Source organism: Pseudomonas sp. DD1, from assembly GCF_044510355.1.
Lineage (GTDB): Bacteria > Pseudomonadota > Gammaproteobacteria > Pseudomonadales > Pseudomonadaceae > Aquipseudomonas > Aquipseudomonas shahriarae.
Genome location: NZ_MSAJ01000037.1, coordinates 115,343 through 230,685 on the forward strand (window position 1 = coordinate 115,343; position 115,343 = coordinate 230,685).

Genomic DNA, 115,343 nt, shown 5'->3' on the forward strand with positions numbered 1-115,343 from the left:
GCTCGCCGGCCCCCTGGTGGATCAGGCCGCGCACCGCGTCATCGACGCAGAACAATTCATGGATGCCGGTGCGCCCGCTGTAACCGACCTGGTTGCACTGGCCACACCCCACCGGGCGCCAGGTGCCGGGGGCCGCCGGGTCAGGCTGTTTGCAGTGCGGGCACAGGCGGCGCACCAGGCGCTGGGCCAATACACCGAGCAGCGACGAGGCCAGCAGGAACGGCTCGACCCCCATGTCGATCAGGCGATTGACCGCCGACACCGCGTCATTGGTGTGCAACGTAGCCAGCACCAGGTGCCCGGTGAGGGAAGCCTGCACGGCGATCTGCGCGGTCTCCAGGTCGCGGATTTCGCCGATCATGATGATGTCCGGGTCCTGGCGCAGGATCGCACGCAGGGCCAGGGCGAAGGTCATGTCGATCTTGGCGTTGACCTGGATCTGGCTGATCCCCGGCAGGTCGTATTCCACCGGGTCTTCCACGGTGAGGATATTGCTCGTGCTGGCGTCCAGGCGCGCCAGGGCGGCGTAGAGGCTGGTGGTCTTGCCGCTGCCAGTGGGCCCAGTGACCAGCACGATGCCGTGGGGCTGGCGAATCAGGCCATCGAGACGCGCCAGCAGCTGCGGGTCCATGCCCAGGGTTTCCAGTTGCAGGCGCCCGGCCTGTTTGTCGAGCAGGCGCATCACCACCCGTTCGCCATGGCCGGTGGGCACCGTCGACACCCGTATATCAATCGGCCGCCCGGCAACCCGCAGGGCGATGCGTCCATCCTGGGGCAGGCGTTTTTCGGCGATGTCGAGCTGGGCCATGATCTTGATCCGCGACACCAGCGCGCCATGCAGGGCTTTGCGCGGCGACACCACATCGCGCAGGGTGCCGTCGACGCGGTAGCGCACCACGGAGTGGGTTTCGAAGGGTTCGATATGGATGTCACTGGCCTCGTCGCGGGCGGCCTGGGTCAGCAAGGCGTTGATCATGCGAATCACCGGGGCGCCGTCCTGGGTGTCGAGCAGGTCGGTGATTTCCGGGATGTCCTGCATCAGGCGGTCGAGGTCGACTTCGTTTTCGGCGGCGCCGACCACGGCGGCGGCGCTGCCGGTATCGGCGTAGGCACTGGCCAGCAGGCCGTCGAGTTCGTCGTCGCGCACCTGCTCGATGGCGGCCTCGCCGAATTGCCGGTGGACCTCGCTGATCGACCAGCCGGGGGTCGAGGGGCAGATGGTCAGGCGTGGGCCTTCGGGGGTGGGCTGCAAGAGGATGCGCTGGGATTTGGCCCAGGCGTAGGGGAGCAGGCTCATAGGGGGCCGCCCTTGCGGCGGCTCAACGCACAGTAAGCCAGGGCTGCGCCCATGCTCGGCAGTCCGATTCTCAAGGCGACCGCATCCCCCTGCGGGAGCTGTCGAGCCCCACAGGGGGAATGGGTGCGACTCACGGGCGTGTACTCCCCGGCATCGCCTTCTCCACCGCCGGCAACTGCGGCGCCTGCACATCCGGCAATGCCCAGCTGTGCTGCGGCTGCAAGCCTCCCTGGGCGCGGCGCATAAAGTCGTAGCGATTGCGCGTAATGCTGCGCCCCGCGCCGCTGTCGCGAATGATGTAGGGGCGCAGGAACACCATCAGGTTGGTCTTGTTCACACTGCGCGACTCGTTGCGAAACAGCGCGCCCAACCCCGGGATGTCTGATAGCCACGGCACTGCGTCGTTGCTCTGGGTATAGCCATCCTGCAACAGCCCGCCCAGCACCATGATCTGCCCGTCATCCAGCAAGATGCTGGTATCAATCGCGCGCTTGTTGGTCACCGTGCGCGCATCCCCCGACGCCCGGGTATCGACGCTGCTGACTTCCTGGTAGATATCCAGCTTCACCGTACCGCCCTCGGAAATCTGTGGCCGTACGTTCAACTTGAGCCCCACTTCCTCACGCTGCACGGTCTGGAACGGGTTATTGCTGGTGCCGCCCCCGCCGGTCACGTAGCTGCCGGTGATGAAGGGAATGGTCTGGCCGACGAAGATACTCGCCGCCTCATTGTCCAGGGTCAGCAGGTTCGGCGTGGATAACACATTGGTCCCGCCCTTGCTCTTCAACGCCCGCGCCAGGACTTTGAGGTCCAGCACCCGGCCGATCCCTGGAATATCCACGGTGCCGTCCACCAGGCCGATGTTCAGGCCCTTGGGCAGCACGTCGATGCTGGTCTTGCTGGTGGGGGTGCCGTTGATCCCGCTGCCGCCCAGGTTGACCCCGCCAAAACCACCCTTGCCCCCCAGGTTGCCGGCCTGCCACTGCACGCCGAATTCGCTGGCATCGTCTTCGTTGACTTCGACGATCAGGCTTTCGATCACCACCTGGGCGCGGCGCTGGTCGAGCATGTCGATGACTTCGCGCAGGTTGCGGTACAGCGGATCCGGGGCGGATATCAGCAGGGTATTGGTGGTCGCATCGGCCTGGATCGTCACACCGCCGGCACTGAAGGCGGTGCTCTGCTCACTGCCGGCAGTGCTTGCGCCGGAGCTGTCCTTGGCATAACCGCTGGATGGCGCCGCGCTGGCGGTCGGCGTGCCGCTGCTGTTCTGGGTGCTGCCCAGGCTGGTGCTACCCGCGCCGCCCATCGCACTCAACTTGGAGCGGGCCTCGTCACTGACGCCACTTTCGCTCTCACCGGTCAGCATGCCGCGCAGGGATTGGGCCAGCTTGCCGGCCTGGGCGTTGCGCAGGTACACCACATGCATGTTGCTGGGGTTGCTCTGGGCATTGTCAAGCTTGTAGATCAGGTTGCGCGCCAGCTCCGTGCGCTCCGGGCTGCCGGCACGGATGATGATCGAGTTGGAACGCGGGTCGCCGATCACGGCGATTTTCTGGGTCTGGTCGTTGCCCTGGGTTTCCAGCAACTCGGCGACCATTGCCGCGATATCCACGGCGATGCCGTTTTGCACCGGCACCACGTCGGTGTCGATGGCGCTTGGGGTGTCGATGCCGTCGATGATTTGCCCTACCCGTGCGAGGTTTTCCGCGTAGTCGGTGATGACGATGCTGTTGTTGCCGGGGTAGGCGTTGATCGGGTTGTTCGGCGAAACGATGGGGCGCAACACCGGAATCAGGTTCACCGCGTTTTCGTATTGCAGGCGGAAGGTGCGGGTCTGCATGCCGTTGCCACTGGGGCTGGCGGCGTTGTAGATCGGCCCGCCCAGCAGTTTGGCGTCGGCTTCCGGGACCACCTGGGCCACGCCCCCCACGTCGACCACGCTGAAGCCCTGCATGCGCAGCGCCGCCAGCAGCATGTCGTAGGCCTGGTGCGCCGGGACCTGGCCTTCGCTGACCAGGGTCAGGTTGCCCTTGACCCGGGGGTCTACCAGGAACTGCTGGCCGGTGGCGCGGGACAAGGCGCGTACCACCGCCTGGATCTCGGCGTCGACGAAGTTCAATTGCACCGGCTGGTCACCCAGCGGGTTGCGCACCTTGGCCGGCGCGGCGACCGGGCCACGGGCGCGGTTGCTCAGCGGGTGCTGGACCCGCGGCTGGGGGCTGATTTCGCGCTGGCGATCGGGCAACGGCACGCCATTGCGCCGGGTGTCGGCCAGGGGCTGGCCGAGTTCGCTGTCCACCAGCAAGGGCGCAGGTGTGGGCGCCGGGGTGTGGCTGCAGGCACTGAGCGCCAGCAACAGCAGCGGCGCCACCTGGCGAAACGGCGCTGAACGGGGAAGTGACCACTTCATGAAGCTTCCTTAGCGCCAGGCGCCTGATCCATGCGAACGGTCCCGGACACGCTGCCGGCCGGGTTTTCTGGGGTATCGCCCACACGCTGCAAGCGCGCGTGGGACACCTCCAGGGAAAATGCGCGCGGGCTGGTCAGCAGCCAACCAACCAGCGCATCCGCCGGCGCGTCGGTAAAAGTCAGGCGCCAACCGGCGGGCGCCACGCCCTGCAACTGATAGCGGTCTTTAAGTCCGGCAGCGTCGAGCGCCTGGCGCAGCGCGCCTTCCAGGTCTTGCCCGGCGCGCGCACCGGCACTGGCGCCCTGCAGCAGCACCTGCAAGGTGGCGGCCTGGGTGCGCAGCTTGGGGGTTTCGGCCTGCCAGAAATCAATCTGCTGCAAGGGCGGCTCAATCAGCAGCAACCACACCAAAAAGCCCGCCAGTACCGCCCCGCTGCCGCCCAGCAGGCGCTTTTCGCGCAGGGCCAGGCCGCTCCAGAATCCCTGGAGCTGGCCGCGCAGGTGCGGATAGCTGAACTTACTCATCGGCGCCTCCCGTGTTGTCGAGCGGCCCGAGGGTCCAGCCGTGCTCATCGCGGGTGGCAGCGAAACCCGCCTCGGTCAACGCCGCCTGCCACTCCCCTGGGGCGGCCGGGCTGCGACTGTCGGGCAACAGCTCCAGGTGCAACCGGCCTTGATCAAATGCCAACGCCTGGACGCTGCCGACCATAAACGGCAGGTGGTTGCCCGCCAGTTGCAACAGGCTGCTGAAACGCTGGCCGGGATCGGCGGTGGCACCTTGCCCGGCGGCCAGTTGCTGCCGGGCCTGTTGCAGCGGATTGAGGATCACTGGCAAGTGCGGGAAGGCCTGCTTGACCTGGGCAATCATCCGCGCTTTGAGCTGTTGCCCTTCGTCCACCTGGCGCGCGGCATACAGGTTCAGGCCCAGGGTCCAGACCGCCACCGCCAGGGCACTGAGCCCCAGCGCCCGGCCCCAGCCACCGCTGCTGGCGCGCTTGAGGTGGCCATGCAAGCCCCAGGCGGGGACCACACCCTGCCAGCGCGGGGGCGTGTGTTCATCGACCTGATGCAACTGCGCGCCAGCCTGCACCAGTTCCGCCAGGGCCTGTGGCCCCAGGGGGTGCAAGGCGCTCTGGTGCAGGCTCTGGCGCAGCAGCAGATGCCCGTCGACGCATGCCACGCTCAAATGCCCCGCCGGCGGCACAGGCAAGGCATAGGGCGCCGGGTACAGGCCGCGCAAACTGATAGGCACCTGGGCCAGGACCCGCTGCAGGTGTTCCAGGCCAGCCGTCGGCAGCCAGCCCACTTGCACCTGGCCGTTGCTCTGCCGTGGGCTGTGGACCACCTGCATTTGCGCGACCGGGCCGAGGATCAGCGCCTGGGCCGCGCAGGCCACGGCTGCCGCCACTTTAGCGGGCGGCAGTTGCGGCAACTCCAGGCTGCTCAGCAAACTGTCCCGGGGATGCAGGAAACACTCGGCTGCCAGGCTCTTGCGCGGTTGCGCCAACTGCCCAAGGCTGGCCTGACCTTGCCGGCTGACCTGCCCGGCGCGGTCCAACCAGGCGTAGTGCACCAGGCTCTCGGCGCTCAGTTGGGCCAGCGGCGGCAAGGCAATGCGCAAGCGCGTCATGCGCCCACCCGCCACCAGATCACTTGGGGTTGCCGGTCTTCAGGGCGATACAACAATGCTTCGACTGCCACCCGCCGCTGCTCGCGCCGCGCGCGGCCGTGCCAGCGGAACCACTCACTGGTGATTCCCACCTGCACCGAGTCCACCAACAACTGCGGCATGCGCAGGCGGTTGACGAAATCCCCGCGGTTGATAAACCAGCGCCCGCTGTCCCGCTCGGCCACCAGCCCCTGGGCCTGGGACAGGCTGAGCCCTGGCACCACCGCACTGAGCACTTCGGCGCTGGCCGTATTGCCATTGACCCAGGTGTTGTCGGGCAACACGCTGACATAGGCCGCCAGGCGTTGCTGCACACCCGGCTCAAGGGCAAGGTCGTCAAGGCTGCGCAACATCGGCGCCCTGGCCGGCAGCAAGGTCTGCGCGGCCTCGGGCGAGGTGCTGCGCAGGCTGCTCACGTCACTGCCACCCGCGCGCTGCGCATAGGAGGCAAGCACCCGTTGGCTGATGCGCTGGCTGACGCTGGGGTCGATGCCGAGCAACTGGCACAGACGTTGGAAACTCTGCAACTGCGCCACATCCGGCTGCTGCTGGCTGACCAGATTGCGCAGGTTGAACTTGCCCTGCTCGTCATCCAGGCGCCCTTCGACCACCCCGGCAAAGGGGCGCGCCCAGGGCTGGTCGAGACGGGTCAGCACCTCTTTGCGCCGCGCGTCCCACAACTGTTGCCGGCTGGCCTGCAGCGCGCCCTGCAACAACCAAGTGCCCTGGACCCGCAGTTGTTCGGCCTCAAGGCTGCGGGTGAACACGCTCTGGCGGGTGAGCATGGCCCCGGCAAGCACCGCCACCACGGCGGCGATCAGCAACGCGCTGATAATCGCCATGCCGCGCTGCTTCGCCGCTCTGGGCAAATGGCTGTTCATGGCGCGCCTTACAACTGCCAGGAGCCGATATCGGCATTCACGCCCTCACCGTCCGGTTGGCCGTCGGCGCCCAGGGAGAACACATCGACTTCACCGTTGGCGCCAGGGTTGAGGTACTGGTACGGGCGGCCCCAGGGGTCGTTGGGCAAGCGTTCGAGGTAGGCGCGCCAATTGCTGTTCTTCCCATCGGCCGGGCGCTCGACCAGGACCTTGAGACCCTGGGTCAGGTTCGGATAGCTGCCGTGGTCCAGGCGATAGAGTTTCAGCGCCTGCATCAGGCCACCGATGTCTTGCCGGGCAGCCGTGGCCCGCGCCTGGTCGGGGCGGTCGAGCACCTTGGGCACCACCATGGCGGCGAGGACCCCGAGAATGACCACCACCACCATGATCTCGATCAGGGTAAAGCCACGCTGGCCACGAGCGCCTCGCGGGGTGGATGTGAAGTGCGCGATATCCATCTCGACATTCCTTGGCTTGAGTGCTTTTCGTCGCGCAGTGTTGCAAGACAACATGTCAGGCGTATTGAAAATCCTCGGGAGCTTTGGTCGCCAATCGGTCAAGTGCAGGGGCTAGTCTGCGGGCCTGTTTCCCGGCATTGAGCAAGCCATGCGCGCCCGCAATAGGAACCAAGGTTTCACCCTGATCGAGGTGCTGGTGGCCCTGGCGATTATCGCCGTGGCCATGGCGGCGGCTGTGCGGGTGGCGGGGTTGATGACCCTGAGCAATGGCCTGTTGCGCGACAAGTCCATCGCCATGCTGGCGGCCCAGAGTCGCCTGGCGCAACTGCGTCTGGAGGGCCGCGCCAGCCCCGGGCGCAAGACGTTCGAGTGCGACCAGGGCCGTTTGAAACTGCGCTGTGAACAGGTGGTGGCAGGCGCTGGCGACCTGTGGAAAGTCAGCGTGCAAGTGCTGGACGCCACACGCGAGGCGCCGCCCCTGGCGCGCCTTGAGACCCTGGTGGGCCGCGCGCCGGCATTAAAGCAGGTTACGGCCGAGTGAGCCGGGGCAAGGCCGGGGCATCGGGCAACTTTTCGAGGTTGACCCGGACCTTTTCAGCGCCGCGCTCGATCACCACCCCGTCGCCCTCGATGGCCGCCAGGCGCACGCCGGGACTGAGGCGTTCACCCGCTAGAAAGCTGCGCGGCGGCCCGTCGTTGAGGCTGAGAATCGCCACCGCGCCCTGGGCGCCGGCCAGCACCCCGGAGACCTTGATCTGCAGGGCCGCCGGCATGTCGGCAAACCATTGCTGCGCCGGGTTATCACTGCGCGCCGCCAATGCCTGGGGGGCAAGCGCCGGGGTATGGGACTCGGCAGACGTCAGCAGCAACGGTGTCCATGTAGCGACCCCGGCCAGCGTCGCCAGCACGGCCAGGGCCTGGATGCCGTGGGCGGCAGATACGCGATGGATGAATGCCATGGGCGGGACCTCCTGTTTGTCCGTGCAGACAGCCTACAGGGCAATTCTCACGGTTTTATTTCAGTGGCAGATCCCGTTGAGGGCACACCCATGACGAATCGCTGGCAACAGGGATTCACCTTGATCGAGTTGATGGTGGTGCTGGTGATCATCGGCATTGCCAGCGCCGCCATCAGCCTGAGCATCAAGCCCGACCCCTTGCACCGCTTGCGCAAGGACGCCGAGCGCCTGAGCCAGGTGCTGCAGATCGCCCAGGCCGAAGCCCGTGCCGATGGCCGCACGATAACTTGGCGCGCGGATGCCAAGGGCTACCGTTTGAGCCGCCGCCGCGACGATGGCCGGGGGCTGGAGGACTTCAAGGATGACCCACAACTGCGCCCACGGGCCTGGGATACCACGCCGATGCTGGTGCGGATCGAACCCCGGCAGACCCTGGTGCTGAATGCCGAATGGATCAATCCGCCGCTGCAGGTGTGGCTCTCGGACGGGCAACACGGCCTCAGCCTGCAACGTGATGCGGCCGGCACCCTGCGCGTGGTGAGCCAGCCATGAACCACGAGCAGCAAGGCTTTACCCTGATCGAAGTGATGGTGGCGATCATGCTGATGGCGGTGGTCAGCCTGATTGCCTGGCGCGGCCTGGACAGCGTGACCCGCGCCGACGCCCACTTGCAGGCCAGCACCGAACAGACCCAGGGCCTGCTGCGCGCCCTGAACCAGCTGCAACTGGACGTCAGCCTGCGCGCCGGGGTGGAACTGGCTGCGCCACCCACCGAGGACCAGCCTCCCGCCGCCGACGCCTTGCCGGCGGTGACCGTGCGCAGTTCCGACAGCCAGGGCTTTCGTCTGGAGCTGATCCGCAGCGCGCCAACCCCCGGCGACGGCCTGCAACGGGTGCGGTGGTGGCTCAAGGGCGACACCTTGTACCGCGCTGCCGCACCGGCGCGGGATCGCTATCCGCTGCCGGCGCCCAAGGAGGCGGTGGCGGTGTTGAGCCAGGTCAGCGACCTGCAAGTGCGGGTGTGGGACAACGAGAAAGGCTGGCGGCAGTTGAGCGGCAATCGCCAGGACAATCCATTGGGGATGGAAATCACCCTGGTGCGCCAGACGCCCCAGGGGGTGGAGCGCTATCGCCAGGTGCTGGGGCCGTTGGACTGAACCTGTGGCGAGCGGGCTCCCTTCTCCAGGGCTAGCTGAGCAACACCACCCCACCCGGCAGTTCTGTGCATTTGGCCCCATAGGCATCGCGGATCAGCAACGCCACGCCTGGCAGTTGTTCGAGACTGAAGCGCGCCTGCACCCGGCGCTTGCCCAGTTCGCGGTTGAGCAATACCAACATCCCTGGGCGGTAGCGGTTGATCTCGTCGATCACCGTATCCAGTGTGGCGTTATTAAATACCAGCACCTGTTCCCGCCAGGCGATCACGGCTTCGGTGTCCACCGTCACCACGGGGCCCAGCCCGGCCGCGTCGTAGGTCAACTGGCGCCCGCTGTCCAGGCGCACGCTGCGCCCCTGCACTTCAACCGCCAGCCAGCCTTCAATGCAGGTCACGCACACACTGTGGTCGGTGTTGCGCACATTGAAGCGCGCCTGGCTCGCGCTCAGCCAGCCCGCCCCTGCCTGTACGGTCAGCGGCTGTGCCACCTGCACCTCGACCTCGCCTTCAAGCAATTCGATGCCCTGCTCGCGCCGGCTGATGCGGGTCTGGGTGTTGAGCTCCAGGCTGATGCCCTCGCGCAAGTCCACCCGCCGCTGCTCGCCCACTGCGGTGTGGTAGTCGGCGCTCAAGCCGGCAAAACCACCGGGCACGCTGATGTGCACCATCACCAGGGCCGCCGAGGCCGCAAGCGCCCCGCCGAGGAACGCCCGCCGGCCAAAGTGCCGGGGGGCCTGGGCCTCGGTCAGCGCCGGGGTCAATTGTTGCCACAGTCGCTTGGCCTGTTCGAAGGCCTGGGCATGCTCGGGGCTCTGGGCGCACCACTGGCGCAGGGCCTTGGCATCGGCCACGGTTGCCTGGCCCGAGGTCAGGAGGACCAGCCAGTCGCGCGCTTCACCGTGCAATCGGCTGTCGGGCGTGCCCCGGGCAGTGGGAAAGCTAAAAATATTCAAGCGCGCAGGTACTCACGGATTATCAGGGACTCAACACTAAGACGGTTTTCCGGCGCCGGGACCGAACCGCTGGATGACTTTTCTTTCCAGACGCTGGGCGCAATGCCCCAGGGCGGCCTTGATTTCCTTCTCGACCATGCGTGTGGAAATGCCGAAACGCTGGGAGATTTCCAGGTGTGGCGCTTCCTCCAGGCGCGCGGCGATAAGGATCTTGCGGCGCCGGGCAGGCAGTTCGTAGAGGGCTTTGAGCAGGGACTGGATTTCTTTCTGGCCACCCACCACCCGCGAGGGGTCCAGGGCTTCATCGCTGATATTGAGCAACTCCTCGACTTCGCTGCCGGTCAGCAGGCGGGCATCGGCCTGGCGCCGGTCGGCCGCAATGTTCAGGGCCATGCGGTACAGATAGGCATTGGGTTGTTGCAGGTTCGCCGGCATGTCCATGCGGTCGACCCGCAGGTAGGTTTCATGCAGGACGTCATTGGCCAGATCCTCCGACCCCAGGCGCTTGCGCAAACGCACCTTGAAGTCCTCGTAGGAGGCCAGGAACAACCTGACCATTGGCGTGTGCCCGGTATCCTTCATGCCCCGGAAGCTCCTTGCCGTGCTGTGCATTCCATGCGTTTTCCTGTGGTGTCGGGCATTAAAAGCAGGGTCAACGGCAACCGCATCGAGCTGGGTGCCGGGCGCTCTATCCAGGTGCTGCCGAGGCTGCGCACCAGCGCTTCATCACGCAGTACATCGCCAGTGGAGCTGACCAGGCGGCTGTGTTCAATCAATCCGTCACGGTTGACCCAGACCTGCACCAGCGCCCGAAAACTGCCGGGGCGAGTCAAGGGTGAACGGCACAGGCTGGCTTCGACGGCCTGCTGCACGGCGCTGGCATAACTGCGATTGAGCCGTGCGGCGTTACGTGGCGACACCCCGCGACTGGCCAGCGGCTGGCGGACTTCAGGCACCTGCAGGGTGAATGCATCACTGCGTGCGTAACGTGCCATCAGGCCACTCCCTGTCAGTAACAGGCCCAGGGCCTGCTGGGCGCTGTAGTGCCCGTGCACACCCATCGAACGTCGTCCATCGCTCAACTCGCGGTCCACCAGCACAGCCATCCCGGTGGCCCGGCTGAAAGCTTCCAGGGCGGGCGCCAGGTCTTGCGCAGGCAGATCCAGGCGCAACAACGGCGGCTCCCCCGCCTGCACCCTGGGCAGTGGCAGCCACATCCAGGCCAACAGCAAGACCAGGCAGCAGTGCGTGCGCCTCCAAGCCCACCGTTCGCCCCCTGCTCTGCCTTGTTGCACGGCTGCCGTGTCCTGGGAAAAGCGTCATCCTGAGGCCAATTTATGAACCTGATGTTACGGTGATGGCAAAAAAAACATCACGGTTTCGCCAGCGCCACCGGGCTAGACTGGCAGGCACTAACGGCCCACTCCCCAGGGCCTGCCAGGAGGCTCTGATGAAGCGGTTGTTGATGCTGTTGTTATGCGCGGGCCTGGCGTCGACCGTGCACGCCGAGGAAACGCCGGGCGGTTGTGTCGAGGCCAGGGTGGATGGGTACAAAGCGCCTGACTATGGATGCCTGAGCCAGCAGATGGGCGCTAAGGCAGCGCAGAAAAACCGCGAGGCGCGGGAAAAACCGGTGCACCAGCGGCCGCCGAACCAGATTGGCTTGTCGACGCCGGCGGCGACCAGTGTGCGGATGGGCAATACGTTCGGTACGGGGGTAAAGCCGCAGCGGCCGTGATCTGGGGGCCTGCTAGAAGCGCCACTCCTCGGCCCTAACCAGTTGGCAGAACGGCCCATCCAGCGTGGCATTGTGATGAACGACGATATGCTCGGCTTTCATCACGGGAGTGTCCGAACAGGTATGGCCATCGGCGATAAGTACCGCATCGAAGCCAAGGTCACGGGCAGCGCGGCAGGTGCTGTCGACGCAGTATTGCGTTTTCATCCCGGTGACCACTACACCGCTAGCGCCGCATGCGCGCAACTGGTCAGCCAGGTCGGTCGACTCAAAGGCGTTGGGCCGGCGCTTGTCGAACACCTTTTCGCCACCGAGCAACTTCAGTTGCGGTACCACCTTCGTCAGCGGGCTGCCGGGTTCGATGGGCGAGCCCACGGGCCCGATATGGCGCGCCAGAAAAATCGGCGCACCGGCGTGGCGGGCCTTATCCATCAGGCTATTGAGTGTTTCCAACAACGCTTCGCAGCGCCATGGTTTTTCCGGGCCGTGAACTAGCCCGACTTGCATATCGAGAATCAACAGGGCGTACATGGGTGCATCTCCTTGCGTTTGAGCCAGCGACACAAGGACAAGAAAAAAGGCCCTGTCCATCGCTGGCGGGCCTTTGAAGTTCGTCTGCTATTGGCTCACGAAACCTCGCACGCTCCGCTTGCAGCGGTCGTGGTGGTGGTCGTCGAGGTGAGGCAATAGGCAGTCATGCATCGACACTAGCAATACCGCAACGCCCTGACAAGCCAGGATCCTGGAGCGCCCCCCCGAGCTGCAAACGTGTTCAGTGCTTAAACCGAAAATGCGGCAATAAAGCGCAATGGATAGGAATATGTCGGGACTTTTGCCAGAATGCGCAACTTAGAAACATTCGCATTCGCAGGAAGATCCCATGCACGCCCCCCACCCGCTCCCCGCTGCGCGCCGCATCCTTGCCGTCGAGGATGACCCGTTGCTCGCCGCCCACCTGCACAGCCACCTGGGCCAGCGTGGCTTCGAGGTCACGTTGCGCCAGGATGGTGGAGGGATTGTCGAGCTGGCGCGTACCCAGGATTTCGACCTGATCCTGATGGACATCATGCTGCCCGGCAGCAGCGGCCTGGAGGTGCTCGCGCAACTGCGGCGGCATCAACGGGTACCGGTGATCCTGATGTCGGCCCTCGGTGCCGAGCAGGACCGCATCACCGGTTTCAGCCAGGGCGCCGACGATTACCTGCCCAAGCCGTTCAGCATGTTGGAGATGGATGTGCGCATCGACGCGATCCTGCGCCGGGTGGCCTATGAACATGAGGTGCCTGGCACGGCGCGCAATGAAGATCCGCAACTGACGTTCGACGAACAGCGCACGGATGTGCACCTGGATGAACAGTGGGCCGACCTGACTACCACCGAATACCGCGTCCTGGAAACCCTGGTGGCCCATGCCGACGAGGTGCTGACCAAGGCATTCCTGTATCAGCAGGTCATGCACCGCGCCTATTCGCGACATGATCGCAGCCTGGACATGCATGTCAGCCGTATCCGCCGCAAGTTACAGGCCATCGGCTACACCGCCGGGCGCGTGGAAACGGTCAGGAGCACAGGCTATATGCTGACCCGGCTGGAGCCATGAGGCTGCCCAACCGCCACTCGCTGTTGTGGAAATTGATCGGCTTGCTGGCGGTGTTGTGCCTGCTGGTGGTCAGCCTGCAAGTGGATGTGAGCCGGCGCATCTACGAAGCCACCGCGCGCTTGCCCGCCCCCACCCGTTACATCCTCAGCGAGTACTCACGCCAGGCCGAAATTGCCTGGCGCGAACGCGGTGCAGTGGGGGTCGATGAGTTCCTCAAGAATCTGCGTGCCCAGGAGCAGGTATGGGCGGTGATAGTGGACGACCACCAGTCGCTGTCCTCCCAGGCTTTGACCACGATCGAGCGGCGCAAGCTGGATTTTGTACGCCAGATCGACTGGCCAGTGGGCCGCCCCGGCGGGCGGCCGACTTTCTATATTCCGTTCAGCGACGGTGCAGCACGCCTGGTCATGGAGTTGCCACTGCACCTGGACCCCCGCCAGGGCCGTGGCCTGTGGGACATTTTGCTGCGCCAGGTACTGCCGACGTGCCTGGCGCTATTGTTTGGTGTGCTGTTGTACCGGGTGCTGATTTCGCCGCTGGTGATCTTGCGGCGCCAGGCCAATGCCCTGAGCGCCGGCGACCTGGCGGCGCGGGTCGGGCCCCAGGTGACGCACCGCCGTGACGAACTCGGTGAATTGGCCCGGGCCTTCGACCACATGGCCGAGCGCCTGGAAAATACCGTGGTCCTGCAACGGCGCCTGCTGCGGGACTTGTCCCACGAACTGCGCACGCCCTTGAGCCGGCTGCGGGTGGCCGGGGAGCGCGAGCCCGATCCAAATGCCCTGCGCCAGCGCCTGGAGCGCGAAGTGCAAGGCATGGAACGCTTGATCGGCAGCACTCTGGAGCTGGTCTGGCTGGATACCGAACGCCCGGCGATGCCCGTGGAAGCGGTCGAGATGGAACCGTTGTGGGACTTGCTGCGCGAAGACGCCTGCTTTGAAAGCGGCTGGCCGCGGGAGCGCCTGCCCTGCGAACTGCCCGCCGACTGTTGGGTGCTGGGCAACCTCAATGGCCTGGCCCAGGCCCTGGAAAATATCCTGCGCAATGCCATCCGCCATTCCCCCGAACACGGTGTGGTGCGCTTGACCGGAGCATTGGAGGGCGATTTCTGGCACTTGTGCATCCAGGACCAGGGCCCAGGGATCGAGCCGGACAAGCTGGAGCAGATCTTCCTGCCCTTCACCCGCCTCAACGCCGCCCGCCCCGGCGGTGATGGCTATGGCCTGGGGTTGTCGATTGCGCGCAGCATCGTGCAGTTGCAAGGCGGCCAGTTGTGGGCACAGAACACCACGCCCGGGCTGTGCCTGCACCTGCGGCTCAAAGTGTATAAGTTGTAAATTGCGTTTACTCCCATATGAGAATCACTAGCATTCGAGCCATACGTTTCTTGTGACCCACTCGGTCTATGTGGGAGCTGGCTTGCCTGCGATGCAGACGCCTCGGTCTAGCAGGTCATTCCGAGGAGATGCCATCGCAGGCAAGCCAGCTCCCACACAAGCCTGCCCCCCAGGGCGATGGTGTTGCCTGGTCTGATGCTGATGAGCCCTCCATGAAAAGCAAATCCCCTGCCTGGCCGACCCTCTCGCGGGTAGTCGCCGCGCTGATCGGCGGCTACCTGTTTACCTATGCGTTTACCGCCGCCCTGGCGCGCCTGTTGCCCATGGACAAGGTGGATGCCCTGGTGGTCGCCAGCCTGCCCTCCTTCTTGATCTACACCCTGGCGATCCTCTGGGCCTTTGCCTGTCGCAACGCCTGGCGTGCGTGGGCCGGGATGGCCCTGGCGCTGCCCCTGGCTGCCGTCGGTTTCTGGCCACACTGGCGCGAGGTGCTGGGATGAAACACAAGACCCTGACACAGGCCATGGCCTGGCTGCATACCTGGAGCGGGCTGGTGTTCGGCTGGCTGCTGTTTGCAATCTTCCTGACCGGCACCCTGGCGGTGTTCGACAAGGAAATCGACGGCTGGATGCGCCCGGAAATCCCCACCTCGACCCTGTCGCAAAGCGCCGCCGCGCAGCAGGCCCTCGACTACCTGACGCGCCAGCACCCCGAGGCGAAGACCTGGAATATCGGCCTGCCCGGCGAACGCTCCGACACCCTGACGGTATCGGCCGGCGAACAACGACGTGGCGGCGGCACCGCGCTCGACCCGCACACCGGCGAGCCCCTGGCCGTGCGCGAAACTGCCGGGGGCGGGTTTTTCTTCCGCTTCCACTTCACCCTCAACCTGCCGCGCGACCTGGGGATCTGGACGGTCGGCCTGGCCGCCATGGCGATGCTGGTCGCGTTGGTCAGCGGGATCGTGATCCACAAGAAATTCTTCAAGGAGTTCTTCACCTTCCGCCCCGCCAAGGGCCAGCGCTCATGGCTGGATGCGCACAACGCGACAGCGGTGCTGGTGCTGCCCTTTCACCTGATGATCACCTATACCGGGCTGGTGATCTTCTATTTGATCTACATGCCGGCGGCGGTGGACGCGCTGTTTGACGGCGACCGCGACAACCTCTTCCGCGCCCTGCGTGGTGCACCCGCCGAACAACAAGTGCGCGGCGAACGCCCCAAACACAGCGAAGCGGCCGAACTGACGGCACTGGAACCGCTGCTGGCCGAGGCCGAGCGGGCCATGGGGCCGGTGTCCAGCTTGTCGATCCACAACCCCGGCCGCAGCGACGCACGCATCGAGGTACGGCCGGTACTGGGCAACCGCATCGAGCTGACCAAGGGCCAGAGCATGCTGTTTGACGGGGTCAGCGGTGCCGTCCTGCGCCAGCCTGCGGTCAGCCGGCACAGCCTGTTGACCCAGAAGGTCATGGCCGGCCTGCACTTTGCGCAGTTCGGCGGCTACTCCATGCGCTGGTTGTACTTTGTCTGCGGCCTGGCCAGTTGCGCAATGCTGGCAACCGGCGTGGTGCTGTTTACCGTCAAACGCCGCCGGCGCCACGATGGCGAAGGCGCTGTGGGCGCCCTGCTCTACCACATCGCCGAACGCCTGAATGTGGCGGTGGTGGCCGGGCTGACGGTGGCGTGCGTGGCCTTGTTGTGGGCCAACCGCTTGCTCCCGGTGGAACTGGCCCAACGCGGTGGCTGGGAAGTGCGGGTGTTTTTCCTGGTGTGGCTGTTGAGCCTGGGCCACGCGATTGTCCGCCCCTGGCGCAGTGCCTGGCGCGAGCAACTGGGCCTGGCGGCAGTGCTGTGTATCGGCCTACCGGCCCTGAATCTGCTGGGGGAAAACCTGGGGGATTACGTCTACCTGGAATTGACCAGCGTCGCCCTCGGCCTGCTGCTGGCCTGGCCGTGCTGGAAGCTGTACCAGGCGCCCAAGGAACGCAGCACCCGGCGCGTGGCCAAGCACGCTGTAGCGGAGGTCAATTGAGATGGCGTTGATAGGCGCGTTGTTGCTGGCCTGCGCAGGGATGGCGGGGTTGTGCCTGGGCTTGGAGCGCCATTACAAACAACTTATGCAGCGCCTGCCCTCGCCGGTGCTACGACGTGGCCTGCGAGTGCTGGGCTGGGGGATGCTGGCGGCGAGTTTTGCCGTCAGCGTATTGGGGTGGGGCTGGGCCATGGGGCCGGTGGCGTGGTGCGGCTTGATTTCGCTGGCTGGGCTTGGCGTGGTGTTTCTGTTGCCCTACACCACCCGCTGATGGGCCAAAAAACCTTGTAGGGGCTGGTTTGCCGGCGATTGCGCTGGGTTATCCGATACATACGGCGACTGATACACCGCCATCGCGGCATAGGTATCTACACAGCTCTTTTCTGGGGTTGTGTACATATCCGTTGCTGCGGTTACGGCCACTTAGGGTTCCGCCCTTACGGCGGCTCACTTTGGAAGAGCGCCAAAGTAAGCAAAACGCTCTTGCCCCACCACTCGGTGCCTCGCCTAGGCTCGGCATGCCCGCAGTCAGGCATTGCTCCGTGGGCCCGCCGCGATCGGCCATCCATGGCCGTGTCGCGGCTACCCCGGCATCCATGCCGGGGTGCCCACTGCGCAATACCTGCCTGCGGCCATCGTGGTTTAACGGGGCGCCTGAGATCAAGATCAAAAGCCAGATCAAAAGCAGAGCAACAGCAACAGCAACAGCAACAGCAAAGCTGAGGTGCGAAGCTGCATTCCCCTGTGGGAGCTGGCTTGCCTGCTCCCACAGGTATATGCGCACGCCTCGACGATCAGGTCGGCTGTCAGGCCGCCTCGCTTTGCTTTTGATCTGAGGCGCCCCGTTAAACCACGCTGGCCGTCATCCGATTTTGATTTGGGGGGTAAACCGGCAGGACGCCGGTTTAGCCGCGCTGGGCCATGGATGGCCCATCGCGGCGGCCCCCCAAATCAATGTCGGATGGCGGGCACACCGAGCCTAGGCGAGGTGCCGAGTGGTGGGGCAAGAGCCCTTTTGGTTACTTTTGGGGCTCTTTTCCAAAAGTGACCCGCCGTAAGGGCGGAACCAATAGCCGCCATAACCGCAACAACGGATATGTACACAACCCCAACAACCCAAAAAGAGCGCTGCGTAAAGACTCATGACCATCACAAACAACCCAGCGCCCACCGCCAGATTAAGGTCAGGCCGCCTGGATCTCGCGCTTGAGGCTGTCCATGTCGATCACAAAACGGTACTTCACATCGCCCTTGAGCATGCGCTCGTAGGATTCGTTGATGCCCTGGATATCAATCATCTCGATCTCCGAGACGATCCCGTGCCGGGCGCAGAAGTCCAGCATGTCCTGGGTCTCCTGGATGCCACCAATCAATGACCCCGCCAGGCTGCGGCGTTTGAAGATCAGGTTGAACACCGAAGGCGACGGGTGCGGACTGTCTGGCGCGCCCACCAGGGTCATGGTGCCGTCGCGCTTGAGCAGGTTGAGGAACACGTCCAGGTCATGGGGCGCGGCCACGGTGTTGAGGATGAAATCCAGGCTATTGGCGACCTTGGCCATTTCGTCCGGGTTCTTCGACACCACCACCTCGTCAGCCCCCAGGCGCAGGCCGTCTTCGCGTTTGTTCGGCGAGGTGGTGAACAACACCACATGGGCGCCCATGGCATGGGCGATTTTCACCGCCATATGGCCCAGGCCGCCGAGGCCGACCACGCCGACCTTCTGTCCAGGGCCGACCTTCCAATGGTGCAGCGGCGAGTAGGTGGTGATCCCGGCACACAGCAGCGGCGCCACGGCCGCCAATTGCGCCTCATCGTGGGAAATGCGCAGGACGAACTTCTCCTTGACCACGATATTGTCGGAATAGCCGCCAAAGGTGTTTTCACCGCCAAACACCGGGCCGTTGTAAGTGCCGGTAAAGCCGTTCTCGCAGTACTGCTCCTCGCCCTCGGCGCAGGATGCGCAGTGCTGGCAGCTGTCGACCATGCAGCCGACGCCGGCCAGGTCACCGACCTTGAAGCGGCTGACATTGGCCCCCACCGCCGTCACCCGGCCGACGATTTCATGGCCCGGCACCGATGGGTAGAGGGTGTTGTTCCACTCATTGCGCGCCGTGTGCAGGTCGGAGTGGCACACTCCGCAGTAGAGGATGTCGATTTGAACATCGTCGGCCCCGGGGGCGCGGCGCTCGAAGGTAAAGGGTTTGAGGGCGTCCTTGGCGTCACGGGCGGCGTAGCTGTAAGTCTTGGCCATTGCGGTCACCTCTTTGCGTCGACATTGAAGGTCAGTTGACCAGCATAGCCGCCCAACCGTTCAACCCACGTAAATCGGCGGTAATTCAAACAAACACATACCCTCTGTGGGAGCGGGCTTGCCCGCGATAGCGGTGGGTCAGTACCGAACACATCCACTGATACACCGCTATCGCGGGCAAGCCCGCTCCCACACGAGTCCGCACGGACTGCGTCAGTGAACAACCGCCCGGGTCACCAAAAAGCTCAGCAACTGCGGCTCGTCATCCAGCTCGATGGCCTGCACCGGGCGCGGCAGGTTGTCCAATACGCTGCGCCAGAACGCCTGGGACGCTTCGTCCTGGTCATAGAACCGCACCAGCCAGTCCGTCTCGCCGCTGGTCAACACCTGGGTGGCCAGGGCGCGGCCTATGCCCTTGCGCCGATAGCGTTTCAAGATAAACAGGTCAGCCAGTTCCAGGGCATTGATCCCCGGCAGCTCGCTGCGCTCGATCAACAGGAAACCGGCGATGTAACCGTCCACCAGCAGCAGATTGGCGCTCCATTGCGGCTCTTGCCAGTAGCGCGCCAGGTGTTCCTCGTGGATATAGAAACGGCCGTCCTGCTCGACGTCTTCCTGCTCCCAATCGGAGGATTCATAGGCATAAAACTGGTAGAGGTTGCAGATCAGTTCGGCCTGTTCAGGGCCGGTCTGGATCAGTTCGACAGTGGTGTCACTCATGGCGGGGCTCACGCAGGCGGGGCGCCACAGTAGCGAAGGCCGGCGCCCCAGGCAAGCCGCTAGGCTTGCTGTTTGACCTGGGGCAGCGCGCTCAACCATTGCTCGAGCTCACGATGAACCTGGGGCGCCAGCAGTTGCCGATCCGCCATCCATTGGTCGTTGAACACCGTGTCGAGGTATTTTTCGCCGCCATCGCACACCAGTGCCACGATCACGCTGTGGGCCGGGGCATGCCAGGCCTCGCGCAGGGCCTGGTAGATCACCCCGCCGGCCGAGCCGCCGAGCAGCAGACCGTAATGCCGCGCCAGGTAGCGCGCGGTTTCGAAGGCCTGGGCGTCGCTGACAGTCAGGCCTTTGTCGATCAACGCGTAGTCGACCACGGCGCCGATTTCTGCGCCCTCCGGGGTGCCGGTGCCGGACTGATGATACGGCGCACCGGGGCCGCCAAAGATCACCGAGCCGCAGGGTTCGACGCCGATCACCTGCAGGCCATGGGCATGGCGTTTCAAGGCACGCGCAGTGCCGCATAACGAGCCGCCGGTGCCCACGGCGCCCACCAGGTAGTGGATTTCATCGCCCAGCACTGCGCGCAATTCCGCTGCCAGCTGCGTGTAGCCATTGGCATTGGCCGGGTTGTGGTGCTGGCGGGTCCAGTAGGCGCCCTGCTCCGTGGCAATACGCTCGGCGGTAGCATCGCGGTCGGCGGTGGACAGCCCGCCACCGGGGTCGCCGACCCGCACCAACTGCGCACCAAAAGCCTGCATCGCCCGCAGTTTGTCGGGGCTGGCGTGTTCGTCGACCACGGCAGTGAAGCGGTAGCCGCGCTCGGCGGCCAGCAGCGCCAGGCCCAATCCGGTGTTGCCCGAGGTCGACTCGACAATCCGCCCACCCGGCTTGAGCTGCCCCGAGGCCTGCGCCTCGTCGAGCATCTGCCGGGCCATGCGGATCTTGGCGGTGCCGGTGGGGTTGAATTGTTCCAGCTTGAGCAGCACGCAGCTGCCGTTTTCAGTGACGCACAATTTGAGCAGCGGTGTATCGCCGATCAGTTCGGACAGGCAAGTCTTGATCATGACAACCTCTGGGCAGTATGAAAAACCGGCGCGGCGCTTACCCGGCCAGGGTCGCGACGGCGCGTTGCAGGCTGGCGAGAAACGCCTGGTTTTGCTGGGCCAGGCCCAGGGACACGCGGATAAAACTGGTGTATCCCGGCTCGCGCCAGGCCTTGACGATGATCCCGTCCTTGAGCAATTCGTCGACCACCTCCAAGGCGTTGCAAGCGGTGTCGATAAACAGGAAATTGGCCTGGGACGGCGCCACGCGAAAACCCGCGGCCTGCAACCCCTGGGTCAGGCGTTGGCGTTCGATGGCGACGAATTCGCGGCTGCGAATCACGTGTTGCGGGTCCAGCCAGGCGGCCTTGGCGGCCTCCTGGGCCGGTTGATTGACGTTGTACGGCGTGCGCACCCGGTGCAGCGCATCAATCAGGCTGCGGTGCGAAGCGATGCCATAGCCGATCCGCAGCCCCGCCAGCCCATACGCCTTGGAGAACGTGCGCAGAATGATCCACGGCCGCGACTGCGCGTCGAGGATCGCCAGGGCGTCAGCCGCGTCCTCGACGAATTCGAAATACGCCTCGTCGATCACCAACAAGGTGTCGGGGTGAGCGGCGGCGACCAGCGCCGTCAGTTCAGCGCTGGACAGCGCCGTGCCCACCGGATTGCAGGGGGTGCTCAGCATCAACAGCTTCGCCGGTTGCTCGAGGGCCGTGGCCCAGGCCTGCAGGTTAACGCTGAAATCCGGGTTGAGCGGCACCTTGTCCACCGTCGCGCCCATCATCAATGGCAGGCTTTCATGCAGGCTGAAACAGGGCTGCTGGGTCACCACCCGGTCCTCGGGATCGAGCAGCGCCAGGCACAACAGTTCGAGGATATTTTCCGAGCCGTTGCCGAGGATGACCCGCGCCGGGTCCACATCCAACTGGCCGCCGATCAGGTGCCGCAGGGCCCGGCCACTGGGGTCGGGGTAGCGTTCCAGCCCTGCCCCGCCATGATGCGCCAGCATCGCTGCAGCAGCCGGCGACATGCCCAGCGGGTTTTCGCAGTTGGACAGCTTGATCACCGTCGGCGTACCGAGCTGATGTGGATCGGCGCCCGGGTCGTACAGGGGCAAACGTCGCACGCTGGGGCGCACCAACGCCTCGACGCGGTGTGCAGGGTCGTCTTGATGCATGGAACACCTCCTTGTTATGACAGTGCGACGGCGCCCGCGCGGTCCAGCGCCTTGAGTTGCCGTTCAAACGAGACAATCAGCAGCAACGCGGTAGCCGCCAGGCCTATCGCCAATCCGGCCCACACGCCGAAGATCCCGTAAGGACTGACGATGCCCAGCAGCCAGGCAGCGGGCAGCCCCACCAGCCAGTAGCCGAACAGGGAAATGCGCAGCGGTCCCGCCGTATCGCCGATGCCGCGCAGGATGCCGTTGCCGATGTTCTGGCTGGCGTCGAACACCTGCAGGACGATGGCAATCAACAAACCGGTGGTGGCCAGGCGCACCGCATCCAGGTTGTTGGCGTGCTCAGTGCTGATAAACAGGCCGATGACCTGTTCGGGTAGCAACGCGTAAGGAATGGCAAACAGCAGCATGACCAGCACCCCAAGGCCCAGGCCCAGGCGCCCCAGTTGCCGCGCTCGCTGATACTGCCCGGTGCCGCAGGCCTCACTGATGTGGATCGAGGCGGCATGGGAGATGCCCGCAGAGAACATGAACACGATGTAGATGATCTGGTTAAGCACGGTCTGCGCCGCCAGCGCCTCCATGCCCAGGGTGCCGATCAGCAGGGTCAGTACGCTGAAGAACCCGGCCTCGCTGGCATAGGTCCCGGCAATCGGCAGCCCGAGCTTCCACACGGCCTTGATCGCCGCCGGCGAAAAGCGCAAGTGCGCCAGTTTGAAGTAACCGGCCAGGCGCCGATGGGTCAGTACCACCGCGAAGAACATCAGGAACGACAGCAGGAACACCACGGCGCTGGTGATTGCCACCCCCGCCAGCCCGTAGGCCGGGACGCCGAACTTGCCGAACACCAGCACGTAGTTGAGCGCCGCCGTGAGGAAGATCGACACCAGGGTGATCGCCAGCAACGGCCCGGGGAATTTCAGGCCCACGGTAAAGTGGCGCAGCGCCTGGAACCACAGGCAAGGCAGCAGACCGGGAGCAATGATCAGCAGGAAGTCCATGGCATTGGCCACCACGCTGGTATCCTGGCCCAGCCAGGTCAGCGGCTGGCGCAACCCCAGCAACACGCCCATAAACACCAGGCCGCTGACGGTCGCCCAGAACAGCCCCGCCACCAGCAACGCCCGCACCTGGGCGTCATCGCCCCGGGCATTGGCCTGGGCCACCAGGTTGCTGACGCCGGTGACCAGCCCGGTGCCGGTGGTGCGCAACTGGTTGAACAGCGCGATGGCCAGGCCACCGGCTGCCAGCTCCTTGGCACCCAGCATGCCGAGCACCACGATGTCGATGGTGGTCAGGGCCACATAGGCCAAGTTGGTCAGGATCAGGGGCAGCGCCAGTAACAGCAGGGCCCGGCTGTCGGCGCGCCAGGCGCCGGGTTGTGCGGCAGTCAGGCCGACCATAGTTGGACCCTCTGCCCACGGTTCTGCGTCAGGGCTCGGTCGGCCATCAAGCGCCCGAGGGCGACATCGGTCACCACCATGCCGCTGTTGTAGGCGAACACCACATCGTCGGGATGGCGGCGTGCGGGTGCCAGGCCCAGAAGGATGTCCGGCAGCTCGGCGTCCACCGCGGGCAGGCTGCCGTCGGCGGCCGCCAGGTCGGCGCTGGTGACTTGCATCTGCGCGGTGTCGGTAGCAATGCGGTAGTCGGCGCCATGCAATACGTCGGCGTCAATCCCATAGCCCACCAGCACCGCCACGGCGCCGGGCTTGAGCCAGGCCCGCTGCACTTGCTGGCGCGCCGAAAGCCCGGCGACGCCAAGGATGATATCGGCCTCGCCAGCCGCCGCCGGCAGGTCATCGACCACCACCACATCGCGCAGCGGGTAATGTTTGTGCAGGGTGTCTTGCACCGCGCGCAGGCCTTCGGCGTAGTGCCCGTAGACATACAAACGCTCCAGGTCCGGCATGGCCGCGAGCAACATGGGCAACGCCACCTGCCCCTGCACGCCGGTACCGACGACCAGGGCACTGCGGGCATTCGGGCAGGCGGCCCTGGCCATCAACGCCGAGGTGGCCGAGGTGCGCAACGGGCCGAGCTTGACCACGTCCATCAAGGCAATCGGGCGGCCGGTGCGGTCATCACACAGAAAGATAAACGAGTGGAATTGATAGGCATCGCGGGTGCGCTGCGGGTCATGCTCGTACACCACCTTGAAGCCCACGGTGTGGCTGGCGCCATCCCGGCCAACCATCGAGTAGCTGATGGAATGGCGGTCCATCGGTTCGACAATGGTCTTGAGCGGGTTCTGCGAGTCGCCGTTGCGCAAGGCCTTGTACGCCTGCTCGACTACCTGCAGCACTTCACGGTAACTCACCCCCAGGTCTTCGAGCGCCGCCTGGGGCAGCACCCATAGGTCGGCGGGGGCAGCGGGTTTATTCAAACTGTTCACTCGAGGCTCCTTGTTGAGTGGCTTTACGATTAAGCCAGGCTGTCCAGCTTCCAGCGCAGGTGTGGGTTACGCAGCTCCAGCACCACTTTGTGTGGCAAGGGCGCTTCGTGAAAAGGCGACTCGTTGGAGTCCATCTGATAGCCGGCGGTATTGAGGTAGATAAGCAAGTCACCCGCCTGGATCGGGTAGTCGAAGGCGACTTTGCGCCAGGTCAGCATGTCCGACTCCAGGCAGGTGGCCCCGCCAATACACGCGACAAACGGCGACCGCGGCCGTGGCGAGGCCGGCAACAGCAGCGGGTCGGGTAGAAATTCGCTGTTGAACCACTGTTCGGAGAGGTTGAAGCTGCTGCCCTGCACAGTGACCTGGGCATAACCATCACTGGCCGTGCGGTCCTTGACGCCCTGCACGCGGAACACGCTGATACCGGCCTGGTCGAGCAAGGCGCGGCCGGGTTCGATAATCAGCCGCACGCCGTGCTCGATGACCTTTTGCGCCAGGCTCAGGCCGGGGCTGACGGGCGTGGCGAGGATATCGTCAAGGGCCTCGGCCCCCGCGCGCAGCGCGCCATAGGGATAGAAGCCGGCGAAGCCCTTGTCGTTGTGATAGCGCTCGGCGCAGTCCTCGGCCAGAAAGGCCTGCCACTGCGCCGGGTCGACATAGCGCACGGCAAAGCCACCCCCCAGGTTGACCGTGCGGCAGTTGTCCAGCTCGCTGGCCCGGCACAGGTCGACCAAGTGGCTGGCGACTTGTGCACGCTGGGCGGTGTCGTAGCCGCCCAGATGAAACGAGAAACCTTGCAAGTCCAGGTTCGCCGCGTGCTGGCGGCAGAACACCAGGGCCTGGTCGCACTCCCGTGGGTTGAGGCCGAAACGACTATGGGCCTGGCTGCTGGGGCAATAGCGCAACAACAGACGCGCACGTTGGCGCAGGGATAGCGCCAATTGCTGGATACGCAGCAGTTCCTCCAGCGAGTCCACCGCCAGCAGGCATTGATGACTCAGGCCCAGCCCGAGCAGTTGGTCGCTCTTACGTGGCCCGGACACGCCGATATCAGTGCCAGCCACCCCACCCGCCAAGGCCTTTTGCAACTCACCGACGCTGGCCACATCCACGCCAATCGCACACTGCGCGCAGGCCTGGATAAAACAGTTGGCCTTGTTGGCCTTTTTCGCAAACAACACGCTGCCGCGCACCTGGGCCTGGGTAAAGCTGTGCTGGAAGGCTTCGACATTGGCGTGAAAAACCTGTGGGCACACCAGATGCAGCGGCGAGCCGAGGCCATCGACCAACTCGGTCAACGTGCCCGCGTGCCGCTCAAGCAGGCGCTCGACCCACAGGTGGCGCAGGCCGGGCAATGAACTGGAATACGTCATGGTTCTAGAACTCGAACTTGGCCGACAGGAACACTTCGCGCTCGCGCCCCACATCCAGCCCGCCCAGGTAATAGGCGCTGGCGTAGTAGTACTTGTTGGTCAGGTTCTTGCCGTGCAGGCGGTAGGTCACCGGGGTATCCGCAAGTTTCGAGCGGTAGCTGATACCGGCGTCGAGCAAGGTGTAGCTGGGGATGTAGCCGCTGTTCTGCGCATCCACCGGGCGGCTGCCGACATAGCTGAGGGTGCTGTCCAACGACAGGCCAGGCACAGCGGCCACGGTGTACAGGGCGCCGACCGCGCCTTTCCACTTGGGCACGTTCTCAGTGCGCTTGCCGTCCACGGTGACGTCATCCACATCTTCCATGCGCGTGGTCAGGTAGGCGGCGTTGGCGGTGAGGGTCAGGGCGTCGGTGACGCGATCGGACAGGGTCAGCTCGGCGCCACGGTGGTGGTATTCGCCATTGCTCACATAGGTATTGCTGGTGTTCAGGTAACTGGCCTTGCGCCGGATATCGAATACCGCCAGGCCCAGGTTCAGGCGATCGTTAAGGTCCAGCTTCAGGCCCACCTCATATTGCTGGGACTCGATGGCGTCGGTGGGCTGGTTGGCGTTGGTCGCGTGTTGGGGGGCGTAGTCGCCTTTTTCAAAGCCTTTGGAGTAGCTGACGTAGGTCATCACGCTGTCCCAGGGCCGGTAGATCAGCGCAGCGCTGGGCACGAACACGTCGTGGCTCTGCGAAGGCGCGGTGGCTGAGAGTTTATCCGCGCGGTACCAGATGTAACGCCCGCCTACCATCACCTGGAACTGTTCGGTAAGGGAAATCAGGTCGCTGGCGAAAACCGAGGTCTCCTTGATGGAGGACACAAAGTCAGTGGGCTGTTCCGAGCCGAAGTGCCACTTGGGCGGGTTGACCGGGTGACGGATATTACCCACCGAGACATCGCCAATGCCGATGCCTGGAGTGCCACTGTCGACCAAATCCCAGAACGGGCTGACGTCCTTGAACTGCTTGTAGCCGGTGCCGAAGAACACGTCGTGATAAATGTTGCCGGTGGCAAACTTGCCGGCCAGGTACGACTGCAGCGACCAGGTGCTGAACACTTCACCACGGGACACGTAAAAGTCGGCCGAGCCGATATCGCCGTTAGGCTTGATCCCGAACAGGTCGTTATAGCCGCCGTGGCGCTCGACCCGCGAGTAGTTGCCCTGGGTCACGGAGGTCCAGTTGTCATCCAGCTCGTACTCGAACTTGGCGTCGAGGTTGGCGCCTTCGGTCTGGTGACGGAACCAGGAGCCGGTCAATAGATCGCGGCGATTGACCTTGGGTGGCAGCACGTAGCTGGACGGGTCCAGAGGGTTGGCGCGGCCGCTCTGGTCGGCACGCAGCAATGGGTCGGCGACCGTGGACTTGCGCGACCAGTCGGCGTTCAACTGCAACAGGGCGCGGTCGCTCAGACGGAAGTCGGTGGCCAGGCCGATAAACTTGCGTTCCATGTCGCGGGCGTGATCGAAGTCGCCGTTTTTCTCGTAGCCGGCATTCAGGCGATAGCCAAAGGCGCCGTCGTTGAATGAATCGCTGGTATCAATCGCCACGTAGCGGCCGAGCAACGACGAGCCTTGCACGCTGACATTGAGCAGCGGCTCCAGGGTCGGGCGCTTGAGGACGTAGTTGATGGTGCCGCCCGGCGAGTTGAAACCGTAGAGGAAACCCGATGGGCCCTTGAGCACGTCGATACGCTCGACGTTTTCCAGGGGTACGTCGTGGTGCGGGGCCAGGGTCAGGCCATCGCGGCGGATGGTGTTGAAGTTGTCCATGGCAAAGCCGCGCAGGCGGAAGTTGTCAAAGCCGCTGCCGCCCGACGAACTGAGCACCGAGGGGTCGAGGCTCAGCACATCCACGGCGGTGCGCGCGGAGCTGTCGGCGATGGTCTTGTTGGAATAACTCTGGATGGCCAGGGGGATTTCCATGGCGTCCTTGGCGCCGAAGCCACCGGCATTTACTTCCAGGGCCTTGTTCAGCGGCGCGCTGACTCGTATGGCTTCAAGCTCGGTGACCGATTCTTCGCGATCTTGCGCTGCAGCGGCAGGTAGACCGGTGAGCGACGACACCAAGCCCACCGCCAAAAATGTGGGAAACCGCGGAGCTATGCCGTGCAACTGGTTCATCTGCAATCCCTTGAGCCGAAAATAAGCGGGGCGATCTCAAGCGCGGCAACGCCTGAGAATCGTTATCAAGAGATACAATATAACGTTTCTTTTAAACTCACAATCGCACGATCATTCAATACTTGCTGCCGCGCTGCATTTAAGGTCTGGCCTTTCCAGGATCAACAGAGATAACGGACATGCCCTCCTATACCGCCATCAACTTTGCGCACAAATACAGCCTGTTCAGCGAGCAATGGACACCCAAGGTCGTCGCGCAGATGAACGACTACCAATTCAAGGTGGTGAAGATCGAAGGGGATTTTGTCTGGCACAGCCACGCGGACACCGACGAGACCTTTATCGTCCTCGAGGGCGCGCTGCGCATTGATTTTCGCGATGGCGCGGTACAGCTCGGGGCTGGCGAGATGTTCGTGGTGCCCAAGGGCATCGAGCACAAACCGTATGCCGAGGGAGAGGTGAAGCTGCTGCTGGTCGAACCCTGCGGCGTGTTGAACACTGGCGATCAGGGCGGCGAACGGACCCAGCGCAATGATGTGTGGATCTAGATCACCACGTTGCGGATAAAGCGCACCGCCACTGGCCCGTCATTGCGATAGGCATGGGGCTGATGACTGGGGAACATAAAGAACTCGCCGGCGGAGATAGTGGTTTCGACGTCACCCACCACCAGGGTCAGGCTGCCCTCGAACACGAACAACTGTTCGCTCCAGCCTTCCAGGTCGGGATCCGGGCAATAGCGATCGCCCGGCTCCAGGCGCCACTCCCACAGTTCCACCTCCCGCCGGGCGGTGGCCTTGGCCAGTAACACGGCCTTGCTGCCATCTATTTCACCGGCCCAGGCCAGTTCGTTGATGCGGCTGTGGTCACGGGCGTCAGGGGCCTGGATCAGGTCGCTGAAGGCCACGTCCAGGGCTTCGGCCACGCGGTCAAGGGTGGACAGGCTGACGTTCTTTTCACCGGCCTCGATGGCCACCAGCATGCGCCGGCTGACCCCGGACTTTTCCGCCAGGGCTGTCTGGCTCAGTTCGGCCGCATGGCGCAGGCGTCGAACGTTCTGGCTGACGTGCTGCAGGACCGAGGCCCGTTGCGGATTTTCTTTGTGCACTATATTGCTCACTCGGTGGGGTTGCGCAGTATACTGCCCAGCTGCGGCGCATTGTGCGTTCCGCGCCCTTCCTGTGCAAGACCAGAGCCGCCATGACCACCTCGACCGCCTCCCCGCTGTTTTCCCGCTTCAGCAAAGCCGAATGCGTGCTGGTGCTGATCACCATGATCTGGGGCGGTACGTTTATCCTGGTGCAACACGCCATGACCGTCAGCGGGCCGATGTTCTTCGTCGGCTTGCGTTTTGCCGCAGCGGCGCTGGTGGTCGGCCTGTTTTCCTGGCGCAACCTGCGCAGCCTGACCCTGTTCGAGCTCAAGGCGGGCGCCTTTATCGGCACGGCGATCATGTTTGGCTACGGCCTGCAAACCATTGGTCTGCAGTCCATCCTCAGCAGCCAGTCGGCGTTTATCACCGCGCTCTACGTGCCGTTTGTGCCGCTGCTGCAGTGGCTGGTGCTGGGGCGGCGCCCGGGGTTAATGCCAAGCATCGGCATTATGCTGGCCTTCGCCGGCCTGATGCTGCTGACCGGCCCGGCCGGCGCATCACTGAATTTCAGCCCCGGGGAAATCGCCACGTTGATCGGCGCGATTGCGATTGCCGCCGAAATCATCCTGATCAGCGCTTATGCGGGCCAGGTGGATGTACGCCGGGTGACCGTGGTGCAACTGGCCACCGCCTCGCTGCTGTCGTTCCTGCTGGTAGTGCCCACCGGCGAGGCATTGCCGGGCTTTTCCTGGGTGTTGCTGTTCAGCGCCATCGGCCTGGGCCTGACCAGTGCGGTGATCCAATTGGCGATGAACTGGGCGCAGAAAAGCGTCTCGCCGACCCGTGCCACCCTGATTTATGCCGGCGAGCCGGTGTGGGCCGGGGTGATCGGGCGGATTGCCGGTGAGCGCTTCCCGCCGATGGCCATGGTGGGGGCGGTGTTGATTGTGGCGGCGGTGATTGTCAGTGAGATCAAGACGCGAGAGCGCAAGCCCGTCTCCCTGTAGGAGCCCGCACCTACACCGCGACAGATAGGCATTTTCGGTCCATCTTGTAGGATCCTGCCACAGGTTGCCGTTTGGTAATCCGGTTTCCGGCACGTATGATGCATCCCAAACCACCGCAGATTAGAAGCCTATGTCCCTGATAGTTCTACTGCTTCTGCCTTTTATCGGCAGCTGTCTGGCGGCCTTGCTGCCGCACAACGCACGTAATACTGAATCCCTGCTGGCCGGCCTTGTGGCCCTGGTCGGTACTGTACAAGTCGCCCTGCTCTATCCCCAGATCGCCGACGGTGGCGTGATCCGCGAAGAATTCTCCTGGGTGCCCGGCCTGGGTCTGGACTTCGTGTTGCGCATGGATGGCTTTGCCTGGTTGTTCTCGATGCTGGTGTTGGGCATCGGTAGCCTGGTGTCTTTGTACGCCCGTTATTACATGTCGCCGGACGACCCGGTGCCGCGTTTCTTCGCGTTTTTTCTGGCGTTCATGGGCGCGATGCTCGGGTTGGTGATCTCCGGCAACCTGATCCAGATTGTGTTTTTCTGGGAGCTGACCAGCCTGTTCTCGTTCCTGCTGATCGGCTATTGGCACCACCGTTCCGATGCGCGCCGGGGTGCCTATATGGCGCTGATGGTCACCGGTGCGGGTGGTTTGTGCCTGCTGGCGGGGGTCATGCTGCTCGGCCATGTCGTCGGCAGTTACGATCTGGACCAGGTGCTCGCCGCCGGTGACCAGATCCGTGCCCACTCCCTCTACCCCGTCCTGTTGACGCTGATCCTGATCGGCGCCCTGAGCAAAAGCGCGCAATTCCCCTTCCACTTCTGGCTCCCCCACGCCATGGCTGCACCGACCCCCGTGTCGGCCTACCTGCATTCGGCCACGATGGTGAAGGCCGGCGTGTTCCTGCTGGCCCGCCTGTGGCCCTCGCTGTCGGGTAGCGAAGAGTGGTTCTGGATGGTCGGCGGTGCCGGCGCCCTGACCCTGTTGCTCGGCGCGTATTGCGCGATGTTCCAGAACGACCTCAAGGGCCTGCTGGCCTACTCGACCATCAGCCACCTGGGCCTGATCACCCTGCTACTGGGCCTCAACAGCCCGTTGGCCGCCGTCGCGGCCGTGTTCCATATCCTTAACCACGCCACGTTCAAGGCCTCGCTGTTCATGGCCGCCGGCATCATCGACCACGAAAGCGGCACCCGTGATATCCGCAAGCTCAGCGGCCTGGTGCGCCTGATCCCGTTTACCGCGACCCTGGCCATGGTGGCCAGCGCCTCCATGGCCGGGGTGCCGTTGCTCAACGGTTTCCTGTCCAAAGAGATGTTCTTCGCCGAAACCGTGTTTATCTCCTCGACCCAGTGGGTAGAAATCGCCCTGCCGGTGATTGCGACCATCGCCGGCACCTTCAGCGTGGCCTATGCCCTGCGCTTCACCGTGGATGTATTCTTCGGCCCGGCTGCCACCGACCTGCCGCACACGCCCCACGAACCGCCACGCTGGATGCGTGCGCCGGTCGAGCTGCTGGTGTTTACCTGCCTGCTGGTGGGGATCTTCCCGGCCCAGGTGGTGGGCTCGATCCTCGCCGCCGCCGCCCTGCCGGTGGTCGGCGGCGTGTTGCCCGAGTACAGCCTGGCGATCTGGCACGGCTGGAACGCGCCGATGATCATGAGCCTGGTGGCCATGACCGGCGGTGTGGTCCTGTACCTGCTGCTGCGCAAGCAACTCAAGCGCGGGCGTTTCAAGTACCCGCCGATCATCAGCTACTTCAACGGCAAGCGCATGTTCGAGCGCTGCCTGGTGGTTATGATGCGTGGCGTGCGCAAGATCGAGAAACACATCAGCACCAAGCGCCTGCAGACCCAGTTGTTCCTGCTGGTGCTGGTGGCGGTGATCGCCGGGATGATCCCCATGCTGGGCAGCAGCCTGAGCTGGGGCGACCGGCCGAAAATCCCGGGTTCCATCGTGTTCGTCACCCTGTGGCTGTTGGCGATCACCTGCGCCCTGGGCGCCGCGTGGCAAGCCAAGTACCACCGGCTGGCAGCCCTGACCATGGTCAGCGTGTGCGGCCTGATGACCTGCGTGACTTTTGTCTGGTTCTCCGCACCGGACCTGGCATTGACGCAACTGGTGGTCGAGGTGGTGACGACGGTCCTGATCCTGCTGGGCCTGCGCTGGCTGCCACGGCGGATCGAAGAAGTCTCGCCACTCCCGAGTTCGTTGCGCAAGGCGCGCATCCGACGCTTGCGCGACTTGCTGCTGTCGACCGTGGTCGGTGGCGGCATGGCGCTGTTGTCCTACGCGATGCTGACGCGCCAGACCCCCAACGATATTTCTTCGTTCTACCTCAGCCGCGCCCTGCCTGAAGGCGGCGGCAGCAATGTGGTAAATGTGATGCTCGTGGACTTCCGGGGCTTCGATACCCTGGGCGAGATCACTGTGCTGGGCGCCGTAGCCCTGACCGTCTATGCACTGCTACGCCGCTTCCGTCCGCCCAAGGAAAGCGAGCAACTGCCCGCGCAACAGCGGCTGTTGGCGCCGGATGTGGACACCGACCTGGTCAACCCACGCCAGGCCAGCGACACCGCCCTGGGCTTTATGATGGTGCCCGCGGTGCTGGTGCGCCTGCTGCTGCCGATTGCCCTGGTGGTGTCGTTCTACCTGTTTATGCGCGGCCACAACCAGCCGGGCGGCGGCTTTGTCGCCGGGCTGGTGATGTCGGTGGCGTTTATCCTGCAATACATGGTCGCCGGTACCCAGTGGGTCGAGGCGCAGATGAACCTGCGACCGATGCGCTGGATGGGCTTTGGCTTGCTGTCGGCGACACTGACCGGACTGGGGGCGCTGTTCTTCGGCTACCCGTTCCTCACCACCCACACCCTGCACTTGAGCTTGCCGGTGTTGGGCGACATCCATATCGCCAGCGCGCTGTTTTTCGATGTCGGCGTGTACGCCATGGTGGTCGGCTCGACCCTGCTGATGCTCACCGCCCTCGGCCACCAATCGGTACGGGCCCATAAACCCGGCAACCAGGCGAAAGCCGCCGCCACGCCACCACAAGGAGCTGCTGCCTGATGGAAGAAGTCATCGCAATTGCCATTGGGGTCCTGGCGGCCTCCGGCGTCTGGCTGGTGCTGCGACCACGAACGTTCCAGGTGGTGATGGGCCTGTGCCTGTTGTCCTATGGGGTCAACCTGTTCATCTTCAGCATGGGCAGCCTGTTTATCGGCAAGGAGCCGATCATCAAGGACGGCGTGCCCCAGGATCTGCTCAATTACACCGATCCCCTGCCCCAGGCCCTGGTGCTGACGGCGATTGTGATCAGCTTCGCAATGACCGCGCTGTTCCTGGTGGTGCTGCTGGCGTCCCGGGGCCTGACCGGCACTGACCATGTGGACGGCCGGGAGCCCAAGGAATGAGCTGGATGAACCAACTGATCATCGCGCCGATCCTGCTGCCGTTGCTGACCGCTGCGTTGATGATGATGCTGGGCGAGAAACACCGACCGCTCAAGGCCAAGATCAACCTGCTGTCGAGCATGACCGGCCTGGGCATCGCGATGTTGATGCTGTACTGGACGCAAAAAGGCGGCCCTGCCTCCATTGGCGTGTACCTGCCGGGCAACTGGCAGGTGCCGTTCGGCATCGTGCTGGTGGTGGACCAACTGTCGGCCCTGATGCTGGTACTCACCGGGATCATCGGCGTCAGCGCCCTGCTGTTTGCCATGGCCCGCTGGGACCGCGCCGGCACCAGCTTCCATGCATTGTTCCAGATCCAGTTGATGGGCCTCTATGGGGCCTTCCTCACCGCCGACCTGTTCAACCTGTTCGTGTTCTTCGAGGTGCTGCTGGCCGCGTCCTACGGCCTGATGCTGCACGGCTCGGGCCGGGCGCGGGTGTCGTCGGGGCTGCATTACATCTCGATCAACCTGCTGGCTTCGTCGCTGTTCCTGATTGGCGCGGCGCTGATCTACGGGGTCACCGGCACCCTGAATTTCGCTGACCTGGCGCTGAAGATCCCGCTGGTGCCAGAAGCCGATCGCGGCCTGCTGCATGCCGGCGCGGCGATCCTCGCCACAGCGTTCCTGGCCAAGGCCGGGATGTGGCCGCTGAATTTCTGGCTGGCGCCGGCCTACTCCTCGGCCAGTGCGCCGGTGGCGGCGATGTTTGCGATCATGACCAAGGTTGGCGTGTACACCGTGTTGCGCCTGTGGACCCTGCTGTTTTCCGGGCAGGCCGGCGCCTCGGCGCTGTTTGGCGGTGACTGGCTGGTGTACGGCGGCATGGCCACCATCCTCTGCGCCGCCCTGGCGATGCTTGCCGCCCAACGCCTGGAGCGCATGGCCAGCCTGAGTATTCTGGTCTCGGCCGGCATCCTCCTGTCGGCGGTGGGTTTTGCCCAGCCCAACCTGACCGCCGGCGCGCTGTTTTACCTGGTCAGCTCGACCCTGGCCCTGAGCGCGCTGTTCCTGCTGGCTGAACTGATCGAGCGCTCGCGCTCGGCCAATGAGCTGCCTCTGGACGATGAAATCGAAGTGTTGCCACGGCCGGTGGAATCCCTGCATCCACCCAAGGGCACCAACCTCGACGATGAGCAAAAGGCCGTAGTCGGCCAGGTCATCCCGTGGACCATGGCCTTCCTCGGCCTGAGCTTTATTGCCTGTGCCCTGCTGATCATCGGCATGCCGCCGCTGTCAGGGTTTATCGGCAAGCTCAGCCTGCTCAGTGCGCTGGTCAACCCGCTGGGCCTGGGCCATGCCGTGACGGAGCCGATCCGCCCGGCAGCCTGGGGCCTGTTTGCGCTGCTGATCTTCTCGGGCCTGGCCTCGCTGATCGCCTTTGCGCGGCTGGGCATCCAGCGCTTCTGGACCCCGGAAGAACGGCCTTCGCCGCTGCTGCGCCGCTTTGAGTGCATACCGATCTTCGTCTTGCTCGGCCTGGCAATTGGCCTGACCTTCAAGGCGGAAATGCTCATGCGCTTTACCCAGGACACCGCCAACAGCCTGAACAACCCCGAGCACTACGTGATGGCCGTCATGGCCACCCGCCCGGTGCCGGGCCCGCAAGCCCAGGCCGCCGCCGTGGAGGTGCAGCCATGAAACGCCTGTTCCCTGCCCCGTGGCTGTCATTGGCACTGTGGGTGCTGTGGCTGTTGCTGAACCTGTCGATCAGCCCCGGCAACCTGTTGCTGGGGGCGATCCTCGGCATCCTCGCTCCGCTGATGATGGCGCCGCTGCGCCCGCTGCCGGTACGGATCCGTCGCCCAGGGGTGATCATTCGCCTGTTCTTCCTGGTCGGCCGCGATGTCATCATCTCCAACCTGCACGTGGCCTGGGGCGTCTTGACCTGCGGCTCGCGGCCGCCGCGCTCGCGCTTTGTAAAAATCCCCCTGGACCTGCGCGACGCCAACGGCCTGGCCGTGCTGTCGATGATCACCAGCGTGACCCCCGGCACCGTGTGGTCGGAGCTGGCCCTGGACCGCAGCATCCTGTTGCTGCACGTGTTCGACCTGGATGACGACGCGCAGTTTATCGAGCACTTCAAGCAGGCCTACGAACGGCCCCTGATGGAGATCTTTGAATGAGTGCCCTGCTCGCCAATGCGATCCTGCTCAGCCTGTTCCTGTTTTCCCTGGCCATGGTCCTGACCCTGGTGCGCCTGTTCAAGGGTCCTTCGGCCCAGGACCGGGTCCTGGCCCTGGATTACCTGTATATCCTGGCCATGCTGATGATGTTGGTGCTGGGCATACGCTACGCCAGTGACACCTACTTCGAAGCGGCACTGTTGATTGCACTGTTCGGCTTTGTCGGCTCGTTTGCCTTGGCCAAATTCCTGCTGCGTGGGGAGGTGATCGAATGATCAATGTCAGTGAACTGCCACTGTGGGTGGAAATCCTCGTGGCGATCCTGCTGGTGCTCAGCAGCCTGTTTGCGCTGATTGGCGCCATCGGGCTGTTGCGCATGAAGGACTTTTTCCAGCGCATGCACCCGCCGGCACTGGCCTCGACCCTAGGCGCCTGGTGCGTGGCGCTGGCGTCGATTATCTACTTCTCGACCCTCAAGTCCGGGCCGGTGCTGCATGGCTGGCTGATCCCGATCCTGCTGTCGATCACGGTGCCGGTGACCACCTTGTTGCTGGCGCGCACGTCGCTGTTCCGCAAGCGCATGGCGGGGGAAAATGTACCGGCCGAGGTCAGCAGTCGCAGGACTGACAGCGGTAGCTGATCCCTCTGAATATACGCGCTAAACAATGTGGGAGCGGGCTTGCTCGCGAAAGTGGTGGGCCAGTCAAATATTTACCAACTGATCCACCGCTTTCGCGAGCAAGCCCGCTCCCACATTTGGCCCTGCATACCGTCAATCAGGCCCAGGCCACGACCAACAGCCCAGTCCCCAGCATCAGGCACAGCGGCGAATAGAAAAACGTATCCAGCCGCGCAAACCGCGACCCGCCGACTTTCTTGAAGAACCCCACCAGCTCCGAATCACCAATCGCCCGCGCAAACATGATCAAGGCAATCGCGCTGATGCCCCACTGCAGGGCCTGATGCCCCACTGGCTGGAAAAACAGCCCCGCCCGCAGGCTTACCAACAAGGCAATCAGCACCAACCCCACCGCCACCAGGAAGGTGCCCAGCGCTGACGGTTTGAACGCCGGTCGCGGCCCGCTGGCGAACTCGCCGGGCAGTTGCGGGATCGCCGCCGTGCTGCCTAGCTTGCCGCCTGCGGCCCAGTACACATGGACCATGCTGATAAACGCAAAGACCCCGACGACCCACCTCGCAATAACAAAGCTCATGGCTGGACACCCCTGGAAAAGTGCGAGAAAGGATAGTCCTTTTCAGATTTTTTGCAGGGTTTTAGTCGTCTGATGTTAAAGTGCCGGCCCATGAAACTCGCCCGTGCCGACCGCTCGTTGATTGCCTGGATGCTCTATGGCTGCGTCCTGTTCAACGTGTTCGCCTGCAGTATTGGTCATGGGCAAATGGTCGGCATGCAGCTCAACGGCATTGGCGGCCAGTTCTGTACGGTAGACCCGCGCACCCAGGCGCCAGCCCCCGTCAATACGGGCGATGAGTCGCTGCCCACGCTGTCCAAGGCCTTCGGTTGCCCGCTGTGTTCCACCGGCGGCATGGGCCCGGCGCTCAACTCCAGCCTTAACGTCGCGGTCCTTCCCCAGCCCCATGCGCCACCTCCGGCGGTGGTGCTCACCGCTGACATTCCCACCCGTTTTACCTGGCCTGCGGCTAATCCGCGCGCCCCGCCCGCCTACGCCTGATACCTGCGCTTTTTGATCCGCACACCGCGCAGCTTCCCCCGGGAAGCGCGGACGGCTGTGCGCTGCTTCCAAGCCCTGCTTTTCAGGATTTACCGATGAAACATTTACCTCTACTGGCGGGCCTGTTCGGCTGCCTGCCTTTCAGCGCCTGGGCCCTTGAGCTGGCCCCCACCACCATTGACGGCGCCGCCACCAACGAGCCTGGCCTGGCCCTGGACCAATCCAGCGGCATGGCCTCGCGCCTGGGCCTGAGCGTGCGGGAAACCCCGGCTTCGATCAGCATCGCCGACCGCCACGATATCGAACGCCGTGGCGCCAAAACCTTCCAGGATGCGGCCAACACCCTGCCTGGGGTCAACGCCAGTGCGCCGCCGGGGTTTGGCGGGTTTATCTCCTACCGGGGCTTTACCAGCAGCCAGATCACCCAGATGTTCAACGGCATCAACGTCGCCAGTGGCCTGGCGCGACCGGTGGATGCCTGGATTTATGACCGGGTGGAACTGGTTGGCGGCCCCTCCTCGCTGATCAACGGTGCCGGCTCCGTGGGCGGTTCGCTGAACTACGTGACCAAGCTGGCCAACCGCGAAGAACAGGCCGTCGAAGGCCAGATCAACTACGGCAGCTACGACACCACCGGCATCGCCCTGGGCCTCAACCACGCCCTGACCGAGCCCGGCGCCGAGGTCCAGCACTATGCGCGCCTGGATGTCAGCCGCAACACCAACCACACCCATATCGACCGCCAGCAACGGGAGTCCTGGAGCGTGGCGTTTTCCCTGCTCAGCGACCTGACGCCCAACCTGTCCCACACCCTGGCCCTGGAATACCAGGACGAACACGAAGACAGCCCGTACTGGGGCACCCCGGTGCTCAACCCCAAGGCCGGCGAGCTGAAGATCGACAAGCACAACCGTTTCAACAACTACAACGTCGCCGATGGCCGCTACGAACAACGCACGATCTGGGCCCGCTCGATCATCGACTATCGGATCAACGACAGCACCACCCTGCGCAACACCCTCTACCACCTGGACAGCCAGCGCGACTACCGCAACCTGGAGACCTACCAGTACAGCCCAGACAACAGCGTGGTGAACCGCTCGACGGCCTATCAGGTACGGCATCAGGGCGAACAGAACGGCAACCAGTTCGAGCTGCGCCATGACAGCAGTGTGTTCGGCCTGGCCACTACCTGGTCCGGCGGTTTCGAATACAAGGTCAACAGCACCACCAACAGCCCGTTGAACGTATCCCCCAAGAACGCGGTGGACCCCAACCACTACGATCCGGGGCATTTCTACGACCTGCCCGGCACCCGGCCCGGCTTTATCAAGGACAAGACCACCGAAGTGACGACCAAGGCGCTGTTTGTCGAAAACCGCCTGGGCCTGACCGACACGCTGTCGCTGCTGACCGGCCTGCGTTATGACGCCATCGATCTGGACGTGACCAGCCACCGCGACAACCTGGGTAACGTCAAGCGACGTTGGGAGCCGGTCACCGGGCGGGTGGGCCTGACCTACCAGTTCATCCCGTCGGCCAATGTCTACGTGCAATACAGCACCGCCGCCGAACAGCCCACCAGCACCACCCAGGTGTTTGATGTCTCCACCGGCAAGCAATGGGAAGTGGGCAGCAAGTTCGATTATCTGGACGGGCGTGGTTCAGCCACCGTGGCCGCCTACCACATCGAGCGCAAAGACTTTGCCGTGACCGATCCACAAGACCCCACCCGCAGCATTGCGGTGGGTGCGCAGTCGTCCAAGGGCATCGAGCTGGCCAGCTCATTGCGCATCACCCCCAAGCTGTTGGCGGAAGGCAACTTCGCCTGGGTCGACGCGCAATACGATGACTTCAACGAGAAAACCGCCAGCGGCGCAGTGGTGTCGCGCAAGGGCAATACACCGACCAACGTACCGAAACGGGTGGGCAACCTGTGGCTGACCTATGACATCGCCCCCGCCTGGCAAGGTGGCGTAGACGCGCGGTACGTGGCGCAGGTGTATGCCGACAATGCCAATACCCTGACGGTGCCCGCGTATACCCTGTTTGGCACGTTCCTGACCTATAAGGTCGATCAACACACCTCGGTGACGGGCCGGGTGCGCAACCTGACCAATGAGGTGTATGCGCAGTTTGCCCATGTGTCGCCGGCGTATTACCTGGGGTCGCCGCGCACCTTTGAATTGGCCGTGCAGACCCAGTTCTAAGGCTGGAATGCAATTAAAACTGTGGGAGCGGGCTTGCCCGCGATGGCTGAGTGTCAGTCAATACATTGGGCTGCCGAACCACCGCTATCGCGGGCAAGCCCGCTCCCACACAAGCCCGCGCCCACAGCTTGATCCTCACATGAAAGGTTATTTGAGGCTGGCCTCGACCTTTGCGGCCACTTCCTCCGTCAACCAGGCCTTCCACACCTGCGGGTGATCCTTGAGAAACGCCTGCGCCACTTCACGGGGCGGGGTGTGTTTCTCGCTCATCGTCGCCAGGGCCTGATTGAGCGGGCCAATCGGAAAGTCGACTTTTTCAAAGAACTGCGCAATCTGCGGATACTGCTGCTGGAACGGCGTGGACACGCCAATGCTCAGCTTGGACGCCAACGAACGCGTGGGCTTGGGGTTGGGATTGTCGGCATCGGTCAGGGTCTTCCAGGCCTCGGCGTCGAACGCCGGCTCCTCCAGCTGGACCAACTTGTAACGCCCCATCAAGGGGGTTGGCGACCAGTAGTAGAACAGGATCGGCTTGCCACGGCGGATCGACGAGGCAATCTCGGCATCCAGCGCCGCGCCTGAACCGCTGCGAAAGTTGACGTAGCTGTCGTCCAGGCCGTAAGCCTTGAGTTTTTGCTTATTGACCACTTCCGAGGTCCAGCCGATAGGGCTGTTGAGGAACCGCCCCTTGCCCGGGGCTTCCGGGTCCGCGAACACGTCCTTGTAGCGCACCAGGTCCTTTACGCTACGCAGCTCAGGTGCCAACGGCGCAATGCCCTTGTCCGGGTCGCCTTTGACCACGTATTCCGGCACCCACCAACCTTCGGTCGCACCCTTGACGGTATCCCCCAGGCCAACCACCTTGCCCTCGGCTTGCGCCTTGATCCACACCGGGCTGCGGCCCGCCCACTCCTCGCCAATCACCTGGATATCATTTTTCGCCAGGGCGGTTTCCAGGGTGATGGTGGTACCAGGCAAGGTGTCGGTGGGTAAATCGTAGCCTTTCTCGACGATAAACCGCAGAACTTCGGTGATCAGGCTGCCACTTTCCCAATTCAGGTCGGCAAAGTGAATGGGCGCCTGGGCAGCCGCTACCGGTGCGGCCGCCATCGACAGGCCCAGGGTGGTAACGGACGCTGCCAACAGCGCTCGAATTGCTTTCATGCCTTTGAACCTCGTGTATGCATAGCCAGGGTGAATGGCTTTGCTGTCACGCCGCGAAAGCCTCTGAACAATTAAGTCCACTGAACTGTAGTAGAGGTTCAAACGGTTGCCGATATTCAGGGCTGCTGATGCAAACGCTGTAGTTCCCGGCGCACCATGCTGGCGTACTCGGCAGGCCGCAGGGCATACAGTTGGCTGGCCACCCAGTTCAACCAGGCACCTTGCAGATCATCTTTGCGGGCAAACAGTTCAGCAGCCTTGGCTTGGGCATCCGCCAGGTGTTGCTGGTGAAACTGTGCCCGGCCTTCGCTCATTATTCGCTGGCCTTGAACGTCACCAGCTCACCCTTGCGCCACTTGGCGGCTTTGCCGGTCACGGCCTTGAGGGTCTTGCTCAGGCCTTCCTGCAATTGTTCATTGGCGGCGAACACCAGCATTACGCTGTGACCTTCCTTGAACACAATGCCCTCGCCCTGCGCGGTGGAGACAAATGCATAGTCTCCCAGGCCATAGACCGTCAACTTGATGTCGCGAAACTTCAGTTCGAACTTGCCACCTTCACGACTGGGCAGGACTGCCGCACGAAAATGATCGCCGACCTTGAGTTCCAGTCGAGGCTTGTCATCTACCACCAGCGCTGTTTCGGTATCTATTTCGGCAATGTAAATGCCTTCAGGGGTTTGTTCCGTGATGTAAACAAACCGCGACTGAAATTGTTTAACCAACTTCGCGCGCAAATCACCCAGCACGAACAATGCGTGCATATCCAGATTACTGACTGCCAAGGAAACGCCCCCACATCTAAAAAAGCGCTACCCGCCCGAGGCAGGCAGCACAAAAAAGGCCGATACGGCTCGACACATTGAAAAAACATACTGAAGTTGATTCCCGCCAGACTCGTGCAGCCGGGCATGACAGCCCTTGTACAAGGTCGTCAGGCTTTGCAGGAAATCACAGGTTTATCGGCCAGAGAATACTGGACGCCCCACTTCAGAGAATACCCCACTTGAAAGGGTGGTTTTCCGACAGCCAAAAACCAAGGAAAAACGTTGGATGGAACCGAACGTGAGCTGCCGACAACAATATTAGAACAGCAACACAGCTCAAAACCACCCGAAATGCTGCAAGCAGGTCAATAGATCGAAAGGAGCTGGTCATGCAACGAGTTCAACGCCAACCGACACAGACTTCCGGTGCCTTATCACGCAAGGATAGCGCGCTATTCTACAGCGTGTATGCCAATGGCGTGTGCGCAGATTTCGCCTTGTACCGCGTCGTCCCCGCGGGAAGGAATTTTTTCCATATCCTGGAAGTGCCCAGCGGCCGGATCAAAGGCTTTCGCAGTGATCACAACAAGGCCTGCGCCCTGGCCAAGGAACTGGAAGCCCTCCTCTGCCCCCCTGCCCGTTGAGGAGCGGCTGCAGCCAAATCGAACTATGCGCGCTGGCACACCTCCCATACGAGTAGAAGCTCACTCTTTTGGAGAATGAAATGGACGCGCCAACGCACACCCTACACGACCTGTTCGAACAATTGGGCCTGGAAGCCTCGCCTGCAGCCATTGACAAATTTATCGGTGAACACCCCCTGCCAGAGGATGTGAAGCTGATCGACGCGCCTTTCTGGACCCCACAACAGGCGCAGTTCCTCAAGGAAGAGCTACGCGAAGATGCGGACTGGGCGATTGCCGTGGATGAGCTGAACCAGCGCCTGCATCAGAGCGCCTGACCGGCCCTCAGTGCAGGCGGTCTGATTGCTCGAGGTCCATCAGGGCCTGCCAGGCGGCGCGGCACTCCTGGGCTTCGTCGCGACTGGCGAAGGCCGTGCCGCGCTGTTCCCCGTTGAGCAACACCACCCAACAGGCGCGCAGGCCCAGCGCACGCAGGGTCTGTGGCACCCCACTGCCAATCATCACCGCCACATCGACTTTGTTTTGCATGGAAGTTCTCCGCCATATTAGTTAGCCAGCTAACGATATGCCGCATCTTAAGCGGTTCCTTTCACCGGAAAAAGCGACCGGCGTAAAAGCTTCCTTGCATAACACGCAACAATCCTGGCCAGGGTCTAGCGCGCCCCAGCCTGCCCTTCAGGCTTATAGCCCAGGCGCAAACCGCCCCAATGCCGGCCGTTGACCATGATCGGCACGGACAGATCGTGCATCAACTCCCCGGTGTCGCGGGTATAGGTTTGCAACAACACAGCCTGCTGGTGGCTGCCACAGCGGATCCCCGTGCGGTCTTCAAACTTGCGCTTGGTGCGATTGTTCACGGCATCAACCTGGGCATCCCCGGTCAGTGCCTGGGAAAACGCCTTGTTGTGCGTCGGCACATAGCCCTGTGGTGTGCAGGCAATTGCGAACACCAGCCCTTCATGACGGGGCAGCAAGGCTTCCTGGATAGCGGGCAAGACCTGATCGGTGTAGCCGTCGAAGCGGCTGTGATATTTGGTCGGGTGGCTGTTGGCTATCGGCGTGTAGCTGCGATTGAACAGGTCATCAAGGCTGATGCGGTTCTGTTGGATATCCGCCTCGAACTGCGCGGCGATCTGGCTGGCGCCTTCGCGGGCGAGGTCGTAGATACGTTGGTGATAATCATCCAGACCGACTTCGGCCAGGCGCTCGCTGATGGTTTCGGCCTGCCCTTCCATTTGCACGGCGGCCTGGGCCAATTGCTGGGTCTGTTGGTCGCTGACGGTCAAGTCGCTGCGCATCTGCTCCACGGCATGGAACAGGCTGTCGAGTTGCGCACGGTTGGTCTCGGTGCCCTGGGCAATCTCGCTGACCTGGCCCTCCACACCCGCCGCCAACGTGGCAATGCTCTCCAGTTGCTCGCCGGCATGCTCCACTTGCTCGACGCCGGCCTGCAAATCCACGGACAGTTGGCGGATTTGCTCCACCACCTGGGCGGTACGCTGCTGGATGTCCGCGACCATCACCCCCACTTCATCGGTGGCGGTCGCCGTACGGCCCGCCAGGCCGCGCACTTCGTCGGCCACCACGGCAAACCCGCGCCCATGCTCACCGGCGCGGGCGGCTTCAATGGCGGCATTCAAGGCCAACAGATTGGTCTGGCTGGCAATCGACTGAATCACCAGGGTCACGCGCTGGATTTCTTCACTGCGCTGACTCAGGGCCTCGATCAATTGCCGGCTGTCGCTGGCACGCTGGCTGAGCTGATGCATGCGGCTGATGGATTCCCCCAGCACCGCACGCCCTTCGGTGCTGCGCTGATGGGCCTGGCCGGCCGCCCCCAGGGCCTCGCGGCTGAGCTGGGAAGTGACTTGCTCGGTGCCAATCATCACTTCGGCACTGCTGACGATTTGCTGGGCCGCGCTCAATTGCGATTGCAACCTGGCGGCCAGTTGCTTGACCGAATAGGCCACGCCAGCGGCCGACAGCGCATTATGGCTGGTGGTGTAGGACAGATCGCGAGTCAACGCGCCAATGGCATCCTCGCCAACATCAGGCGCAGGGCTGCGGGCCGGCCTTTTCAGGCACGGCAGCCAGATCAGCAACAGGGCCACGGGCAGGCAGAGGTAGATCGACAGGTTGGCGAACGCCAGGCCCGACAGTATCAGCACCAGGGCGATGCTTTGCAGCAGCGGAGTCACCCAGCCAGGCAGCCGGCCGTTCACCGTGTGTGGCACCACGGCGGCGCCCGTCAGAGATCCATCCCCGGCCATGTTTGTCACCCCACTGCTTGTCATTATTGTGTCTGCATTAAACGCCACTATCTGGCCATTATCTATGGGCCTTTGGTGTTAGGGCTTGCAGCAGATCAATAGACGGGGGGATGACACGCGGGGATCTGTAGGGGCCGGCTCGCCGGCGCCTACAACATCAAACAGATCAGGCCTGGCGCTGATGCTTGTCGATTTGCTCGTGGCGCTCTTGCGCTTCGATGCAGTACTTGGTGGTCGGGCTGATCAGCAGGCGCTTGAGGCCGATAGGCTCGCCGCTGTCGTCACACCAGCCAAAGGAATCTTCCTTGATACGGCCCAGGGCCTGTTCAAGTTGCGGCAGCATGCGCTGGTCGCGGTCGATGGCGTTGACCAACCAGGTGCGCTCTTCTTCAACCGAGGCGGCGTCAGCCGGGTCGGCCGGGGTGTCCAGGCTTTCAATGGCGATGCGGTTTTGCTCAATGCGCTCGTGGTGCTCGACTTTCATGTCTTGCAACAACTTCTCGAAAAAAGCGTGCTGCTCGGCATTCATGTAGTCATCCGCCGGCATGGCCAGCAACTTTTCCTTTGTCATTGATTTCTCTATAAAAAATACGTGCATTAAGGCGAATAAGGGAGCGTTCCGGCCAACCTCTGGAGGTCGGGGAAAGACGCCGTCCATTCCAAGCGCCACCCGGCACTCAATTTACGAGGGGCGGCAGTCTACGGCCGACTTGAGGGCGCAGCAACTGAAATGACAGGCAATTTGTCCGACATTCCCCTAAAAGGCACCAGGACGGGCTTGGCAGGCGGTTATCGGAGTGCGTTTATAGCAAGAAATTCAGTGTCGTGGAGCTATATAGAAGACAAACGGTTATGTGGAAGCGGGCTTGCCCGCGATAGCGGTGGGTCAGTTGATAGATATTTGACTGACCCATCGCTATCGCGGGCAAGCCCGCTCCCACACAAACAAGCCCCACTTTTTGATTCAAATCTCGCTCAGCGCTTGAGTTTGCGCTTGTTGCGATACTGGTCGATCACCACCGCCACCACGATGATCAGGCCCTTGATGATGTCCTGGATATAGGCATCCACCCCGACGAAGGTAAACCCACTGGCCATCACCCCGAGGATCAGCGCGCCAATCACCGTGCCGGTGATACGCCCCACCCCGCCCGCCAGGCTGGTGCCGCCGATGACCGCAGCCGCGATCGCGTCCAGCTCATAAGACATGCCCATCCCTGCCTGCCCGGTAGCCGCCCGTGCCGAGGCAACCACACCGGCCAGCCCGGCCAGCAGCCCGGCGATGCTGTAGACGATGATCAGGTGGCGCTTGACGTTGATCCCCGAGGTGCGCGCCGCCTGCATGTTGCCGCCGATGGCGTAGGTGTACTTGCCGTACTTGGTGTAGCGCAGGGCAATGTGGAAGATCACCGCTACCACCAGAAAGATGATCACCGGCATCGCGCCATGGCCGATGGCCGTGTAGGAATCCGAGAGCATGCTCACCGGCTGGCCTTCGGTGTAATAACGTGCCAGGCCACGGGCCGAGACCATCATGCCGAGGGTCGCAATAAACGGCGGGATGCCGGTAATGGCGATGATGCTGCCATTGATTGCCCCCGCCAGCAGGCCCACGCCCAGGCCGGCGACCACCGGGATCCACACCGGCAAGTCCGTCAGCGATGGAAACACCGCCCGGGAAAAGTCCGAGGTCTGCGCCAGACTCGCGGCGATCATCGCCGACAACGCCAGCACCGAGCCCGAGGAAAGGTCGATCCCCGTGGTGATGATCACCTGGGTCACGCCAATCGCCAGCAAACCGATGATCGACACTTGCAGGATCATCAGCACCAGGCGCTGGGAGTTCATCAAAAAGCTCTGGTCCCGCACGATCCAGCCAAACAGTTCGAACACCAGGCCGATACCGATCAGCACCAGGAAAATGCTCAGTTCGGTAGGGAACCGCCGCCGGCTCTTGACCGGTGCCGCGGCGGGCTTCTTTTCCTCGGGTTTGCTTTCCAGTATTGCGTTCATTGCCCGTCACCTTTTTATTCGTTAGTGGACTGCCGTCATACCGGAAGCCAACTGCATGACTTTTTCCTGGGTGGCCTCGGCCCGATCCAGGGTGCCCATCAAATCGCCTTCGTGCATGACCATCACCCGGTCGCTCATACCCAGCACCTCCGGCAGCTCCGAAGAAATCATGATCACCGCCATGCCTTCACTGGCCAGGAAGGCAATCAAGCGGTAGATCTCGGCCTTGGCGCCGACGTCGATACCACGGGTCGGTTCGTCAAGGATCAACAGCCGTGGATTGGTCATCAGCCAACGTGCCAGCAGGGCCTTTTGCTGATTGCCACCGGACAGGGTGTCGATGCACTGCTCAAGGGAGGGGGTTTTCACCCGCAGTTTCTTGCACATGTCTTCGCACAAGGTGCGCAGGGCTTTTTGCTGGATAAAGCCATTGCCCGAGTAATGGGGCAGCACGGCCATTTCCATGTTTTCCAGGACCGACAGGCACGGGAACAGGCCACTGAGCTTGCGGTCCTCGGTCAATAGTGCAAACCCCTGCTTGATGGCCATATGCGGGTCGCTGATGCGCAACGCCTGGCCGTCGAGGCGGATCTCGCCGCCGTCGCTGGGGGTAATGCCGAAGAGCGTTTCCGCCACGTTGGTGCGGCCCGAGCCCATCAGCCCGGCAATACCGAGGATTTCGCCGGCATGCAGATCAAAGGACACGCCCTGGAACACTCCGTCCAGGCGCAGGTCGCGCACCGACAGCAACAACTCGCCGATGGGCGTCTCGCGCACCGGGAACAACTGGCTCAATTCGCGCCCGACCATCATCGAGATCAGGCTGTCGCTGTCCATGCTGTCGGCCCGTTGCAGACCGATGTAGGCGCCATCGCGAAACACTGCCACTTCATCGGCGATGGCGAACACTTCATTCATTTTGTGGGTGATATAGATGATGCCTTTGCCCTGGGCCTTGAGGTCGGCAATGATCGAAAACAGGTGGGCCACTTCCTTGTCGGTAATCGCCGACGTCGGCTCATCCATGATCAGGATGTCCGAGTCGTAGGACACCGCCTTGGCAATCTCCACCATCTGCCGCTCGGCAATGCTCAGGTTGCCGACCTGCTCCTCTGGGTCCAGGTTGATCCGCAGGCGCGCCAGCAACTCGGCAGTGCGGCGATGCATGGCGCGGTGATTGACCAGGCGTAGGCCGTTGAGCTGTTCGCGGCCGATCCAGATGTTCTCGGCGATGCTCATATGGGGCATCAGGTTGAGCTCCTGGTGGATCATCGCGATGCCCGCCTGCAAGGCGGCCAGAGGCGTGTCAAACACCACCGGCTTGCCCCGCAGGCGGATTTCCCCGGCGTCGGGCTGGTAGATGCCGGCGATGATTTTCATCAGCGTCGACTTGCCGGCGCCGTTCTCTCCCATCAGTGCCAGGACTGAGCCTGGGCGCACCCGCAGTTGCACATCGTCCAGGGCCACGACGCCGGGAAAGCCTTTGCTGATATGGGCGATTTCCAACAGGTAGGGTTGTTCTACACCTGCGGGCTGCACAGCAGTCGCTTGAACAAGCATATCGGGGCTCCATCGGCAGGGCGGCTGTGACCACCCTGCCCGCTTATTGTTGTGATTGAACGCTACTTGAATGACGCGACGTTGTCCGGGGTGATCAGCTGGAAAGGCACCACGACGTTTTGCTCGACCGCCTCGCCCCTGGCCATTTTCACGGCCGCCTCCACCGAACCGATCGCCTGCCCCTTGGCATCCTGGAACACCGAGAGCGCCATCTCGCCCTTGGTGATCGCATTCAACCCGTCAGGCGTGCCATCGACGCCGCCAATCAACACGCTGCCGGGTTTCACCCCTGCGGTTTTCAAGGCCATGGCGGCGCCAATTGCCATTTCGTCGTTGTTGGCCACGACCGCATTGAACTCGCGGCCCTGGGTCAGCCAATCGTTCACCAGGGTCATGCCCTTGTCCCGCAGCCAGATCCCGGTCTGTTCCTGTTCAATCTTGATGTCCGGGTATTTGTCGAGGATCTCCTTGACGCCCTTGGTGCGATTGGTCGTCGAGTTGTTGGCCAGGTCGCCCAGCAGAATCACGATTTTGCCTTTGCCGCCCAGCTTCTCGGCCACGTACTGCATTTGCAGCCTGCCGGCCTCGACGTCATTGGACGTCACCGTCACCACCCCTTTGGGCAGGTCGGCCTGATCCGGACGACGGTTGACATAGACCAGCGGGATACCCGCCGCCACCGCCGCTTTAGTGATGCGCGCGGTGGAGGCCGTATCCACCGGGTTGACCACCATGGCATCGACTTTCTGGCTGATAAAGTTCTCGACCTGGCTCAGTTGCTTGACCACGTCGGCACGGGCGTCCTCGAACTGCAGTTGCACAGCATCGCCCTTGGGGTAGGACTTGGCTTGCTTGTCCATATCCTCACGCAGGTAGGTGAGGAAGGTGTCGTCGAACTGCGACATGCTGACGCCAATCTTGATATCGGCGGCTGAAGCCACGCCACTGCCGAGCATCATCGACAAGGCCAGCGAGGCGAAACGGATCTGGGTCTTCATGAACGGTCTGTCTCCACTTTCTTGTTGGTTTTCTGGACGTAGCGTTTATCAGAGCGAGGGGGCTGCGGCAGGCAGCCGGACCACCGGCGCTCCCGGAATGCAGCACACCAGGGCACCCTTGCTTTCCACGCAAAGGACGTTGAGAAAAGAGAAATAGAAGGGCCGTGCGCGGGGCAGGAAGGCAGAACGTAACACTCGCAGTACAGCGCTGAAGATTTTCATCTGACGGTACCTGGTTGTTTTATCTTGTTTTTGTTGAGTCCCCCGGTCCCCTTATAAAGGAAGGACGAGATGGACTTTCGGCAACCTGGAAATGACTTTATTGGAAAATAATTTCCATATCAACTCATTTTAGAATTTTATTCTATTTCCATTCTCCGCCTTCCATCGTCACCATCTCCACCACTTGCCGGCGCTCGGCGCTGAGCCGGGCGGCATCCAGCACGCGCGTGGTTTCCCAGGCATCCATGGCCTGCACCGGCAGCGCGCCCTGGCCCTGGATTGCACTTTGCAACTGGCGATAGAACTGGTTCCAGGCGCCCTTTTCCGAGGGGATACGCTCGCGTTCCGCACCTTGCTCGAACCAGCCCCAGCGTCGATGTTCTTCGGCGCCCCAGTGCTCGCCTTCGGTCTTCGGACTTTTGCCGGCCAGCAGCGCTTGCTCCTGGCCGTCCAGGCCGTCTACGGTGTAGCAGCCCGCCGTGCCATTGACCCGAAAACGCGGGCCCTGGCAGTTTTGCAGGGCGCTGCCCCACAGGTGGGAAATCACCCCGTTGGCGTGGGTCAGGCTGACAAAAAAGCCATGATCGAGGGTGGGGTGCTCGGCGCTGTACTGCAATTGCGCATACACCCGCTCCACCGGACCAAACAGCTGCAGGGCCTGGTCCACCAGGTGGCTGCCCAGGTCACGCAGGAACCCGCCACCGCTGGCGTTGCCCAGGGCCTGTGGGCTGTAGCGCTCCACCCGGGACTCAAAGCGGGTGATGCTGCCCAGGGCGCCGGCGTCGATCAGCTTGCGCAGGGTCAGGTAGTCCGAGTCCCAGCGCCGGTTCTGGTAGACGCTGAGTGCTACCCCCTCGCGTTCGGCGGCACTAATCAGCGCCAGGGCCTGCTCGGCATTGCTGGCGAAGGGTTTGTCGCTGACCACCGCCACACCGTACTCAATGGCCTCCAGCACCAGGGCCGGGCGCCCTTTGAGGGTGGTGGAAATCACCAGCACCTCCACCCCGGCTTCGACGATCTGCGCAATGCTGTCGAAGGCAGGCACCCCGGGATGCTCCGTCGCCAGTTGCTGGCGGCGCTCGGGGGAGCGGGTCACCACGCCGACAAACGTCGCCCCGGGCAATGTGGCGATCAGCGGGGCATGAAAAAAACGGCCGCCATGGCCGTATCCAACCAGTCCGATTCGCATGAACCAACTCCTTCTTGGAATGGAAACCCAGTCAAAAAATGTGGGAGCTGGCGTGCCTGCGATAGCGGTGTTTCAGGCCCTACATCTGTTGCTGATCCACCGCTATCGCAGGCAAGCCAGCGCCTACACTGACCGCGCTAGCCGTAGAATGCCGGGCGCTGCGGCAGGCTGACCGCAACGATCTGCCCACTGCCCTGGGCCTCGATACACGCGTCCGCCGCCACCGCTGCGGCAAAGCCATCCCACGCCGAAGGCCCACCTACCTGGCCGGCCCGCACGCCATCAATAAAGGCCTGCAACTCGACGTCATAGGCCGCGATAAAGCGGTCTTTCCAATCCATCAGAATCGCATTCGACAGCTTGGCGCCGCTGCGCAATTGCACCTGGGACGGCTCTGGCAATTTGGCAATGCCGGTCTCCCCCACCACCTCGCACTGGATGTCGTAGCCGTACTGGCAGTTCACAAACACTTCCACATCAATCCGCGTGCCCCTGGCGGTTTCCAGCAGCACGATCTGCGGGTCGCGCAAATGGCTCAGGGCCTTGCTGGTTTTACGCGGGAACACCACCTGCACCGACACATAGTCATCGGCCAGCAGCCAGCGCAACACGTCCAGCTCGTGGATCAAGGTGTCGGTGATGGCCATGCTGGTGTTGTAGTTCTCACCCACGCTCGGGTTGCGGTGGGCGCAATGCAGCATCAACGGTTCGCCGATCTGGCCGCTGTCGAGCACCGCCTTGAGGGCCTGGTAGCCCTGGTCATACGGGCGCATAAAACCGACCTGGACCAGGCGTTTGCCGTGGGCCACTTCCGCCTCGACGATCTTGCGACAGCCCTCGGCGGTGACGGCCAGGGGTTTTTCACAGAACACCGGTTTGCCGGCTGCGATAGCCGCCAGCACAAATTCCTCATGGCTCGGCCCCCAGGAGGTGACCAGCACCGCCTCGACCTGCGCCGAATGGATCAGCGCATGACCGTCGGCGTACACCTCGGCGTTCAGTTGCAGGTCAGCCACCACCTGGGCCGCCTGCTCAAGGTTGATATCGGTGACCGCCACCACCTGGCTGTTGAGCAAGGTCTGGCTGCAGCGGCGGATATGGTCCCGGCCGATAGCGCCCGTACCGATCACACCCAGCTTCAAAGACATGGCAACACTCCTCTTATTGTCAGTACTGCCGGGCCTTGGCCAGGCGTTCATTAAGTTGTTTGGCGCAGGCGTTGGTGCGTTCGCTGGTGGAGACCTGCGCCACACCGACCCGCCACCACGACAGGTAGCCGTGAATCATGGTTTTGGGCAGCACCTTGATATCAATCAGCGTCGACACGCTTTGCGCGCGTGCATCGGCCAGCGCGGCGTGCAGTTGTTCCACGGTCGTGACCTTGTAGGTCTTGCAGCCATAGGCCGCCGCGCTCATGGCGAAATCCACCGGCACCAGGCCGCCATCGAGCTTGCCGCTGTCGGGGTTGCGGAAGCGGAACTCGGTGCCGAAGCTGTCCATGCCATTGCCCATCTGCAGGTTGTTGATGCAACCGAAGGCCATGTTGTCCAGCAGCACCACATTGATCTTGCGACGCTCCTGGATCGAGGTCGCCAGCTCCGAATGCAGCATCATGTACGAGCCATCGCCGACCAGGGCATAGACCTCCCGCGCCGGCTCGGCCAGCTTCACACCCAGGGCCGCATTGATCTCGTAGCCCATGCACGAATAACCGTACTCGACGTGGTAAGTGTTGACGCCCTTGCTGCGCCAGCTGCGCTGCAAATCCCCCGGCAGGCTGCCGGCGGCAGCGACAATCACCGCATCGTCGGCCAGGGTTGCGTTGAGCACGCCGAGCACCTGGCTCTGGGTCAGGCAGGAGCCGGTCAGCTCGATAAATTCGCGCAGCACCGCCGGGTCCATATGGTCGTTGACCTCTGGGGTGAAGTCGGCGTCGGTGTAGCGCGCCTGATGGACCCGGTCCACCTCGGCATCCCCCTGCGCACGGGCCTGGCGTGGCTGCTCGCCCCATTGCGTAGCGTAATCGCCCAGCGCGTCGGCCAATGCTTGCAGCCCGACCTTGGCATCTGCCAGCACCTGGACCCCGTCGAGTTTCAGTACATCGCCGGGGCTGATATTGAGGTTGAGAAACTGCACCTCGGGATGCTGGAACAGCGACTTGGAGGAGGTGGTGAAGTCGGTATAGCGCGTGCCAATGCCGATGATCAGGTCGGCGTCCCGAGCCAGCAGGTTGGCGGCCAGGCAGCCGGTTTCGCCGATACCGCCGACATTCAGCGGGTGGCTGGAGACGATGGCGCTCTTGCCGGCCTGGGTCTCGGCAAAGGGGATCTGAAAGCGCTCGGCAAAAGCCTGCAGCGCGGCATTCGCGCCGGAGTACTTGACCCCGCCACCGCAGATAATCAGCGGTTTGCCCTTGGACTTGAGCAGCGTGACAGCGTCGCGCAACATCGCTTCGGTGGCCGGGCGGCGCTCCAGACGGTGCACGCGCTTTTGCAGGAAATAATCGGGGTAATCCCAGGCCTCGGCCTGCACGTCCTGGGGCAAGGCCAGGGTCACCGCGCCGGTTTCGGCCGGGTCGGTCAGGACACGCATGGCGTGGATCGCCGCACTCATCAACTGCTCGGGACGGTTGATGCGATCCCAGTACTTGCTCACCGCACGAAACGCGTCGTTGGTGCTGATGCTCAGGTCATGGAATTGTTCGATCTGCTGCAACACCGGGTCCGGCTGGCGGCAGGCATACACATCGCCGGGCAGCAGCAACAAAGGGATGCGGTTGGCCGTGGCGGTGGCGGCGGCGGTCAGCATATTCGCCGCGCCGGGGCCGACCGAAGCGGTGCAGGCGTAGACCTTGCGCCGCAAATGCTGCTTGGCAAAACCAATCGCGGCATGGGCCATGCCCTGCTCGTTGCGGCCCTGGTGCACCACCAGGTCGCCACTGTCTTGCTCCAGGGCCTGGCCCAGGCCCAGCACATTGCCGTGGCCGAAGATGGTGAACACCCCGGCGACAAACTTGCTCTGCACGCCATCGACTTCGATGTACTGGTTATCGAGGAACTTCACCAGGGCCTGGGCCATGGTCAATCGGGTGGTGGTCATGTTGGGTCCCCTCGGCGCCTACGGGTTAAAGATCCAGCAGCCAACTGTGCTGCGGGTCATTGTGAAAGTGCCAGGCGCGCTTGGGGCCGGCCATCACATTCAAGTAATAGGACTCGTAGCCATAGGGCACGCTGACGGGGTGATAGCCCTTGGGCACCACCACCAGGTCGTGGTTTTCCACGGCCATGGCCTGGTCGATGCTGCGGTCGTCGGTGTACACCCGCTGGAACACAAAGCCCTGGGACGGGTTGATCTGGTGGTAATAGGTTTCTTCAAGAAAGCTCTGGTGCGGCAAGTCATCGGTATCGTGCTTGTGCGGCGGGTAGCTGGATGAGTGCCCGGACGGCGTGCGCACCTCCACCACCAGCAGCGAATGGGCCGGCTCGCTGTCGGGCAGGATGTCGCAGACATAACGCGTGTTGGCGCCCTTGCCACGCACGCTGCGCCGACACTGCTCAGGGCGGATCAGCCGGGGCGTGAAACCGCCGGCCGTGGCGCCCGGCGCGGCGCAGACGGCGATCTGCACATCGCTCAGGGCGGTCACCTGGGCAAGCGTGCCCGGTGGCAGGTAGGCGGCGAACGGCGATTTGTCTTCAAATACCGATTGGCGATCACCCAGGTTCTGCCAACTGAACCCTTCGCCCTCGATCGTGACCCGGCCACTGAGCAGCACCAGGCACAGCTCGTTGTCGTCGGCGCTGACCGGCAGTGTTTGCCCCAGGCTCAGGCGGTAAGCGGCAAACCCTACATATTCCAGGCGCCCCTCTGGCAGCGCGACCATGGTTGGCCCGCGCGGGGTGCTTTTGACCAGCAGGCTCATTGTACAGCCCTCGCATCCAGCAGCGCGCGCAAGGTATCGAAGCCTTTTTTCGCATAGATATAGCTGGGTGCCACGGCCGGATCCTGCTCGGCTTCCACCACCAGCCAGCCACGGTAGCCGGCGCCCAGCAGCACATCCAGCAACTCGGCGAAGTCGATATCGCCATCGCCCGGCACGGTGAAGGTGCCATTGACGATGCAGTCGGGGAAGCTCCACAGCTGGTTGCGCGCCAGTTGCACCACCGCTTTGCGCACATCCTTGAAGTGCACATGGCACACGCGCCCCAGATGCTTGCGTAGCACCTCGACCGGCTCGCCACCGCCCATATAGCAGTGTCCCGAATCGAACAGCAGGCCGACCTCCGGGCCGGTGAGGCGCATCAGGGTGTCAATGTCCTCCGGGGACTCGACGTACGCGCCCATATGATGGTGGTAGGCCAGGCGCACGCCCTGGGACAGGGTAAAACGCGCCAATTCGGTGAGTTTGTCGGCATAGGCTTGCCATGCCTGCTCGCTGTGAAAGCGCGGGCGTTCGATCAGGCGGATCGGCGAGCCCTGGATCGAGTCGGCCACTTCGCCGTAGACCAGCACCGTGGCGCCGTTCTCGCGCAGCAGTTGCACATGGCTGGCGATGGCGTCGATTTCCTCGGCCACCGAGCGCCGGGCCAGGCGGCTGGAATACCAGCCGGAGACCAGTGCCAGGTCGTAGGGGCGTAACACATCGCCCACGCCCTTGGCGTCCTTGGGGAACTTGCCGTTGAGTTCAAAACCTTCGTAGCCGATGGCCTTGCCTTCGCTTAGCGCAGTGCTCAAGGGCGTTTCGCCGCCCAGGGCCGGCAGGTCGTCGTTACTCCAGGAGATGGGGTTGATGCCAATACGGATTGCGGGCATGGCTGCACCTTTTATTGTTTTAACCTTAAGGCTGCTGATATCTGCTTCTGTGGGCGCTGGCTTGCCAGCTCCCACCTTTGAGCGTGTTTAAATTCTGGAGCTGCGCCAAGCCTGGATCAGTTGTTCGAAGGTTTGCTGCACCTGCTGGATCAGGGTTTCATCATCAATCTCCCCCGCCATCCACGCCCTGCTCGGTTCCTGGAAAATCGTCCGGCCCACGGCAAACCCGCGGCAGGTCCGGCTCTGGCTGGCCTGCTGGAACCCCTCGGCCAACGCTTGCGCCGAGGCATTCAGGCCCAGCAATACCACGCCCCGGCAATAAGGGTCGCGCTCCTCGATCAGCTCATCAAGCTGCTGCCACTGCTCGGCACTCTGCGCCTCGATCTTCCACCAGGCCGGGTAGATGCCCAGGTTGTACAGGCGCTTGAGGCTGCGATAGAGCGCATCCGGGTAGGTCGAGGGATGATCCTTGGGCGGCACCACTTCCAGCAGCAGTTCATGGCCACTGGTTTGCGCGGCCTGATACAGGGCCTTGAGCTGCGCCTCCTGCTCCAGGCGCAGCAGCGGCTCGTCGTCGGGGTGAAACTGCACCAGGCACTTGATGATCTGCTCCTGGGGCCAGGTAATCAGGTTGCTGCCGATCGAGCGGCCATGTTCGAACGCCAGCGGCCGCGAACCCTGTACCTCTACCGGGCGCGCCACCCACCAACCACGGCCGGTGGCGGCGTTCAGCGCATCCTGGCCGAAACGCTGGTCGGCCAAAATGCCCACATCGGCCTCCACCCCCTGCTCGCCCAGCTTGCTCTCCACACGCTCCACTGCCTGGATAAACAGCTGCTTGATCGCGCTGACCCGCGCCGGGTCCTGGCCGCCTTTTTGCGCCAGTTCCAGCAATTGCCAGCGATGGTCAAAAGCGAACACAAACAGCTGCTTCCAGGTTTTGCGCGGCACACTGACCTGATGCAAACGCTGCAGCACCAAATCCTGATCCGGCCGGGTGATAGGCACCGGGCTGTTGAACAGATACTCAAGCTCCGCCGGGGTCGGCATTGCCGGGGCGCAGGCATGGCGCGACACCACCAACCCGCCGCAGGCATTGGCCAGTTGGCAGCAACGCGCGTCACCGGCGTCGTTCAACCAGCCACTGAGGAAGCCCGATATAAACGCATCGCCGGCGCCCAGCACATTCAGCACTTCGACGCGCACGCCGGGATAGATCGCACCGTCTTCGAGGCGCGCCGGTATATCCCCATGAATCACCGTGCACCCTTGCGGGCCGAGCTTGACCACCAGGGTCGCCGCCGTCAGTTGGCGCACGTTACGCAAAGCGCTGAGCAGGTCGTGGCTGGCACCGGCAATCAAAAATTCCTCTTCGGTGCCGACAATCAGGTCAAAGCGCGGCAGGATGCCTTGCAGGTGCTGGCTGACGTTCTGGTCGGCGACAAAACGCGTCTCGCCGTCAGCCTTGCCTGCCAGGCCCCAGAGCACTGGGCGGTAGTCGATATCCAGCACACGCTTGACGCCGTGCTGCTCGGCGTAATCCAGGGCCTGGAGGCTGGCCTGGTACACGCCGTCGGTGGAGAAATGGGTGCCGGTGATCAGCAGCGCCTTGCTGCTGGCGATAAAGGCTTCGCGAATGTCCTCGGCACGCAGGGCCATGTCGGCACAGTTTTCGCGGTAGAACACCAGGGGGAAGGTTTCGCGGTCCTTGAGGCCCAGCAGGACCATGGCGGTCAGGCGCTGCGGGTCGAGCGTGATACCGCTGACATCACAGCCCTCGCGCGCCAGGGACTCTACGAGGAAGCGCCCCATATGATCGTCGCCGACCCGGCTCAGCATCGCCGACTTAAGCCCCAGGCGCGCCGTACCGAAGGCAATATTGGCGGACGATCCACCCAGGTACTTGGCGAAACTGGTGACATCTTCCAGCCGCGCCCCGACTTGCTGCGCGTAAAGATCGACGCCCATGCGTCCAAGACAAATCAGATCCAATTGACGACCACTGGCAAAACGAGTCTGGCCCATGCTGGCTCCTGTTATTTTTATCAGCCCGCGCCTGCCATCGTGACGGCGACGCTCTTGGTGGATGCAGACTAGGACGTCCGGCGCCATCAATCAATATTTATTCTATAAATTTTTTATGTGGAATATATTTTCCATTAAGATATTTTTTGCCGCCTTCCCTGTAGACTTGTGCCCATTGACCTATTGTCAGGGGCGACGCGCCAGCCGGATGCTCCGTAAGAACAAGCCAGAAGGATTGCCTATGTCCCGCACCGATCAGCAGGCTCCCGCCGAGACCGAGGTCACCGAGATTCTCGCCAGTCCTCCGATCAATGCCGAGCGTCTGTTGCAGTTGATCACCGATGAATACGAAAGCCTGCCCCGCCAGCTCAAGCGCATCGCCAGCTATATGAGCCAGCAGAGCGACCGGATCATGGTCGACCGCATCAGCGATATCGCCCGGGAATGCGAAGTTCACCCTTCGGCCATCGTGCGGTTTTCCCAGCGCTTTGGTTTCAGCGGCTTCAGCGAAATGCAGGCGCTGTTTCGCGAGGCGTATACCCACAAGACCACGCCGGTGCAGAACTACCAGCAGCGCATCCGCAGCATGATCGCCAACAAGTCGCAGAAAGCCAGCGGCGGCGACCTGGCCCGTGAATGCGTGAATGCCACGTTGTCGGGCATCGAGCGCCTGGGCCTGGAGCTGGACGACGCGGCCTTCGAGAAAGCCGTGGACCTGGTGGTCAACGCCGACAATATCTATGTGGTCGGCGTACGCCGCTCCTTTGCGGTGGCCGACTACCTGGTCTACAACCTGCAGCACACCAACAAGCGTATCCACCTGGTCTCGGGCCTGGGCGGCAGCTACCGCGAACAGATGCGCAGCGTGCGCGCCAATGACTTGGTGATCGCGATCAGCTTCACGCCCTACGGCAAGGAAACCCAGCACTGCCTGCGTATCGCCCAGCACCACCAGGCCAAGACGCTGATCATCACCGACAGCAACCTGTCACCGCTGGCCAAGCGCGCCAACACGGTGCTGCTGGTCAATGAAGGGTCGTCGTTCGCGTTCCGCTCGCTGAGTGCCACGCTGTGCCTGTGCCAGGCGCTGTTTATTGCGGTGGCGTACCGGCTGGAACTGAAGGTTGATGAGATTCACGAACAGGTAGGGTTTGACGACTAAAAAAGGCCGCCCTGCCATGCAGGAGCGGCCTTGATCAAGCGGGTACGCGGGTTAGTGCATGAAGATCGCGATCAGGATAATGACCGGGATCGGCACACCGAGGAACCACAGCAGTAATGAGCGCATGACGTTCTCCTTGAGTTAACGAATGGTTTCCAGATACACCACGGCGTCGCGGCGGCGACCGCCGAAGGTGGCGGCGAAACTGGCGAAGAAAGCACCGAGCAACAGTGCAACGAAGGTCCACAGCGAGGTCACGGCGGCGATTTTGCTGGCGGTGTCGGCGGCCTGCCTGGCTTTCAACTTGGCCTCTTCCAGGGCTTTGCGGGCGTCACCGTAGACCTGGTCGACACGCCGTTCGGCATCGGCCTGGCTGAGGTTGGTGCGCTGGCTGATCAACTGCGCCAGGTAGGCACGGTCCTGCGGCGCCAACTGGCCGTCATTGCCCAGGGTCCGGGCGAAGATCCGCGCCACCACACCATGCACTGCGTCATCACTGGCGGCTGCCGGGCGATCATCGCGGAACAGGCTGTCAACGTAATAGCCGAAATCTTCGCCATTGGCCGCATTGCCGGCGGCCTGGGTCAAGCCGCTGGCTGCGCCCGAGGCCACACTCGCACCGGCCTGCACCCCACCACCGACGATGCTGCTGACCGAGCCGACCACCAGGGTCGCGGTCACCAGCGTGGCCACGGCCCAGGCGAGAAAACCATGGGCGGTGTCGCGAAAGTACACCTCATCGCCATGCATATTGGCCCACTTGACCCGCAGCCGACCGGCGAGGTAACCGCCCAGTCCCGCCGCGACAATCTGGGTGAAGGCCAGCCAGACAATCGTGGAAATGCCCAGGCCCTTGGCGCTGATGCCACTGTCGGCCCACGGCGACACCGCCGAAAAGCCCAGGCCGAAGCCCAGCAGCACCAGGACCAGGGACAACGCAGCGGCGGCCGCAGCCCCGGCAAAGATCGCCCCCCAGGAAACCCCGGAGAGCGTGCTCGACTCTTGCAAAGTGGATGAGGATGTCATCATTGTTGTTGTGCTCCAGGCATTGAAAAATGGTGTTACATCTGTCGAAACGGACAGTGCAGACGCCGTGCCAGTCGCCTTGAAAATAAAAACCCATTAATTTCAATCAGATAAGCAAGTTGAACTTCCAAGAATCATGCAACTTGCAAGAACCAGGCATAGAGGGCGGGCGTTATGCACTCCCAGGACCGGCACCGCCAACCCCTGTGGGAGCGGGCTTGCCCGCGATGGCGGCGTGTCAGTCACCGAATACTTGGGCTGATCTACCGCTATCGCGAGCACGCCGGATCCCACATTTGACCGAGGTGACCTTGAGAATGGCCTACATGAATTTTCTTTTAGAAACCTCGCTGGCATTTCTTGGCAAAATGCCCCACTCCCGTGTGACCAGGTAACCTGTATGACCCGCATTTTGACCATCGAAGACGACGCCGTGACGGCCCGCGAGATCGTCGCTGAGTTAAGCAGTCATGGACTGGACGTGGACTGGGTCGACAACGGCCGCGAAGGCCTGACGCGGGCAGTCAGTGGCGATTACGACCTGATCACCCTCGATCGCATGCTCCCGGAGCTCGATGGCCTGGCCATTGTCACCACCTTGCGCACCCTCGGCGTGTCGACGCCGATCCTGATGATCAGCGCCCTCTCCGACGTGGATGAACGGGTACGCGGCCTGCGCGCCGGTGGCGATGACTACCTGACCAAACCCTTTGCTTCCGACGAGATGGCCGCGCGGGTCGAGGTGCTGCTGCGCCGCAACAACGCGGTCAAGGCCGCGCAAACCGCCCTGCGCGTGGCCGACCTGGAACTGAACCTGATCAGCCGCGAGGCCAGCCGTGCCGACCAGCCGCTGAGCCTGCTGCCGACCGAGTACAAGTTGCTGGAATTCCTGATGCGCAACACCGGGCAGATCCTCTCGCGGATGATGATCTTCGAGGAAGTCTGGGGTTATCACTTCGACCCGGGGACCAACCTGATCGACGTGCACATTGGCCGCCTGCGCAAGAAAATCGACCCGCCGGGCCTGACGCCGCTGATCCGCACGGTACGAGGTTCGGGCTATGTCATTGCTGAACCCGTCTAACGGCTGGCGCTCGTCCAGCAGCCGTCTGCTGGCACTGTACAGCTCGCTGTTCGTGGCCTGGAGCTGCATCCTCATGGGGGTGCTGTATTACGAGGTCTCGGGTTATCTGGGCGACCTGTCGCGCCACTCGCTGATGCAGCGTCAGCATCTGTTCCAGCGTTTCAACGGCGCGCAACTGGATGAAGCCCTGGCCACCAGCATGACCTTCGATATGAAGGGCATGGATGCCTATGGCCTGTTCGATGGGCAACAACGCCCCCTCAGCGGCCCGCTCCAGCAGATCCCCGCAGGCTTGCCCCTGGACGGGCGCATCCATGCCTTGGCCAACTGCATCGAATCGGATGACCCGAAACTGCCCCGGGGCAGCTGCGACGCCGTGGCAACCCACACCCAGGATGGCCGCTGGCTGGTGCTGGTGCGCGACAACGGCTCGTTGCTGGGCGTGACGCGGATCATCCTGCAGGCCCTGCTCTGGGCGATCTCCCTGACCATCATCCCCGGCGTCGCCGGCTGGCATCTGTTGCGCCGGCGCCCGCTGCGGCGGATTCGCGGGATCCAGGCCAGCGCCGAAGCCATCGTCGCCGGCGACCTGACCCACCGCCTGCCGCTGTCCAACCGCCGCGATGAACTGGACATGCTCGCGGCCATCGTCAATGCCATGCTTGAGCGCATTGAAAAGCTGATGAACGAGGTCAAGGGCGTGTGCGACAACATTGCCCACGACCTGCGCACCCCACTGACCCGCTTGCGTGCGCAACTGTACCGGATCAAGCAGCAGGCCGATGAAGGTTCGCCGCAGGCCCTGCAGCTTGATGAAGTCATCAGCGAGACCGACACCCTGATGGCGCGCTTTCGCGGCCTGTTGCGCATCTCCGAGCTGGAAGACCGTCAACGACGCTCCGGTTTCCTGGTCTTCGATCCCCTGCCCTTGCTCCAGGAACTGCATGATTTCTACCTGCCACTGGCCGAAGAAGGCCAGTTGGAGCTGCTGCTGCAAGTCCCCGAATCATTGCCGCCGATCACCGGTGACCGCGCACTGTTGTTCGAGGCCCTGGCCAACCTGCTGAGCAATTCGATCAAATTCACCCCGTCGGGCGGCGAAGTGATTCTGCGCGGGCTCGACCAGGCAGGCAGTGCGCGCATCGAGGTACTGGACTCCGGCCCGGGAATCCCGGAAACGGAACGCGCGGCGGTATTCCAGCGGTTTTACCGGGTCGACGGTGGTCAGCAGGACAGCTTTGGCCTGGGCCTGTCGATTGTAGCGGCGATCGTCAACCTGCATGGCTTCGGCCTGGAAGTCGGCAGTAGCGAGCGTGGGGGCGCGCGGTTGACCCTGGAGTGCCGCACACAACAGCCGCTGTAGGAGCCGGCTTGCCGGCGATAGTGGCGGATCAGGCCGGGAAGTTTTTGCGCAGGGCCTCGACGCCGCCGGTGTAGACGCCGCTGAACAGCTCTTCCACCTCGGCATCCGTCACACCGGCAATCGGAGTGAACACACCCGACCAAGTGACTTTGGCCGAATGCTCACCCAGCGCTTCAACCTGCAATGTCGCCAAATAGGCACTGACCGGAAACGGCGATTCGCTGATGGTGTAGCTGTAGGTGCGCGCAACGTTGTCAAAGGTCTGCAAGTGCTCGACCACCACGGCGCCATCCGCCGTTTGCAGGTGACGCACGCGCCCGCCTTCACCCGGCTCGCTCTTGGCAATCAATGGCAGCCAGTCAGGCAACGAGTTGAATCCGCCGACCAGTTGCCAGACTTGATCGGCCGAGACCGGGATTTCAATGACAGCAGCTGCTTTGGCCACGATAAAACTCCACGACAGGGGAAAAAGTCAGGCAGCTTACGCTGCCTGGTGGTGTTGGCGCTATTGGCCGATCAGCCATGGGCCGACTTGGCACACTCGCAGCCAGTCGCCGATTCGCACGGCTCACCATGGGCATGGTGCTCGGCACAACCCTGGCAGCAATAGCCCTTGCCGTCTTTGATCACAGCGTTCGGCCCCAGTACACATTTGCAATGCGGGCAAGCACAGGTTGGATCTGGCATGTTAAGACTCCTTTTTCATGGTCGTCCTGGTGCAGCGAATGCTGGCACCTTAAGCAGTGACTCCCGCCCGCCACCCAAGGTTCAGCGCCGTTAATCAGCCTGGCGTGCACTGCTGCGGTACATGAACACCAGTGCCAACGCCAGGCACAGCATCGCCAGCACCCGGCTGCCGGACAGTTCGATGGCGGTGTTGCCCAGCCAGCCGAAGTTGTCGATCAGCATGCCCATGGCCAATTGACCGACGATCACCGCGACCGTCGCCACCGCCGTGCCCACGATCGGCACCGCACCGACCATCACCATCATGTACACCACACCGAACAACGCCCCGGTCAGTTGCCACTTGGGCACCTCCAACAGGCTGACGGCCTGGGCCGGTTCGAAGAACAGGATCAGCAGGCCAGTCACCAGCGTGCCCACCGAGAACGTCACCAGGCTGCTGCGCAGCACACCGACGGTTTGCCCCAGGCGCCCATTGATCGCCGCCTGCACACTCAACACCGCGCCGGCGGCAACCACCAGCACCAACAATAGAAGCAGATTCATTGCCTTAACCCCGCGCAATCAAAACAAGAGCCACCACAATCAACAGCAGCGCAATCCAGCGTTCACCGTTGACCCGCTTGCGGGCAGTGCCGAACCAGCCAAAGTGGTCGATCAGCACACTCTTGCCGACCTGCCCGGAGAGGATCGCGATCATGGTCATGGCAATGCCGATATGGGGCGTGGCCAGGGTCAGCACCACCACATACATCGGCCCCAGGAACCCACCGATCAGCTGCCAGCGCGGCAGCTCGTTGAGGGCCGGACCTTGTTGTGGGCCGCTGAACAGCAGCAGCAACAGGAGGATCGCCGTGCCCACCGCGAAGATGCTCAAGGTCGCCCATAAGTGCCCCACCTGGGCACCCAACGGCCCCAGCAACCCGGCCTCCACCGACAGGCCCATGCCTGCGAGGATCACCAGCGGCAACAGCAGCAGCCCCAGGCGGTTTTTCGGCCGGGCCTGGGCCGCGGCCTCAAGAGAAGAACTTTGCATACAGCACCTACAGGTCAGAAGAACAATGACGCGCATTATCCGGTGGCACACCTGTGCGATAAATGGGAGCATGCCGACAACACCTTTGCGCAATACGCACAGCATGGAGTGACGATGCAGGGCTTCAACGAGCTGAGTTTCAAGGCGCTACGCCTGTTTGTCGCGGTGCTGGACCACGGCAGCTTCTCTGAAGTCGCACGCCGCGAAGGCCTGGCGCCCTCTTCCATCTCCCGGCAGATCCAGTTGATGGAACAGGCCCTGAGCCAGCAATTGCTGTATCGGCATACCCGTGCGGTCAGCCCCACGGAAGCCGGGCGCTTACTCGGGCATCATGCGCGCTTGATGCTGCAACAGCTGGAAGAAGCCGGGCAGGCCCTGCAGGAACAGGAAAGCGAGCCCAGCGGCCTGGTGCGCATCAATGCGCCCATGGTGTTCGGCCAGCGCCACCTGTCACCCTGGCTGGCCGAGTTGTGCCAGCGATACCCCAAGCTGCAACTGGATATCCAGCAGACCGACACCTACGTCGATCCTCTGCAGGAAGGCGCCGACTTGTTGTTCCGTATCGGTGTGCTCAACGATTCCGGAATGCAGGCGCGTATTTTCGCGCCCCAGCGCTACCGGATCGCCGCCAGCCCCGACTACCTGGCGCGCTTTGGCACCCCACGCCACCCCGATGAACTGCTCAATCACCAGTGCCTGGCGTACAAGGGCGTGAACGGCCAGCAGCGTTGGTTCTTCCGCCGCGCCCAGGACGACTGGACGCCCTATACAGTCAAGGGCCCGATCACCGGCAACCACGCCGACACCCTGGCACGCGCCGCCGAACAGGGCCTGGGGTTCGTGGTGTTCCCTTCGTGGCTGATCGGCGACAGCCTGCGCGCCGGACGCCTGCAGGCGGTGCTGACCGAATATGAAGTGGCCACCACCCTGGAGCCGCAGCAGATTGCCGCGCTGTGGCCCGGCAGCCGGCGGTTGTCGGTGAAGGTGCGCACGGTCATCGACTTCTTTGTCGAACGCTTCGGCAGCGTGCCCTACTGGGACTGCTGACTCAGAACAGCCACTGGCCGATCAGCCAGGCGTTGGCGCCGCTGATCACACTAAACAGGCTCCAGGCCAGGATCCTGGTGGGCAGGCGATTGACGAACGGCCCCATCAGTTGCCGGTCGCCGGTCATGCGGATCAACGGGTACAGGGCAAAGGGCAACTGCAGGCTGAGCACCACCTGGCTGAGGATCAGCAACTTGCCAATGGCATCATCGCCCATCAACCACACCCCGAGAAACGCCGGGATCAGCGCCAGGCCACGGGTGATCAGGCGGCGTTGCCAGCAAGGAATGCGCAGGTTGAGGTAACCCTCCATGATCACCTGGCCGGCGATGGTGCCGGTGAAGGTCGAGCTTTGCCCGGACGCCAGCAAGGCAATGCCGAACAGGATACTGGCAAAGGCGCCGCCCACCAGCGGGTCCAGCAGGTGGTAGGCGTCCTGGATTTCCACGACCTCGGTATGACCGCTCTGGTGGAATGCCGCGGCAGCCAGCACCAGGATCGCCGAGTTGACCAGCAAGGCCAGGGCCAGGGAACCGATGGTGTCGATACGCGCCAGCTTGACCGCGTCCTGGCGGCTGGCCAGGTCTTTGCCGAACAGGCGGGTTTGCACGATGGACGTGTGCAGATACAGGTTATGTGGCATCACGGTGGCCCCGAGGATACCAATGGCCAGGTACAACGGCGCCGCATCGCTGATCGCCGAGAGCGACGGCGTGAAGCCACGCATGACATCCGGCCAATAGGGTTTGATCAACACCAGTTCGACAAAGAAACACACACCGATGGTCGCCACCAGCGCCAGCATGATCGCTTCCAGGCGCCGGAAGCCGCGGTTTTGCAGGGCCAGGATCAGCAGCGTGTCAAACGCGGTAATGACAATACCGGTGGTCAGCGATACCCCCAGCAACAGGTGGAACGCCAGGGCGCAGCCGAGGACTTCGGCCAGGTCGGTGGCGATAATCGAGATTTCCGCCAGCACCCATTGCGTGCGCGCTGAACGCCGGCTGTAGCGCTCGCGGCACAGCTGCGCCAGGTCCTTGCCGGTGGCGATGCCCAGCCGCGAACACAGGCACTGCACCGCCATCCCCGCCAGGCTGGCGAGCAACACCACAAACAGCAGGTTATAGCCATAGCGCGACCCGGCCTCGATGGCCGTGGCCCAGTTGCCGGGGTCCATGTAGCCGATGGAAATCAGCAGGCCGGGACCGGCAAACTGCAGCACCCGTTTGAAAAACGGCGCACGGGGATCGACGGGGATGGTGCCCGCCACTTCCGGAGGGCAAAACGGGGCGGTCGCAATTTTCGGCAGGCTGAATTTCACGCGGGGTACCCGGCAGACACACAAGACAAGGACGCAGCTTAGCAGTCAGGCGAGACCGTGCGCATCAGCGTTTCCCGGGGCAGATCAAGCGCCTCGACCACCTGCACCACCAGGTCCATTTCCTGATTCAGCGCCTCGCGCTCCATGCGCTGGCGAATCACCCCCAGCACCAGCACCGCCAGAGTCGTGATGGAATACGCCGGCCCGGAAAACGCCCGTACCCCGCTCACCAGCAGCATGGCCGCCGCCAGCGCCTGCCCCACCACCGGAATCGCCGTGGCCGCACCGCGCCGCAGGATAAACCCGGTCAACCCGGCCAGCGCCGTTCCGCTCAAGGCGGTGGTGGCCGAGCGGCCAACATCGAAACGGTGGAAAAACCCCTGTTCCTTTTGCGCGGCGGCCCGGAGTTCGGCCTCGAACACCTGGCGGTCGGCCAGGCTGAGCTTGTCCTTGTACTGTTCGATCAGGGTCTCGGCGACCCGCTCTTCCAGGCTCACCAGGGCCACGCTGTCGATGGGCTGGTCAAACTTGATACCGACGCGCAGGGCCACGTCCTGGGCCAATTGGCGGTAACTCACGCCGTGCCCACGGGCCAGGTTCATAAAGCTGTCACCGCCCATGCGCTGCAACTCGATGGCCAACTGCAGTGGGTCGCGCACATCCGCAGCGATGGTCGCACTGCGCTTGGCGGCCATCAGCTCGGCGAGGAACTGCAACTCTGGCGCCCGTGCCTGGAGCAGCACCGGATACAGGTCCACATCCTCTTCGGCAAAGCGCACCTCGGCACTGCGCTGGTCCGCACGGATCATGCCTCGGCGCTCTTGCAGCAAGTCGGTGTACTGCACCACGGTCTGCAACTGCGGCCAGTAGGCAGCGTGGTCGAACGTGACCAGATGCACATTGGTCACTTTGCCCTTGAGGGATGGCGTCAAGGGGATGGCATAGCGGCCAATACAGCGCTCGGTATCCGGCTTGAGCGCCAGGGCCCAGTCCTTGCTGGAGTGGCAATTGATCACGCGCCCCTTGAGCGGTGCCGACACCTGCTCCCAGGGGCTGGACGTGCAAATCGCCCCGCCCATCAACAACAGGTGATTGAGGGGCAGTTCCCGGGCCAGCTCCGGGCTGGCCAACAGGCTCTTGACCAGCAGGCGTGCGCCCAGGGAGTGGCCGATCAGGTTGATCTGACGGACCTCGATCGACTCGGCGTGCAGGTAGTTGGCCAGCTCCGCCAATAGCGTCCTGGCCACCTCGTCCACCCGCGCCTCGACACTTTTGTAGTGATCGAGAAAATAACCCACCGCCTTGCCCAGCCCCACGGTAGCCGCGCCCAGGCTGCCGCCGCCGAGCATCGAGGCAATGATGTCCTTGAAGGGGGCGAAGAGGTTTTCCAGGAAATGCCCGGCCGGCCAGAACAGCATCAGGTTGGTCGAACCCTCGATCCCCGCCAGCTGCGCCTGGAAACTGGCCAGTTGTTGCTGGTTGAAAAACGCAGAATAACCATGGACATAGAGATTGAGCACCTGCCCCTGGGGCTCGCCGCACAGCACGAACGAGGGCTTGCGGGTGCGGTGCATTTCATCCCACTGGTGTTGCATGAGGCGTTGGCTCCTGGTGAAAACGCAGGGCGATAGTAACAAGAATTGGCGCAGGACCTGGCCCTGTAAAGGACTGCATCCAGCACAACAGGTGGCGAAGTTGTCGATCTTGACCTGCCCGTCCGGGAACGTCGCCCGGATGTAGTTGCGCAAGGTGCTGATGTACCTATCGGTACGACGCTCCATCTTGGAAACCGCCGCCTGGTTGATATCTAATGCCTTGGCCAGGCTTTCCTGGCTCAACAGGCGCTGGCGCAATGCGTCGTGCCTTGGCAAAAATTCAGATTCAACAGCGTAAAAGCGCGCTCTAATAGCGCCCTGTCGATTCGCCTCAAAGATTCTGGAGTAAGCGATGCCCCATGAAGGCAACCTGTTACAAGCGGCCGTAGTTTTCCTGTTGGCGGCGGTGCTGACCGTGCCTCTGGCCAAGCGCCTGCAATTGGGCGCGGTGCTGGGCTATCTGTTCGCCGGTGTGATCATCGGCCCCTCGGTGCTGGGGTTGGTGGGCAACCCGCAAAGTGTCGCGCAGTTCTCCGAGCTGGGGGTGGTGTTGTTGCTGTTCATCATCGGCCTGGAACTGTCGCCAAAACGCCTGTGGGTGATGCGCAAGGCGGTGTTTGGCGTGGGCCTGGCGCAGGTGCTGCTGACCGCGATGGTGATAGGTGCAGTAGCGCTCTGGGCCTTTGGTCAGTCGTGGAATAGCGCGATTGTGCTGGGCCTGGGCCTGGCGCTGTCCTCCACCGCCTTCGGCCTGCAAAGCCTGGCCGAACGCAAGGAACTGAACAGCCCCCACGGGCGCCTGGCCTTTGCGATCCTGCTGTTCCAGGACATCGCGGCGATCCCGCTGATCGCCATGGTGCCGCTGCTGGCCGGCAGCGACCACACCACCACTGCCGCCCAGGACCTGAACCACGGTTTGCAGGTACTGGGCAGCATCGCCGTGGTGATCATCGGCGGTCGCTACCTGCTGCGGCCGGTGTTTCGTATTGTCGCCAAGACCGGCCTGCGCGAAGTGTCCACCGCCACCGCGCTGCTGGTGGTGATCGGCACCGCCTGGCTGATGGAGCTGGTGGGCGTGTCCATGGCCCTCGGCGCATTCCTCGCCGGCCTGCTGCTGGCCGACTCGGAGTACCGCCACGAACTGGAATCGCAGATCGAGCCGTTCAAGGGCCTGCTGCTGGGGTTGTTCTTTATCAGCGTGGGCATGGGCGCCAATATCGGCCTGTTGTTCAGCACGCCCTTCGTGGTGCTGGGCCTGACCCTGCTGCTGATCGCCATCAAGTTGCCGCTGCTGTACGCAGTCGGGCAGATGGTCGGCGAGCTGAACCGCGAGAGCGCGGTGCGCCTGGGCGTGGTCCTGGCGGCCGGCGGTGAGTTTGCCTTTGTGGTGTTCAAGATCGGCCGCGACCAGGGCCTGTTTGCCCCGCACCTGTACGATGTGCTGGTGCTGACCATCACCCTGTCCATGGCCCTCACCCCGCTCCTGCTACTGCTGTGCCCGAAGCTGTTCCGGCCCAAGACCAAGCCGGTGGACGTGCCGGAAGAATACCGCGCGATCGAGAGCGATGCGCCGCGCGTGGTGATCGCCGGGATGGGCCGGATGGGGCAGATCGTGGCGCGGATCCTGCGGGCGCAGAACATTTCATTTATCGCCCTCGACACCTCGGTGGAAACCATCGATCTGACCCGCAGTTTCGGCGGCATGCCGGTGTTCTACGGCGATCCCCAGCGCCCAGAGATCCTGCACGCGGCCAAGGTCGACCAGGCCGAGTATTTCGTGATTGCCATGGATGATCCGGAAATCAACATCAAGACCGCCGAGCTGGTGCGCAATCTCTACCCGCACATGAAGATCATCGCCCGCGCCCGTAACCGCCAGCACGTACACCGCCTGGTGGACCTGGACGCGTCACCGGTGCGCGAAACCTTCTATTCCAGCCTGGAAATGAGCCGCCGCACCCTGGTCGGCCTGGGCCTGAGCGAGACCCAGGCCGATGCAAGGATCAACCGCTTCAAGCACCACGACCTGCAATTGCTGGCGGCCCAGCATGCGGTGTACGACGACGCGGCCAAGGTGATGCAGTCGGCCCAGGAAGCCCGTGCGGAACTGGCGCGGTTGTTTGAAATGGACCGCCTCGAAGAGGAGTCCGCAAAGGTCTGAGGATGGATCCGAACGAAATTGCGAATTTTCTGACAGAATATGGCGCAATTTCGTTCATCCATTGGAAGACCTCATGCTCACCCTCAGCAAAATCGCCACCCGCCTGGCCCTGGCGCTGACCGTCAGCCTGGGCGCCAGCCCGCTGTTCGCGGCAGCCAAGCCGGCCGCCGCGCCGCCGGACGACTTCCAGATCGTCTCGACCCTGGACGGCAAATTCACCTTCACCCTGCCCAAGGGCTATGTCGCCGACGCCTTGCCTGCCGGCGCGCAAGCCCAGGGCACCGCTGGCGCCAACGGCACGATGTATATCAACCAGGCCTCAAAAAGCGTGGTGGTGGTGGCCCAGACCCTGCGCAATGACGGGATCGACTTGAAGGACGACGAACCGTTGTTTCTCGACAGCGCGGTCGAGGGTTTCCTCAAGGACGTCGGCACCAGCCTGCCGGACTACAAGAAACTGGCGCAGAAGAAACTGCTGATCAAAGGCGTGGGCCTGCGCCAGATTGATGGCACGGCCACCATGGGCGGCGGCAAGACCTTGAACTCGACCTTCCTCGCTGGCTCCGGCAACCGGTTGCTGGTGATCCAGGCCATTTCCCGGGCCGAGGATGTGACGGGGCATGGGCTGCTGGTCAGGCAGATCACCAGCGGCAAGTGACATTCCCCTAAGCACCACACATCCAATGTGGGAGCGGGTTTGCCCGCGATCGCGGTGTATCAGCCAATACATAGGCTGACTGACACGCCGCCATCGCGGGCAAGCCCGCTCCCACTTTGTTTATTGCATTCCCCCCTACGGCTTGCGTAGCAGGTAGGTATCCATGATCCAGCCATTGGCCTGGCGCGCCGCCTTGCGCACGCGCTCGATTTCCTCGGCCACCTCGGCCACCTTGCCGCTGATCAGGATTTCATCCGGCGTGCCCAGGTACGCGCCCCAGTAAATCTCCAGGTCCTGGTCCGCGACGCTGCGGTAGGAGTCCTCGGCGTCGAGCATCACCACCAGGGTATCGGCATCGCTGGCCTGCCCCGCCGCGAGCCGGCGCCCGGTGGTGATCTCGATGGACCGGCCAATGCGGTTCAACGGCACTTTGTGCTGGGCCGCCAGGGCCTGGACGCTGGTAATCCCGGGGATGACCTCGAACTCAAACTCACTGCCGCCACTGGCCAGGATCGCCTGCAGGATGCGGATGGTGCTGTCGTACAACGCCGGGTCGCCCCAGGCCAGGAAAGCGCCCACTTCGCCGTCGGCCATTTCCTGGTTGATCATGCGCTCGAACGTCTGTTGCTTGTCGCGATTCAGATCCTGCACGGCCGTGGTGTAGTCGATCTCGCCACGCACACGCTCGGGGCAGTCGGCTTCGACAAAGCGGTAGGTGCGGTCGGCGTCGATATAGGTCTGGCAGATTTCCCGGCGCAGGTCGATCAGCTTGTCCTTGCTCTGGCCCTTGTCCATCAGGAAAAACACGTCGGTGCGGTTAAGCGCCTTCACCGCCTGCATCGTGATGTAGTCGGGGTTGCCGGCGCCAATGCCGATGATCAGGATCTTTTTCATGAAGGGGTTCTCAGTGCGGGGCTGCGATTTTGCCATGTTCGCGCGGCTCAGGTCTCGCGTGTTTCCAAGCGCAGGCGCCACACACCGTTGAAACGCAGTTCGGTGGAGGACAACGGCTCCACATCTATCCGGTTGAACATCGCCAGCGGGCCTTGCATGACGTAGAGCAACGCGGCGCGGATCACAAAGGGGTGAGTCACCGCCACGACATGGCCCGGGATCTGCTCCAGGGTGTGCAGCCACTGCCCGACCCGTTCGCACACTTGCGCAACGGATTCGCCGCCATGGGGAGCGGCCGTGCTGTCCGTCAACCAGGCCTGCAAAGCCTCGGGTTCGGCTTGCTCTATCTCATCCAGCCGCTGCCCTCGCCATCGCCCGAAATCACAGTCGCGCAGGGCCTCGTCTACCTGCGGGTGCTCGCCAAACAGCAGGGCCGTCTGCCGGGTGCGCAGTTCGGGGCCGCACAGCAAACGGGGGGCGCGCTTGAAGCGCTTTGCCTGGGCCAACGGCATCTGCTGCCCCTCCGTCTCCAACGGTTCATCCAAGGCAAAGCGCGTGCGTTTGCGGGCCTGGGTGCTGGCGTGGGCAATCAGGGTCAAGCGGGTGGCCGGCATACAAAGCTCCACGGGTTAAGTGATTTCTAGATGTCACAGCGATCCAGGCAAGTCGCGCCACTGTAGGCCGCCCACACGCCGTAAACCAGCCCCTGTGGATCGCACTTGAAGGCGCTTACAACGTGCAGCGGAACTGATGCTCGTCGCTCATCACCCAGTCATTGCCCTGGCCGCTGAATCACTGCGTTCAAAGAATCATCTCCCCCCTTTTTTCCAAGGACGTGTCCATGAATTCTATCGAATCACGCCTACCTAGTTTTTCCAATGCCACACGCTCCTTCGCAGAACCCCCGCCGGAATCGGGCGCAGCCCACTCGTCAAGTCGATCCCGGCGCGACGCCGTGGATGTGACTGCCCACGAACTGGAGAATGCCCGGCAACTCGTGCAAGACAGTGACCGCGAACTGGCGAAACAGTACGCCCTGACCCTGGCCTTTCACGAGACATCCAACGAGCCTGCTGCAGACTTCGACCCGAGCAAAATGACCGTTAACAACATCCCGCCCTACTCCACATTCGGCAGGGCCTGGAAAAAATTCAACGACGCCTTGAAAGCAGAGCCTTTTGCAACATTTGCCAAAAACAACACCATCAATACGCAAAACTTTACCTGGACCCCCAGCTCAGCGTCGCTGGACTTCGAAATTCGCGGTGCGTCTGGCCACTTCTCGAAATACACCCCCGGGTGGGAAGCGGCATCCGCAGACGTTGCCGCTGCAGCAAGAGCACTGGAACCCAGCGCTGAGCACTCCTTCGCGCATACCGGGGAACACAGTGCTCCGCTGGCGCTGATTGGCGACTTCTACGGCCATGACGCCTACAGCACCAAAAGCCAGCGGTCAGCCTCAATCGAGCAGTTGCTGACCCAGCAATCGTTTCCCTCCCTCCTGCCGGCAAACACCAATAGCCTGCAAGCTGCACATATCGTCGAACAGCAACGCCAAACCGCAGATGTCCTCGCCAAAGAACCCGCCTCAGTGCCTCTTGAGCAAACGCCGTCCGCGCAGGTTGATGAGGCTGACCGGGAGTTGGCGCAGAACACCGCGACTGCCCTGCTGACGCTGCGCAAAGAAACGCGCCCCGCTGCTGCCCTGCCCCCTGCCAGACGCCTGTTTCTGGAACTGCCGCCCCTTTCGACACTGGCCCAAACAATCAAGGCATTTAACGAAGCCCTCTCCAGTGAGGCTTTTTTGGATTTCGTCGAAAAAAACAACCTGGTCGTTGCCAACCTCAGGGTGGACCCGACCACCGGCAACCTGCTGGTCCGCAGCCCCAAAGGCTCCGATGCGCCGCCCAAGATGTTCACGCGCGATGACTCGTCAGGCTGGGCGCAGGTGGCCCCGGCCATAGTGGCGCTGGCGAAAAAACTGAGTGCCGGAACCGGGGCGCTCGTACCGTGCTTCAACGTTGAAACCGCAAGCCTGGGCCAGGTTCTGAGTTTCTATGGCGAGCCGCCAGCGGATCCCAGCCTGCAAGGCGTGCTCAAGCAGAGCTCGGCCCTCAATCGCAACGGTTTCAGCGCGTTGACCAACGCTGCGCACGACCCGCGATCACGGGAGGTCAAGCAAAACCAACTGGCCGTCAAACAACAACTCGATCAGCAAGCTGCCGCCGATAAACCCATCACCATCCCTCCCCGCCGCTCCCCGACCGCCGAGATCGCCAGGCAGCAGTTTGCCGGCGAGCCCGGTTTGCAAGCGGTCGTGGGACGGCTGCTGACGGACGCCATAAAGAGTGCATCACCCGGGCTGGACTTCGACATCAATCAGGTCGACTTGGCCCAGCCCGACCCGGACAACCCGGGTCAGTTCAAACGCAAGCCGCTGACGACGCTGGCCCTGAAATACCTGGTAGACGGTGCGGTCCCCGACTTGCCCGCCAACAGCAAACTGGTCGACACCCGCCCAGACGTCCTGACCCATACCGGCAACACCCCGGACACCCCACTCGCCGTTGACATGGGCGCGATCCAAAGCGCATTCCGTGCGCTGCCAGGCCAACTGGCGCAGGCGTTGACAACCGACGTATCCAACTATTGGGACCAGCCCGCCTTCGGCGCCCCCACCCGTGCAAGCCTCAGCCCGTTTGCCGGCAGTCGCCGGACACTGATCAGTAACCTGTTACGGGACAACCTGCGACTGGCCGCACTCAAGCAGCCGGGCCTGGACGATCTGCAGCGCGAAACCCTGGACCTGGTGGTGCGCTACCCCAACGGATCGACGCGCCCAAGCTCCAACGACAGTGCCGAGGTGACGGTATTCAACCTCGGCAGCATTTCAGAGCCCAACCAGGGCGCGATAGAGTCCACTTCAGCCAACCTGCTGATTCAGCGCCATGTCGGCGAGCGCACGATTCTGCTGCTGTGCGAACCCAGCGGCAAAGTCACCCCCTATGACTCCTACGCGGCGTTCAACGCGGCACGGGAGCGACAGCTCAAAGCGCAGGCCCCTGAACAACGGCTTCTCAACACCTTGCGTAAGGTCGACGGCAATGCTTTCCAGACCCAGGCCGAGACGGTGATCACTCAGCGTCTGGATAACAGCCTTGCTCCCGACCCCAGCTGGCTGAACCTGGACACACTGGATCAGCCTTCACGCAAGATGCCCAGTTGGGTCAGCAACGCCACCGAGGCCGAACGTGTTGTCTTGCGTGAACTGAGCCTGCAACTGGCGAGTATCACCCAGCGCAATAAAGGGCGGACCTACAACAGCGATATCCCGGATATCCGGCCCTTTGCCGAACAGGCTTTCGATCAACTGAAGGCGGTGAGCCACCCGGCGAAAAACCTGGAGGTGGTGTTCAAGGTGCCCGTCGGCGGCAACTCGCCAGGTGGGGTGGTCAGCGGCAGCCTCCATCGCGAACGCATGAGCATGACCGACGTGCTCCTGAAAAACCTGTCGGGGCTGCCCAGCCGCGACGTGGAGGTTTATCTCAAACCGGGTAACACGCGGGTGCCGGAGCTGGAAAAGGATGGCGAACTGCAGAAACTGATCGAGAAGGTCGACGTGGGTAAAAGCTACCCCGAGCTGCTCAAGCGCGAACTGCTGGACGATCCCGTCAAAAAAGCCCAACGCCAGTCCCTGTTTGCCCAGCAAGTCCCCGTGGAACTGCAGATCAAGGCCCTGGATCTGGCGGTTAACAAACAATCGGGGGTCGATACCACAGGGTTGCGCTACGTGCAGGCGGCCGTCAACCCGCAACCCGGTGCACAGACCGTCGATGGCAAAAAGATCGTCGTCCGCCCGCTGGCGTTCGTTGCCGGGCCAGGCGCCACACCCGAGGTGGTCGACAACATGTATCTGATCGAACCCGAGGACAGCAGCGGCGGCCCGCATATTCTCTACCGCCCATTGATCGCCGACGCACCGCTGCTGCAATTCCCCACCCGCCAGGCCTTGCTGGAGGCCATCCAGCAACCGGGGCGCCTGCAAAACGACATCCTGGCCTGGTTTCCCGACAACGCGACCCGCGACTACTACAAGGCATGGAGTTTCAAGGAGCCCTCCACCCAGACCACCAGCCTGTTTGGCGTGGGCGACGGAGAAACCGTTCCCGCTGCGCCCACACTGGCGGTGGGCGGCTATGCCGCTGCCGATGCCCTGAAGGCCAAACTGCAAACCGGGCAATTGATAAACCACCTGTACGACGCCAATGCCCAGGGTCTGATCAGCATGGCCGAACAACAATCTGTCTCCGACGCCGAAAGCCGCTGGGCAACGCTCAAGGAAGGCGGCTATCTGTTGCTCAACGCGGTACTGCCGGCCCTGCGCGGCCCCGGCGCGGCCATTGGCACGGCGCTGCAGTTCCAGGGCATTCTCAGCGACCTGCAAACGCTGGCGGACAACGCCACGCCGGACAAAGAAACGGCCATGGCGGATTTGCTGCTCAACTTTGCAATGCTGGTGACCCACTCTCGAGCACGCTCCTCACGCAGGCCGGTCGATCCCCCACCGACGCCGGGGGTGACCCAGGCAGCGCTGCGCAGTGGCAGCCACAACAGCATCATCGAGGCGCCGAATGGCGAAAAGGTCCGGCGCCTGATCGTGATGAAGGGCAACATGCAAAAGATGCAACTGATCAAAGGCAACCTGTTCAGCTTTGAAGATGAATACAAAGGCAAACCTCGGCTCAACATCAACGCTCATGGTCGCGACCTCAGCTTCAGGGAACAACTGTCCGGTAAAAGCTCGACCATCCTGTATGACGGTGCTGAGCATACCGCCGAGCAACTGCATGCCCACTTGCTCGCCAAAGGCATTGATCCCAGCCAGTTCGACAACGTTCGCTTGCTTGTCTGCTACTCCGGCAATGGCGCCGAGAACTCCTTCGCCGCCGAGTTCCAGCGGCTGATCAACAAGCCGGTAAAGGCCTTCGTGGGCACCGTGACCGTGACCCCGAGCCCCGAGCTGGTCACCGCCGAGTTCAAGACCGGCATCCAGATGCATGGGGCGCAGAAAGGCCCAAAACTGGTGAGTGACACCTACGCCCAATACGACAGCGTGGACACGGTCAAGGACCGCACGGGTATTTCCCTGATCCGCAACCCGCTCGAATATGTGCTCTTCTCCTACTACCCCGTGTATTTCCCGCCCCGCACCGGCGCCACCGCGGCAAGCCGCTGAGCATCAGCACACTGGCGGCACTGCACAATCGCTGCGCCAGATTGACGAAAGGGCCTGCGAATGTTCAGATGCCGCCCTGTTTCAGGTGCCTTATGCCGCCGTGCATAGGGTGAAACGGGAAACCGGTACGCTCATTCGAGCAAGTCCGGTGCTGCCCCCGCAACGGTATTCGCGTGACCCCTTCGACACACCACTGTGGCCAGAGCGCCATGGGAAGGTGAAGGGTTCGATACGCGAGAGCCCGGAGACCGGCCTGGAATTTCTGTTTGGCATAATCCTGCGGTGGGCGGGCATGGGCCGGTATCGGTGTGTGCCCGGTGCCTTCTCCTGCGTGCTTCTGCGAAGATACTTTCGAGAAGACTATGATTTTCCAACGTTCCTCTACCTCTGGCCCGACCCTGCTCCTGGGTTGCCTGTTCAGCCCGCTGCTGCTCGCCGATGACACAGCCCTGGTGCTCAACCAGCAGATCGTCTCTGCGCCGTCGGTGGAATCCACCACCGTGGCCGATATGGCCCAGTACGGCAGCAAAGTCGAGATTGTCAGCCGCGAACAGATCGAACGCGCCGGCCCCAGCGCCGATATCACCCGGGCGATGCAGATGTTTATTCCCGGCTTTTACGTTGCGCCGAAAAACGGCCCCTTCGACTACGGCACCTATTCCCTGCTGGGCGGGCGCAATGACGACACCCTGATCCTGCTCGATGGCGTGCGCCTGAACAACCGCCTGTACGGCGGCCTGTACCTGGACACCTTGCCAGCCAACGCCGTGGAGCGCATCGAAGTGCTCAAGGGCGGCCAGAGCCTGTTGTTCGGTACCCAGGCGGTGGCGGGTGTGATCAATATCGTCACGCGCAGCCCGCAGACCCGTGACGTGTCCGGCGAAACCAACATGGGCGTCGATACCTTTGGCGGCACCACCGGCGATGCCCGGGCCGAGCGGATTTTCACTAACGGCCTGGGCGACCTGGGCCTGCTGGCGTACGTCAGCCACAACGTGTCCGAGGGTTACCAGCCGTTTCGCAACCGTGACATGAGCAACGTCAGCGACAAGAAACGCTCCTACGAAGTCACCACCTTCGGCGCCAAGGCCATCCAGTCCCTGGGCGATGATTCGCGCCTGGAGCTGTTCTACCAGTACTCCGACGCCAACCTGGACTTCGCCGGCGCCACCAACAACCGCAAGACCACCAACGACCGCGTGCAACAGATCGCCACGGCGACCTACGAGCAACGCCTCAATGAGCGGCTGAGCTACTTCGTCAAGGGCCATATCAACGATTGGGACACGCGTTACTCGCGGGTCAACAACACCGCCGACGGTGGCACCGTGGTGCGTAACCGCGATGACTACTGGGGGTTCACCGACTGGGGCGTGCAAGCCGAAGGCAAGGCTGAGCTTGAAGGCGGCCATGTGCTGGTGTTCGGCTCCGACAACCAGTGGTTCAAGGGCCAGGACGATGTACTGATCATCGACAACAACAAGGCCGAAGCCCACGCCCTGTACAGCCAACTGCGCCCGCAGATCGACGCCCTGCCCGACTGGCACCCGAGCATCGGCCTGCGCCACGAAACCATGAGCGGCGGCGACAGTGCCACGGTCGGCATGCTCACCTCGCTCTACGACCTCAATGCCAACTGGGCCCTGCGCGGCCAGTACGGCAGCGCCTACAAGCTGCCGAATGCCGAGCAATTGTTTGTCAATGAACCCGGCGACGAGATCGGTAACCGTAACCTCAAGCCGGAAAAAAGCCGCAACGCCGAGCTGGGCCTGGACTACAAGGGCCTGCTGGCCGACCGCGAGTTCAGCGCCAGCGTGACCCTGTTCAAGCGCAAGATCACCGACCTGATCACCCTCGACGATAGCCACTGGGTCAACGGCCAGGGGCAGATCCAGGTGCGCGGCTTCGAGGCCGACGCCAAGCTGGCGCTCAACCACCAGTGGAGCCTGCAGGCGGACATGACCCGCAACCTGACCGAGTCGCGCGCCGGCGTCACTCTCAATGATGTGCCAAGCTTCTTCGCCCGTTCACGGGTGGGTTTCGAGTCGCAGAATCGCCTGTGGGGCGCCGGCGCGGCCATCCGCTATATCCACGATGTGATCAGCTCGAAAAGAGTCGAATACGGCCACTATTCGGTGGTGGACGCCGATGCCTACCGCTACCTCGACAACGCCCACCAACACCGCGTGAGCCTGCTGGTAGAGAACCTGTTCGACCGCGACTATGTCACCAGCCGCTCCAGCAATGTCGACAACCTGGGCCGACCGTTCACCACGGAGGTGCGTTACACGTATCGCTTCTGATGACTGAAATCACACAAATCGACGGGGTGGACAGCCACCCCGACTGGTCCCATATCCCCGAGCATGCCCGCCATGTGCTGCTGTGCACCGGCCCGCGCTGCACCCAGCGCGGCGCCCTGCAGATCTGGAAAACCCTGCGCCGACGGCTGCTGGAACACCAGCACATCGAAGTGCCCGGCGGCGTGCTGCTGACCCGCACCCATTGCCAGTTCCCCTGCAACCTGGGGCCGGTGCTCACGGTGTACCCGGAGCGCTGCTGGTACGGAGTGCGCAGCAAGGCCGATGCCGTACGCCTGGTGGATGTGCACCTGGTGGGCGGCGAGGTGCTCGAAGAGTTATTGATCCGGGAGCGCCCATGAAACGCTTGGGAGGATTTGCCATCGCCCTGGTGTGCAGCGCCTCGGCCCTGGCGGACAGTTATCGCAATTGCCAACAGGAGTGGCACCTGTCCCATACGCCGCCGGCGCGGATTGTCGCCCTCAACCAGCACGCCGCCGATATGCTACTGGCCCTGGAGGCCGGCCCGGCGCTGGTGGGCGTGGCGTACCTGGATGACAACGGCGCCGCGCATAAGCAGAGCACATATTTCGCTGTGCCGGTGATTGCTCCGCGCTACCCGGCCAGCGAGGTGCTGTACGGGCAACAGCCGGACCTGGTAGTGGGCGGCTTTGCCACGGCTTTTGGCAGCGGCATTACTTCACGCACCGGGCTGGCGGGTAATGGCGTGGCTTCGTATCTGCTGGAATCGGCGTGTGCCGGGCATTCCCTGGATTACTTCGGGCACATTCGCAATGACCTGCTGACCCTGGGCAAGCTGCTGCATACACCGCAGCGGGCCCGCGAGCTGATTGACGCCCTGGACGCCGACCTGGCCAGCGCCCAGGCATTGGCCAAGCCCGCCAAGCCGCTGTCGGTGTTTTACCTCGACAGTGAAGTCAACGGCCTGGACAGCGAAGGACGGCAAGGTTTCGTCACCACCCTGCTGGCGGCTGCCGGAGCGCACAATATATTGGCTGGGATCAACCAGTACCGGGTCACGGTCAGCAGTGAGACATTATTGATGAGCGATCCGGATGTGATCCTGCTGGCCGACGCCGTGTGGTCCCCTGCCAGCCGCAAACGCCAGTTGCTGACCCGCGACCCGGTGCTGTCGCGCCTGCGGGCGGTGCGGGAAAACCGCATGATCGATATCCCGTTTACGCACCTGGTGCCCACTGTCGGCAGCGGCAAAGTGGTGCTGGAGTTGGCCCACGAGCTCAACACCTTGTAGGCGCGGGCCACTCATGACTTCTGGTCAAGAGTCATTTGAACAAGCATGGGTGTTTCACCTGGCGCCGGCAGCCGATACTCAACGCCATTGTCCATGCCACAACAGGAGTTACTCATGTCTATTCCCGCATTCGGCCTTGGCACTTTCCGCCTGCAGGGCCAGGTGGTCATCGATTCTGTCAGCACCGGCCTCGATCTCGGCTACCGAGTCATCGACACCGCGCAGATCTACGACAATGAAGCCGAGGTCGGCCAAGCCATCGCTGCCAGCGGTATCCCCCGCGATGAACTGTTCATCACCAGCAAGATCTGGATCGCCAATTTTGCCGAAGGCCAGTTGATCCCCAGCCTCAAGGAAAGCCTGCGCAAGCTCCAGACCGACTACTTGGACCTAACCCTGATCCATTGGCCGTCGCCAGAAAACCAGGTACCCGTCGCCGAGTTCATGGGGCAGTTGCTGGAAGCCAAGCGCCTGGGCCTGACCCGGCAGATCGGCATCTCCAACTTCACCGTGGCGCTGATGGAAGAAGCCATCGCCGCCGTCGGTGCCGAGAACATCGCCACCCACCAGATCGAGCTGCACCCCTACCTGCAAAACCGTAAGGTGGTGGATTTCGCCACGCGTCACGGTATCCAGATTACGTCCTACATGACCCTGGCCTACGGCGAAGTGCTGAAAGACCCGGTGATCCAGGCAATCGCCACACGCCACCAGGCCACACCGGCACAGGTCGCCCTGGCCTGGGCCATGCAGCTGGGGTATGCGGTGATTCCGTCCTCGACCCAGCGCGCCAACCTGCAGAGCAACCTCAAGGCTGTACAACTGACGTTGAGCCAAGCCGATATGGCGCAAATCGAGGGCCTCGAGCGCGGCCATCGCCTGACCAGCCCAAAGGGTATTGCGCCGCAGTGGGACTGAGCTAAACCGCCGGGTTGCGCGCCAGCTCCCGCAGCCAGGGCAAGACCCGCAAGCCACTGGCTGGTGACGGCGGGTCGACGATGTCCATAAAGTGTTCCAGGGTGATGCTGTCGGGCGCTCCCGGCAAACGCACCAGGGCCAGGGGCACCACGCAAGCAGGCGGCCCCAGGTCCTGGTCGTCATACACCAGCACATGGCGCACCTGCGGATGTTGCTGCTGGAACGCCAATGCGCCGCCCGCGGCGGCGGCCAGGCCGGCATGGATAATCAACACGTCAAATGGCTCAGCCGGGATATCCGTCAGGATCAGCACTTCATCGAAGGTCTGCACCGGGACGATCCGGTAATAGCCCAGTTGGTTGAGCATTTTTTCGATGTGCAACCGTTGCAGGTGCCGTTCATCGGCAATCAGGATGGTCAGTGCTTTGGTTGGCATCGCAAGTCCCTGAGCAGGCATCGCTCGCGGAAGGAAGGAGCGGCCTACTTTTCCAGACATATTTCGACGGAAAAATCAGCGTAGTTCCCTCTACACGTAGGAGTTCTCCCAAATTCCCTGCGCCGGACCCGCCTCTATGCCTGGTTGCAGTAATCCGTCAGGGCTTGATGCAATTGATCAATGGCCTCTTGCACAGCCGCCACTGCGCAAACCAGCGCCTCGGGATCGCGCTGTTCACAGGCCGCTTCCAGCGCTTCGCAGTGGTTCACCAAGGTCTGCGCCTCGACCAGACGCGCCCCGCCCTTGGTCCTGTGGGCCAGGTCGTGTAGCTGGGCGTAGGCGTGCTTTTCAAGCAATGCCTGAAGTTGCGTACGGTCTGCAGCAAGGCTGTCGAGCAGTTGTGCCAGCAGCTCCTTGACGGCCCCCGTGTCGGAGCCGGTCAGCTTCAACAAGCGGCTCAAGTCGAGGGCCTTGACCGGGTCCGCCTGCACCGGCTCATTGACCGAAGGCATGGCCGTGCGAGAAGCCAGTGCGGCATGCAGATCCTCAAGCCCGGTGGGTTTGAACAGGCAGCCGTCCATCCCCGCCGCCAGGCAACGCTCGGTTTCCTCCGGCTGTGCATTGGCGGTAAACCCCAGCAACAGGCAAGGGGCCAAGCCGCGGGCCCGCTCATCGGCACGGATGTCTCGGGCCAGCTCATAGCCATTTTTCAGCGGCATGTTGCAGTCGGTGATCACCCCGTCAAAACGCTCGGTCTGCCAACGCTCCAGGCCCTGCACACCATCGTTGGCGGTAGTGATCCGGTGCACCAGGAAACTCAGTTGGCGGGTCAGCAATTGACGGTTGGCGGGGTAGTCGTCCACCACCAGGATATTCAACGCATGAGCTGGCGGCGCCTCCAGGGCAACCGGTTCGGACGGTACGCTGGCCGAGGTGGCCACCGCCAATGGCAGTGTGACCTCGACCCGTGTGCCCTGGCCCAGCACGCTGCTCAATTTCAGCTGGCCACCCATCATTTCGCACAGGCTGCGACTGATCACCAACCCAAGCCCTGAGCCACTGCGCGCCGACTGGTCAGTGTTACGCCCTTGAATAAACGGGTTGAACAGGCGCATCTGGTCCTCGACGCTGATCCCGATGCCGCTGTCTTCTATCACCAGCCGCAGGCTCAGGTAACCATTGGCAACTGCCGGCGAGCCACTGGCACTCAAGCGCACATGGCCCTGGGCGGTGAACTTGATGGCATTGCTCAACAGGTTAGAGACCACCTGCTTGAAGCGCAGCGGATCAATCAACACGTAGCGATCGACCAGCGGGTCCAGCTCCACCTGCAACACCAGGCCCTTGGTGCGCGCCAGCCCTTCGAAGATTCGCCCCACCGAAGCCAGCAGCTCGCGCAGGTTCGACGGCTCCAGGGTCAGGGACAAGTGGCCGGATTCAATCCGCGCGATGTCGAGAATATCGCCGATCAACTCCAGCATGCCGCGCGAAGCGTCGGAAGCCACTGCCAGGGCGTCATGGTCGATACGCCCTTGCTCGGCATTTTTCAAGGCCAGTTCGATCATGCCGATCACCGCATTCATCGGCGTGCGGATCTCATGGCTCATGGTCGCCAGGAAGGTGGTCTTGGCGCGGTTGGCGGCGTCGGCCCCTTCCTTGGCCTCCTGCAACTGCCCCAGCAAACGCTGGCGCTCGCTGACATCGACCCAGCCGGCAATCATGCCCACGACCCTTTCGTCCCCGTCGCGGTACGGCAGCATCCAGTGATAAATGGTCAGGGTCGCGCCGCCGGGCACCTTGAGTACCCGGTCGTGAATCTGCGGTTCGCCGCGCTCCATCAAGCGCAAGTAGTCTTCATGGTAGGACTGGGCCTGGGGTTGGTTCCCCGTGTCGGTCTCCATCACGGTCTTACCGATCACGTCTTCGAGGCGGAAGCCGAAAACATTGAGATAGGCGCTGTTACAGGCCATCAACCGCCCCAGGCGATCACGCACGTAGATCGGGTGCGGCGTACCGTCGATCAGCACGCTCATAAAGCGCATCTGGTCGCTCAGGGCGCGCTCGGCCTGGGCACGTTTGCGGATCAGGCTGCGCAGGTAAATGGCCCAGCCCAGGGTGATCAGCAACAACACGGCGGCCAGGAAGAAGCCCTGGATAATCGTGTTGCGGTGGCGTAGCCAATAGCTGTCATCGATCAACAACTCGCTGCGCCAACGGTTGGTCAACTCATCCATCTCCTGGGGGGTAATGCTCAATAACGCCTTGTCCAGGATCGAATACAACTCCAATTGGCCGCGCCCCACGCCAAAGGCGATTCGCGCCGGCTGCGAGCCCACCGTACTGGTGATGCGCAGGCGGTCACGGTATTGATGGGCAATCATGTAGCGCGCAATGATCAGTGCGTTGACCGAGGCATCGACACCCGCGTTGGCGACTAAAGCCATGCCCTGTGCGGAGTTCTCCACGTCCACCAACACAATATTGGGGTAGTCGCGGCTGATGATTTCCCGCTGCACGCTACTGCCAATGACCGCCAGGCGCTTGCCCGCCATATCGTCGAGGGTGACCGGACTGCTGCCATCGTCACGCGTGATCAGCACGAATGGGTTGCTCAAATAGGGCCGGGAAAAACGGACCTTTTCCTCGCGGGTCGTACTCGGTGTGATGAGCGCGATCATCTCTGCCTCGCCATCGCTGACCTGCTGGATTTGACGGGGCAACGAACCTGCGCGCACCACATCGAACTTCAAGCCCGTACGCAGGCTGATCTGGGCCAGGACATCGGCACTCAAGCCCCGGAATTGCCCTCGATCATTGAAAAACGACAACGGCAGGAACTTGTCCAGTGCCGTCACCCTGACCCTTGGATGCTTGTCCAGCCAGCGCTGCTCACTGTCGCTCAGACGCAGGCGTTCACGACCAACGATCCCCAGATTACCGGCACTCCAGCGGCGCAGGATCTCCATCTGTTCATTGGCCGGAATCACCGCCAGTGCCGCATTGATGATGTTCAGCAGCCGGATATTGTCCCGGGCAAGCGCGAACGCGAAAGGGTTGACCTCCAAGCTGGAAAAGTCCGCCATCCGCACGTTGTTGAGGTTGTTCTTGTTAATCAGATAGTTGGTGCTGATTGCATCGCCCAGATAGACATCCGCCTGGCTAAAGGCCACGGCCCCAATCGCCTCGAAAGTCGACGGGTAGGTCTGCAAGGAGGCATTGGGATAAAAGGCCGCAACCACCTCAGGCTGCATGTAGTGGGAGAGCATGGCCAGGCGTTTACCGTCGAGATCGGCACTCAGCGCCTGACTGTCATCAATACGCGTCACCAGGGTTGGCTGGTCGTTGGCGTACGAGCGCGAAAGCGCCAACTGAGGGTCCGCCGCCTCGTAGCCATTAGCCGTGCCTACAAAGTCCACCTCGCCGCGTTTAAGGGCTGCGATGAGTTGATCCCGGTGCTCGTAACACTGCACCTGGATCGGGATACCGAATAGCTTAGCGAGCAGCGCCGCATAATCAGCGGTGATCCCCTCCAGTTCGCCGTTGCTGCCCGTCACATCGAAGGGGACATAGTCGGGAGCGGAAACCCCCATCACCAACGTGCGGCGTTCGCGCAGCCAGCGCCAGTCCGCCTCATCCAGGTTCACTTGCAGTGTGTCAAGGGTGGAATGCCCCACCAGAGTCAGTGGGTGTGGCTCACCCTGAGCCACACTGACGGTGAGCGCCAGACCCACCAGCCAGAGTGCGGTGAGCCATTTCCCCAGAGATCTCGACATGTCAGATCAGATGATTACGCTGGGCGAACTTGGATAAGTGCACCACCGAAGACATACGCAGTTTCTCCTTCAACCGGGTTTTATAAGTACTGATGGTCTTGTGACTCAACAGCATGTCCTTGGCGATTTCATTGTTGCCCAAACCCAGTGCCAGCTTCTGTAGCACCATCAACTCCCGGTCAGAGAGCGCTTCTACCAGTTGCTGTTCCGTGGTTTGCAAGTCGTCCTTGCGTACGGAACTGGTGGGCAGGCTGGGGAAGCAGCTGTAGTTGGACATGACGGCCTTGATGGCTTTTTGTAGCTCATCCAGCTCGCCGGTTTTCGCGACAAACCCCATCGCCCCGGCCCGCATGCAACGCGTCGAAAAAAACACCGCCAGATAGGAGGTCAGGACCAGTATCTTGCAGGGTAGGCCCAAGGCCTTGATCCGGCTGATCACTTCCAGCCCGCCCAGCTTGGGCATGGCCAGGTCGAGAATGACCAGGTCTGGCCGTTCCTCCCTGGCAATCTGTAATGCATCGGCACCATTGGCAGCCTCGAAAATCTTCTCGAAGCCCTCCTGGCGCAACAGGTACTTGACGGTTGCACGAATGAACGGATGATCATCCACAATTAGCGCTTTGCTCATGCGACTCCCTGGCAGAACACCACGACTGTTTAGTTGCTTCATTGGCGACCACTCATTTCAGGGCGCCAATACCCTTACACATCACACGAAACCCCTGTACCTGTGAGAAGTACCAGTTCCGACCAGCGGTACTGTCTACACAGAACGTTTCAACGGAATTTGGTTAGGTGCAACGGCTCAACATTAACAACGGAATGATGTTTCGCCCGAAGGGAAAATCCGGCGCACATGTAGGATTAATCCTCACTAAAGCGTAGTCAAAATCACCGAAAAAAACCGCCCCCCATGACGGGGGGCAGCTTTTCCAGCCGAACAGAGAGGGATTGTCAATCAGTGGTGCTGGGACTCCAGAAGGCTTGCACCACCAGGGTCGACTGGGAGATCCGCGCCACCAGGGCATCCAGTTCGTCACCATCGACCGAGTTGGCCGCCAGGGTGGCCTCGATCTCCACTTCCTCACTGCCAAAGGGCCGCACATCGACATCGCTGGCCGGGTAGTTACAGCGCGCCAGTTCCGACTCCAGCAAAGCCATTACCGCCTGCTGCTGGGCACGCCGCGCAATCACGTAGAGGATATTGGTGACCTCCGCCGACACCACGTCCAGGGGCTGGCGGTTGATGTTGTTGACGATCGGCCGCAGCAAGGTGTTGGCCGCCAGCACAAAACAGGTGCCCAGGAACGCCTCGAGGATCAGGTCGGCACCGGCGCAGGCGCCCACGGCGGCAGAAGTCCACAGCGTCGCGGCGGTATTGAGCCCGCGTACGTTGCCCTCCTCGCGCATGATCACCCCGGCGCCGAGAAAGCCAATCCCGGACACCACATACGCCACTACCCGCACGGCCCCTTCGGCCCCGGCCAGGCGGTTGGCCATGTCGACAAAGATCGCCGCCCCCACCGCCACCAGCACATTGGTGCGCAGCCCCGCCGTGCGCTGGCGGAACTGACGCTCAAAGCCAATCAGCCCACCCAGGATAAAGGCCGCACTGAGGCTGACCACGGTGTCGATCAAGGAATCCAGATTGATATTGTTGAGGGCTTGCATGGTAAATCTCCCTTTGATTGCCCGCAGAATCAGCGTCGAAAAAAGGGGGATCAGGCAGGAACCAGGACGGTTCGCTACCGAAAGGCCGCTTCTCGCTTGATCGGCGAGGCAACGGCATGGAGATGCGCGTCAGCTGGCCAAGCCTGGTCGACAACTGTCACTCGAAAGTCTGTTCACGAAGGTCTGCGCTATGGTTGAAAACCGGCGCAGCTTACGCCTGCAGTCTGCAGGAGGAAAGTGACAGCGCGGCGAATCGGCGGGTTCTTCAGCAAGGGTTCAGCCAGGGTCGCCCCCGCAGGCGCGGGAGCGACCGGCAGCCGGTATCAGCTCGCGGTGGCCAGCAGCACGTCACGCACCGAACGGTCCTGGCCGCGGCTGCGATCATGTTCATGCAGCGACGCGGCAATCTCGTCGGCGCGAATCGGCAGGATCGACAGCAAGGTATCGCTCAAACCATGGCTGGCCTGGCTGAAGCCCTGCATGTAGATACCCGCCTTGCAACGCTCGTCGGTGACCACGCGGTAGTCGCGGTTCACTTCAAAGTCACCCATATAGGCCTCGAGCGGCGCCAGCAACTGGCGATGCATCTGGCGCTCATAGCCGGTGGCCAGGACCACCGCATCGTAGTGATTGAGCACCGTCTCACCGGTGGCGTTATGGCGCACCAGCAACTCGATGCCCAGGGGCCCGGCGCTGGCTTTTTCCACGGTGGTCAGGGTGCGGAAGGCGTGACGGGCGATGCCGGAGACTTTCTGGCGGTAGAAAATCCCGTAGATGCGCTCGATCAGGTCCAGGTCCACCACCGAATAGTTGGTGTTGTGGTACTCGTTGACCAGGCGCTCGCGCTCGCTGCTGGGCTGCTGGAACACCAGGTCGGTGAACTCCGGGGAGAACACTTCATTGACGAACGGGCTGTCGTCGGCAGGCTTGAGGGCCGAACCGCGCAGGATGATATCCACCTGCACCGAGGGGAAGCTGTCATTCAGATCAATAAACGCCTCGGCCGCGCTCTGCCCGCCACCGATGATTGCAATGCGCATCGGCTTGCCCTCGACACACGGCTGCTGGGCCATGCGCGCCAGGTACTGGGAATGGTGGAACACCCGCCCATCGTCCTTGAGCGCCTTGAACGCCTCGGGAATCCGTGGCGTACCACCGGCGCTGACCACCACCGAGCGCGCGGTGCGTACCAGTTGCTCGCCCTGGGCATCACGGGAGATCACCCGCAGCGCCTCGACCTGCTGCTGATGCAGGATCGGCTCGATGGCCAGCACTTCCTCGCCATAGCGGCTCTGCGCGGTAAATTGCCCGGCGACCCAGCGCAGGTAGTCGTTGTACTCCATGCGGCACGGGTAGAACGTGCCCAGGTTGATGAAGTCCACCAGACGCCCATGGACCTTGAGGTAGTTGACGAAGGAATAAGGGCTGGTGGGGTTGCGCAGGGTCACCAGGTCCTTGAGGAAGGAAATCTGCAGCTCGCTCTGGCTCACCAGGGTATTGCCGTGCCAGCGGTAGTCGGCCTGCTTGTCGAGAAACAGCACATCGAGCTTGCCCTGGGCTTTCTCGCGCTCTTGCAGGGCGATGGCCAGCGCCAGGTTCGAAGGACCGAAACCAATACCGATCAGGTCGTGAACCGCGGGCGATGCAATTGCCTGTGTCATTCCAGTGTCCTCTGGATAAGCCCCATGGCAGTGGGGCGGAAAGCCTGGGCGACCTGCTGAACAACAGGCCATGTGTTGATAGGAAACGAGGACAATGAAAAAAAATTTAAGCCCGGTGCAGGATTCGTCCGGGCAGGCGTGGCGGCGACGGCTGTGGCAATCCAGTAATGGCAGTTTGAAGTCATCTAACTTAGAATTATTCTCATGTGGCTTTAAACAGACTGGTAAACGCGCTCGAATACTGGCGTTTCGCCCAGCTGTAACGCCGTATGTAAGCACTTAAATTTCAGGGCAAATACCTCGTTTACCTGACAGCTTCCCGCTTCTGTCTCTGCCCTCAAGGGCGTTTGAGCAGCGGTCCGAACTTTCCTGGCTGGAACCCGTGCATGAACCGTCCTCGACACACCCGGCGCGCGCTGCTGGCAGCACTTTGCCTGATCCCCGTGGTCGCCTTCGCCGCCTGGCAACTGATCCCGCCCGGCCGCGATCAGTTCGCCACCCTGGAAGTGCGCCGGGGCGATATCGAAAGCAGCGTGACCGCCCTCGGCACCCTGCAACCACGGCGTTACGTGGATGTCGGCGCGCAGGCGTCCGGGCAGATCCGCAAGATTCACGTTGAAGCCGGCGCCCAGGTCAAGCAAGGCGACCTGCTGGTAGAGATCGATCCGGCTACCCAGCAGGCCAAGCTCGACGCCACCCGTTATTCCATCGCCAATCTGCAGGCGCAACTGCAGGAGCAGCACGCGCAAAACCGCCTGGCACAGCAGAAATACCAGCGCCAGCAACGCCTGGCCGCCGGTGGCGCGACCCGCGATGAAGACGTGCAGACCGCCCAGGCCGAACTGGACGCCACCCAGGCGCGCATCAACATGTTCAAGGCGCAGATCAGCCAGGCCCAGGCCACGCTGCGGGTTGATCAGGCCGAGCTGGGCTACACGCGCATCTATGCACCGATTTCCGGCACGGTAGTCGCCGTGGATGCCCGCGAAGGCCAGACCCTCAACAGCCAGCAGCAGACGCCGCTGATTTTGCGCATCGCCAATCTGTCGCCCATGACCGTCTGGGCGGAAGTTTCGGAAGCCGATATCGGCCATGTCAAACCGGGCATGCAGGCGTATTTCACCACCCTGAGCGGTGGCAACCGGCGCTGGACCAGCACTGTGCGCCAGATCCTGCCGGTGCCGCCCAAGCCCCTCAACGAAACCAGCCAGGGCGGCGGCAGCCCCAGCAGTTCGAGCAAAAGCGGCAGCGGCCGGGTGGTGCTGTACACCGTGCTGCTGGATGTGGATAACGCCGATAACGCACTGATGGCGGAAATGACCGCCCAGGTGTTTTTCGTCGCCAGCCGCGTCAGCGATGCGCTGACTGCGCCCGTCGCGGCCCTGCAAGGCAGCACCCGCCCCGACACGCAACTGGCGCGAGTGGTGGCCAAGGACGGCAGCATCGAAGACCGTGAAGTACGGGTGGGGATCAGCGACCGCCTGCGCATCCAGATCCTCGATGGCCTCAACGAAGGCGAGCACCTGCTGATCGGCCCCGCCGAAAGCAGCGGAGGCTGAATGTTGACGCCACTGATCGAACTTCGGGATATCCGCAAATCCTACGGTGGCGGTGATACGCCCCAGGTCGACGTATTGCGCGGGATCGACCTGTCGATCCATGCCGGGGAATTCGTGGCGATTGTCGGGGCCTCCGGCTCAGGCAAGTCGACCTTGATGAATATCCTCGGCTGCCTCGACCGCCCCACCGTCGGCCAATACCTGTTCGCCGGGGAAAACGTCGCGCAACTGGACACCGACGAACTGGCCTGGCTGCGCCGCGAAGCCTTTGGTTTTGTGTTCCAGGGCTACCACCTGATCCCGTCCGGCTCGGCCCAGGAAAACGTCGAGATGCCGGCGATCTATGCCGGCACGCCGGCCGCCGAACGCCATGCCCGCGCCGCCGCCCTGCTCACCCGCCTGGGCCTGGCCGGGCGCACCGGCAACCGCCCGCACCAGTTGTCCGGAGGCCAGCAACAACGGGTATCGATTGCCCGAGCCTTGATGAACGGCGGGCATATCATCCTCGCCGACGAACCCACCGGCGCCCTCGACAGCCATAGCGGCGCCGAGGTCATGACCCTGCTCGACGAACTGGCCAGCCAGGGGCACGTGGTGATCCTGATCACCCACGACCGCGAAGTGGCGGCCAGGGCCAAGCGCATCATCGAGATCCGCGACGGCCTGATCATCAGCGACACCCCCAACCCCCACTCCCACGCTAACGCCGACGCCAACCCCAAGGCCTTGCAAGCCGTGGACCTGCGCCAACGCCTGGCCGATGGCGCCGAGCACAATGGTGCGTGGAAAGGCGAACTGCTGGACGCGATACAAGCAGCCTGGCGAGTCATGTGGATCAACCGCTTCCGCACCGCCCTGACCCTGCTGGGCATCATTATTGGCGTGGCCTCGGTGGTGGTGATGCTCGCCGTGGGCGAAGGCAGCAAGCGCCAGGTCATGGCGCAGATGGGCGCCTTCGGCTCCAATATCCTCTATGTCAGTGGCTCGGCGCCCAACCCGCGGACGCCGCCCGGCATTATCACCATGAACGACGTCAGCGCCATGGCTGCCCTGCCCCAGGTCAAGCGCATCATGCCGGTCAACGGCGCGGAAGCCGGGGTGCGCTTCGGCAATGTCGACCACATGGCCTATGTCGGCGGCAACGACACCAACTTCCCGGCGATCTTCAACTGGCCGGTGGTCGAGGGCAGCTACTTCACCGAAGCCGACGAACGCAGCGCCGCCACCGTCGCGGTGATTGGCAAACGGGTGCGCGACAAGCTGTTCAAGGACCTGCCGAGCCCCATCGGCCAATACATCCTCATCGAAAACGTGCCGTTCCAGGTGATCGGCGTCCTCGCCGAAAAAGGCGCCAGCTCCGGCGACAAGGACAGCGACGACCGTATCGCCATCCCCTACTCCGCCGCGAGTATCCGCCTGTTTGGCACCTACAACCCCGAATATGTAGTGATTGCCGCCGCCGACGCACGCAAGGTGCATGAAGCGGAAAAAGCCATCGACCAACTGCTGCTGCGCCTGCACAACGGCAAGCGGGATTTCGAACTGACCAACAACGCCGCGATGATCCAGGCCGAGGCCCGCACCCAGAACACCCTGTCGCTGATGCTCGGCTCGATTGCCGCCATCTCGCTGCTGGTGGGCGGCATTGGCGTGATGAATATCATGCTGATGACCGTGCGCGAACGCACCCGGGAAATCGGCATCCGCATGGCCACCGGCGCCCGGCAGCGGGACATCCTGCGCCAGTTCCTCACCGAAGCGGTGATGCTCACGGTGGTCGGCGGGGTGGCGGGGATCGGCCTGGCCCTGCTGGTCGGCGGCGCGCTGATCCTCAGCAGCGTGGCCGTCGCCTTTTCGCTGCCAGCCGCCCTTGGCGCCTTCGCCTGCGCGCTGGTCACCGGCGTAATCTTCGGCTTTATGCCGGCCCGCAAAGCAGCCCGGCTCGACCCGGTCACGGCCCTTACCAGTGAATGATCGCCCTATGAAAGCGCACTTGACCCTCGTTGCCGCCAGCCTGCTGCTGGCCGCGTGCAGCAGCCCGGCGCAGCGCCCGGAGAGCGGTTTGCAGCCACCGCCCGCGTGGGACACGGCCAGCAAGGCCCAGGCCCAGCACGTCAACCAGCAATGGTGGACGGCATTTGCCAGTCCGCAACTCGACCAATTGATCGAACAGGCCCGCGCCGGCAGTTACGACCTGGCCAGTGCCATGGCCCGGGTACGCCAGGCCCAGGCCAGCGCGGTGGTCGCCGGCGCGCCCTTGCTGCCCGCGCTCACCGGCGGGCTCAACGCCAGCCGGCAGAAACAGCTGCGTGGCACGGGCAACAACCCACCGCAGAGCAACAGCAACAAAGACGCGGGGGACTACTTCAGTACAAACCTCACCGCCACCTACGAAATCGACTTCTGGGGCGGCAAGCGTGCTGCACGCGACAGCGCGGAACTGGCCGTGCGCGCCAGCGAATTCGAGCGCGCCACGGTGGAGTTGACCCTGCTCAGCGGCGTGGCCACGACCTACACCCAACTGCTGGCACTGCATGAACAACAGCGTATCGCCGAACTGAACCTGGCCAATGCGCAAAGCGTCCTGAAACTGGTGCAGACCCGCCAGGACGCCGGCTCTGCCACCCAGCTGGAACTTGCGCAGCAAAAGAGCCTGGTCGCCGCGCAACAACGGCAGCTGCCAGAAGTCCGTCAACGCACCGAAGCCGCCCGGATCAGCCTGGCCGCCCTGCTCGGTCAACCGGTACAGACCCTGCCATTTACCGATCAATCCTTTGACCAACTGCGCTGGCCCAGCATTGCCGCCGGAGTACCCAGCGACCTGCTCAGCCGTCGCCCGGACATCGCCAGCGCCGAAGCGCAACTGGCGGCGGCCCAGGCCGACATCATCGTCGCCCGCGCCGCCATGCTGCCCACAGTCACCCTGACCGCCAACCTCGGCTCCGGCGCCAATCGCACTGCCGATATGCTGCGCAACCCGTTCTACAACCTTGCGGGCGGGCTGGTCGCGCCAATCTTCAACAACGGTCGCCTCGGCGCCGAACGCGACAGAGCGACGGCACGCCAGGATGAATTGCTGCACACCTATCGCGGGGCGATCATCAATGGCTTTGCCGATGTGGAAAAGGCCCTGAGCAGCATTCGCCAGCTCGACGAACAACGCCAGTGGCAGCGTGAGGAGCTGAGCCAGGCACAGACCGCCTTCCGCATCGCCCAAAGCCGTTATGAGGCCGGCGCGGAAGACTTGCTGACGGTGCTGGAAACCCAGCGCACACTGTATGCCGCCCAGGACCTGAACGTGCAACTGCGCCAGGTGCGGCTGGAGGCCAGTGTGGCGCTGTACAAGGCGCTGGGTGGAGGCTGGCAGGCACCCGACCTTCAACGATGAAGATCTAATGTGGGAACTGGCTTGCCAGCTCCCACATGGTTTAGTGTGCATTCAGCTTGATGGCGCGTCGGTCAAATGATCCGTTCCTTGACCTTCAAATGCCGCGCATACCACGGCCGTTTCGGCACCTTGCGGAACAAGTCCTGTAACTTGTCATCATCAGCGCCAAAGGTGATGCGCAAGGCCAGCTTCATGGTTTCCGGATCCATCTCCACGGTGCGCCCCATCTGCAATCCCGGGGTGGTACTGCAACCATGGGTATCCGGCCCCAGCCACGGATCACCCACCTCGACCCAGCGCCCCGGCGCAAACCACGGCACACCGTTGACCTCCAGGCGGCTCAGTTCACCCGGGTGAAAGCGCTCATGGGCGCGAAACCAGTCCTCGAGCCGATCATCGATCCAACCATGAAAATGCCAGAACACCGGGTTCACATGGGAGGAAAACGGATCGCCCAAAAAGTCATTCTCAGGCTCATACCAACGCGCCGCGAAGTCCGCCGGATCTCGCGCAAATGGCACGGGCGCACCATTGGAAGGATCGCGCGGCACCGAAGCCCAGCGCATATGCAACCAATCGTGCAACCCCAACTCAAGCTCCGAGCCGAACTGACCCAGAGTCAACTTGGCCAGGTAACGCGGGTCACGGTATTGCGACTCCCACACCTGGAAGTTGCTGTGGTACGTCTCGACCGCCTTGATCTCACTGACCCACCGGGTGTACTGCTCGTCACCGCTGGCCATCCAAGTGGGTGGCAGCGCAAAGCCATCGTGATTGTCGAAGTAGCGCGCAAAACCCCGGCGATCAGCCTCAAGTGCCGGCTGCGGCCCAGGGAAACGTGGCCATGACGGCAAGTCCTGCATGGAGCGCGCAGTACCGAGCATGTGCCGATGCATAAAGAAAAAGTCGATCCCCGAACCGTTGCGGTCCTTGCGCGGGCCACGGGCGTCGCGCTCTTTATCTCGTGGCCCGGGCTGCCAGCCGATACCGCGCAGGGCATTACGCTTGTCTTCAGGGAGCTTGTGCCACTGGTCCCGCGAGGCGTGCCAGAGCTGATGAAACAGGCGGTGCTCGGGCGCAACCAACCACGCCAGCAGCGTCGGGTTCAGGCCGATACGCTCGCGGGCTTCGGGAAAAAGCTGTTTGGTAGCGACAAAACGGTTGTCCCGCTCCAGCAGCGCCAGCGGGCGATCGAGGCTGAGGATCTGCCCGCTAAGGGTGCCGCTACCGGCATTGCCGAAGCTGCCCCAGACTTCGTCCAGGCGCATCTTGAATTCATAGGCCGGCCTGCCGTCTGGCGAGTCGCGGTCAATCAGGCGCCAGTACAGCAGCGCCGCATTGCCTGGCGCCAGGTCGCCGAGCACCTGATAGCGCGGCTCACCCTCTGCGCGCAGTTGCCCGGCCGTATCCAGGTAGCCACGCAGGCCTCGGCCACGCGGCGCAATATCAAGAAACAGTTCCAGGCCGTCGAGGGGCAAGCCTTGCAGCCCGGCATCAGCCCCTTCCAGGCGCAGGCTCCAGACACCCCGCAGGCTGTCCGCCAATTGCTGGCCGGCGGTGTCCGCCAGGTCCACCGTGGCCTCTTCGGGCGTGATGGGGAATTCCTCACGCGTCAACTCACGATGGGCATAAAAGGCCGCAGGTACGGCGGCGCCGGTCAGCGCCAGGCCTGCGATAAACCCTCGTCGAGAAATCGTCATGTTCCTACCTGTGTCAGCCTTGGAGCAGGCTTTATCCAAGCTAGAACGTTTAGCCGGGTGGCAAATTTACTGTAGGCGCCGGCTGCCCGGCGATGGCGGTCTTCCTGTCGATGCATCACTGCCTGACCCACCGCTATCGCCGGCAAGCCGACTCCTGCAGGTGATCGTTGGCGCGCTTAAATTTCCCTGCCCATCACTCGTTCTTCCCAGATAGCAAAGGCCCCTTGCGCCTGCACCTCAAAGGCGAACCGACTGAGATGGCAATGACAAAACCACGTTCGAAAAAGGCTCTATACATCGGCCTGCCCTTGGCCCTGGCCATTGCTGCCGGCGCAGGCTTTGCCTGGGATCACTGGTTTCGCGGCAATGCCGGCTACCCGCTGGAAGTGATCAAGCAAGCCAATGAACTGCAAGATCGGTTGATCTCGTTCGACAGCCATATCACCGTGCCCCTGGACTTCGGCACCGCAGGCCATGAAGCGGACAAGGACGGCAGCGGCCAGTTCGACCTGGCCAAGGCCAGTCGCGGGCGCCTGTCGGGGGCGGCGCTAACGATTTTCGGCTGGCCCGAACTGTGGAACGGCGCCAACGCGCCCCACAAACCGACTGCAGGCTTTGTCGACGAGGCCCGGCATCAGCAAGAGGTGCGCTACAAGATCATCGCCGGTATGGTCCGCGACTTTCCCAACCAGGTCGGCATTGCCTATACCCCCGCCGATTTTCGCCGCCTGCATGGCGAAGGCAAGTTTGCGATTTTTATCAGCATGCTCAACGCCTACCCGCTGGGCAATGACCTGAACCTGCTGGACATGTGGACCGCACGCGGCATGCGCATGTTCGGCTTCAGCTACATCGGCAACAACAGCTGGTCGGACTCTTCGCGCCCACTGCCGTTTTTCAACGATTCACCGGACGCCCTCGGCGGCCTTTCGGATATCGGCAAGCAAGCCGTACAGCGCCTGAACGACCTGGGCGTGATCATCGACGTATCGCAAATGTCGACCACCGCCCTCGAGCAAGTCGCCCAGCTTAGCCGCACCCCCATGGTCGCTTCCCACTCTGCGCCCCGCGCATCGGTGGATATCCCACGCAACCTCAGCGACAAAGAACTGCAACTGATCAAAAACAGCGGCGGCGTGGTGCAAGTGGTGGCCTTCGGCGGTTACCTGCGACCGTTGAGCCAGCCGATCCAGGACAAGCTCAACGCACTGCGCGCGCGTTTCGACCTACCGCCACTGCCCAACCTGGCGATGGCATTGATGCCGGGGGATCCGATCATCGCCGCCTGGCCAGAACAGAAGTTCGGTGAATACGCCAGCGAGCTCTACGCCATTCTCGAAGAGGAACCCAAGGCCAGCCTCAAGGACCTGGGGGACGCCATCGACTACACCGTGCGCAAGATCGGCATCGACCACGTCGGCATTGCCTCGGACTTCAACGAAGGGGGCGGCGTCAAGGGCTGGAACGATGTCAGCGAAGTACGCAACGTGACCGCCGAACTGATCACCCGCGGGTACTCCGAAGCCGATATCGCCAAGCTGTGGGGCGGCAATTTCCTGCGGGTGTGGGAGCAGACGCAAAAATCCGCCAAACCTGGCGTCTTGCCAAGCGAGCCGACGCCATGACCGACCGCCGTACCTTTCTCAAGCAGGCCGGCATCCTCGCCGCCAGCCTGCCGTTGGGGGCCGGCCTTGAGGCCCAGGCAGCCCCCATCCAGGCACCCGCAGACAAATGGAAGGGCCTGCGCCACCTGTTCGACCAGGACCCAAGCTACATCCACTTCTCCAACTTCCTGATCACCTCACACCCAAGGCCCGTGCGCGAGGCCATCGAACGGCACCGCGCTGCCATTGACCGCAACCCCGGCCTGACCATGGACTGGGACCTGCAGGAACCCTGGAAACGCGAACGCCAGGTGCGCGAATGGGCAGGTCGTTACCTGCAAGCCAAACCCGGCCAGATCGCCCTCACCGGCAGCACCACCGAGGGCTTGGCGATGATCTACGGCGGTATCCATGTGCGACCCGACCAGGAGATCCTCACCACCGAGCACGAGCATTTTTCCACCGACAGCATCCTGGGGTTCCGCACCCGGCGCGACGGCACTCAGGTGCGCAAGATCAAGCTGTTCGCCAACGCCAATCAAGTGTCGATCGATGAAGTGCTGGCGGCCATCGAGCGCAATATCCGCCCCAACACTCGGGTGCTGGGTATGACCTGGGTGCAATCGGGCAGCGGCGTGAAGCTGCCGATCGGCGAAATCGGCCAACTGGTCAAACGCCATAACCAGGGGCGCGAAGAAAAAGACCGCATTCTCTACGTGGTCGATGGCGTGCATGGCTTTGGCGTCGAAGACCTGGCCTTCCCCGACATGCACTGCGATTTCTTTATCGCCGGCACCCATAAATGGATGTTCGGCCCACGCGGCACCGGCCTGGTATGCGCCGCGTCAGAGCAGGTGACCACCCTCACCCCCTGCGTGCCGACCTTCTCCGAAGACAGTGATTTCGCCACCTCGTTCTCCCCCGGTGGCTATCACGCCTATGAACACCGCTGGGCGCTGGACGAGGCCTTCAAGCTGCACCTGCAACTGGGCAAGGCCCAGGTTCAGCAGCGTATCCACAGCCTCAACACCTACCTCAAGGACCGCCTGCAAGCGCGACCGAACATCGAGCTGGTCACCCCGTCCAACCCGCAGCTCTCAGCCGGCTTCAGCTTCTTTCGGGTCAAGGGCCAGGACAGTGACAAGGTGGCCGCCTACCTGATGAGCAACCGTGTGGTCAGCGACGCAGTGAACCGCGACGTCGGCCCGGTGGTGCGCACCGCACCCGGCTTGCTCAATACCGAAGATGAAGTCGACCGCTTCCTGGTCCTGCTCGACAAAGCCCTCTGACACCCTTTTTTCTTGCCCACGAGACGACTCATGAACGATGAACCGCTCACCCCGACGCTCCTCAAATCCCTGGCCCTGACGGCATTGATGGCCTGCCTGTTGCCGTCCGCCCAAGCCGCGACGCCGCCCAAGCCCGGCACCGTGTTCAAGGACTGCAAAAACTGCCCGGAAATGGTGGTGCTGCCTACCGGCACGTTCAAAATGGGCACCCCGGATGATGAAGTCGGTCGCCAGCCCGATGAAGGGCCGATCCATGACGTGACCTTCGCCAAACCCGTGGCCATCAGCCGCTTCCAGGTGCTGGCCGGCGAATGGGACCGTTACGTACAAGAAACCGGCTACAAGATGCCCGACGGCGACGACCGTCCAGGGCGCAAATGCACGGCCGGCAACCCCACCTACAAGACAAGCCCCAAACATCCGGCAGTGTGCATGGACTTTGCAGAAGCCAATGCCTATGTCGCCTGGCTGTCGAAGAAAACCGGCAAGCAGTACCGCATGGTCAGCGAGTCCCTGCGTGAATACGCCGCCCGTGGCGGCACCTCCGGCCCGTTCCCATTTCCATTCGATGAAGGCAAGGAATACAGCATCGCCCAGCACGCCAATACCTACGGGCCGGCGGATGGCTACAGCTATACCGCACCGGCCGGCAGTTATGCGCCCAATGCGTTCGGCGTGTATGACATGCATGGCAACGTCTACGAATGGGTCGAAGACTGTGAAAATGACAGCTATGTCGGTGCGCCCAGCGATGGCAGCGCCTGGCTGACCGGGCAGTGCGAAGTGCGGCAGATTCGCGGCAACGACTGGGGCGAAGCGCCGGTGTTTTCCCGCTCCGGCAACCGCAACAGCCTCAACTCCAACGTGCGCGGCGACTGGCTGGGCTTTCGCGTGGCACGGGATCTCTGAGCCTGCGCACCTCCGGACGCGGCTAAATCGCGCCTCGCCCGACTCGTCCTCCTACTATCGGCCTGCCAACGGTAAACCTCCGCGCGCAGGCCTTCACTTGCCCACAGCACGTAGCCACGTCGCGATCGAGGTAGTTTCATGACCGCAGCACCGCGCAGCGCCATTCGAGAACTCTTGAGCCTGCTCAAGCCCTATCGGCGGATTGTTATTTCTTCCATCACGCTGGGCATCATCGGCGGCCTTAGCGTCACGGCGTTGCTGGCCACGGTCAACCGCGGCCTGCACAGCGCCGACGGCATGGGCACCGGCGTGGTGCTGGCCTTCGCCGGGCTGTGCCTACTGGCCCTGCTCAGCAGTATCGGCGCCGACATCGGCACCAATTTCGTCGGTCAGAAGGTGATTGCCAAACTGCGCAAGGACCTCGGCGCCAAAGTGCTCGCCGCCCCCATCGAACAGATCGAGCGCTACCGCACTCACCGCCTGATCCCGGTGTTGACCCACGACGTGGACACCATCAGCGACTTCGCCTTCGCCTTCGCCCCGCTGGCGATTTCCACCACGGTGATCCTGGGCTGCCTGGGCTACCTGGCGGTGCTGTCCTGGCCGATCTTCCTGATGACCCTGCTGGCCATCGGCATTGGTTCGGCGGTGCAGTACGTGGCTCAAAGCAAAGGCATCAAAGGGTTCTACGCGGCACGCGACGCCGAAGACAACCTGCAAAAACACTATTCGGCGATTGCCGAGGGTGCCAAGGAACTGCGCATCCACCGCCCACGTCGGCATGCCATGCACACCCGTAATATCCAGGGCACCGCCGACAAAATCTGCGACACCCACATCCGCTCGATCAATATCTTCGTGATTGCCAAGAGCCTGGGCTCGATGCTGTTTTTCGTGGTTATCGGTCTGGCCCTGACCCTGCAACAATTCTGGCCCAGTTCGGACCCGGCGGTGATGAGCGGCTTTGTCCTGGTGCTGCTGTACATGAAAGGTCCGCTGGAAAACCTGATCGGCAACCTGCCGATCATCAGCCGCGCGCAAATTGCCTTCCGCCGCATTGCCGACCTGTCGGAGCGTTTCTCCTCGCCGGAACCGCACCTGCTGCTCGATGACGCCGACAAAACCGTGCCCGTGATGAAGCACTTGGAACTGCGCAACGTGCAGTACGCCTTCCCAACGGTCGAAGGCAGCGAGCCGTTCAAGCTCGGGCCGGTCAACCTGAGCATCGAGCCTGGGGAAATTCTGTTTATCGTCGGTGAAAACGGTTGCGGCAAGACCACCCTGATCAAGCTGCTACTGGGCCTGTACACCCCGCAGCAAGGTGAAATCCGTCTCAACGGCCTGCCCGTGGACGCCCTGGGGCTGGACGACTACCGACAGATGTTCACCACGATTTTTGCCGACTACTTCCTGTTCGACGACCTGGTGCAGAACGACAAGGCCTTGCCCGACGACGCCACTCAATACCTGGAGCGCCTGGAAATCGCCCACAAGGTCAGCGTGCGCGACGGCGCGTTCACCACCACCGACCTGTCCACCGGGCAACGCAAGCGTCTGGCCCTGGTCAACGCCTGGCTCGACGAGCGCCCGGTGCTGGTGTTCGACGAGTGGGCGGCGGACCAGGACCCGACCTTCCGGCGGATTTTCTACACCGAGCTGCTGCCGGACCTCAAGCGCCTGGGCAAGACCATCATCGTCATCTCCCACGACGACCGTTACTTCGACGTAGCCGACCAACTGGTACGCATGCAGGCCGGCCGAGTCATCACTGAAAAAGCCTGCGCCTGACCTCCCCTGTAGCAGCCGGCTTGCCGGCTACTACAACGCTCCCCGCCTGCTATTGCACCTAAATCTCATTGATCGAACTTCGTCTTCCTGACACAGCTTATTTCCTCTGCCGACGGCGACGAGATCGATCATGAACCAATTGAACCAACTTCCCGATGACGACCTGCTGGCCTTGTTGCTGGCCGATGAAGCCGGCGCCGGGCAGTCCATCCAGAGCCTCGCCGGGCGTGATCCGGTGCCGCTGTCGTTCGCCCAGCAGCGTCTATGGTTCCTGCAACAGTTCGATCCGCAAAGCCATGCCTATAACCTGCCACGGGCGATTGCCATCAAGGGACCGGTGGACGCGTGCGCCCTGGAAGCGGCCCTGAACCAGGTGATCAATCGCCACGATATCCTGCGTACCGCCTTTCGCAACACCGACGGCACACCCCTACAAGTCATCGACCAGGGCGCACAGTTGAACCTGCTCGAAGAGGACCTGAGCGCCCTGGACAGCGTCCAGCGCGAACAGCAAGTGCAAGATCGCATCCGCCAGCACGCCACCCAGCCCTTCGACCTGAGCCAGGCGCCGCTGATTCGTAGCACCCTGCTCAAGCGCGCCACGCAGGATTATGTGCTGCTGCTCAATATGCATCACATCGTCTCGGACGCCTGGTCCAACCCGATCCTGATGCACGACCTGGCAAGCGCCCTTGGCCAACCAGGCCGGGCCCTGCCGCGCCCGTCCATCCAGTACGCCGACTACGCCCAGTGGCAACGCCAAGACTACCCGCTGACGCCGCAACACGCCGCAGCCGCCCAGTATTGGAAGTCCATCCTTGGCAATGATATCCCGGCCCTGACATTGCCTCGCGAGCGCCTGGAAAACCACGCAGGTGCCGGCCATCATGCCCACACCCTGCCTGCACACTTGAACGAGCAGCTCCAGAGCTTTTGCCAGCAACAGGGCCTGACCCCGTTCGTAGTGCTGCTCGGCACCTGGCAATTGCTGCTGGGACGCTACAGCGGCCAGACCGACTTCACCGTCGGCGTGCCCAACGCCACACGCAACCAGGCACAGATCCAGGACCTGGTGGGTTTTTTCGTCAGCAGCCAGGTGTATCGCGCGCGACTGGCGCCCGAGCAATCGTGCAGCACGTTCCTCCAGGCCCTGCGCCAGCAATCCCTCGCCGCCCTGGAACATGCCGACTACCCCATCGAGCTGATCCTCGAAGACCTCCACCTGCAACGCAGCCCCCAGGCCAACCCGCTGTTCCAGACCCTGTTCAACTGGCGCGCCGGCGCCGCGCAGGACGCGCCCCTGCACCTGGGCCCGTTGCAACTGACGTTTATGGACAGCCACCCGTTGCAGGCCAAGTTCGACCTGTCGCTGGACGTGGAGTACAGCCAGCAGCAGATCACCGCGCATTTCGACTATGACGCCGGGTGCTTCACCCCGGCGACCATCGCCACTCTGGCCGGGCACTGGCAGAACCTGTTGCAAGCCATGGTTGAGCAACCGCAGGCACTGATCGGCGAACTTGCGATGCTCAGTGATGAGGAGCGTGAGCGGCAGTTGGGGCACTGGAATACCGCGGCCGTCCACTACCCGAACGCAGCCCCTGTGCATGTGTTGGTCGCGGAGCAAGCCGAACGCCTGCCACATGCCGTCGCTGTGGTGCTCGGCGAGCAGCAGTTGACCCTGGATCAGCTCAACCGTCGCGCCAACCAACTGGCTCACAAGCTGCTGGAGCTGGGCGTTGGCCCCAACGTCTGCGTGGGCCTGGGCCTTGAGCGCAGCCTGGAAATGGTCATCGCCCTGCTGGCCGTGCTCAAGGCAGGCGGCGCCTATGTACCGCTGGACCCGGCCTACCCCGCTGACCGCCTGGCCTACATGATCAACGACAGCGGCATCGGCCTGCTGCTGACCCAAAGCAGCCTGGCATTGCCCGCCCCGGACAGCCTACCGTCCCTGTGCCTGGACCAGGACAGCGACTGGCTGGAAGGCTATGACAGCGCCAACCCGCAGCTAACAGTCAGCGCCGATAACCTGGCCTACATGATCTACACCTCCGGTTCCACCGGGCAGCCCAAGGGCGTGCAGGTGCGCCACGGCGCTCTGACCAATCATATGCTGTGGATGCAGGGCGAATTGGGCCTGAACGCTGCGGACCGGATCTTGCAAAAAACCGCCTTCAGCTTCGACGCCTCGGTGTGGGAGTTCTGGTTGCCCTTGCTCAACGGTGCGCAGTTGGTCCTCGCCTCCCGCGAGTTGTCCGACGATTTGTCAGTGCTGTGGTCGGAAGTAGCCGCCCAGCGCATCAGCGTGCTGCAAATGGCCCCTTCCCTGCTGCAAGCCTTGCTCGTCGACGAACAGGGCGCGCGGATGCAATCCCTGCGCTTGCTGCTGCTGGGCGGCGAAGCCTTGGGTACTCCGCTGGTCGCACAATTGCGCGAACGCTGGAACGGCCGCCTGTGCAACCTTTATGGCCCAACCGAAGCCACTATCGACACCACCTTCTTTGATGTCGCCAGCCTGCCCGAAGGCGCCATCGCCCCTATCGGCCGCCCCCTCGCCAACGTGCGTACCTACCTGCTCGACCACGACCTGCAGCTGTGCCCGGTGGGCACCAGCGCCGAACTGCTGATCGGCGGCGACTCTCTGGCACAGGGCTACCACCAACGCCCGGGGCTGACCGCCGAACGCTTTATTCCCGATCCGTTTGCAGGCAATGGCGCACGCCTGTATCGCAGCGGCGACCTGACGCGCTACCGTGCCGATGGGGTCATCGACTACATCGGGCGCATCGACCATCAGGTAAAAATCCGCGGCCTGCGTATCGAACTAGGAGAGATTGAAGCGCAACTGCTGCAACACAAGGCGGTGCGCGAAGCCGTGGTCATCGCCCACCCAACCCCGGGCGGCGCGCAGTTAGTGGGTTATGTGGTGCCGACGGAACCGGCAACAGACATTAACCGCCAGGACGCCTTGCGCGAGGTCTTAAAAGCCTGGCTCGGCGAACAGCTGCCAGACTATATGGTCCCAGGTCATTTGCTGATCCTGGCGCAACTGCCCCTGACCCCCAACGGCAAACTCGACCGCAAGGCCCTGCCCGCCCCCGACGCGAGCCAGGCCCTGCACGCCTACGTGGCCCCGCAAAACGATCTGCAACAACGCATCGCAGCCATCTGGCAAGACGTGCTCAAACTTGCAAAAATCGGCCTGAACGACAACTTCTTCGAACTGGGCGGCGACTCGATCATCTCCATTCAGGTGGTAAGCCGCGCCCGCCAGGCCGGCATCCACTTCACCCCCAAGGACCTGTTCCAGCACCAGACCATCCAGAGCCTGGCCAGCGTGGCGAAAACCCACGGCCAGGGCCTCGCGATCGATCAAGGTCCGGTCACCGGCAGCGCACCACTGCTGCCGATCCAACACCTGTTCTTCGATACCGAGATCCCCGAGCGCCACCACTGGAATCAATCGGTACTGCTCAAGCCCGCCACGGCCCTGGACCCGCACCTGCTGGAACAGGCCCTCAACGCCCTCATCCAACACCACGACGCCCTGCGCCTGAGCTTCACTCAGGCTGATTCTGGCTGGAACGCCGAATACCGCCCGGCCACGGCGTCGGTGTTGTGGCAGACCCGGATTGACGACGCAACGCAACTGCAATCTTTGGGCGACGAAGCCCAACGCAGCCTCAACCTGCAAGACGGACCGCTGCTGCGCGCGGTGCTGGTCAGCCTGGGTGACGGTAGCCAGCGCTTGCTGCTGGCGATTCATCACTTGGTGGTGGATGGCGTGTCGTGGCGGATTTTGTTTGATGATTTGCAAACCGTGTACCGGCAAGTGCAGGCGGGCCAGGCGATTGAATTGCCGGAGAAGACCAGTGCGTATAAAGCCTGGGGCCAGCGTTTGCAGGAATACGGTCAAAGTGCCGGACTGCAAGGGCAAACCGCCTACTGGCAGCAACTGGCCGACGACTACGCCGACCTGCCTGTGTTGCACGCGGGCGCCAGCCTGAAGAAAACCGACAGCCTGACCGTCCATACTCATCTCAACCAGGACCTGACCCGGCGCCTGCTGCAAGATGCCCCGAGCGCCTACCGCACACAGATCAACGATTTGCTGCTCGCCGCACTGGCACGGGTCATCAGCCGCTGGACCGCACAGCCTCAGGTACTGATCCAACTGGAGGGCCATGGTCGAGAAGCGTTGTCCGACGAAATCGACCTGACCCGTACCGTGGGTTGGTTTACCACGGTATACCCGGTGCGCCTCACACCGCAGGCCGAGCTCGACGCCAACGTCAAACAGATCAAGGAACAATTGCGCAGCGTACCGAACAAAGGCCTGGACTTTGGTGTCCTGCGCTACCTGGGCAATGCCCAGACGCGGCAAGCGTTGCAGGCATTGCCGGTACCACGCATCACCTTCAACTATCTGGGCCAGTTCGACACCGACTTCAACGCCAACGACAACGCACTCTTTGCCCTCGCCCCGGAAAGCAGCGGTGCCGAACACAGCCCAGAGGCCCCGCTGAGTAACTGGCTGACCCTCAATGGCCAGGTGTACGACGGTGAACTGAGCCTGGGTTGGACCTTTAGTGCGCAAATGTTCGAGCCGGCGCGCATGCAAGCCTTGGCCGATGATTACGCCCAGGAACTGGCGCAGTTGATCGAGCACTGCTGCGACCCGCGCAACCGTGGCGTGACACCATCGGACTTCCCCCTCGCACACCTCGACCAGTGGCAACTGGATGCATTGCCGGTAGACGTCGCACAGATCGACGACATCTATCCGTTGGCGCCTATGCAACAGGGCATGCTGTTCCACTCGCTTTACGAGCAAAACGTCGGCGCCTATGTCAACCAGATGCGCCTGGACGTGACCGGCCTCGACCCACACGGTTTGCGAGATGCGTGGCAACAGGCGATGGACGCTCACGATATCCTGCGCACCTCGTTCGTCTGGCAAGGTGATCTGCAACAACCGGTACAAGTGGTGCACAAGCAGTTGGCCCTGCCCATGACCCTGCACGACTGGCAGCAGTACCCAGACCTGCAGCCGGCCCTGGACCAATTGGCCCTGGAGCGTTTGCAACAACGCTTCGATCTGGCCCACGCACCCTTGCTGGACGTGCAGGTGATCAAGACCGGCGATGCTCAACATCACCTGATCTACACCGTGCACCACATCCTGATGGATGGCTGGAGTAACTCCCAGCTCATGGGCGAGATTCTCCAGCGCTACGCCGGCCAGGCCTTACCGGCCAAAATGGGGCGTTACCGCGACTACATTGCCTGGCTGCAGCGCCAGGACAACAGCGCCAGCCAAACCTGGTGGGCAGACCAATTGGCGACACTGCAAGAGCCGACCCGGCTTGCCAGTAGCCTGCCAAGTGTATCCACCACGGCCAGCGGCCACGGCGACCACTATCAGCATTTTGGCATCGTCGAGACCCGCTACTTCAACGAGTTCGCGCGCCACCAGAAAGTCACCCTCAATACTTTACTGCAAGGCGCCTGGCTGCTGCTGTTGCATCACTATACCGGCCAGGACAGCCTGTGTTTCGGCGCCACCGTCGCCGGACGTCCGGCCGAAATCGCCGGTATTGAGCAGCAGGTCGGGTTGTTCATCAATACCCTGCCCGTGATTGCCACGGTGAATCCGCAGACCCGGGTCGACCAATGGCTGCAGAGCGTGCAAGCGCAAAACCTGTCGTTACGCGAACACGAGCACACCTCGCTGGCCGATATTCAACGCTGGGCCGGGCACAACGGTGAAGCGCTGTTCGACACTCTGCTGGTGTTCGAAAACTACCCGATTGCCGATGCCTTAGAGCAACAAGCCCCCAAAGGCCTGGAGTTTGGCAGCGTCGATACCTTCGAACAAACCAACTACCCGCTGACCCTGGCCCTGAATGCCGGAGAAACCCTGTCGCTGCACTACAGCTTTGCCCACGACGCCTTCAGCGAAACCGTGATCGAACGCATGGCGCAGCACCTGCACAACCTGCTGTTGCGCCTCACCGAACGGCCCGACCGGGCCATTGGCGAACTGAACCTGCTCGGCGACAGTGAACGTACACAGGTCATCCACCGCTGGAATGACACCGCCAGGCACTATCCGCTGGGTTACCCAGTGCAGACCCTGATTGAACATCAGGTCAAGCAGACGCCTGATGCTCCGGCACTGATCTTTGCCAATGTTCGGCTGAGCTACGCCCAACTCAATGCCCGGGCCAACCAACTGGCCCATCACCTGATCGCCCTGGGTGTAGGCCCGGACCGGCTGGTGGGGATTGCGGTCGAACGCAGCGTGGAAATGGTGGTCGGCTTGCTCGCTATCCTCAAGGCCGGCGGTGCCTACGTGCCGCTGGACCCTGAATATCCGGCTGATCGCCTGGCCTACATGATCGACGACAGTGGTATCGACCTGCTACTGACCCAGCAATCGCTGATCAGCCCCCTGCCATTGCCAGCAACGCTCAACACCTTGAGCCTGGACACTCTGGCATTGGATACCTTGCCGGACACCAACCCTGGCGTCAGCGTGGATGCGCAAAACCTCGCCTACGTGATCTACACCTCGGGCTCTACCGGCAAACCCAAGGGCGCGGGCAACCGCCACAGTGCCCTGACCAACCGCCTGTGCTGGATGCAGCAAGCCTACGGGCTGAACAACGACGACACCGTGCTGCAAAAAACCCCGTTCAGCTTTGATGTGTCGGTGTGGGAGTTTTTCTGGCCGCTGATGACGGGTGCCCGCCTGGCCGTGGCAGGTCCTGGGGATCATCGCGACCCGGCCAGGTTGGTGCAGTTGATCACCGAGCACCGGGTCACCACCCTGCATTTTGTACCCTCGATGCTGCAAGCCTTCCTGCTGGACGACAGCAGCGAGCGTTGCACCGGCCTGACCCGGATCATCTGCAGCGGTGAAGCCTTGCAGGTCGATACGCAGCAGCAGGTGTTCGCCCGCCTGCCTGGTGCTGGCCTGTACAACCTATATGGCCCAACCGAAGCGGCCATTGACGTCACCCACTGGACCTGCCGCGAAGAACTGGCCCATACCGTACCGATTGGCCAGCCTATCGCCAACCTCAGCACCTTCATCCTCAATAGCGATCTCGCGCCATTACCGGTCGGTGTGGTGGGCGAGTTGTACCTGGGCGGCGAAGGCCTGGCCCGTGGTTACCACCGCCGCTCAGGCATGACCGCCGAGCGCTTTGTCGCCAGCCCCTTTGCCAACGGCCAGCGCCTGTACCGTACCGGCGACCTAGCGCGGCAACGGGCCGACGGCGTAATCGAGTACATTGGCCGTGTCGACCATCAGGTCAAGATTCGTGGCCTGCGCATTGAACTGGGAGAGATCGAAGCACGCCTGCTGGAACAGGATGAAGTTCGCGAAGCTGCCGTCCTGGCCGTAGACAGCGGTCGCGGCTTGCAACTGGTCGGTTACGTGGTGCCAAGCGCCAATGCCGGCGGGGACCTACGCGAAACCCTCAAGACCGGCCTCAAGGCACACTTGCCGGATTATATGGTCCCGGTCCACTGGGTGTTCCTCGACGCCCTGCCCCTGAGCCCCAATGGCAAACTTGACCGCAAGGCCCTGCCAGCGCCGAACACCAGCCAGATGCAGATCCAGTACATCGCACCACAGAGCGCACTGGAACAGCAAATCGCCAGCATCTGGCAAGACGTGCTGAAGGTGCAGAATGTCGGCCTGACCGATAACTTCTTCGAACTGGGCGGCGACTCGATCATCTCCATCCTGGTGGTCAGTCGCGCGCGTCAGGCCGGGATTCAATTCAGCCCCAAGGAGCTGTTCGAAGCCCAGACCGTGCAACAACTGGCGCTACTGGCTCGCACCGGCACGCCGTCGCAGGAAATCGATCAACAACCGCTCACGGGACCGACCCCGCTGCTACCGGTGCACCAGGCGTTTTTCCAGCGGGCGATCCCCGAGCGTCACCATTGGAACCAGGCGGTACTGCTATCGGCCCAGGCACCTTTGCAGGCCGATGCGCTTGAGCAGGCGCTAAGGGCCCTGATCATCCATCACGACGGTTTGCGCCTGAGCTTCAGCGAAAACACCGCCGGCTGGCAGGCCCACTATCGTTCGGTGGCGCAACAGCAGCAGGACTGGCAACAGGCTCCTGCCTTGCAACAAGCCAGCGCCTTATCTACCACAGAACTGGAAGATCTGTGCAATCAGGCCCAGGCCAGTCTCGACCTGAGCCAAGGCCCTCTGCTGCGTGCAGTCCTGGTGACACTGGCCGATAACAGCCAGCGCCTGCTGTTGGCAGCCCATCACCTTGTGATCGATGGTGTGTCGTGGCGCATCCTGTTTGAAGACCTGCAGAACGCCTACCAACAAGCATCAGCCAGGCAGACCATCAGCCTCCCGGCGAAAACCTACTCTGGCAAATCCTGGGCCGAGCACCTGCAACGCCACGCCACCCAGGCGGCCCTGGCAGAGGAACTCACCTACTGGCAAGCCCAGCTGCAAGAGACCAAGGGCGACCTCCCCGGTGCACGCTCCGGTGCCAGCCTGGAAAACCGCCACGGCCATAGCGTCAATACGCGACTGGACAAAACCCTCACCCGGCAATTACTGCAAGAGGCCCCCGCCGCTTACCGCACACAGATCAATGATCTGCTGCTGACTGCGCTGGCACGGGTGATCGGCCGCTGGACCCAGGGCCAACACTGTCTGATCCAGCTCGAAGGACATGGTCGCGAAGAGTTGTTCGAACCATTGGACCTGACCCGCACCGTGGGCTGGTTCACCAGCCTGTTCCCGGTGGCCTTGACGCCGGTTGCCGATAACCTGGGTGCGTCGATCAAGCAAATCAAGGAACAATTGCGGGCCGTACCCAACAAAGGGATCGGTTATGGCGCCTTGCGCTACCTGGGCGATGCTCAGGCCCGGGCGACCCTGGCGGGCCTGCCTGAACCGCGCATTACCTTCAACTATCTGGGCCAGTTCGATGGCAGCTTCAACGCCGAGGAACAGGCCCTGTTCCGCCCGGCCAACGAGGGCACCGGCGCAGAGCAAAACCCTGAGGCGCCGCTGGGTAACTGGTTGACGCTCAACGGTCAGATCTACGCCGGTGAGCTGAGCCTGAACTGGTTGTTCAGCCGCGAGATGTTCGACGATGCCACTATCCAGCACCTCGCCGATGAGTACGCCAGTGAGCTCAAGGCCCTGGTCGCCCATTGCATTGATCCGGCCCACCGCGGCCTGACCCCTACCGATGTGCCGCTAGCCAAGATCAGCCAAGCACAGCTCGATCGCCTACCAGTGCCCGCCGCGCAGATCGCCGACCTCTATCCGCTGTCGCCGATGCAACAGGGTATGTTGTTCCACACCCTGTACGAACAAAGTGCTGGCAACTACATTAACCAACTGCGCGTGGATATCGACGGGCTCGACCCGCAACGCTTCCAGCAAGCCTGGCAGGCGGCTATGGACAGTCATGACATCCTGCGCACCGGGTTTGTCTGGCAAGGGCTGGAGCAACCTCTGCAACTGGTACTAAAACAGGCGCAGATTCCGTTCACCGTACACCCGTTGGGCAGCCACGATGCACAGCAACTGGACGCACTAGCCCTGGCCCAATTGCAGCAGCCATTCACACTGGATCAAGTACCGTTGCTGCGCCTGACCCTGGTACAAACCGCTGCCGAACGTCACCACCTGATCTACACCGCCCATCACATCCTCATGGACGGCTGGAGCAACTCCCAGCTCATGGGCCAGGTGTTGCGGCACTACAGTGGGCAAACCGTGGCCGCCAACCCCGGACGCTACCGTGACTACATCGCCTGGCTGCAACAGCAGGACAGCACCACCAGCCAGCGTTTCTGGCAAGAACAGCTGCGTGACCTGGGGTCGCCAACCCTGCTGGGCCAAAGCGTGGTGCACGTACCTGGAGAAGGCCATGGTGAATACCGCAAGGTAATCGACACCGCCACCACCGCACGCCTGAACGCCTTTGCCCGTCAGCAGAAAGTCACCGCTAACACCCTGGTGCAAGCGGCGTGGCTACTCCTGTTGCAGCGTTACACCGGCCAAACCACGGTGTGCTTTGGCGCCACCGTAGCCGGGCGCCCGGCACAGCTCAACGGCGTAGAACAACAGATCGGCCTGTTCATCAACACGCTGCCTGTCGCGGCCAGCCCCCGCCCCGAGCAAAGCGTTGCGCAATGGTTGCAGCAAGTCCAGGCACAAAACCTGTCATTGCGTGAGCACGAACACACGCCGCTGTTCGAAACACAACGTCAGGCAGGTGTGGGCGGCGAAAGTCTGTTCGACAATATCCTGGTGTTCGAGAACTACCCGATCTCCGAGGCCCTGGAAAAGGGCGCACCACAGGGTCTGGGTTTTGGCCCGGTGCACAGCCAGGAGCAAACCAACTACCCATTGACCCTGAGTGTTGGCCTGGGTAGCAGCCTGACCCTGCAATACAGTTATGTGCGGGCGAATTTCAGCGATGCGCTGATCGAGCAAATTGCTGTGCACCTGGATCAACTGTTGAACGGTTTGATCGACAATGCCGACCGCGCACTGGGCTCGCTGCATCTGCTGGGCAAGGCCGAACAAACGCTGATCCTCAATAAGTGGAACAGCGCTCCTCTGTCGGTTGCCGATGAACAGTGTATTCACCACCTGATCGTCCGTCATACCCAGGCAGCGCCTGGCCAATTGGCTCTGATCGACGGTGAACAACGCCTGAGTTATCAGCAACTGGACCAGCGCGCCAACCGCCTGGCCCACAAACTCATTGAACTTGGGGTTGGCCCGGAAGTGCGGGTTGGCGTGGCGATGCCGCGCAACAGCGACCTGCTGGTAGCGTTGCTGGCGGTACTCAAGGCCGGTGGCGCTTATGTGCCGCTGGACCCCGACTACCCAGCTGACCGCGTGGCCTACATGCTCGAAGACAGCCGCGCGCACCTGCTGCTGGTCGGCCAGCACCTGCCGGACGAATTGCGCGCCAGCGCAACCACCCAAGTGCTGGCCATCGAACCCGGGGATGCCTGGCTGGGCGGTTACAGCGATCACCCGCCCATGACCACGGTGAGCCCTGACAACCTGGCCTACGTTATCTACACCTCCGGCTCCACCGGCTTGCCCAAGGGCGTGGCCATCGCCCACCGTAACGTTTCGGCCTTGGTCCGCTGGTCTGCGCAGGTCTATTCAAGCGATGACCTGCAAGGGGTACTGGCCTCGACCTCGATCTGTTTCGACCTGTCAGTGTGGGAGCTGTTTGTGACCCTGGCTTGCGGTGGTCATATCGTCCTGGCGCGTAACGCTCTGGAACTGCCAACCCTGTCGGCACGCGAGCAGGTGCGCCTGATCAATACCGTGCCTTCGGCGATCAACGCGTTGCAGCGCGCCGGACAGATCCCAGACAGCGTGCGCATCATCAACCTTGCCGGTGAACCACTGAAGCAGACACTGGTAGACACGCTCTATGAACACACCAACGTCAACCATATCTACGACCTGTACGGCCCGTCGGAGGACACCACCTACTCCACCTGGACCCGTCGCGAAGTCGCAGGCTCGGCAAACATCGGCCGCCCGGTCGGCAACACCGCCAGCTACCTGCTCACCCAGGATCTGCAACCTGCTCCCCTGGGCGTAGCAGCCGAGTTGTATCTGGCTGGTGCCGGCATCACCCGGGGTTACCTGGGCCGTGCGGCGCTGACTGCGGAAAAATTTGTGCCCAACCCGTTTTCAGGCAATGGCCAGCGGCTCTATCGCACCAGTGACCTGACCCGCTATCGCCAGGATGGCGTAATTGAATACATCGGTCGCATCGACCACCAGGTGAAAATCCGTGGCTTTCGTATCGAGTTGGGCGAAATCGAAAGCCGCCTGCTGCAACACCCAGAGGTACGCGAAGCCGTGGTACTGGCCCAGGAACACCTCGACGGCCAACAACTGGTGGCATATGTCGTCGCCCGGCAGTCGTTCCCAGACGCAGCATTCCAGGATCAACTGCGCACGGCGATCAAGGCTCGACTCCAGGAAAACCTTCCGGCCTACATGGTTCCGGCGCACCTGCTGTTCCTCGATCAACTACCGCTGACGCCCAACGGCAAACTGGATCGAAAAGCGTTGCCAACGCCTGAGGCCGCCCAGTCGCAACGTGCCTTTGTCGCCCCCCAGACTCCTTTGCAACAACAGATGGCGGACATCTGGCAACAGGTCCTGGAGCTTGAGCGCGTCGGCCTGGACGACAACTTTTTTGAACTGGGCGGCCATTCCCTGCTGGTGGTGCGCGTGGTCTCACGCGCGCAACTGGAGCTGGGCATGCAACTGACCCCACAACAACTCTTTCAATTTCCCACACTGGGCGCTTTCGTCAATGAACTGCAAAGCACCGGTGGGCAATTCGATACCGAAAAACTGAGCAAGCTCGAAGCGCTGCTTGACGATATGGAGCAACTGTAATGGACAAGAGCGTCGCCACCCGAATCGCCAAGCGTTTCATCACCCTGCCGCTGGACAAGCGCACGCTGTATCTGGAAAAGATGCTGGCCGAAGGCGTCTCGCCCGCCAACCTGCCGATCCCCGAAGTACGCAGTGAGTTCGAGCTCATCCCGCTGTCGTTTGCCCAGGAGCGCCAATGGTTCCTCTGGCAACTGGACCCTACCAGCGCCGCCTACCACATCCCCACCGCCCTGCGCCTGCGCGGCGCCCTGGACGTGCCAGCGCTGGAGCACGCGTTCAACGCCCTAGTGGCGCGCCATGAAAGCCTGCGCACCACCTTCCAGCAGGTCGACGAACGAGCGGTGCAAGTCATTGCCCCCCACCTGACCCTGGCGGTGGAACTGCTCAGCCTCGACGCACACCTGAGCGACAACGAGCAACAGCAGCAGATCAAAGAATTCGTCGAACACGAAACCCAGCAACCCTTCGACCTGCACAACGGCCCACTGCTGCGGGTCAAACTGCTGCGCCTGGCCGACGACGACCACGTACTGGTGCTGACACAACACCACATCGTCTCCGATGGCGCCTCCATGCAAATCATGGTCAGCGAACTGGTGCAGGTTTATGGCGCTTTCGTCCAGGGCCAGGACACGACCCTGGCACCGCTGCAGATCCAGTATGCCGACTATGCCATCTGGCAACGGCACTGGATGGAAGCGGGCGAGCGTGAGCGGCAACTGGCGTACTGGAACAAGCAATTGGGCGGGGAGCAGCCGGTACTGGAATTGCCGACGGACTATCCGCGGCCGGCGGTGCAGAGTTTTCGGGGGGCAAAATACTCATTTGAGTTGAGCGCTGCACTGGGAGCGGCTCTTAAAAAGCTGGCTCAACAGTACAACGTCACACCGTTCATGATTTTACTCGCCTCGTTTCAAGCCTTGCTTCACCGTTACAGCCGACAAACAGACATCCGGGTTGGCGTACCATCGGCCAACCGAAACCGAGTGGAGACCGAAGGGCTGATCGGCTTTTTCGTCAATACCCAGGTGCTCAAGGCAGATATCTCGCCCCTTTCGCCCTTCAGCGATTTACTGGCCCAGGTCAAACAAACATCCCTTGACGCCCAAACCTACCAGGAGTTGCCCTTCGAACAACTCGTCGAAGCGCTGCACCCCGAGCGTAGCCTGAGTCATAGCCCGCTGTTTCAAGTAATGTTCAACCACCAGAACGCCAACGTCGCTGATCACGATGAGCGCAGCCGTCAACTGTCCGGCTTGACGATGGAAGGACTGAGCTGGGAAAACCCGACGGCACAATTTGACCTGACCCTGACTACGGTGGAAAACCCACAAGGGTTCTGCGGCTCCTTCACTTACGCCACCGACTTATTCGACCCCGCCACTATCGAACGCATGAGCCGCCACTGGCAATGCCTTCTGACAGCGGTCGTGGCCAACCCGCTGCAATCCGTCGCTCAGCTAACGATGCTCGATGCTGCGCAACAGCAGTTAATACTTGAAGAATGGAATTGCAGTACCGTCGACTACCCCCGCGAGCTGCGGATTCACCAGCTAATCGAGAACCAAGCCGAACGCTTACCCAACGCCATTGCAATAGTGTTTGCAGAGCAACGACTGACCTACCAGCAACTCAACAGCCATGCCAACCGCCTCGCAGGCAAATTGATTGAGCTGGGTATTGGCCCAGACGTACTGGTAGGCATCGCCGTCGAGCGCAGCGTAGAAATGATTGTCGGGTTGCTGGCTGTGCTTAAGGCCGGCGGTGCGTATGTGCCGCTTGATCCCAGCTATCCCGAAGACCGCCTAGCCTACATGATGCAGGACAGTGGGGTCGCCTTGTTGCTGACCCAGAGCTTCGTCCTGCCCCGCATGCCGGTTCCCCATGGTGTTCAGACCTTGATTCTGGATCAAACAAAAAACTGGCTGGAAGATTACGCCGACGTCAACCCACGACAACCGCTTTTTCCGGAGCATTTGGCTTATGCGATCTACACCTCCGGCTCAACAGGCAAGCCAAAAGGCGTGATGGTGCCCCACGGTGCCTTGAGCAATTTTGTCGCCAGCATGACCCAAGCGCCCGGAGTCAGCAGCCAAGACCGAGTTCTTTCACTGACAACCTTCTCGTTTGATATTTTCGGCCTGGAGATCTATGTACCGCTTTCCATTGGCGCCCGTGTGGTGTTGACCGGCCAGGCGATCAATCAAGACCCAGACGCGCTACTCAAACTGGTACATAACGAGGAGGTAACGGTTCTGCAAGCCACCCCTTCGACCTGGCGAATGCTGCTTGACAGCCCAGATAGTCAGGCGCTGCGCGGGTGCAAGCTGCTCTGCGGAGGCGAAGCGCTGCCTGAGGAGCTGGCGCAACGCATGCTCGCCTTGTCGGATAAGGTGTGGAATCTCTATGGTCCCACAGAAACGACCATCTGGTCCGCCCTCCACGCTCTCGATCAAGCGCATGCCCAGCCTTACCTGGGCCGTCCAATT

General features: G+C 62.6%; 92 protein-coding genes, 1 pseudogene and 1 riboswitch (2 of these 94 running past the window's edge). Of the genes and pseudogenes, 41 read left to right on the forward strand and 52 right to left on the reverse strand.

What is annotated here, in order from left to right:
• The 6 genes from gspE to gspG all read right to left on the reverse strand — a co-directional run.
• A protein-coding gene (gspE, locus tag PSFL_RS23645) for a type II secretion system ATPase GspE (RefSeq protein ID WP_057959142.1) crosses the window boundary here: on the reverse strand, positions 1 to 1,297 show its 5' portion. It extends 122 nt beyond the left edge of the window; 1,297 of the gene's 1,419 nt are visible here — the first part of the coding sequence; its start codon is at positions 1,295 to 1,297; the stop codon falls past the left edge of the window.
• A 130-nt stretch (positions 1,298 to 1,427) separates the two neighbouring features.
• Positions 1,428 to 3,710 (reverse strand): type II secretion system secretin GspD, encoded by a 2,283-nt coding sequence (gene gspD / locus PSFL_RS23650; protein ID WP_397470547.1) that lies wholly within the window; start codon positions 3,708 to 3,710, stop codon positions 1,428 to 1,430.
• The gene (gene gspM / locus PSFL_RS23655; protein ID WP_057959140.1) at positions 3,707 to 4,234 is read right to left on the reverse strand and encodes a type II secretion system protein GspM; all 528 of its coding nucleotides are present in this window, start codon (positions 4,232 to 4,234) and stop codon (positions 3,707 to 3,709) included. The genes gspD and gspM overlap by 4 nt, the downstream gene beginning before the upstream one ends.
• Positions 4,227 to 5,339 (reverse strand): type II secretion system protein GspL, encoded by a 1,113-nt coding sequence (gene gspL, locus PSFL_RS23660; protein ID WP_397470548.1) that lies wholly within the window; start codon positions 5,337 to 5,339, stop codon positions 4,227 to 4,229. The genes gspM and gspL overlap by 8 nt, the downstream gene beginning before the upstream one ends.
• Positions 5,336 to 6,259: a type II secretion system minor pseudopilin GspK gene (gspK, locus tag PSFL_RS23665; protein ID WP_397470549.1), complete on the reverse strand. Its 924-nt coding sequence runs from the start codon at positions 6,257 to 6,259 to the stop codon at positions 5,336 to 5,338. The genes gspL and gspK overlap by 4 nt, the downstream gene beginning before the upstream one ends.
• A gap of 8 nt (positions 6,260 to 6,267) precedes the next feature.
• Positions 6,268 to 6,717 carry a type II secretion system major pseudopilin GspG gene (gene gspG / locus PSFL_RS23670; protein ID WP_397470550.1) on the reverse strand — a complete coding sequence of 150 codons (450 nt, stop codon included), beginning with the start codon at positions 6,715 to 6,717 and terminating at the stop codon, positions 6,268 to 6,270.
• 148 nt (positions 6,718 to 6,865) lie between these two features.
• On the opposite strand from gspG, the gene gspI reads away from it, so the two are divergent.
• Positions 6,866 to 7,258, forward strand: coding sequence for a type II secretion system minor pseudopilin GspI (gspI, locus tag PSFL_RS23675; protein WP_397470551.1), 393 nt, complete (start codon positions 6,866 to 6,868; stop codon positions 7,256 to 7,258).
• Here gspI and PSFL_RS23680 read toward each other — a convergent pair.
• Positions 7,245 to 7,676: a type II secretion system protein N gene (locus PSFL_RS23680; protein WP_397470552.1), complete on the reverse strand. Its 432-nt coding sequence runs from the start codon at positions 7,674 to 7,676 to the stop codon at positions 7,245 to 7,247. The two genes, gspI and PSFL_RS23680, sit on opposite strands and share 14 nt — an antisense overlap.
• Before the next feature lie 90 nt (positions 7,677 to 7,766).
• Here PSFL_RS23680 and gspH point away from each other — a divergent pair, with 90 nt between their 5' ends.
• Together gspH and PSFL_RS23690 are read left to right on the forward strand one after the other, a co-directional pair.
• Positions 7,767 to 8,228 (forward strand): type II secretion system minor pseudopilin GspH, encoded by a 462-nt coding sequence (gene gspH / locus PSFL_RS23685; protein ID WP_397470553.1) that lies wholly within the window; start codon positions 7,767 to 7,769, stop codon positions 8,226 to 8,228.
• Entirely contained in the window at positions 8,225 to 8,833 is a 609-nt protein-coding gene (locus PSFL_RS23690) for a type II secretion system protein GspJ (protein WP_397470554.1), read from the forward strand. The genes gspH and PSFL_RS23690 overlap by 4 nt, the downstream gene beginning before the upstream one ends.
• A gap of 31 nt (positions 8,834 to 8,864) precedes the next feature.
• Here PSFL_RS23690 and PSFL_RS23695 read toward each other — a convergent pair whose 3' ends face one another.
• The 3 genes from PSFL_RS23695 to PSFL_RS23705 are packed head-to-tail and all read right to left on the reverse strand — an operon-like array spanning position 8,865 to position 11,002.
• The gene (locus tag PSFL_RS23695; RefSeq protein ID WP_397470555.1) at positions 8,865 to 9,785 is read right to left on the reverse strand and encodes a FecR family protein; all 921 of its coding nucleotides are present in this window, start codon (positions 9,783 to 9,785) and stop codon (positions 8,865 to 8,867) included.
• A 36-nt stretch (positions 9,786 to 9,821) separates the two neighbouring features.
• A complete protein-coding gene (locus PSFL_RS23700) occupies positions 9,822 to 10,367 on the reverse strand; it encodes an RNA polymerase sigma factor (protein WP_057438724.1) in 546 nt (181 codons plus the stop codon).
• Positions 10,364 to 11,002: a secretin and TonB N-terminal domain-containing protein gene (locus PSFL_RS23705; RefSeq protein WP_315493070.1), complete on the reverse strand. Its 639-nt coding sequence runs from the start codon at positions 11,000 to 11,002 to the stop codon at positions 10,364 to 10,366. Before PSFL_RS23705 ends, PSFL_RS23700 begins: the two co-directional genes overlap by 4 nt.
• Before the next feature lie 233 nt (positions 11,003 to 11,235).
• On the opposite strand from PSFL_RS23705, the gene PSFL_RS23710 reads away from it, so the two are divergent.
• A complete protein-coding gene (locus tag PSFL_RS23710; RefSeq protein WP_057959133.1) occupies positions 11,236 to 11,523 on the forward strand; it encodes a hypothetical protein in 288 nt (95 codons plus the stop codon).
• Positions 11,524 to 11,535: 12 nt separating this feature from the next.
• Here the strand turns inward: PSFL_RS23710 and PSFL_RS23715 are convergent, their stop codons facing one another.
• Entirely contained in the window at positions 11,536 to 12,054 is a 519-nt protein-coding gene (locus PSFL_RS23715; protein ID WP_169961367.1) for a cysteine hydrolase family protein, read from the reverse strand.
• A 349-nt stretch (positions 12,055 to 12,403) separates the two neighbouring features.
• On the opposite strand from PSFL_RS23715, the gene PSFL_RS23720 reads away from it, so the two are divergent.
• The 5 genes from PSFL_RS23720 (at position 12,404) to PSFL_RS23740 (ending at position 16,766) form a co-directional block, all read left to right on the forward strand.
• Entirely contained in the window at positions 12,404 to 13,123 is a 720-nt protein-coding gene (locus tag PSFL_RS23720) for a response regulator transcription factor (RefSeq protein WP_057959131.1), read from the forward strand.
• On the forward strand, positions 13,120 to 14,460 hold the full coding sequence (locus tag PSFL_RS23725; protein WP_169961366.1) for a sensor histidine kinase: 1,341 nt from the start codon (positions 13,120 to 13,122) through the stop codon (positions 14,458 to 14,460). Before PSFL_RS23720 ends, PSFL_RS23725 begins: the two co-directional genes overlap by 4 nt.
• A 212-nt stretch (positions 14,461 to 14,672) precedes the next feature.
• Positions 14,673 to 14,960, forward strand: a complete 288-nt coding sequence (locus PSFL_RS23730; protein WP_057445152.1) for a DUF3649 domain-containing protein — start codon at positions 14,673 to 14,675, stop codon at positions 14,958 to 14,960.
• Positions 14,957 to 16,495: a PepSY-associated TM helix domain-containing protein gene (locus PSFL_RS23735; protein ID WP_397470556.1), complete on the forward strand. Its 1,539-nt coding sequence runs from the start codon at positions 14,957 to 14,959 to the stop codon at positions 16,493 to 16,495. Before PSFL_RS23730 ends, PSFL_RS23735 begins: the two co-directional genes overlap by 4 nt.
• A 1-nt stretch (position 16,496) precedes the next feature.
• Positions 16,497 to 16,766 carry a DUF3325 domain-containing protein gene (locus PSFL_RS23740; RefSeq protein WP_397470557.1) on the forward strand — a complete coding sequence of 90 codons (270 nt, stop codon included), beginning with the start codon at positions 16,497 to 16,499 and terminating at the stop codon, positions 16,764 to 16,766.
• A gap of 913 nt (positions 16,767 to 17,679) precedes the next feature.
• On the opposite strand, the gene PSFL_RS23745 is transcribed toward PSFL_RS23740, so the two are convergent.
• The 8 genes from PSFL_RS23745 to PSFL_RS23780 all read right to left on the reverse strand — a co-directional run bounded on the left by PSFL_RS23745 (position 17,680) and on the right by PSFL_RS23780 (position 27,637).
• Entirely contained in the window at positions 17,680 to 18,747 is a 1,068-nt protein-coding gene (locus PSFL_RS23745; RefSeq protein WP_315493164.1) for an NAD(P)-dependent alcohol dehydrogenase, read from the reverse strand.
• Positions 18,748 to 18,960: 213 nt separating this feature from the next.
• Complete coding sequence (locus PSFL_RS23750) at positions 18,961 to 19,467, reverse strand: GNAT family N-acetyltransferase (protein WP_057439041.1); 507 nt, start codon at positions 19,465 to 19,467, stop codon at positions 18,961 to 18,963.
• A 59-nt stretch (positions 19,468 to 19,526) separates the two neighbouring features.
• Positions 19,527 to 20,537, reverse strand: a complete 1,011-nt coding sequence (locus PSFL_RS23755) for a PLP-dependent cysteine synthase family protein (RefSeq protein ID WP_057439042.1) — start codon at positions 20,535 to 20,537, stop codon at positions 19,527 to 19,529.
• 37 nt (positions 20,538 to 20,574) lie between these two features.
• Positions 20,575 to 21,696 carry a histidinol-phosphate transaminase gene (gene hisC / locus PSFL_RS23760; protein ID WP_198818202.1) on the reverse strand — a complete coding sequence of 374 codons (1,122 nt, stop codon included), beginning with the start codon at positions 21,694 to 21,696 and terminating at the stop codon, positions 20,575 to 20,577.
• A 14-nt stretch (positions 21,697 to 21,710) separates the two neighbouring features.
• Entirely contained in the window at positions 21,711 to 23,102 is a 1,392-nt protein-coding gene (locus PSFL_RS23765; RefSeq protein ID WP_397470558.1) for an MATE family efflux transporter, read from the reverse strand.
• Positions 23,090 to 24,094 (reverse strand): hypothetical protein, encoded by a 1,005-nt coding sequence (locus tag PSFL_RS23770; protein ID WP_198792323.1) that lies wholly within the window; start codon positions 24,092 to 24,094, stop codon positions 23,090 to 23,092. The genes PSFL_RS23765 and PSFL_RS23770 overlap by 13 nt, the downstream gene beginning before the upstream one ends.
• Before the next feature lie 29 nt (positions 24,095 to 24,123).
• Positions 24,124 to 25,470: an alanine racemase gene (locus tag PSFL_RS23775; protein WP_170045224.1), complete on the reverse strand. Its 1,347-nt coding sequence runs from the start codon at positions 25,468 to 25,470 to the stop codon at positions 24,124 to 24,126.
• A gap of 4 nt (positions 25,471 to 25,474) precedes the next feature.
• Positions 25,475 to 27,637: a TonB-dependent siderophore receptor gene (locus PSFL_RS23780; RefSeq protein WP_169960960.1), complete on the reverse strand. Its 2,163-nt coding sequence runs from the start codon at positions 27,635 to 27,637 to the stop codon at positions 25,475 to 25,477.
• Positions 27,638 to 27,816: 179 nt separating this feature from the next.
• On the opposite strand from PSFL_RS23780, the gene PSFL_RS23785 reads away from it, so the two are divergent.
• Complete coding sequence (locus tag PSFL_RS23785; protein ID WP_057439047.1) at positions 27,817 to 28,185, forward strand: cupin domain-containing protein; 369 nt, start codon at positions 27,817 to 27,819, stop codon at positions 28,183 to 28,185.
• Here the strand turns inward: PSFL_RS23785 and PSFL_RS23790 are convergent.
• Positions 28,182 to 28,745: a helix-turn-helix domain-containing protein gene (locus tag PSFL_RS23790; protein ID WP_115127964.1), complete on the reverse strand. Its 564-nt coding sequence runs from the start codon at positions 28,743 to 28,745 to the stop codon at positions 28,182 to 28,184. The genes PSFL_RS23785 and PSFL_RS23790 overlap by 4 nt on opposite strands.
• A 92-nt stretch (positions 28,746 to 28,837) precedes the next feature.
• On the opposite strand from PSFL_RS23790, the gene PSFL_RS23795 reads away from it, so the two are divergent.
• The 7 genes from PSFL_RS23795 to PSFL_RS23825 all read left to right on the forward strand — a co-directional run bounded on the left by PSFL_RS23795 (position 28,838) and on the right by PSFL_RS23825 (position 35,943).
• Complete coding sequence (locus PSFL_RS23795) at positions 28,838 to 29,737, forward strand: DMT family transporter (RefSeq protein ID WP_273871577.1); 900 nt, start codon at positions 28,838 to 28,840, stop codon at positions 29,735 to 29,737.
• A 130-nt stretch (positions 29,738 to 29,867) separates the two neighbouring features.
• Positions 29,868 to 32,795 carry a monovalent cation/H+ antiporter subunit A gene (locus PSFL_RS23800; RefSeq protein ID WP_169960957.1) on the forward strand — a complete coding sequence of 976 codons (2,928 nt, stop codon included), beginning with the start codon at positions 29,868 to 29,870 and terminating at the stop codon, positions 32,793 to 32,795.
• Positions 32,795 to 33,139: a Na+/H+ antiporter subunit C gene (locus PSFL_RS23805; protein ID WP_005789164.1), complete on the forward strand. Its 345-nt coding sequence runs from the start codon at positions 32,795 to 32,797 to the stop codon at positions 33,137 to 33,139. Before PSFL_RS23800 ends, PSFL_RS23805 begins: the two co-directional genes overlap by 1 nt.
• A complete protein-coding gene (locus PSFL_RS23810; protein ID WP_115127961.1) occupies positions 33,136 to 34,818 on the forward strand; it encodes a monovalent cation/H+ antiporter subunit D in 1,683 nt (560 codons plus the stop codon). The genes PSFL_RS23805 and PSFL_RS23810 overlap by 4 nt, the downstream gene beginning before the upstream one ends.
• Positions 34,815 to 35,303 (forward strand): Na+/H+ antiporter subunit E, encoded by a 489-nt coding sequence (locus PSFL_RS23815; protein ID WP_057439052.1) that lies wholly within the window; start codon positions 34,815 to 34,817, stop codon positions 35,301 to 35,303. Before PSFL_RS23810 ends, PSFL_RS23815 begins: the two co-directional genes overlap by 4 nt.
• Positions 35,300 to 35,578: a K+/H+ antiporter subunit F gene (locus tag PSFL_RS23820; RefSeq protein ID WP_038440496.1), complete on the forward strand. Its 279-nt coding sequence runs from the start codon at positions 35,300 to 35,302 to the stop codon at positions 35,576 to 35,578. The genes PSFL_RS23815 and PSFL_RS23820 overlap by 4 nt, the downstream gene beginning before the upstream one ends.
• Positions 35,575 to 35,943: a Na+/H+ antiporter subunit G gene (locus PSFL_RS23825; RefSeq protein WP_057439053.1), complete on the forward strand. Its 369-nt coding sequence runs from the start codon at positions 35,575 to 35,577 to the stop codon at positions 35,941 to 35,943. The genes PSFL_RS23820 and PSFL_RS23825 overlap by 4 nt, the downstream gene beginning before the upstream one ends.
• 136 nt (positions 35,944 to 36,079) lie before the next feature.
• On the opposite strand, the gene PSFL_RS23830 is transcribed toward PSFL_RS23825, so the two are convergent.
• Positions 36,080 to 36,517 carry a DUF3995 domain-containing protein gene (locus tag PSFL_RS23830; protein WP_057439054.1) on the reverse strand — a complete coding sequence of 146 codons (438 nt, stop codon included), beginning with the start codon at positions 36,515 to 36,517 and terminating at the stop codon, positions 36,080 to 36,082.
• Positions 36,518 to 36,607: 90 nt separating this feature from the next.
• On the opposite strand from PSFL_RS23830, the gene PSFL_RS23835 reads away from it, so the two are divergent.
• Together PSFL_RS23835 and PSFL_RS23840 are read left to right on the forward strand one after the other, a co-directional pair.
• The gene (locus PSFL_RS23835; protein ID WP_057439055.1) at positions 36,608 to 36,997 is read left to right on the forward strand and encodes a DUF2946 family protein; all 390 of its coding nucleotides are present in this window, start codon (positions 36,608 to 36,610) and stop codon (positions 36,995 to 36,997) included.
• Positions 36,998 to 37,092: 95 nt separating this feature from the next.
• Positions 37,093 to 39,207: a TonB-dependent siderophore receptor gene (locus PSFL_RS23840; protein ID WP_169960955.1), complete on the forward strand. Its 2,115-nt coding sequence runs from the start codon at positions 37,093 to 37,095 to the stop codon at positions 39,205 to 39,207.
• Between the two features lie 147 nt (positions 39,208 to 39,354).
• On the opposite strand, the gene PSFL_RS23845 is transcribed toward PSFL_RS23840, so the two are convergent.
• The 3 genes from PSFL_RS23845 to PSFL_RS23855 form a co-directional block, all read right to left on the reverse strand.
• Entirely contained in the window at positions 39,355 to 40,371 is a 1,017-nt protein-coding gene (locus tag PSFL_RS23845; RefSeq protein ID WP_057439057.1) for an ABC transporter substrate-binding protein, read from the reverse strand.
• Positions 40,372 to 40,487: 116 nt separating this feature from the next.
• Entirely contained in the window at positions 40,488 to 40,685 is a 198-nt protein-coding gene (locus tag PSFL_RS23850; protein ID WP_057439058.1) for a hypothetical protein, read from the reverse strand.
• Complete coding sequence (locus PSFL_RS23855) at positions 40,685 to 41,134, reverse strand: hypothetical protein (RefSeq protein ID WP_057439059.1); 450 nt, start codon at positions 41,132 to 41,134, stop codon at positions 40,685 to 40,687. Before PSFL_RS23855 ends, PSFL_RS23850 begins: the two co-directional genes overlap by 1 nt.
• A 392-nt stretch (positions 41,135 to 41,526) precedes the next feature.
• Between PSFL_RS23855 and PSFL_RS23860 the strand changes: the two genes are divergently transcribed.
• Together PSFL_RS23860 and PSFL_RS23865 are read left to right on the forward strand one after the other, a co-directional pair.
• Positions 41,527 to 41,781, forward strand: coding sequence for a hypothetical protein (locus PSFL_RS23860; protein ID WP_057959202.1), 255 nt, complete (start codon positions 41,527 to 41,529; stop codon positions 41,779 to 41,781).
• A gap of 80 nt (positions 41,782 to 41,861) precedes the next feature.
• Entirely contained in the window at positions 41,862 to 42,098 is a 237-nt protein-coding gene (locus PSFL_RS23865) for a DUF2789 domain-containing protein (RefSeq protein ID WP_057439060.1), read from the forward strand.
• A 7-nt stretch (positions 42,099 to 42,105) separates the two neighbouring features.
• Here PSFL_RS23865 and PSFL_RS23870 read toward each other — a convergent pair whose 3' ends face one another.
• From PSFL_RS23870 to iolC, 12 genes are all read right to left on the reverse strand, one after another.
• Positions 42,106 to 42,309 carry a hypothetical protein gene (locus tag PSFL_RS23870; protein ID WP_057439061.1) on the reverse strand — a complete coding sequence of 68 codons (204 nt, stop codon included), beginning with the start codon at positions 42,307 to 42,309 and terminating at the stop codon, positions 42,106 to 42,108.
• Between the two features lie 125 nt (positions 42,310 to 42,434).
• Positions 42,435 to 44,075, reverse strand: coding sequence for a methyl-accepting chemotaxis protein (locus PSFL_RS23875; protein ID WP_397470559.1), 1,641 nt, complete (start codon positions 44,073 to 44,075; stop codon positions 42,435 to 42,437).
• Between the two features lie 142 nt (positions 44,076 to 44,217).
• On the reverse strand, positions 44,218 to 44,622 hold the full coding sequence (locus PSFL_RS23880) for a TraR/DksA C4-type zinc finger protein (protein WP_003214706.1): 405 nt from the start codon (positions 44,620 to 44,622) through the stop codon (positions 44,218 to 44,220).
• Between the two features lie 404 nt (positions 44,623 to 45,026).
• Positions 45,027 to 46,064: an ABC transporter permease gene (locus PSFL_RS23885; protein WP_057439063.1), complete on the reverse strand. Its 1,038-nt coding sequence runs from the start codon at positions 46,062 to 46,064 to the stop codon at positions 45,027 to 45,029.
• A 21-nt stretch (positions 46,065 to 46,085) separates the two neighbouring features.
• Positions 46,086 to 47,624, reverse strand: a complete 1,539-nt coding sequence (locus tag PSFL_RS23890; protein ID WP_170060496.1) for a sugar ABC transporter ATP-binding protein — start codon at positions 47,622 to 47,624, stop codon at positions 46,086 to 46,088.
• A 62-nt stretch (positions 47,625 to 47,686) separates the two neighbouring features.
• Entirely contained in the window at positions 47,687 to 48,622 is a 936-nt protein-coding gene (locus PSFL_RS23895) for a sugar ABC transporter substrate-binding protein (protein WP_057439065.1), read from the reverse strand.
• Positions 48,623 to 48,986: 364 nt separating this feature from the next.
• A complete protein-coding gene (locus PSFL_RS23900; protein WP_169960952.1) occupies positions 48,987 to 50,033 on the reverse strand; it encodes a Gfo/Idh/MocA family oxidoreductase in 1,047 nt (348 codons plus the stop codon).
• Positions 50,034 to 50,170: 137 nt separating this feature from the next.
• Positions 50,171 to 51,181: a Gfo/Idh/MocA family protein gene (locus tag PSFL_RS23905; RefSeq protein WP_057439067.1), complete on the reverse strand. Its 1,011-nt coding sequence runs from the start codon at positions 51,179 to 51,181 to the stop codon at positions 50,171 to 50,173.
• 19 nt (positions 51,182 to 51,200) lie between these two features.
• Positions 51,201 to 53,132, reverse strand: a complete 1,932-nt coding sequence (gene iolD, locus PSFL_RS23910) for a 3D-(3,5/4)-trihydroxycyclohexane-1,2-dione acylhydrolase (decyclizing) (protein ID WP_169960951.1) — start codon at positions 53,130 to 53,132, stop codon at positions 51,201 to 51,203.
• A 25-nt stretch (positions 53,133 to 53,157) separates the two neighbouring features.
• A complete protein-coding gene (gene iolB / locus PSFL_RS23915) occupies positions 53,158 to 53,952 on the reverse strand; it encodes a 5-deoxy-glucuronate isomerase (RefSeq protein ID WP_057959196.1) in 795 nt (264 codons plus the stop codon).
• Positions 53,949 to 54,842, reverse strand: coding sequence for a myo-inosose-2 dehydratase (gene iolE, locus PSFL_RS23920; RefSeq protein ID WP_169960950.1), 894 nt, complete (start codon positions 54,840 to 54,842; stop codon positions 53,949 to 53,951). The genes iolB and iolE overlap by 4 nt, the downstream gene beginning before the upstream one ends.
• Positions 54,843 to 54,929: 87 nt before the next feature.
• Positions 54,930 to 56,867, reverse strand: coding sequence for a 5-dehydro-2-deoxygluconokinase (gene iolC, locus PSFL_RS23925; protein ID WP_397470560.1), 1,938 nt, complete (start codon positions 56,865 to 56,867; stop codon positions 54,930 to 54,932).
• 241 nt (positions 56,868 to 57,108) lie between these two features.
• Between iolC and PSFL_RS23930 the strand changes: the two genes are divergently transcribed.
• Complete coding sequence (locus PSFL_RS23930) at positions 57,109 to 58,029, forward strand: MurR/RpiR family transcriptional regulator (RefSeq protein ID WP_397470561.1); 921 nt, start codon at positions 57,109 to 57,111, stop codon at positions 58,027 to 58,029.
• A gap of 141 nt (positions 58,030 to 58,170) precedes the next feature.
• Here the strand turns inward: PSFL_RS23930 and PSFL_RS23935 are convergent, their stop codons facing one another.
• On the reverse strand, positions 58,171 to 59,058 hold the full coding sequence (locus PSFL_RS23935) for a hypothetical protein (RefSeq protein WP_397470562.1): 888 nt from the start codon (positions 59,056 to 59,058) through the stop codon (positions 58,171 to 58,173).
• 397 nt (positions 59,059 to 59,455) lie between these two features.
• Between PSFL_RS23935 and PSFL_RS23940 the strand changes: the two genes are divergently transcribed.
• Together PSFL_RS23940 and PSFL_RS23945 are read left to right on the forward strand one after the other, a co-directional pair.
• Positions 59,456 to 60,139, forward strand: coding sequence for a response regulator transcription factor (locus tag PSFL_RS23940; protein WP_057439073.1), 684 nt, complete (start codon positions 59,456 to 59,458; stop codon positions 60,137 to 60,139).
• On the forward strand, positions 60,117 to 61,502 hold the full coding sequence (locus tag PSFL_RS23945) for a sensor histidine kinase (RefSeq protein ID WP_397470563.1): 1,386 nt from the start codon (positions 60,117 to 60,119) through the stop codon (positions 61,500 to 61,502). The genes PSFL_RS23940 and PSFL_RS23945 overlap by 23 nt, the downstream gene beginning before the upstream one ends.
• A gap of 28 nt (positions 61,503 to 61,530) precedes the next feature.
• Here the strand turns inward: PSFL_RS23945 and PSFL_RS23950 are convergent, their stop codons facing one another.
• From PSFL_RS23950 to PSFL_RS23965, 4 genes are all read right to left on the reverse strand, one after another.
• The gene (locus PSFL_RS23950) at positions 61,531 to 61,947 is read right to left on the reverse strand and encodes an SRPBCC family protein (RefSeq protein WP_057439074.1); all 417 of its coding nucleotides are present in this window, start codon (positions 61,945 to 61,947) and stop codon (positions 61,531 to 61,533) included.
• Between the two features lie 71 nt (positions 61,948 to 62,018).
• Complete coding sequence (locus PSFL_RS23955) at positions 62,019 to 62,189, reverse strand: metallothionein (RefSeq protein WP_081044213.1); 171 nt, start codon at positions 62,187 to 62,189, stop codon at positions 62,019 to 62,021.
• A gap of 90 nt (positions 62,190 to 62,279) precedes the next feature.
• Positions 62,280 to 62,735 (reverse strand): DMT family transporter, encoded by a 456-nt coding sequence (locus PSFL_RS23960; protein WP_057439075.1) that lies wholly within the window; start codon positions 62,733 to 62,735, stop codon positions 62,280 to 62,282.
• Positions 62,736 to 62,739: 4 nt separating this feature from the next.
• Complete coding sequence (locus PSFL_RS23965) at positions 62,740 to 63,225, reverse strand: DMT family transporter (RefSeq protein WP_057439076.1); 486 nt, start codon at positions 63,223 to 63,225, stop codon at positions 62,740 to 62,742.
• A gap of 114 nt (positions 63,226 to 63,339) precedes the next feature.
• On the opposite strand from PSFL_RS23965, the gene PSFL_RS23970 reads away from it, so the two are divergent.
• On the forward strand, positions 63,340 to 64,272 hold the full coding sequence (locus PSFL_RS23970) for a LysR family transcriptional regulator (RefSeq protein ID WP_397470594.1): 933 nt from the start codon (positions 63,340 to 63,342) through the stop codon (positions 64,270 to 64,272).
• A 1-nt stretch (position 64,273) separates the two neighbouring features.
• Here the strand turns inward: PSFL_RS23970 and PSFL_RS23975 are convergent, their stop codons facing one another.
• The 3 genes and pseudogenes from PSFL_RS23975 to PSFL_RS23985 all read right to left on the reverse strand — a co-directional run.
• The gene (locus PSFL_RS23975; RefSeq protein ID WP_057444760.1) at positions 64,274 to 65,593 is read right to left on the reverse strand and encodes an Nramp family divalent metal transporter; all 1,320 of its coding nucleotides are present in this window, start codon (positions 65,591 to 65,593) and stop codon (positions 64,274 to 64,276) included.
• Between the two features lie 38 nt (positions 65,594 to 65,631).
• Positions 65,632 to 67,188 carry a DUF726 domain-containing protein gene (locus PSFL_RS23980; RefSeq protein ID WP_120734417.1) on the reverse strand — a complete coding sequence of 519 codons (1,557 nt, stop codon included), beginning with the start codon at positions 67,186 to 67,188 and terminating at the stop codon, positions 65,632 to 65,634.
• Between the two features lie 93 nt (positions 67,189 to 67,281).
• Positions 67,282 to 67,500, reverse strand: a pseudogene (locus tag PSFL_RS23985) (helix-turn-helix domain-containing protein); the annotation flags it as partial.
• Between the two features lie 40 nt (positions 67,501 to 67,540).
• On the opposite strand from PSFL_RS23985, the gene PSFL_RS23990 reads away from it, so the two are divergent.
• A complete protein-coding gene (locus tag PSFL_RS23990) occupies positions 67,541 to 69,349 on the forward strand; it encodes a monovalent cation:proton antiporter-2 (CPA2) family protein (RefSeq protein ID WP_057959191.1) in 1,809 nt (602 codons plus the stop codon).
• A gap of 73 nt (positions 69,350 to 69,422) precedes the next feature.
• A complete protein-coding gene (locus PSFL_RS23995; RefSeq protein WP_057439079.1) occupies positions 69,423 to 70,007 on the forward strand; it encodes a hypothetical protein in 585 nt (194 codons plus the stop codon).
• A gap of 135 nt (positions 70,008 to 70,142) precedes the next feature.
• Here the strand turns inward: PSFL_RS23995 and cobF are convergent, their stop codons facing one another.
• Together cobF and PSFL_RS24005 are read right to left on the reverse strand one after the other, a co-directional pair.
• Positions 70,143 to 70,901 carry a precorrin-6A synthase (deacetylating) gene (gene cobF / locus PSFL_RS24000; protein ID WP_115127943.1) on the reverse strand — a complete coding sequence of 253 codons (759 nt, stop codon included), beginning with the start codon at positions 70,899 to 70,901 and terminating at the stop codon, positions 70,143 to 70,145.
• Between the two features lie 47 nt (positions 70,902 to 70,948).
• Entirely contained in the window at positions 70,949 to 71,515 is a 567-nt protein-coding gene (locus PSFL_RS24005) for a histidine phosphatase family protein (RefSeq protein WP_169960946.1), read from the reverse strand.
• 341 nt (positions 71,516 to 71,856) lie between these two features.
• On the opposite strand from PSFL_RS24005, the gene PSFL_RS24010 reads away from it, so the two are divergent.
• The 5 genes from PSFL_RS24010 to dkgB all read left to right on the forward strand — a co-directional run bounded on the left by PSFL_RS24010 (position 71,857) and on the right by dkgB (position 80,628).
• The gene (locus PSFL_RS24010) at positions 71,857 to 76,137 is read left to right on the forward strand and encodes a hypothetical protein (protein WP_397470564.1); all 4,281 of its coding nucleotides are present in this window, start codon (positions 71,857 to 71,859) and stop codon (positions 76,135 to 76,137) included.
• Between the two features lie 66 nt (positions 76,138 to 76,203).
• A riboswitch (cobalamin riboswitch) is annotated at positions 76,204 to 76,409 on the forward strand.
• 90 nt (positions 76,410 to 76,499) lie between these two features.
• Positions 76,500 to 78,440 carry a TonB-dependent receptor plug domain-containing protein gene (locus tag PSFL_RS24015; protein ID WP_397470565.1) on the forward strand — a complete coding sequence of 647 codons (1,941 nt, stop codon included), beginning with the start codon at positions 76,500 to 76,502 and terminating at the stop codon, positions 78,438 to 78,440.
• A complete protein-coding gene (locus PSFL_RS24020) occupies positions 78,440 to 78,799 on the forward strand; it encodes a ferredoxin (RefSeq protein ID WP_057439082.1) in 360 nt (119 codons plus the stop codon). The genes PSFL_RS24015 and PSFL_RS24020 overlap by 1 nt, the downstream gene beginning before the upstream one ends.
• Positions 78,796 to 79,710, forward strand: coding sequence for an ABC transporter substrate-binding protein (locus tag PSFL_RS24025; protein ID WP_397470566.1), 915 nt, complete (start codon positions 78,796 to 78,798; stop codon positions 79,708 to 79,710). Before PSFL_RS24020 ends, PSFL_RS24025 begins: the two co-directional genes overlap by 4 nt.
• 114 nt (positions 79,711 to 79,824) lie before the next feature.
• Positions 79,825 to 80,628: a 2,5-didehydrogluconate reductase DkgB gene (gene dkgB, locus PSFL_RS24030; protein ID WP_057959183.1), complete on the forward strand. Its 804-nt coding sequence runs from the start codon at positions 79,825 to 79,827 to the stop codon at positions 80,626 to 80,628.
• 1 nt (position 80,629) lies between these two features.
• Here dkgB and PSFL_RS24035 read toward each other — a convergent pair whose 3' ends face one another.
• From PSFL_RS24035 to PSFL_RS24055, 5 genes are all read right to left on the reverse strand, one after another.
• Positions 80,630 to 81,064 (reverse strand): chemotaxis protein CheY, encoded by a 435-nt coding sequence (locus PSFL_RS24035; RefSeq protein WP_120732520.1) that lies wholly within the window; start codon positions 81,062 to 81,064, stop codon positions 80,630 to 80,632.
• A 134-nt stretch (positions 81,065 to 81,198) separates the two neighbouring features.
• Positions 81,199 to 84,837, reverse strand: a complete 3,639-nt coding sequence (locus tag PSFL_RS24040) for a transporter substrate-binding domain-containing protein (protein ID WP_397470567.1) — start codon at positions 84,835 to 84,837, stop codon at positions 81,199 to 81,201.
• Position 84,838: 1 nt separating this feature from the next.
• Positions 84,839 to 85,465 (reverse strand): response regulator transcription factor, encoded by a 627-nt coding sequence (locus tag PSFL_RS24045; protein ID WP_057439085.1) that lies wholly within the window; start codon positions 85,463 to 85,465, stop codon positions 84,839 to 84,841.
• Positions 85,466 to 85,791: 326 nt separating this feature from the next.
• Complete coding sequence (locus tag PSFL_RS24050; RefSeq protein ID WP_057444753.1) at positions 85,792 to 86,508, reverse strand: MgtC/SapB family protein; 717 nt, start codon at positions 86,506 to 86,508, stop codon at positions 85,792 to 85,794.
• A gap of 323 nt (positions 86,509 to 86,831) precedes the next feature.
• Positions 86,832 to 88,169, reverse strand: coding sequence for a lysine N(6)-hydroxylase/L-ornithine N(5)-oxygenase family protein (locus tag PSFL_RS24055; protein WP_057439138.1), 1,338 nt, complete (start codon positions 88,167 to 88,169; stop codon positions 86,832 to 86,834).
• 386 nt (positions 88,170 to 88,555) lie between these two features.
• Between PSFL_RS24055 and PSFL_RS24060 the strand changes: the two genes are divergently transcribed.
• The 3 genes from PSFL_RS24060 to PSFL_RS24070 are packed head-to-tail and all read left to right on the forward strand — an operon-like array spanning position 88,556 to position 93,116.
• Positions 88,556 to 89,728, forward strand: a complete 1,173-nt coding sequence (locus PSFL_RS24060) for an efflux RND transporter periplasmic adaptor subunit (protein WP_120732516.1) — start codon at positions 88,556 to 88,558, stop codon at positions 89,726 to 89,728.
• Entirely contained in the window at positions 89,729 to 91,702 is a 1,974-nt protein-coding gene (locus tag PSFL_RS24065; RefSeq protein ID WP_282405460.1) for a MacB family efflux pump subunit, read from the forward strand. It abuts the gene before it with no gap.
• A 7-nt stretch (positions 91,703 to 91,709) separates the two neighbouring features.
• Complete coding sequence (locus tag PSFL_RS24070) at positions 91,710 to 93,116, forward strand: efflux transporter outer membrane subunit (protein WP_397470568.1); 1,407 nt, start codon at positions 91,710 to 91,712, stop codon at positions 93,114 to 93,116.
• A gap of 71 nt (positions 93,117 to 93,187) precedes the next feature.
• Here the strand turns inward: PSFL_RS24070 and PSFL_RS24075 are convergent, their stop codons facing one another.
• Complete coding sequence (locus tag PSFL_RS24075) at positions 93,188 to 94,816, reverse strand: PvdJ/PvdD/PvdP-like protein (RefSeq protein WP_170045239.1); 1,629 nt, start codon at positions 94,814 to 94,816, stop codon at positions 93,188 to 93,190.
• A 263-nt stretch (positions 94,817 to 95,079) separates the two neighbouring features.
• Here PSFL_RS24075 and pvdM point away from each other — a divergent pair, with 263 nt between their 5' ends.
• From pvdM to PSFL_RS24105, 6 genes are all read left to right on the forward strand, one after another.
• Positions 95,080 to 96,441, forward strand: a complete 1,362-nt coding sequence (gene pvdM / locus PSFL_RS24080) for a pyoverdine-tailoring dipeptidase-like protein PvdM (protein WP_115127934.1) — start codon at positions 95,080 to 95,082, stop codon at positions 96,439 to 96,441.
• Entirely contained in the window at positions 96,438 to 97,709 is a 1,272-nt protein-coding gene (locus PSFL_RS24085) for an aminotransferase class V-fold PLP-dependent enzyme (protein ID WP_397470569.1), read from the forward strand. The genes pvdM and PSFL_RS24085 overlap by 4 nt, the downstream gene beginning before the upstream one ends.
• A 30-nt stretch (positions 97,710 to 97,739) precedes the next feature.
• Positions 97,740 to 98,618: a formylglycine-generating enzyme family protein gene (locus tag PSFL_RS24090; RefSeq protein ID WP_397470570.1), complete on the forward strand. Its 879-nt coding sequence runs from the start codon at positions 97,740 to 97,742 to the stop codon at positions 98,616 to 98,618.
• A 138-nt stretch (positions 98,619 to 98,756) separates the two neighbouring features.
• Positions 98,757 to 100,406 carry a cyclic peptide export ABC transporter gene (locus PSFL_RS24095; protein ID WP_057959172.1) on the forward strand — a complete coding sequence of 550 codons (1,650 nt, stop codon included), beginning with the start codon at positions 98,757 to 98,759 and terminating at the stop codon, positions 100,404 to 100,406.
• A gap of 130 nt (positions 100,407 to 100,536) precedes the next feature.
• On the forward strand, positions 100,537 to 112,854 hold the full coding sequence (locus PSFL_RS24100) for a non-ribosomal peptide synthase/polyketide synthase (protein ID WP_397470571.1): 12,318 nt from the start codon (positions 100,537 to 100,539) through the stop codon (positions 112,852 to 112,854).
• Positions 112,854 to 115,343, forward strand: partial view of a non-ribosomal peptide synthase/polyketide synthase gene (locus tag PSFL_RS24105; protein ID WP_397470572.1) — the beginning only. 9,318 nt of this gene lie beyond the right edge of the window; only the first 2,490 of its 11,808 coding nucleotides appear in the window; its start codon is at positions 112,854 to 112,856; its stop codon lies off the right edge, out of view. The genes PSFL_RS24100 and PSFL_RS24105 overlap by 1 nt, the downstream gene beginning before the upstream one ends.

Bases quoted from the DNA above. Each gene is read 5' to 3' on its own strand.
- gspD (WP_397470547.1), bottom strand. From the start codon at position 3,710: ATGAAGTGGTCACTTCCCCGTTCAGCGCCGTTTCGCCAGGTGGCGCCG.
- gspM (WP_057959140.1), bottom strand. From the start codon at position 4,234: ATGAGTAAGTTCAGCTATCCGCACCTGCGCGGCCAGCTCCAGGGATTC.
- gspL (WP_397470548.1), bottom strand. From the start codon at position 5,339: ATGACGCGCTTGCGCATTGCCTTGCCGCCGCTGGCCCAACTGAGCGCC.
- gspK (WP_397470549.1), bottom strand. From the start codon at position 6,259: ATGAACAGCCATTTGCCCAGAGCGGCGAAGCAGCGCGGCATGGCGATT.
- gspG (WP_397470550.1), bottom strand. From the start codon at position 6,717: ATGGATATCGCGCACTTCACATCCACCCCGCGAGGCGCTCGTGGCCAG.
- gspI (WP_397470551.1), top strand. From the start codon at position 6,866: ATGCGCGCCCGCAATAGGAACCAAGGTTTCACCCTGATCGAGGTGCTG.
- PSFL_RS23680 (WP_397470552.1), bottom strand. From the start codon at position 7,676: ATGGCATTCATCCATCGCGTATCTGCCGCCCACGGCATCCAGGCCCTG.
- gspH (WP_397470553.1), top strand. From the start codon at position 7,767: ATGACGAATCGCTGGCAACAGGGATTCACCTTGATCGAGTTGATGGTG.
- PSFL_RS23690 (WP_397470554.1), top strand. From the start codon at position 8,225: ATGAACCACGAGCAGCAAGGCTTTACCCTGATCGAAGTGATGGTGGCG.
- PSFL_RS23700 (WP_057438724.1), bottom strand. From the start codon at position 10,367: ATGAAGGATACCGGGCACACGCCAATGGTCAGGTTGTTCCTGGCCTCC.
- PSFL_RS23705 (WP_315493070.1), bottom strand. From the start codon at position 11,002: ATGTGGCTGCCACTGCCCAGGGTGCAGGCGGGGGAGCCGCCGTTGTTG.
- PSFL_RS23710 (WP_057959133.1), top strand. From the start codon at position 11,236: ATGAAGCGGTTGTTGATGCTGTTGTTATGCGCGGGCCTGGCGTCGACC.
- PSFL_RS23715 (WP_169961367.1), bottom strand. From the start codon at position 12,054: ATGTACGCCCTGTTGATTCTCGATATGCAAGTCGGGCTAGTTCACGGC.
- PSFL_RS23720 (WP_057959131.1), top strand. From the start codon at position 12,404: ATGCACGCCCCCCACCCGCTCCCCGCTGCGCGCCGCATCCTTGCCGTC.
- PSFL_RS23725 (WP_169961366.1), top strand. From the start codon at position 13,120: ATGAGGCTGCCCAACCGCCACTCGCTGTTGTGGAAATTGATCGGCTTG.
- PSFL_RS23730 (WP_057445152.1), top strand. From the start codon at position 14,673: ATGAAAAGCAAATCCCCTGCCTGGCCGACCCTCTCGCGGGTAGTCGCC.
- PSFL_RS23735 (WP_397470556.1), top strand. From the start codon at position 14,957: ATGAAACACAAGACCCTGACACAGGCCATGGCCTGGCTGCATACCTGG.
- PSFL_RS23740 (WP_397470557.1), top strand. From the start codon at position 16,497: ATGGCGTTGATAGGCGCGTTGTTGCTGGCCTGCGCAGGGATGGCGGGG.
- PSFL_RS23745 (WP_315493164.1), bottom strand. From the start codon at position 18,747: ATGGCCAAGACTTACAGCTACGCCGCCCGTGACGCCAAGGACGCCCTC.
- PSFL_RS23750 (WP_057439041.1), bottom strand. From the start codon at position 19,467: ATGAGTGACACCACTGTCGAACTGATCCAGACCGGCCCTGAACAGGCC.
- PSFL_RS23755 (WP_057439042.1), bottom strand. From the start codon at position 20,537: ATGATCAAGACTTGCCTGTCCGAACTGATCGGCGATACACCGCTGCTC.
- hisC (WP_198818202.1), bottom strand. From the start codon at position 21,696: ATGCATCAAGACGACCCTGCACACCGCGTCGAGGCGTTGGTGCGCCCC.
- PSFL_RS23765 (WP_397470558.1), bottom strand. From the start codon at position 23,102: ATGGTCGGCCTGACTGCCGCACAACCCGGCGCCTGGCGCGCCGACAGC.
- PSFL_RS23775 (WP_170045224.1), bottom strand. From the start codon at position 25,470: ATGACGTATTCCAGTTCATTGCCCGGCCTGCGCCACCTGTGGGTCGAG.
- PSFL_RS23780 (WP_169960960.1), bottom strand. From the start codon at position 27,637: ATGAACCAGTTGCACGGCATAGCTCCGCGGTTTCCCACATTTTTGGCG.
- PSFL_RS23785 (WP_057439047.1), top strand. From the start codon at position 27,817: ATGCCCTCCTATACCGCCATCAACTTTGCGCACAAATACAGCCTGTTC.
- PSFL_RS23795 (WP_273871577.1), top strand. From the start codon at position 28,838: ATGACCACCTCGACCGCCTCCCCGCTGTTTTCCCGCTTCAGCAAAGCC.
- PSFL_RS23800 (WP_169960957.1), top strand. From the start codon at position 29,868: ATGTCCCTGATAGTTCTACTGCTTCTGCCTTTTATCGGCAGCTGTCTG.
- PSFL_RS23805 (WP_005789164.1), top strand. From the start codon at position 32,795: ATGGAAGAAGTCATCGCAATTGCCATTGGGGTCCTGGCGGCCTCCGGC.
- PSFL_RS23810 (WP_115127961.1), top strand. From the start codon at position 33,136: ATGAGCTGGATGAACCAACTGATCATCGCGCCGATCCTGCTGCCGTTG.
- PSFL_RS23815 (WP_057439052.1), top strand. From the start codon at position 34,815: ATGAAACGCCTGTTCCCTGCCCCGTGGCTGTCATTGGCACTGTGGGTG.
- PSFL_RS23820 (WP_038440496.1), top strand. From the start codon at position 35,300: ATGAGTGCCCTGCTCGCCAATGCGATCCTGCTCAGCCTGTTCCTGTTT.
- PSFL_RS23825 (WP_057439053.1), top strand. From the start codon at position 35,575: ATGATCAATGTCAGTGAACTGCCACTGTGGGTGGAAATCCTCGTGGCG.
- PSFL_RS23830 (WP_057439054.1), bottom strand. From the start codon at position 36,517: ATGAGCTTTGTTATTGCGAGGTGGGTCGTCGGGGTCTTTGCGTTTATC.
- PSFL_RS23835 (WP_057439055.1), top strand. From the start codon at position 36,608: ATGAAACTCGCCCGTGCCGACCGCTCGTTGATTGCCTGGATGCTCTAT.
- PSFL_RS23840 (WP_169960955.1), top strand. From the start codon at position 37,093: ATGAAACATTTACCTCTACTGGCGGGCCTGTTCGGCTGCCTGCCTTTC.
- PSFL_RS23845 (WP_057439057.1), bottom strand. From the start codon at position 40,371: ATGAAAGCAATTCGAGCGCTGTTGGCAGCGTCCGTTACCACCCTGGGC.
- PSFL_RS23850 (WP_057439058.1), bottom strand. From the start codon at position 40,685: ATGAGCGAAGGCCGGGCACAGTTTCACCAGCAACACCTGGCGGATGCC.
- PSFL_RS23855 (WP_057439059.1), bottom strand. From the start codon at position 41,134: ATGCACGCATTGTTCGTGCTGGGTGATTTGCGCGCGAAGTTGGTTAAA.
- PSFL_RS23860 (WP_057959202.1), top strand. From the start codon at position 41,527: ATGCAACGAGTTCAACGCCAACCGACACAGACTTCCGGTGCCTTATCA.
- PSFL_RS23865 (WP_057439060.1), top strand. From the start codon at position 41,862: ATGGACGCGCCAACGCACACCCTACACGACCTGTTCGAACAATTGGGC.
- PSFL_RS23870 (WP_057439061.1), bottom strand. From the start codon at position 42,309: ATGCAAAACAAAGTCGATGTGGCGGTGATGATTGGCAGTGGGGTGCCA.
- PSFL_RS23875 (WP_397470559.1), bottom strand. From the start codon at position 44,075: ATGACAAGCAGTGGGGTGACAAACATGGCCGGGGATGGATCTCTGACG.
- PSFL_RS23880 (WP_003214706.1), bottom strand. From the start codon at position 44,622: ATGACAAAGGAAAAGTTGCTGGCCATGCCGGCGGATGACTACATGAAT.
- PSFL_RS23885 (WP_057439063.1), bottom strand. From the start codon at position 46,064: ATGAACGCAATACTGGAAAGCAAACCCGAGGAAAAGAAGCCCGCCGCG.
- PSFL_RS23890 (WP_170060496.1), bottom strand. From the start codon at position 47,624: ATGCTTGTTCAAGCGACTGCTGTGCAGCCCGCAGGTGTAGAACAACCC.
- PSFL_RS23895 (WP_057439065.1), bottom strand. From the start codon at position 48,622: ATGAAGACCCAGATCCGTTTCGCCTCGCTGGCCTTGTCGATGATGCTC.
- PSFL_RS23900 (WP_169960952.1), bottom strand. From the start codon at position 50,033: ATGCGAATCGGACTGGTTGGATACGGCCATGGCGGCCGTTTTTTTCAT.
- PSFL_RS23905 (WP_057439067.1), bottom strand. From the start codon at position 51,181: ATGTCTTTGAAGCTGGGTGTGATCGGTACGGGCGCTATCGGCCGGGAC.
- iolD (WP_169960951.1), bottom strand. From the start codon at position 53,132: ATGACCACCACCCGATTGACCATGGCCCAGGCCCTGGTGAAGTTCCTC.
- iolB (WP_057959196.1), bottom strand. From the start codon at position 53,952: ATGAGCCTGCTGGTCAAAAGCACCCCGCGCGGGCCAACCATGGTCGCG.
- iolE (WP_169960950.1), bottom strand. From the start codon at position 54,842: ATGCCCGCAATCCGTATTGGCATCAACCCCATCTCCTGGAGTAACGAC.
- iolC (WP_397470560.1), bottom strand. From the start codon at position 56,867: ATGGGCCAGACTCGTTTTGCCAGTGGTCGTCAATTGGATCTGATTTGT.
- PSFL_RS23930 (WP_397470561.1), top strand. From the start codon at position 57,109: ATGTCCCGCACCGATCAGCAGGCTCCCGCCGAGACCGAGGTCACCGAG.
- PSFL_RS23935 (WP_397470562.1), bottom strand. From the start codon at position 59,058: ATGATGACATCCTCATCCACTTTGCAAGAGTCGAGCACGCTCTCCGGG.
- PSFL_RS23940 (WP_057439073.1), top strand. From the start codon at position 59,456: ATGACCCGCATTTTGACCATCGAAGACGACGCCGTGACGGCCCGCGAG.
- PSFL_RS23945 (WP_397470563.1), top strand. From the start codon at position 60,117: ATGTCATTGCTGAACCCGTCTAACGGCTGGCGCTCGTCCAGCAGCCGT.
- PSFL_RS23955 (WP_081044213.1), bottom strand. From the start codon at position 62,189: ATGCCAGATCCAACCTGTGCTTGCCCGCATTGCAAATGTGTACTGGGG.
- PSFL_RS23960 (WP_057439075.1), bottom strand. From the start codon at position 62,735: ATGAATCTGCTTCTATTGTTGGTGCTGGTGGTTGCCGCCGGCGCGGTG.
- PSFL_RS23965 (WP_057439076.1), bottom strand. From the start codon at position 63,225: ATGCAAAGTTCTTCTCTTGAGGCCGCGGCCCAGGCCCGGCCGAAAAAC.
- PSFL_RS23970 (WP_397470594.1), top strand. From the start codon at position 63,340: ATGCAGGGCTTCAACGAGCTGAGTTTCAAGGCGCTACGCCTGTTTGTC.
- PSFL_RS23980 (WP_120734417.1), bottom strand. From the start codon at position 67,188: ATGCAACACCAGTGGGATGAAATGCACCGCACCCGCAAGCCCTCGTTC.
- PSFL_RS23990 (WP_057959191.1), top strand. From the start codon at position 67,541: ATGCCCCATGAAGGCAACCTGTTACAAGCGGCCGTAGTTTTCCTGTTG.
- PSFL_RS23995 (WP_057439079.1), top strand. From the start codon at position 69,423: ATGCTCACCCTCAGCAAAATCGCCACCCGCCTGGCCCTGGCGCTGACC.
- cobF (WP_115127943.1), bottom strand. From the start codon at position 70,901: ATGAAAAAGATCCTGATCATCGGCATTGGCGCCGGCAACCCCGACTAC.
- PSFL_RS24005 (WP_169960946.1), bottom strand. From the start codon at position 71,515: ATGCCGGCCACCCGCTTGACCCTGATTGCCCACGCCAGCACCCAGGCC.
- PSFL_RS24015 (WP_397470565.1), top strand. From the start codon at position 76,500: ATGATTTTCCAACGTTCCTCTACCTCTGGCCCGACCCTGCTCCTGGGT.
- PSFL_RS24020 (WP_057439082.1), top strand. From the start codon at position 78,440: ATGACTGAAATCACACAAATCGACGGGGTGGACAGCCACCCCGACTGG.
- PSFL_RS24025 (WP_397470566.1), top strand. From the start codon at position 78,796: ATGAAACGCTTGGGAGGATTTGCCATCGCCCTGGTGTGCAGCGCCTCG.
- dkgB (WP_057959183.1), top strand. From the start codon at position 79,825: ATGTCTATTCCCGCATTCGGCCTTGGCACTTTCCGCCTGCAGGGCCAG.
- PSFL_RS24035 (WP_120732520.1), bottom strand. From the start codon at position 81,064: ATGCCAACCAAAGCACTGACCATCCTGATTGCCGATGAACGGCACCTG.
- PSFL_RS24040 (WP_397470567.1), bottom strand. From the start codon at position 84,837: ATGTCGAGATCTCTGGGGAAATGGCTCACCGCACTCTGGCTGGTGGGT.
- PSFL_RS24045 (WP_057439085.1), bottom strand. From the start codon at position 85,465: ATGAGCAAAGCGCTAATTGTGGATGATCATCCGTTCATTCGTGCAACC.
- PSFL_RS24050 (WP_057444753.1), bottom strand. From the start codon at position 86,508: ATGCAAGCCCTCAACAATATCAATCTGGATTCCTTGATCGACACCGTG.
- PSFL_RS24055 (WP_057439138.1), bottom strand. From the start codon at position 88,169: ATGACACAGGCAATTGCATCGCCCGCGGTTCACGACCTGATCGGTATT.
- PSFL_RS24060 (WP_120732516.1), top strand. From the start codon at position 88,556: ATGAACCGTCCTCGACACACCCGGCGCGCGCTGCTGGCAGCACTTTGC.
- PSFL_RS24065 (WP_282405460.1), top strand. From the start codon at position 89,729: ATGTTGACGCCACTGATCGAACTTCGGGATATCCGCAAATCCTACGGT.
- PSFL_RS24070 (WP_397470568.1), top strand. From the start codon at position 91,710: ATGAAAGCGCACTTGACCCTCGTTGCCGCCAGCCTGCTGCTGGCCGCG.
- PSFL_RS24075 (WP_170045239.1), bottom strand. From the start codon at position 94,816: ATGACGATTTCTCGACGAGGGTTTATCGCAGGCCTGGCGCTGACCGGC.
- pvdM (WP_115127934.1), top strand. From the start codon at position 95,080: ATGACAAAACCACGTTCGAAAAAGGCTCTATACATCGGCCTGCCCTTG.
- PSFL_RS24085 (WP_397470569.1), top strand. From the start codon at position 96,438: ATGACCGACCGCCGTACCTTTCTCAAGCAGGCCGGCATCCTCGCCGCC.
- PSFL_RS24090 (WP_397470570.1), top strand. From the start codon at position 97,740: ATGAACGATGAACCGCTCACCCCGACGCTCCTCAAATCCCTGGCCCTG.
- PSFL_RS24095 (WP_057959172.1), top strand. From the start codon at position 98,757: ATGACCGCAGCACCGCGCAGCGCCATTCGAGAACTCTTGAGCCTGCTC.
- PSFL_RS24100 (WP_397470571.1), top strand. From the start codon at position 100,537: ATGAACCAATTGAACCAACTTCCCGATGACGACCTGCTGGCCTTGTTG.